This is a genomic window from Pseudomonas sp. PL-6, assembly GCF_054110165.1.
The window spans coordinates 1,890,643-2,002,637 of record NZ_CM134189.1; the positions used below are offsets into that span (position 1 = coordinate 1,890,643).

At 66.3% G+C, this 111,995-nt stretch carries 109 protein-coding genes and 5 tRNA genes (2 of these 114 only partly in view); 98 read left to right on the forward strand and 16 right to left on the reverse strand.

What is annotated here, in order from left to right; genetic code table 11:
- On the reverse strand, positions 1-698 hold the 5' portion of the coding sequence (locus ACW9UL_RS08750) for an MFS transporter (RefSeq protein WP_457790181.1). Its footprint begins 511 nt before the window's first position; only the first 698 of its 1,209 coding nucleotides appear in the window; its start codon is at positions 696-698; the stop codon falls past the left edge of the window.
- A gap of 12 nt (positions 699-710) precedes the next feature.
- Positions 711-1,337: a cysteine hydrolase family protein gene (locus ACW9UL_RS08755; protein WP_457790183.1), complete on the reverse strand. Its 627-nt coding sequence runs from the start codon at positions 1,335-1,337 to the stop codon at positions 711-713.
- Positions 1,338-1,554: 217 nt separating this feature from the next.
- Between ACW9UL_RS08755 and ACW9UL_RS08760 the strand changes: the two genes are divergently transcribed.
- On the forward strand, positions 1,555-2,052 hold the full coding sequence (locus ACW9UL_RS08760) for a winged helix-turn-helix transcriptional regulator (protein ID WP_457790185.1): 498 nt from the start codon (positions 1,555-1,557) through the stop codon (positions 2,050-2,052).
- A gap of 63 nt (positions 2,053-2,115) precedes the next feature.
- Here ACW9UL_RS08760 and ACW9UL_RS08765 read toward each other — a convergent pair whose 3' ends face one another.
- The gene (locus tag ACW9UL_RS08765) at positions 2,116-2,523 is read right to left on the reverse strand and encodes a GFA family protein (protein ID WP_457790187.1); all 408 of its coding nucleotides are present in this window, start codon (positions 2,521-2,523) and stop codon (positions 2,116-2,118) included.
- A 318-nt stretch (positions 2,524-2,841) separates the two neighbouring features.
- On the opposite strand from ACW9UL_RS08765, the gene ACW9UL_RS08770 reads away from it, so the two are divergent.
- The gene (locus tag ACW9UL_RS08770) at positions 2,842-4,545 is read left to right on the forward strand and encodes an amidase (protein ID WP_457790189.1); all 1,704 of its coding nucleotides are present in this window, start codon (positions 2,842-2,844) and stop codon (positions 4,543-4,545) included.
- Positions 4,546-4,612: 67 nt separating this feature from the next.
- Here ACW9UL_RS08770 and gspD read toward each other — a convergent pair whose 3' ends face one another.
- Both gspD and ACW9UL_RS08780 read right to left on the reverse strand, forming a co-directional pair.
- Positions 4,613-6,559: a type II secretion system secretin GspD gene (gene gspD, locus ACW9UL_RS08775; RefSeq protein ID WP_457790191.1), complete on the reverse strand. Its 1,947-nt coding sequence runs from the start codon at positions 6,557-6,559 to the stop codon at positions 4,613-4,615.
- Between the two features lie 4 nt (positions 6,560-6,563).
- Positions 6,564-7,193, reverse strand: coding sequence for a type II secretion system protein N (locus tag ACW9UL_RS08780; RefSeq protein ID WP_457790193.1), 630 nt, complete (start codon positions 7,191-7,193; stop codon positions 6,564-6,566).
- A 230-nt stretch (positions 7,194-7,423) separates the two neighbouring features.
- Between ACW9UL_RS08780 and gspE the strand changes: the two genes are divergently transcribed.
- The 29 genes from gspE to ACW9UL_RS08925 all read left to right on the forward strand — a co-directional run bounded on the left by gspE (position 7,424) and on the right by ACW9UL_RS08925 (position 34,247).
- A complete protein-coding gene (gspE, locus tag ACW9UL_RS08785) occupies positions 7,424-8,911 on the forward strand; it encodes a type II secretion system ATPase GspE (protein WP_457790195.1) in 1,488 nt (495 codons plus the stop codon).
- Complete coding sequence (gene xcpS, locus ACW9UL_RS08790; RefSeq protein WP_457790197.1) at positions 8,912-10,126, forward strand: GspF family T2SS innner membrane protein variant XcpS; 1,215 nt, start codon at positions 8,912-8,914, stop codon at positions 10,124-10,126.
- 3 nt (positions 10,127-10,129) lie between these two features.
- A complete protein-coding gene (gene gspG, locus ACW9UL_RS08795; protein ID WP_457790199.1) occupies positions 10,130-10,555 on the forward strand; it encodes a type II secretion system major pseudopilin GspG in 426 nt (141 codons plus the stop codon).
- Positions 10,556-10,560: 5 nt separating this feature from the next.
- A complete protein-coding gene (gene gspH, locus ACW9UL_RS08800; RefSeq protein ID WP_122107202.1) occupies positions 10,561-11,106 on the forward strand; it encodes a type II secretion system minor pseudopilin GspH in 546 nt (181 codons plus the stop codon).
- A complete protein-coding gene (gspI, locus tag ACW9UL_RS08805; protein WP_122107201.1) occupies positions 11,103-11,486 on the forward strand; it encodes a type II secretion system minor pseudopilin GspI in 384 nt (127 codons plus the stop codon). The genes gspH and gspI overlap by 4 nt, the downstream gene beginning before the upstream one ends.
- Positions 11,487-11,530: 44 nt before the next feature.
- Complete coding sequence (gene gspJ, locus ACW9UL_RS08810; protein ID WP_457790929.1) at positions 11,531-12,247, forward strand: type II secretion system minor pseudopilin GspJ; 717 nt, start codon at positions 11,531-11,533, stop codon at positions 12,245-12,247.
- On the forward strand, positions 12,244-13,218 hold the full coding sequence (gene gspK, locus ACW9UL_RS08815; RefSeq protein ID WP_457790202.1) for a type II secretion system minor pseudopilin GspK: 975 nt from the start codon (positions 12,244-12,246) through the stop codon (positions 13,216-13,218). Before gspJ ends, gspK begins: the two co-directional genes overlap by 4 nt.
- Positions 13,215-14,357 carry a type II secretion system protein GspL gene (gene gspL, locus ACW9UL_RS08820; protein WP_457790204.1) on the forward strand — a complete coding sequence of 381 codons (1,143 nt, stop codon included), beginning with the start codon at positions 13,215-13,217 and terminating at the stop codon, positions 14,355-14,357. Before gspK ends, gspL begins: the two co-directional genes overlap by 4 nt.
- A 2-nt stretch (positions 14,358-14,359) precedes the next feature.
- Complete coding sequence (locus ACW9UL_RS08825) at positions 14,360-14,884, forward strand: type II secretion system protein M (RefSeq protein ID WP_457790206.1); 525 nt, start codon at positions 14,360-14,362, stop codon at positions 14,882-14,884.
- Between the two features lie 453 nt (positions 14,885-15,337).
- Positions 15,338-16,117 (forward strand): L-arginine-binding protein AotJ, encoded by a 780-nt coding sequence (aotJ, locus tag ACW9UL_RS08830; RefSeq protein ID WP_397497434.1) that lies wholly within the window; start codon positions 15,338-15,340, stop codon positions 16,115-16,117.
- A gap of 165 nt (positions 16,118-16,282) precedes the next feature.
- The gene (locus ACW9UL_RS08835) at positions 16,283-16,972 is read left to right on the forward strand and encodes an ABC transporter permease (protein WP_457790209.1); all 690 of its coding nucleotides are present in this window, start codon (positions 16,283-16,285) and stop codon (positions 16,970-16,972) included.
- Between the two features lie 10 nt (positions 16,973-16,982).
- Complete coding sequence (locus ACW9UL_RS08840) at positions 16,983-17,681, forward strand: ABC transporter permease (RefSeq protein ID WP_021443532.1); 699 nt, start codon at positions 16,983-16,985, stop codon at positions 17,679-17,681.
- A 61-nt stretch (positions 17,682-17,742) separates the two neighbouring features.
- Entirely contained in the window at positions 17,743-18,507 is a 765-nt protein-coding gene (locus ACW9UL_RS08845) for an ABC transporter ATP-binding protein (protein WP_457790211.1), read from the forward strand.
- Between the two features lie 218 nt (positions 18,508-18,725).
- Positions 18,726-19,706 carry a transcriptional regulator ArgR gene (gene argR, locus ACW9UL_RS08850; RefSeq protein WP_021443534.1) on the forward strand — a complete coding sequence of 327 codons (981 nt, stop codon included), beginning with the start codon at positions 18,726-18,728 and terminating at the stop codon, positions 19,704-19,706.
- Between the two features lie 586 nt (positions 19,707-20,292).
- A complete protein-coding gene (locus ACW9UL_RS08855; RefSeq protein ID WP_021443536.1) occupies positions 20,293-21,513 on the forward strand; it encodes an aspartate aminotransferase family protein in 1,221 nt (406 codons plus the stop codon).
- A gap of 135 nt (positions 21,514-21,648) precedes the next feature.
- Positions 21,649-22,665 (forward strand): arginine/ornithine succinyltransferase subunit alpha, encoded by a 1,017-nt coding sequence (gene aruF / locus ACW9UL_RS08860; protein WP_021443537.1) that lies wholly within the window; start codon positions 21,649-21,651, stop codon positions 22,663-22,665.
- A 95-nt stretch (positions 22,666-22,760) separates the two neighbouring features.
- Positions 22,761-23,777, forward strand: coding sequence for an arginine N-succinyltransferase subunit beta (aruG, locus tag ACW9UL_RS08865; protein WP_021443538.1), 1,017 nt, complete (start codon positions 22,761-22,763; stop codon positions 23,775-23,777).
- A 61-nt stretch (positions 23,778-23,838) separates the two neighbouring features.
- The gene (gene astD / locus ACW9UL_RS08870; protein WP_457790214.1) at positions 23,839-25,302 is read left to right on the forward strand and encodes a succinylglutamate-semialdehyde dehydrogenase; all 1,464 of its coding nucleotides are present in this window, start codon (positions 23,839-23,841) and stop codon (positions 25,300-25,302) included.
- Positions 25,302-26,648, forward strand: coding sequence for an N-succinylarginine dihydrolase (gene astB / locus ACW9UL_RS08875; RefSeq protein WP_457790216.1), 1,347 nt, complete (start codon positions 25,302-25,304; stop codon positions 26,646-26,648). The genes astD and astB overlap by 1 nt, the downstream gene beginning before the upstream one ends.
- An 84-nt stretch (positions 26,649-26,732) precedes the next feature.
- A complete protein-coding gene (locus ACW9UL_RS08880; RefSeq protein ID WP_457790218.1) occupies positions 26,733-27,011 on the forward strand; it encodes a topoisomerase II in 279 nt (92 codons plus the stop codon).
- A gap of 10 nt (positions 27,012-27,021) precedes the next feature.
- Positions 27,022-28,026, forward strand: coding sequence for a succinylglutamate desuccinylase (gene astE / locus ACW9UL_RS08885; protein ID WP_457790220.1), 1,005 nt, complete (start codon positions 27,022-27,024; stop codon positions 28,024-28,026).
- A gap of 178 nt (positions 28,027-28,204) precedes the next feature.
- Positions 28,205-29,209 carry a low-specificity L-threonine aldolase gene (ltaE, locus tag ACW9UL_RS08890; protein ID WP_457790222.1) on the forward strand — a complete coding sequence of 335 codons (1,005 nt, stop codon included), beginning with the start codon at positions 28,205-28,207 and terminating at the stop codon, positions 29,207-29,209.
- 126 nt (positions 29,210-29,335) lie between these two features.
- Positions 29,336-31,960: an alanine--tRNA ligase gene (alaS, locus tag ACW9UL_RS08895; RefSeq protein WP_457790224.1), complete on the forward strand. Its 2,625-nt coding sequence runs from the start codon at positions 29,336-29,338 to the stop codon at positions 31,958-31,960.
- 102 nt (positions 31,961-32,062) lie between these two features.
- Positions 32,063-33,301 carry an aspartate kinase gene (locus ACW9UL_RS08900; protein ID WP_457790226.1) on the forward strand — a complete coding sequence of 413 codons (1,239 nt, stop codon included), beginning with the start codon at positions 32,063-32,065 and terminating at the stop codon, positions 33,299-33,301.
- A gap of 188 nt (positions 33,302-33,489) precedes the next feature.
- Positions 33,490-33,675: a carbon storage regulator CsrA gene (gene csrA / locus ACW9UL_RS08905; protein ID WP_003244478.1), complete on the forward strand. Its 186-nt coding sequence runs from the start codon at positions 33,490-33,492 to the stop codon at positions 33,673-33,675.
- A gap of 61 nt (positions 33,676-33,736) precedes the next feature.
- Positions 33,737-33,827, forward strand: a tRNA-Ser gene (locus tag ACW9UL_RS08910).
- 48 nt (positions 33,828-33,875) lie between these two features.
- A tRNA-Arg gene (locus tag ACW9UL_RS08915) sits at positions 33,876-33,952 on the forward strand.
- A gap of 71 nt (positions 33,953-34,023) precedes the next feature.
- A tRNA-Arg gene (locus tag ACW9UL_RS08920) sits at positions 34,024-34,100 on the forward strand.
- 70 nt (positions 34,101-34,170) lie between these two features.
- A tRNA-Arg gene (locus tag ACW9UL_RS08925) sits at positions 34,171-34,247 on the forward strand.
- Positions 34,248-34,281: 34 nt separating this feature from the next.
- Here ACW9UL_RS08925 and ACW9UL_RS08930 read toward each other — a convergent pair.
- Positions 34,282-34,764 carry a DUF4124 domain-containing protein gene (locus ACW9UL_RS08930; RefSeq protein ID WP_457790228.1) on the reverse strand — a complete coding sequence of 161 codons (483 nt, stop codon included), beginning with the start codon at positions 34,762-34,764 and terminating at the stop codon, positions 34,282-34,284.
- Between the two features lie 320 nt (positions 34,765-35,084).
- Between ACW9UL_RS08930 and mgtE the strand changes: the two genes are divergently transcribed.
- Positions 35,085-36,527 (forward strand): magnesium transporter, encoded by a 1,443-nt coding sequence (gene mgtE, locus ACW9UL_RS08935; RefSeq protein ID WP_021444690.1) that lies wholly within the window; start codon positions 35,085-35,087, stop codon positions 36,525-36,527.
- Here mgtE and ACW9UL_RS08940 read toward each other — a convergent pair.
- Positions 36,490-36,990 (reverse strand): nuclear transport factor 2 family protein, encoded by a 501-nt coding sequence (locus ACW9UL_RS08940; protein ID WP_457790230.1) that lies wholly within the window; start codon positions 36,988-36,990, stop codon positions 36,490-36,492. The two genes, mgtE and ACW9UL_RS08940, sit on opposite strands and share 38 nt — an antisense overlap.
- 198 nt (positions 36,991-37,188) lie before the next feature.
- On the opposite strand from ACW9UL_RS08940, the gene ACW9UL_RS08945 reads away from it, so the two are divergent.
- The 4 genes from ACW9UL_RS08945 (at position 37,189) to ACW9UL_RS08960 (ending at position 41,487) form a co-directional block, all read left to right on the forward strand.
- Positions 37,189-38,085 (forward strand): AraC family transcriptional regulator, encoded by an 897-nt coding sequence (locus tag ACW9UL_RS08945; protein ID WP_457790931.1) that lies wholly within the window; start codon positions 37,189-37,191, stop codon positions 38,083-38,085.
- A gap of 197 nt (positions 38,086-38,282) precedes the next feature.
- Complete coding sequence (locus ACW9UL_RS08950) at positions 38,283-38,540, forward strand: OadG family protein (protein WP_457790232.1); 258 nt, start codon at positions 38,283-38,285, stop codon at positions 38,538-38,540.
- Between the two features lie 24 nt (positions 38,541-38,564).
- Positions 38,565-40,340 carry a sodium-extruding oxaloacetate decarboxylase subunit alpha gene (oadA, locus tag ACW9UL_RS08955; protein WP_457790234.1) on the forward strand — a complete coding sequence of 592 codons (1,776 nt, stop codon included), beginning with the start codon at positions 38,565-38,567 and terminating at the stop codon, positions 40,338-40,340.
- Between the two features lie 10 nt (positions 40,341-40,350).
- Positions 40,351-41,487: a sodium ion-translocating decarboxylase subunit beta gene (locus ACW9UL_RS08960; protein WP_021444685.1), complete on the forward strand. Its 1,137-nt coding sequence runs from the start codon at positions 40,351-40,353 to the stop codon at positions 41,485-41,487.
- Between the two features lie 82 nt (positions 41,488-41,569).
- On the opposite strand, the gene ACW9UL_RS08965 is transcribed toward ACW9UL_RS08960, so the two are convergent.
- The gene (locus ACW9UL_RS08965; protein WP_031303295.1) at positions 41,570-41,896 is read right to left on the reverse strand and encodes an Arc family DNA-binding protein; all 327 of its coding nucleotides are present in this window, start codon (positions 41,894-41,896) and stop codon (positions 41,570-41,572) included.
- A 387-nt stretch (positions 41,897-42,283) separates the two neighbouring features.
- Between ACW9UL_RS08965 and phnC the strand changes: the two genes are divergently transcribed.
- The 14 genes from phnC (at position 42,284) to ACW9UL_RS09035 (ending at position 54,173) form a co-directional block, all read left to right on the forward strand.
- The gene (phnC, locus tag ACW9UL_RS08970) at positions 42,284-43,117 is read left to right on the forward strand and encodes a phosphonate ABC transporter ATP-binding protein (protein ID WP_457790236.1); all 834 of its coding nucleotides are present in this window, start codon (positions 42,284-42,286) and stop codon (positions 43,115-43,117) included.
- A 54-nt stretch (positions 43,118-43,171) separates the two neighbouring features.
- Positions 43,172-44,173: a phosphonate ABC transporter substrate-binding protein gene (gene phnD / locus ACW9UL_RS08975; RefSeq protein ID WP_457790238.1), complete on the forward strand. Its 1,002-nt coding sequence runs from the start codon at positions 43,172-43,174 to the stop codon at positions 44,171-44,173.
- 82 nt (positions 44,174-44,255) lie between these two features.
- The gene (gene phnE, locus ACW9UL_RS08980; RefSeq protein ID WP_457790240.1) at positions 44,256-45,047 is read left to right on the forward strand and encodes a phosphonate ABC transporter, permease protein PhnE; all 792 of its coding nucleotides are present in this window, start codon (positions 44,256-44,258) and stop codon (positions 45,045-45,047) included.
- Between the two features lie 20 nt (positions 45,048-45,067).
- Positions 45,068-45,790 (forward strand): phosphonate metabolism transcriptional regulator PhnF, encoded by a 723-nt coding sequence (gene phnF / locus ACW9UL_RS08985; RefSeq protein WP_021488644.1) that lies wholly within the window; start codon positions 45,068-45,070, stop codon positions 45,788-45,790.
- An 11-nt stretch (positions 45,791-45,801) separates the two neighbouring features.
- On the forward strand, positions 45,802-46,251 hold the full coding sequence (phnG, locus tag ACW9UL_RS08990; RefSeq protein ID WP_457790242.1) for a phosphonate C-P lyase system protein PhnG: 450 nt from the start codon (positions 45,802-45,804) through the stop codon (positions 46,249-46,251).
- On the forward strand, positions 46,251-46,862 hold the full coding sequence (gene phnH / locus ACW9UL_RS08995; protein WP_457790244.1) for a phosphonate C-P lyase system protein PhnH: 612 nt from the start codon (positions 46,251-46,253) through the stop codon (positions 46,860-46,862). Before phnG ends, phnH begins: the two co-directional genes overlap by 1 nt.
- Positions 46,862-47,938: a carbon-phosphorus lyase complex subunit gene (locus tag ACW9UL_RS09000; RefSeq protein WP_457790246.1), complete on the forward strand. Its 1,077-nt coding sequence runs from the start codon at positions 46,862-46,864 to the stop codon at positions 47,936-47,938. The genes phnH and ACW9UL_RS09000 overlap by 1 nt, the downstream gene beginning before the upstream one ends.
- A complete protein-coding gene (locus tag ACW9UL_RS09005) occupies positions 47,938-48,807 on the forward strand; it encodes an alpha-D-ribose 1-methylphosphonate 5-phosphate C-P-lyase PhnJ (protein ID WP_457790248.1) in 870 nt (289 codons plus the stop codon). The genes ACW9UL_RS09000 and ACW9UL_RS09005 overlap by 1 nt, the downstream gene beginning before the upstream one ends.
- Positions 48,804-49,613 (forward strand): phosphonate C-P lyase system protein PhnK, encoded by an 810-nt coding sequence (phnK, locus tag ACW9UL_RS09010; protein WP_457790250.1) that lies wholly within the window; start codon positions 48,804-48,806, stop codon positions 49,611-49,613. The genes ACW9UL_RS09005 and phnK overlap by 4 nt, the downstream gene beginning before the upstream one ends.
- 152 nt (positions 49,614-49,765) lie before the next feature.
- Entirely contained in the window at positions 49,766-50,482 is a 717-nt protein-coding gene (gene phnL / locus ACW9UL_RS09015; protein ID WP_457790252.1) for a phosphonate C-P lyase system protein PhnL, read from the forward strand.
- The gene (locus tag ACW9UL_RS09020; protein WP_457790254.1) at positions 50,472-51,617 is read left to right on the forward strand and encodes an alpha-D-ribose 1-methylphosphonate 5-triphosphate diphosphatase; all 1,146 of its coding nucleotides are present in this window, start codon (positions 50,472-50,474) and stop codon (positions 51,615-51,617) included. The genes phnL and ACW9UL_RS09020 overlap by 11 nt, the downstream gene beginning before the upstream one ends.
- Complete coding sequence (gene phnN, locus ACW9UL_RS09025) at positions 51,617-52,174, forward strand: phosphonate metabolism protein/1,5-bisphosphokinase (PRPP-forming) PhnN (RefSeq protein WP_457790256.1); 558 nt, start codon at positions 51,617-51,619, stop codon at positions 52,172-52,174. Before ACW9UL_RS09020 ends, phnN begins: the two co-directional genes overlap by 1 nt.
- Positions 52,165-52,929, forward strand: a complete 765-nt coding sequence (phnP, locus tag ACW9UL_RS09030; protein WP_457790258.1) for a phosphonate metabolism protein PhnP — start codon at positions 52,165-52,167, stop codon at positions 52,927-52,929. The genes phnN and phnP overlap by 10 nt, the downstream gene beginning before the upstream one ends.
- The gene (locus ACW9UL_RS09035; RefSeq protein WP_457790260.1) at positions 52,926-54,173 is read left to right on the forward strand and encodes an MFS transporter; all 1,248 of its coding nucleotides are present in this window, start codon (positions 52,926-52,928) and stop codon (positions 54,171-54,173) included. Before phnP ends, ACW9UL_RS09035 begins: the two co-directional genes overlap by 4 nt.
- 54 nt (positions 54,174-54,227) lie before the next feature.
- Here ACW9UL_RS09035 and ACW9UL_RS09040 read toward each other — a convergent pair whose 3' ends face one another.
- Positions 54,228-54,695 carry an Lrp/AsnC family transcriptional regulator gene (locus ACW9UL_RS09040; protein WP_003247035.1) on the reverse strand — a complete coding sequence of 156 codons (468 nt, stop codon included), beginning with the start codon at positions 54,693-54,695 and terminating at the stop codon, positions 54,228-54,230.
- 197 nt (positions 54,696-54,892) lie between these two features.
- Between ACW9UL_RS09040 and ACW9UL_RS09045 the strand changes: the two genes are divergently transcribed.
- From ACW9UL_RS09045 to ACW9UL_RS09055, 3 genes are all read left to right on the forward strand, one after another.
- Positions 54,893-58,360: an indolepyruvate ferredoxin oxidoreductase family protein gene (locus ACW9UL_RS09045; protein WP_457790262.1), complete on the forward strand. Its 3,468-nt coding sequence runs from the start codon at positions 54,893-54,895 to the stop codon at positions 58,358-58,360.
- 80 nt (positions 58,361-58,440) lie between these two features.
- The gene (locus tag ACW9UL_RS09050; RefSeq protein WP_457790264.1) at positions 58,441-59,499 is read left to right on the forward strand and encodes a Leu/Phe/Val dehydrogenase; all 1,059 of its coding nucleotides are present in this window, start codon (positions 58,441-58,443) and stop codon (positions 59,497-59,499) included.
- A gap of 76 nt (positions 59,500-59,575) precedes the next feature.
- The gene (locus tag ACW9UL_RS09055; RefSeq protein ID WP_457790266.1) at positions 59,576-60,970 is read left to right on the forward strand and encodes a sodium-dependent transporter; all 1,395 of its coding nucleotides are present in this window, start codon (positions 59,576-59,578) and stop codon (positions 60,968-60,970) included.
- Positions 60,971-61,051: 81 nt separating this feature from the next.
- Here the strand turns inward: ACW9UL_RS09055 and ACW9UL_RS09060 are convergent, their stop codons facing one another.
- On the reverse strand, positions 61,052-61,528 hold the full coding sequence (locus tag ACW9UL_RS09060) for a GNAT family N-acetyltransferase (RefSeq protein WP_457790268.1): 477 nt from the start codon (positions 61,526-61,528) through the stop codon (positions 61,052-61,054).
- Between the two features lie 122 nt (positions 61,529-61,650).
- Here ACW9UL_RS09060 and ACW9UL_RS09065 point away from each other — a divergent pair.
- The 7 genes from ACW9UL_RS09065 (at position 61,651) to ACW9UL_RS09095 (ending at position 68,943) form a co-directional block, all read left to right on the forward strand.
- A tRNA-Arg gene (locus tag ACW9UL_RS09065) sits at positions 61,651-61,725 on the forward strand.
- Positions 61,726-62,034: 309 nt separating this feature from the next.
- Complete coding sequence (locus tag ACW9UL_RS09070; protein WP_457790270.1) at positions 62,035-63,372, forward strand: lysine N(6)-hydroxylase/L-ornithine N(5)-oxygenase family protein; 1,338 nt, start codon at positions 62,035-62,037, stop codon at positions 63,370-63,372.
- The gene (locus tag ACW9UL_RS09075; protein WP_457790272.1) at positions 63,369-64,568 is read left to right on the forward strand and encodes an MFS transporter; all 1,200 of its coding nucleotides are present in this window, start codon (positions 63,369-63,371) and stop codon (positions 64,566-64,568) included. Before ACW9UL_RS09070 ends, ACW9UL_RS09075 begins: the two co-directional genes overlap by 4 nt.
- The gene (locus ACW9UL_RS09080; protein ID WP_457790273.1) at positions 64,558-65,142 is read left to right on the forward strand and encodes a GNAT family N-acetyltransferase; all 585 of its coding nucleotides are present in this window, start codon (positions 64,558-64,560) and stop codon (positions 65,140-65,142) included. The genes ACW9UL_RS09075 and ACW9UL_RS09080 overlap by 11 nt, the downstream gene beginning before the upstream one ends.
- The gene (locus ACW9UL_RS09085; RefSeq protein WP_457790275.1) at positions 65,139-67,001 is read left to right on the forward strand and encodes an IucA/IucC family protein; all 1,863 of its coding nucleotides are present in this window, start codon (positions 65,139-65,141) and stop codon (positions 66,999-67,001) included. Before ACW9UL_RS09080 ends, ACW9UL_RS09085 begins: the two co-directional genes overlap by 4 nt.
- Positions 67,002-67,169: 168 nt before the next feature.
- A complete protein-coding gene (put2H, locus tag ACW9UL_RS09090; protein WP_457790277.1) occupies positions 67,170-68,354 on the forward strand; it encodes a putrescine 2-hydroxylase Put2H in 1,185 nt (394 codons plus the stop codon).
- 181 nt (positions 68,355-68,535) lie between these two features.
- Positions 68,536-68,943, forward strand: a complete 408-nt coding sequence (locus ACW9UL_RS09095; protein ID WP_457790279.1) for a TonB-dependent receptor domain-containing protein — start codon at positions 68,536-68,538, stop codon at positions 68,941-68,943.
- Positions 68,944-68,985: 42 nt separating this feature from the next.
- On the opposite strand, the gene ACW9UL_RS09100 is transcribed toward ACW9UL_RS09095, so the two are convergent.
- A complete protein-coding gene (locus tag ACW9UL_RS09100) occupies positions 68,986-69,744 on the reverse strand; it encodes a siderophore ferric iron reductase (protein ID WP_457790281.1) in 759 nt (252 codons plus the stop codon).
- A gap of 157 nt (positions 69,745-69,901) precedes the next feature.
- Complete coding sequence (gene sstT, locus ACW9UL_RS09105) at positions 69,902-71,125, reverse strand: serine/threonine transporter SstT (RefSeq protein WP_457790283.1); 1,224 nt, start codon at positions 71,123-71,125, stop codon at positions 69,902-69,904.
- 380 nt (positions 71,126-71,505) lie between these two features.
- Between sstT and ACW9UL_RS09110 the strand changes: the two genes are divergently transcribed.
- The 4 genes from ACW9UL_RS09110 to ACW9UL_RS09125 all read left to right on the forward strand — a co-directional run bounded on the left by ACW9UL_RS09110 (position 71,506) and on the right by ACW9UL_RS09125 (position 75,440).
- Positions 71,506-72,747 (forward strand): glutamine synthetase family protein, encoded by a 1,242-nt coding sequence (locus ACW9UL_RS09110; RefSeq protein ID WP_457790933.1) that lies wholly within the window; start codon positions 71,506-71,508, stop codon positions 72,745-72,747.
- A gap of 79 nt (positions 72,748-72,826) precedes the next feature.
- Positions 72,827-74,134, forward strand: coding sequence for an MFS transporter (locus ACW9UL_RS09115; protein ID WP_122108437.1), 1,308 nt, complete (start codon positions 72,827-72,829; stop codon positions 74,132-74,134).
- Positions 74,131-74,820: a TIGR04283 family arsenosugar biosynthesis glycosyltransferase gene (locus tag ACW9UL_RS09120; protein ID WP_457790285.1), complete on the forward strand. Its 690-nt coding sequence runs from the start codon at positions 74,131-74,133 to the stop codon at positions 74,818-74,820. The genes ACW9UL_RS09115 and ACW9UL_RS09120 overlap by 4 nt, the downstream gene beginning before the upstream one ends.
- Positions 74,817-75,440: a TIGR04282 family arsenosugar biosynthesis glycosyltransferase gene (locus tag ACW9UL_RS09125; RefSeq protein ID WP_457790287.1), complete on the forward strand. Its 624-nt coding sequence runs from the start codon at positions 74,817-74,819 to the stop codon at positions 75,438-75,440. Before ACW9UL_RS09120 ends, ACW9UL_RS09125 begins: the two co-directional genes overlap by 4 nt.
- 2 nt (positions 75,441-75,442) lie before the next feature.
- Here the strand turns inward: ACW9UL_RS09125 and ACW9UL_RS09130 are convergent, their stop codons facing one another.
- The 4 genes from ACW9UL_RS09130 to flgA form a co-directional block, all read right to left on the reverse strand.
- On the reverse strand, positions 75,443-76,192 hold the full coding sequence (locus ACW9UL_RS09130) for a flagellar brake protein (protein ID WP_457790289.1): 750 nt from the start codon (positions 76,190-76,192) through the stop codon (positions 75,443-75,445).
- A gap of 88 nt (positions 76,193-76,280) precedes the next feature.
- Positions 76,281-76,748: a flagellar protein FlgN gene (locus ACW9UL_RS09135; protein ID WP_397497398.1), complete on the reverse strand. Its 468-nt coding sequence runs from the start codon at positions 76,746-76,748 to the stop codon at positions 76,281-76,283.
- 50 nt (positions 76,749-76,798) lie between these two features.
- Positions 76,799-77,134, reverse strand: a complete 336-nt coding sequence (gene flgM, locus ACW9UL_RS09140; RefSeq protein WP_021443983.1) for a flagellar biosynthesis anti-sigma factor FlgM — start codon at positions 77,132-77,134, stop codon at positions 76,799-76,801.
- Between the two features lie 134 nt (positions 77,135-77,268).
- Positions 77,269-78,027 carry a flagellar basal body P-ring formation chaperone FlgA gene (gene flgA / locus ACW9UL_RS09145; RefSeq protein ID WP_457790291.1) on the reverse strand — a complete coding sequence of 253 codons (759 nt, stop codon included), beginning with the start codon at positions 78,025-78,027 and terminating at the stop codon, positions 77,269-77,271.
- A gap of 77 nt (positions 78,028-78,104) precedes the next feature.
- Between flgA and ACW9UL_RS09150 the strand changes: the two genes are divergently transcribed.
- The 34 genes from ACW9UL_RS09150 to fliL form a co-directional block, all read left to right on the forward strand.
- A complete protein-coding gene (locus tag ACW9UL_RS09150) occupies positions 78,105-79,037 on the forward strand; it encodes a chemotaxis protein CheV (protein WP_122108431.1) in 933 nt (310 codons plus the stop codon).
- A gap of 43 nt (positions 79,038-79,080) precedes the next feature.
- Positions 79,081-79,908, forward strand: coding sequence for a protein-glutamate O-methyltransferase CheR (cheR, locus tag ACW9UL_RS09155; RefSeq protein ID WP_122108430.1), 828 nt, complete (start codon positions 79,081-79,083; stop codon positions 79,906-79,908).
- A 474-nt stretch (positions 79,909-80,382) separates the two neighbouring features.
- Positions 80,383-80,790 (forward strand): flagellar basal body rod protein FlgB, encoded by a 408-nt coding sequence (flgB, locus tag ACW9UL_RS09160; RefSeq protein ID WP_122108429.1) that lies wholly within the window; start codon positions 80,383-80,385, stop codon positions 80,788-80,790.
- 11 nt (positions 80,791-80,801) lie between these two features.
- Positions 80,802-81,245 carry a flagellar basal body rod protein FlgC gene (gene flgC / locus ACW9UL_RS09165; RefSeq protein ID WP_021443988.1) on the forward strand — a complete coding sequence of 148 codons (444 nt, stop codon included), beginning with the start codon at positions 80,802-80,804 and terminating at the stop codon, positions 81,243-81,245.
- A gap of 21 nt (positions 81,246-81,266) precedes the next feature.
- Positions 81,267-81,932, forward strand: coding sequence for a flagellar hook assembly protein FlgD (flgD, locus tag ACW9UL_RS09170; protein ID WP_021443989.1), 666 nt, complete (start codon positions 81,267-81,269; stop codon positions 81,930-81,932).
- Positions 81,933-81,968: 36 nt separating this feature from the next.
- Positions 81,969-83,285 (forward strand): flagellar hook protein FlgE, encoded by a 1,317-nt coding sequence (gene flgE, locus ACW9UL_RS09175; protein ID WP_457790294.1) that lies wholly within the window; start codon positions 81,969-81,971, stop codon positions 83,283-83,285.
- A gap of 211 nt (positions 83,286-83,496) precedes the next feature.
- Positions 83,497-84,237, forward strand: a complete 741-nt coding sequence (locus ACW9UL_RS09180) for a flagellar basal-body rod protein FlgF (RefSeq protein ID WP_021443991.1) — start codon at positions 83,497-83,499, stop codon at positions 84,235-84,237.
- A gap of 46 nt (positions 84,238-84,283) precedes the next feature.
- Positions 84,284-85,069, forward strand: a complete 786-nt coding sequence (gene flgG / locus ACW9UL_RS09185) for a flagellar basal-body rod protein FlgG (RefSeq protein ID WP_021443992.1) — start codon at positions 84,284-84,286, stop codon at positions 85,067-85,069.
- 41 nt (positions 85,070-85,110) lie between these two features.
- Positions 85,111-85,809: a flagellar basal body L-ring protein FlgH gene (gene flgH, locus ACW9UL_RS09190; RefSeq protein WP_021443993.1), complete on the forward strand. Its 699-nt coding sequence runs from the start codon at positions 85,111-85,113 to the stop codon at positions 85,807-85,809.
- Positions 85,810-86,033: 224 nt separating this feature from the next.
- A complete protein-coding gene (locus tag ACW9UL_RS09195; RefSeq protein WP_031303109.1) occupies positions 86,034-87,113 on the forward strand; it encodes a flagellar basal body P-ring protein FlgI in 1,080 nt (359 codons plus the stop codon).
- 10 nt (positions 87,114-87,123) lie between these two features.
- Complete coding sequence (gene flgJ, locus ACW9UL_RS09200) at positions 87,124-88,308, forward strand: flagellar assembly peptidoglycan hydrolase FlgJ (protein WP_457790297.1); 1,185 nt, start codon at positions 87,124-87,126, stop codon at positions 88,306-88,308.
- A gap of 9 nt (positions 88,309-88,317) precedes the next feature.
- Positions 88,318-90,330 carry a flagellar hook-associated protein FlgK gene (gene flgK, locus ACW9UL_RS09205; protein WP_457790299.1) on the forward strand — a complete coding sequence of 671 codons (2,013 nt, stop codon included), beginning with the start codon at positions 88,318-88,320 and terminating at the stop codon, positions 90,328-90,330.
- Positions 90,331-90,398: 68 nt separating this feature from the next.
- Entirely contained in the window at positions 90,399-91,658 is a 1,260-nt protein-coding gene (gene flgL, locus ACW9UL_RS09210; protein ID WP_457790301.1) for a flagellar hook-associated protein FlgL, read from the forward strand.
- 460 nt (positions 91,659-92,118) lie between these two features.
- On the forward strand, positions 92,119-93,603 hold the full coding sequence (locus tag ACW9UL_RS09215) for a flagellin (RefSeq protein ID WP_457790303.1): 1,485 nt from the start codon (positions 92,119-92,121) through the stop codon (positions 93,601-93,603).
- A 75-nt stretch (positions 93,604-93,678) separates the two neighbouring features.
- Positions 93,679-94,038: a flagellar protein FlaG gene (locus ACW9UL_RS09220; protein ID WP_457790305.1), complete on the forward strand. Its 360-nt coding sequence runs from the start codon at positions 93,679-93,681 to the stop codon at positions 94,036-94,038.
- A gap of 78 nt (positions 94,039-94,116) precedes the next feature.
- Positions 94,117-95,562, forward strand: coding sequence for a flagellar filament capping protein FliD (fliD, locus tag ACW9UL_RS09225; RefSeq protein WP_457790307.1), 1,446 nt, complete (start codon positions 94,117-94,119; stop codon positions 95,560-95,562).
- Between the two features lie 3 nt (positions 95,563-95,565).
- The gene (gene fliS, locus ACW9UL_RS09230) at positions 95,566-95,955 is read left to right on the forward strand and encodes a flagellar export chaperone FliS (RefSeq protein WP_021444001.1); all 390 of its coding nucleotides are present in this window, start codon (positions 95,566-95,568) and stop codon (positions 95,953-95,955) included.
- A gap of 70 nt (positions 95,956-96,025) precedes the next feature.
- On the forward strand, positions 96,026-96,406 hold the full coding sequence (gene fliS / locus ACW9UL_RS09235; RefSeq protein ID WP_457790309.1) for a flagellar export chaperone FliS: 381 nt from the start codon (positions 96,026-96,028) through the stop codon (positions 96,404-96,406).
- A 25-nt stretch (positions 96,407-96,431) separates the two neighbouring features.
- Positions 96,432-96,725 (forward strand): flagellar protein FliT, encoded by a 294-nt coding sequence (gene fliT, locus ACW9UL_RS09240; RefSeq protein ID WP_457790311.1) that lies wholly within the window; start codon positions 96,432-96,434, stop codon positions 96,723-96,725.
- 260 nt (positions 96,726-96,985) lie between these two features.
- The gene (locus tag ACW9UL_RS09245) at positions 96,986-98,461 is read left to right on the forward strand and encodes a sigma-54 dependent transcriptional regulator (protein ID WP_457790313.1); all 1,476 of its coding nucleotides are present in this window, start codon (positions 96,986-96,988) and stop codon (positions 98,459-98,461) included.
- Positions 98,462-98,639: 178 nt separating this feature from the next.
- Complete coding sequence (locus ACW9UL_RS09250) at positions 98,640-99,854, forward strand: sensor histidine kinase (protein WP_457790315.1); 1,215 nt, start codon at positions 98,640-98,642, stop codon at positions 99,852-99,854.
- A 5-nt stretch (positions 99,855-99,859) separates the two neighbouring features.
- On the forward strand, positions 99,860-101,275 hold the full coding sequence (gene fleR, locus ACW9UL_RS09255) for a sigma-54-dependent response regulator transcription factor FleR (RefSeq protein ID WP_457790317.1): 1,416 nt from the start codon (positions 99,860-99,862) through the stop codon (positions 101,273-101,275).
- Between the two features lie 204 nt (positions 101,276-101,479).
- A complete protein-coding gene (locus tag ACW9UL_RS09260) occupies positions 101,480-101,809 on the forward strand; it encodes a GIY-YIG nuclease family protein (RefSeq protein WP_457790318.1) in 330 nt (109 codons plus the stop codon).
- 139 nt (positions 101,810-101,948) lie between these two features.
- The gene (gene fliE, locus ACW9UL_RS09265; protein ID WP_021445177.1) at positions 101,949-102,278 is read left to right on the forward strand and encodes a flagellar hook-basal body complex protein FliE; all 330 of its coding nucleotides are present in this window, start codon (positions 101,949-101,951) and stop codon (positions 102,276-102,278) included.
- 10 nt (positions 102,279-102,288) lie between these two features.
- A complete protein-coding gene (gene fliF / locus ACW9UL_RS09270; protein ID WP_457790321.1) occupies positions 102,289-104,070 on the forward strand; it encodes a flagellar basal-body MS-ring/collar protein FliF in 1,782 nt (593 codons plus the stop codon).
- Positions 104,063-105,079 (forward strand): flagellar motor switch protein FliG, encoded by a 1,017-nt coding sequence (fliG, locus tag ACW9UL_RS09275; RefSeq protein ID WP_457790322.1) that lies wholly within the window; start codon positions 104,063-104,065, stop codon positions 105,077-105,079. Before fliF ends, fliG begins: the two co-directional genes overlap by 8 nt.
- Positions 105,080-105,082: 3 nt before the next feature.
- Complete coding sequence (fliH, locus tag ACW9UL_RS09280; RefSeq protein WP_457790324.1) at positions 105,083-105,886, forward strand: flagellar assembly protein FliH; 804 nt, start codon at positions 105,083-105,085, stop codon at positions 105,884-105,886.
- On the forward strand, positions 105,876-107,237 hold the full coding sequence (fliI, locus tag ACW9UL_RS09285; RefSeq protein WP_457790326.1) for a flagellar protein export ATPase FliI: 1,362 nt from the start codon (positions 105,876-105,878) through the stop codon (positions 107,235-107,237). Before fliH ends, fliI begins: the two co-directional genes overlap by 11 nt.
- Before the next feature lie 3 nt (positions 107,238-107,240).
- Positions 107,241-107,690: a flagellar export protein FliJ gene (fliJ, locus tag ACW9UL_RS09290; RefSeq protein WP_457790328.1), complete on the forward strand. Its 450-nt coding sequence runs from the start codon at positions 107,241-107,243 to the stop codon at positions 107,688-107,690.
- An 86-nt stretch (positions 107,691-107,776) separates the two neighbouring features.
- Positions 107,777-108,082 carry an STAS domain-containing protein gene (locus ACW9UL_RS09295; protein WP_457790330.1) on the forward strand — a complete coding sequence of 102 codons (306 nt, stop codon included), beginning with the start codon at positions 107,777-107,779 and terminating at the stop codon, positions 108,080-108,082.
- A gap of 2 nt (positions 108,083-108,084) precedes the next feature.
- Complete coding sequence (locus ACW9UL_RS09300) at positions 108,085-109,773, forward strand: SpoIIE family protein phosphatase (RefSeq protein WP_457790332.1); 1,689 nt, start codon at positions 108,085-108,087, stop codon at positions 109,771-109,773.
- Positions 109,774-109,803: 30 nt separating this feature from the next.
- Complete coding sequence (locus ACW9UL_RS09305) at positions 109,804-110,157, forward strand: Hpt domain-containing protein (RefSeq protein ID WP_457790334.1); 354 nt, start codon at positions 109,804-109,806, stop codon at positions 110,155-110,157.
- A 94-nt stretch (positions 110,158-110,251) separates the two neighbouring features.
- Positions 110,252-111,478: a flagellar hook-length control protein FliK gene (locus ACW9UL_RS09310; protein ID WP_457790335.1), complete on the forward strand. Its 1,227-nt coding sequence runs from the start codon at positions 110,252-110,254 to the stop codon at positions 111,476-111,478.
- A 207-nt stretch (positions 111,479-111,685) separates the two neighbouring features.
- Positions 111,686-111,995: the 5' portion of a flagellar basal body-associated protein FliL gene (gene fliL, locus ACW9UL_RS09315; RefSeq protein WP_457790337.1), read on the forward strand. Its footprint extends 209 nt past the window's final position; only the first 310 of its 519 coding nucleotides appear in the window; the start codon lies at positions 111,686-111,688; the stop codon falls past the right edge of the window.

The window sequence follows — 111,995 nt, forward strand, 5'->3', positions numbered from 1 at the left end:
AGCGCACTGAACGCAGCGAACATCAGCAGGCCGCTCGCCGCACAGTAACGCAGCACGCCTTCCTCCCGGACCAGGCTGCCCAGCGAACGCAGGAGCCGGTCATAGCTGATGGTCGTCAGGCTCGTGGTGACCGGCAGGCTCTTGGCGACGATGACCAGCAGCAAGAGATCGCCGAGCGAGGCCAGTATGAAGACGGCTCGCCACCCCGCGTGCGTACCGGCGAACCCCCCGACCATTCGCGCCAGCAAGAGGCCTGCCGAGAGGCCGCTGAGCAGGCTGCCGACGATGCGACCGCGCTCAGCCGGAGTGGCCAGCCCCGACAGGGCGGGGATGATGATCTGCGCAGTGATCGCCGTCACGCCGACCAGGAGGCTGCTCACGCACAGCACTGCGAAGTTCGGCGCCGCGGCGCAGAGGATCAAGGCGACGGCATTGGCCGCGATGGCCAGCAGCGCGAGCTGGCGTGGCTGTCGGCAATCGGCGAGCGGCACGATGAACAGCAGGCCTGCCGCATAGCCAAGCTGCGTCAATGTGGCGACCAGGCCGGCCTGCGTCGGCGCCAGGCCAAACGAGGCGGCCATCTGTGGCAAAAGCGGCTGGTGGTAGTAGATGGTCGATACGGCCAGTGCGCAGCACAGGGCCATGAGGGTGACGAGGCGATTGGAAACGTCCATCGGCGCTGCGGGAGAGGCAGACATGGCGCCGCCCCGTCACTGTTGCTGCAGGGCCTGCACGAGCCCGCGGGTGTCGAGGATGCTGTGCGCAAACGTCGGCCCGTTCAGTTCGTGCGCCGCGTGCATCATTTCCTTGCTGAAGGCGGCTGTCGCATCGCGTACCAGCGTGACGTGATAACCAAGTTCCATGGCGAAGCGTGCGGTCGATTCGATACAGGTGTTCGCCAGCAGGCCAACGACGATCACATGGGTGATGCCTCGCTGCTTGAGCTGGAAGTCGAGGTCGGTATTGGCGAAGCCGCTTTGCCCCCAGTGTTCCTGGATGATGATGTCGCCCTCCTGTGGCACGAAGTCGGGATGCCATTCGCCGCCCCAGGCGCCCTTGGCAAAGGTGTGGCGCTGTTGGATCAGGCGTTGCGTCGGGTTGGGGTGGTCCCAGTGGTCGTAGTCGCCGGGCTGCCAGCGACGATGCGGTACGTAGTACACCTGGATGGCCTGCGCTCGCGCGGCAGCAACGGTCGTGCGCAGGTTGTCGAGCAGACGAACCTCGTCGGCGACGTTTCTGAGCATGGGAAACAGCTTGCCGCCATCGGACAGGAAGTCGTTGTAGGGGTCGACCAGCAGCAGGCCGGTCCGCTCCGGGGAATACACAGGATGGGTCATGACGGTGCTCCAGTTGCAAGAGAGGGATTCCGGGGCTTCTGCTGCACGGGTATCTGCTTCGATTGCCCATGCGATGGCGCTAGGCCTCGGTAAATCTCATAGTAACTATGATAATCATAGTGTCAATGGGCGCGGGGCCTCGAGAGGGACGCGTCGGGGCATGGCCACCCGGTCGTGTTACTATGAAAACAATAGTTTCAGCGGAGCAGACAGCGTGATGCCAATGCAGGACGAGACAAGCGATACGGTGTGCCCGGTGGCGCGCTCGGTGGACTTGGTGGGCGACAAGTGGACCATCCTGGTTCTGCGTGAGCTGTACATGGGCGCGACACGCTTTGAGGAAATGCAGATCCAGACCGGAGCTACGCCTCAGATGCTGACCTCGCGTCTGAAAGCGCTGGAGGCCAACGGCCTGGTCGAACGCCGGCCCTACAGCGCAAAGCCGCTGCGCTACGAATACCACCTGACCGACAAGGGATGGGACTTCTATCCCGTGGTCTACGCCCTGCGCGCCTGGGGCGAGAGGTGGTGCAAGAACCCGGATGAGGGCTTGGCCGTGCATTTCGTGCATCGCGCATGCGGCCATGATGTTGGCGTGGCCAGCGTTTGTCCTCACTGCGGCACCCCTGTGGAACGCAAGGACCTGGAAGCGACGATCAGCAAACGTTTCCTCGGCGAACGCGAGTCGCGCCAGGAGGCCTTCAAGCGGAAGTAGCTGACTCGAACAGGCAGCTCTTGGCCGGTTGTTGCCCGTCACAACCGGCAGCTTCGGCCGATTTCATCCACTTGACTCTTCCCCCTCGAACCGCCCCTCGTTCTCCCGATCCCGCTCGTAGCGCCTGTCGAGCGGAAATGCCGGCAGCCAGGCCTCGCGCCTGATGGTCCAGAGTTCGTAGGTGGGCGTCAGCTGGTTGGGGGCGTCCAGCGAGCCGAGGTTCACTTCGATTTCATCGGCCGTGCGCGAGAACACCGGCGAGCCGCAGCGCGGGCAGAAGTGGCGGCCGGCGTAGTGGGCGGTTTCGCCCTCTATCTGCACCGCGTGCTCGGGGAAGATCGCCGAGGTGTGAAAGAGGGCGCCGTGGTGTTTGCGGCAGTCCAGGCAGTGGCACACGCCAACTCGGTAGGGCCGGCCCGTGGCGACGATGCGCAGGTTGCCGCACAGGCAACCGCCGGTGAATCGCTCCATTTCGGGTTCCTCTGGTTGCAGCAGGCGGTGCCCAAGACCATAGCAGGCGAGTGGCGCCGTTGGGGTTCGTCGTGGACGGCTCGCGCTATTGCCTGCTGGCGCCCTAGCCGGCGGAGCCGGGCAGCCTGCAGGCCGAACTGCTGCAGTGGTTGCGAGCGGCAGGCGGCCTCCTGTGGGCGCTCGGCGGCATGTATCATTCAGGCAGATGTTCGTGGCCGAAGCCGCTCCCACCGGGGCGTTGCGGCCGCTGGACCAGGGCTTTCCGTATCCGGGGCTGGCCGCAGCCGGCCGGCCCCGCCACCAGTGAGTGACGACACCATGATCGAGGTAACCGAAGTTTCCATTGCCGAGCTGCGCGCCGCGCTGGAGTCCGGCCGCACCACGGCGGTCGAGCTGGTCCAGGCCTACCTGGCGCGGATCGAGGCCTACGACGGCCCGAACACGCCGACCAAGCTCAACGCAGTGGTGGTGCGCAACCCCGATGCCTTGAAGGAAGCCGAGGCCTCCGATGCGCGCCGCGCCCGTGGCGAGAGCCTCGGGCCGCTGGACGGCATTCCCTACACCGCCAAGGACAGCTACCTGGTCAAGGGCCTGACCGCCGCCTCCGGCAGCCCGGCGTTCAAGGACCTGGTGGCCCAGCGCGACGCCTTCACCATCGAGCGCCTGCGCGCCGCCGGCGCCATCTGCCTGGGCAAGACCAACATGCCGCCGATGGCCAACGGCGGCATGCAGCGCGGCGTCTACGGCCGCGCCGAGAGCCCGTACAACGCCGCCTACCTCACCGCGCCGTTCGCCTCGGGCTCGTCCAACGGCGCCGGCACCGCCACCGCCGCCAGCTTCGCCGCCTTCGGCCTGGCCGAGGAAACCTGGTCGAGCGGGCGCGGCCCGGCGTCGAACAACGGCCTGTGCGCCTACACGCCGTCGCGCGGGGTGATCTCGGTGCGCGGCAACTGGCCGCTGACCCCGACCATGGACGTGGTGGTGCCCTATGCGCGGACCATGGCCGACCTGCTTGAGGTGCTCGACGTGGTGGTGGCCGACGATCCGGACACCCGCGGTGACCTCTGGCGCCTGCAGCCCTGGGTGCCGATTCCCAAGCCCTCCGAGGTACGCCCGGCGTCCTACCTGGCGCTCGCCGCCCAGCCCGGAGCGCTCAAGGGCAAGCGCCTGGGCGTGCCGCGCATGTTTATCAATAAGGACGAGGAAGCCGGCACCAGCGACAACCCCGGCATCGGCGGGCCGACCGGCCAGCGCATCCATACCCGGCCCTCGGTAATCGCCCTTTGGCAGGCGGCGCGCCAGGCGCTGGAGGCGGCCGGCGCCGAGGTGGTGGAAGTGGACTTCCCGCTGGTCTCCAACTGCGAAGGCGACCGCCCCGGTGCACCGACCGTATTCAATCGCGGCATCGTCACCCCGGAATTCCTCCACGACGAGCTGTGGGAGCTGTCGGGTTGGGCCTTCGACGATTTCCTGCACGCCAACGGCGACCCCAAGCTCAACCGCCTGGCGGACGTCGACGGCCCGCAGATCTTCCCGCACGACCCGGGCACGCTGCCCAACCGCGAGGGCGACTTGGCCGCCGGCATGGGCGAGTACGTCAATATGGCCAAGCGCGGCATCCGCTCCTGGGACCAGATTCCCACCGTGCCGGATGGCCTGCGCGGCCTGGAGCAGACTCGCAAGCTGGATCTGGAGGACTGGATGGACGGCCTAAAGCTTGACGCGGTGCTGTTCCCCACCGTGGCCGACGTCGGCCCGGCCGATGCCGATGTGAATCCCGTCTCCGCCGATATCGCCTGGAGCAATGGCGTGTGGGTGGCCAACGGCAATCTCGCCATCCGCCACCTGGGCGTGCCGACGGTCACCGTGCCGATGGGGGTGATGGCCGATATCGGCATGCCGGTGGGGCTGACCTTCGCCGGCCGCGCCTACGACGACTCGGAGTTGCTGCGCCTGGCCGCGGCCTATGAGACCACCGGCAGCAAACGCCTGATCCCGCCGCGCACGCCGCCGCTGGGGTGAGTGGGGGGGGGCTGGGAGGGCTTTGCCGTAAAGCGCCTCCCAGGGTTTTATCCCGCAACCAACTCGCTTACTGGCGCAGATCCACCGCCGGCGCGCCCTGGCCGTCGAACAGCTGCGCCGGGTTGCGCGGCAGAATGCTCGGGCGGCCTTCGTCGGCGCTGCCGAGGATGCGGATGTCGCTGTATTTCTTGCCCGACAGCGCGGCCAGGCCGGCGCCGTCGCGCACCACGGTGGGCCGCAGAAAGACCATCAGGTTGCGTTTGATGTGGGATTCGCGGGTGGAGCGGAACAGCCCGCCGAGCAGGGGGATGTCGCCGAGCAGGGGCACCTTGGACACCGATTCGGTGACGTCGTCCTGGATCAGCCCGCCGAGCACTATGACCTGGCCGTCGTCGGCGAGGATGGTGCTCTTGATCGAGCGCTTGTTGGTCACCAGGTCCACGGCCTGGGCGTTGAGCCCGGTGCTGGGGGCGATGGAGGAGATTTCCTGCTCGATCTCCAGGCGCAGGGTGGCGCCTTCGTTGATGTGCGGGGTGACCTTGAGGGTGACGCCGATGTCCTTGCGCTCGATGGTGGTGAAGGGGTTGTTGGCCCCGGCCGCATCGGTGGTGTAGGAGCCGGTCTGGAACGGCACGTTCTGCCCGACCAGGATTTCCGCCTTCTGGTTGTCCAGGGTCAGCAGGCTGGGGGTGGACAGCAGGTTGCTCTTGCTGTTGGCCGACAGCGCGGTGACCAGCGCGCCGAAGTTGTCGCTGCCAATGCCGATGATGGCGCCGTCGGGCAGGGTGGTGTTTTCCGGCACCTCGCCGCTCTGCAGGATCTGCAGCACGGTGCCCACCGACAGCCCGGTGCCGGAGAAGTTGACCCCGCCCAGGCCGCCGGTGCCGCCGCTGCCACTGCGCGCATCCACCGCCCACTGCACGCCGAGGGCGTCGGTGATGTCGCCGGAGACTTCGACGATGGCCGCCTCGACCATCACCTGGGCGCGCGGGACGTCGAGCTGGCGCACGATGTCTTCGAGGGTGGCGACCAGATCGGGCTCGGCCAGCAGCACCAGGGCATTGAGGCTCTCGTCGGCGCGGATGAGGATGTTCGACGGCTTGCCGGCGGTCTCGCCATCCTGCTGGTTCTTCAGCCCTTCGGAGATTTCCCCGAGGGTCTCGGCCAGTGATTTGGCGTCGTTGTGGCGCAGGCGGATCACCCGGGTGTTGGCCGAGCGGCTGGTGGGGGTGTCCAGTGACTGGGCCAGGTTGGCCAGCTTGGCGCGGGCGTCCGGCGGGCCGAGCAGGATCAGGCGGTTGGTGCGCGCGTCGGCCACCACCTGGGTGGCGCTGGCGCCCTTGGCCTGGCCGCGGGCGATGGCGGTATTGAGCACTTCGGCGGCGTCCATCACCCAGGCGTGCTGCAGGTTGATCACGCTGTAGTCGCGGGCTCCGGTCTGGTCGAGCTGGCGCATCAGATCCTGGATGCGCGCGATGTTGGCGCTGCGGTCGCTGATGATCAGCGCATTGGAGGAGGTGACGGCAGCCAGGTGGCCGTACTGCGGCACCAGCGGGCGGATCAGTGGGATCAGCTCGGCCACCGGCGCGTGCTGCACCTGGATCAGGCGGGTTTCCAGGCGATCGGGTGCCGGGCGGCCTTCGCCGGCTTCGGCCTTGGCCTCGGCGTTGGGCACGATGCGCGCCTGGTCACCCTGGGTCAGCACGCTGAAGCCGTGGGTGGCCATCACCGAGAGGAACAGCTGGTAGACCTCGGTCAGATTGAGCGGGGTGTTGGACACCACGTTGACCTGACCCTTGACCCGTGGGTCGACGACGAAGGTCTGCCCGGTGATGGCGGCGACCTGATCGATGAATTCGCGGATATCGGCGCCCTTGAGGTTGATGGTCCAGCTTTCGTCCTGCTGGTTGGCGCTGGCCGGCACCTGTTCGATCTGCGCCAGCAGGGGCAGGGGGGCGGCGGCCAGGCCAGCGGCGAGTAGGGCGAGGGTCAGTCGGCTGCGGATGGCATGCATCGGTTCATTCGCTTTCCATGGGCTGATCGGAGGGCATTTCTTCGGGCAGGGTACCGGCGGCTTCCATCTGCTCGCGCAGCGCCTGCATGCGCTGGCGCAGTTGTTCGAGGTTGTCCTGCTCCAGCTGGTCGAGTTGATCGAGGGCGGCGTCGGCCGTTTCGGCCGGCGGCGTGTAGACATACTGGCCGCTCTGCTGGCGGGGGAAGGCGAGGCTCTCGCGGCGGCCGTTGCGCAGCAGTTCGACGCGGTCGGCGTAGACCGCATCCAGGCGCACGCCGTTGTCCACCTCCATGCCCACGGCGTAGCGCTGGGCGCTCTGGCCCTGGCGCTGGATCAGCGCGCTGGAGCGTTGCGGGTCGCTGTGGACGAAGCTGCCGAGCAGGGTCAGTTGCAGGTTGGTGGCCGGCGGCGGGCCACTGTCGGCCTGTTTGGCGCTGCCGAACAGCTGGGCGAGGGGCGCCTGGCTGGGTTGTTCCAGGGGGCTGGCGGCCTGGCTCGGCGGCTGCAGCGCGGGGCCGCGCACCAGGCGCAGCAGCTCGGCGCTTTGCCAGGCCAGGCTGACGCTGAGGGCGATCAGCACGAGCATGCCGAGCACGCTCGGGGCGTTGTCCTTGAGGCGCAGGGGGAGGGCCAAATGCATTACTCCGGAAACGACGTTCTAGTTCTTTTTATGTGCTATGCGTCGCGGGCCGATCATAACAGCCTGCGCGGCGTTGACATCCCCTATATGGGGTGGGTGTGCTGTATTGGGCGATGTGTTAAAGATAGCCCAATAACCATTACAAAAAAGACCGCCGTAGAGGGGCAAACAGTCAGATTGGGCTGTAATACTCAAGGTAAGGTTCTGTTTTTAAGGTTCATCGCATGAACGCTTCGCTGCTCGAGACTCCCCTGCGCCGTCTGCCCTTCAGTTTCGCCAAACGTCACGGCGTGGTGTTCGTGCTGCACGAGGGACGCGCCTGCCTGGCCTATCGGGCCGACTGCGAGCCGGTGGCGCTGGCCGAGGCGCAGCGTTTCGCCGGACGCAGCTTGCCGCTGCGCCTGCTCGCCGCCGGCGAGTTCGCCCTGGCCCTGGGCGCCGCCTACCAGCACGACTCGGCGTCCATGCAGCTGGCCGAGGACATCGGCGGCAGTCTCGACCTGGTTTCGCTGGCCGAGCAGGTGCCGGAGACCGAAGACCTGCTGGAGCAGGAAGACGACGCGCCGATCATCCGCCTGATCAACGCCATCCTCGGCGAGGCGATCAAGGAAAGCGCCTCCGACATCCACCTGGAAACCTTCGAGAAGCGCCTGGTGGTGCGCTTTCGCGTCGACGGCATCCTGCGCGAAGTGCTCGAACCCAAGCGCGAGCTGGCGGCGCTGCTGGTGTCGCGGGTCAAGGTCATGGCACGCCTGGACATCGCCGAGAAGCGCGTGCCGCAGGACGGGCGCATCTCGCTTAAGGTCGGCGGGCGCGAGGTGGACATCCGCGTTTCCACGCTGCCCTCGGCCAACGGCGAGCGGGTGGTGCTGCGTCTGCTCGACAAGCAGGCCGGGCGTCTGTCGCTGCAGCACCTGGGCATGCGCGCCGAGGATCGCGCGCTGATGGAGGAGACGGTGCGCAAGCCGCACGGCATCCTGCTGGTCACCGGCCCCACCGGCTCGGGCAAGACCACCACGCTGTACGCCAGCCTGGTCAGCCTCAACGACCACACGCGCAACATCCTCACCGTCGAGGATCCCATCGAATACCACCTCGAAGGCATCGGCCAGACCCAGGTCAACACCAAGGTGGACATGACCTTCGCCCGCGGCCTGCGCGCCATCCTGCGCCAGGACCCGGACGTGGTGATGGTCGGCGAGATCCGCGACAAGGAAACCGCCGAGATCGCCGTGCAGGCCTCGCTGACCGGCCACCTGGTGCTTTCCACCCTGCACACCAACAGCGCCATCGGCGCCATCACCCGCCTGGTGGACATGGGCGTGGAGCCCTTTCTGCTGTCGTCCTCCTTGCTCGGCGTGCTGGCCCAGCGCCTGGTGCGGGTGCTGTGCCCGGCGTGCAAGGAACCTTATGCCGCCGATGCGGCCGAATGCGCGCTGCTCGGCGTGCCGGCCGCATCGGCACCGACCCTGTACCACGCGCGCGGCTGCGCCGAGTGCCACCAGCAGGGCTACCGCGGGCGTACCGGCATCTACGAGCTGGTGGTGTTCGACGAAACCATGCGCACGCTGATCCACAGCCGCGCCTCCGAGCAGGACATGACCCGCCACGCCCGCCGCCTGGGCCCGAGCATCCGCGACGACGGGCGGCGCAAGGTGCTGGAAGGGGTGACCACGGTCGAGGAAGTGCTGCGCGTGACCCGGGAGGAGTAAGTGGCCGCCTTCGAATATATCGCCCTGGACGGGCGTGGCCGCCAGCAGAAAGGCGTGCTGGAGGCCGACAGCGCGCGCCAGGTGCGCCAGCTGTTGCGCGAACGCCAGCTGGCACCGCTGGAGGTCAAGGCCACGCGCAACCGCGAGCAGGCCGGCGGCGCGCGCCTGGGCTTCGCCCGCGGCCTGTCGGCGCGCGACCTGGCGCTGGTCACCCGGCAGCTGGCGACCCTGGTGCAGGCGGCGCTGCCGATCGAGGAGGCGCTGCGTGCGGCCGCCGCGCAAGCCACCAGCGCACGCATCCAGGCCATGCTGCTGGCGGTGCGCGCGCGGGTGCTGGAAGGCCACAGCCTGGCCGCCAGCCTGAAGGAATTTCCCGCCGCCTTTCCCGAGCTGTACCGCGCCACCGTGGCCGCCGGCGAGCACGCCGGGCACCTCGGCCCGGTGCTGGAACAGCTGGCCGACTACACCGAGCAGCGCCAGCAGTCGCGGCAGAAGATTCAGCTGGCGCTGCTCTACCCGCTGATCCTGATGTGTGCGTCCTTGCTCATCGTCGGTTTCCTGCTCGGCTACGTGGTGCCGGACGTGGTCAAGGTCTTCGTCGATTCCGGGCAGACCCTGCCGGCGCTGACCCGCGGGCTGATCGCCCTGAGCGACTGGGTCAAGGCCTGGGGCGCGGCGACGCTGGTGCTGCTGGCGCTGGCGATCGTCGCCCTGCGTTGGGCGCTGCGCGACGAGGCGTTCAAGCTGCGCTGGCACGCGTTTCTGCTGCGCGTGCCGCTGCTGGGCCGGCTGGGACGCGCCACCGACTGCGCGCGTTTCGCCTCCACCCTGGCGATTCTCACCCAGAGTGGCGTGCCGCTGGTGGAGGCGCTGGCGATTGCCGGCGAGGTGATCGGCAACCGGGTGATCCGTGGCGAGGTGCTGGTGGCGGCGCAGAAGGTGCGCGAGGGCGGCAGCCTGACCCGTTCGCTGGAGGCCACCGGGCAGTTTCCGCCGATGATGCTGCACATGATCGCCAGCGGCGAACGCTCCGGCGAGCTGGATCAGATGCTGGCGCGCACGGCAAAGAATCAGGAGAACGACCTCGGCGCGCAGATCGCCCTGCTGGTGGGCTTGTTCGAGCCGTTCATGCTGGTATTCATGGGGGCGGTGGTGCTGGTCATAGTCCTGGCCATCCTGCTGCCGATTCTTTCGTTGAACCAAATGGTGGGTTAGCAGGTGAGTAGAAAACAGGCGGGTTTCACCCTCATCGAGATCATGGTGGTGGTGGTCATTCTCGGCATCCTCGCGGCGCTGGTGGTGCCGCAGGTGATGAGCAGGCCCGATCAGGCCAAGGTCACCGCGGCGCAGAACGACATCCGCGCCATCGGCGCGGCGCTGGACATGTACAAGCTGGACAACCACAACTACCCCAGCACCCAGCAGGGCATCGAGGCGCTGGTGAGCAAGCCCGGCGGCAACCCGCCGGCGAAGAACTGGAACAAGGAGGGCTACCTCAAGCGCCTGCCGGTCGACCCCTGGGGCAATCCCTACCAGTACCTGGCGCCGGGCACCAAGGGCGCCTTCGACCTCTATTCGTTCGGCGCCGACGGCAAGCAGGGCGGCAGCGACCTGGACGCGGACATCGGCAACTGGGATCTCTGATCGCCATGCAGCGCGTACCGGCGGGCTCGGCCAGGCGGGCGAGGGGCTTCACCCTGATCGAGCTGCTGGTGGTGCTGGTCATCCTCGGCAGCCTGATTGGCCTGGCGGTGCTCGGCACCGGGCTGGCCGGGCCGAGTCGCGAGCTGCGCGGCGAGGCCGAGCGCCTGGCCGGCCTGATCGGCGTGCTGGCCGACGAGGCGGTGCTGGATAACCGCGAGTACGGCCTGAGTTTTACCCGCGAGGGCTACCGGGTGCTGCGCTACGATTCGCGGCGCGGCGAGTGGCAGGCGCTGGATCGCCAGGCGCATCGCCTGCCGGACTGGGCCGAGCTGACTCTTGAGGTGGAGGGCGAGGGGGAGGGCGAGGCCTTGCGCCTGCCCGGCGCGGCCAGCGCCCTGGCGCCGCAACTACTGATTCTCTCCAGCGGCGAGCTCACACCGTTTCGCCTGCGCCTGGCCGAGCGCCGCCGCGACGGCCTGCAGCTGCAGCTGTCCAGCGACGGTTTCGGCCTGCCGCGTATCGAGGAGCTGGCGGCAGGGCGCGCCGGATGAAGCGCGCGCGCGGTTTCACCCTGCTCGAGGTGCTGGTGGCGTTGGCCATCTTCGCCCTGGTCGCCGCCAGCGTGCTGACTGCCAGCGCGCGCAGCGTGCGCACCGCCGCGCAGCTGGAGGCCAAGACCCTGGCCATGTGGGTGGCCGACAACCGCCTTACCGAGCTACAGCTGGCCGAGGCGCCGCCGGCCGACGGCCGCGACCAGGGCCAGGTGGAGTTCGCCGGGCGCCGCTGGCTGTGGCAGAGCGAGATCCAGGCCACCAGCGAGCCGAGCATGCGCCGGGTGACCCTGTGGGTCGCCGCCGAGCAGCGCGGCGCCGCGGGCGATCTGCGCGAGCGCGCACTGGTCAGCCTCAGCGGCTTTCTGGGGGCGCCGTGATGAAGCGCATGCCCCGTAGGAGCGAGCTCTGCTCGCGAATCCAGATTGAGGCCGTTTCGCGAGCAGAGCTCGCTCCTACAGCCCGACCGCAGCGCGGCTTTACCCTGCTCGAATTGCTGATCGCCATCGCCATCTTCGCCATTCTCGGGTTGGCCACCTACCGCATGCTCGACAGCGTGCTCAGCGCCGACGCCGCCACCCGCAACCACGAGCAGCAGCTGCGCGAGCTGGTGCGGGCGATGGCCGCCTTCGAGCGCGACGTGCTGCAGGTGGCGGTGCGGCCGATCCGCGATGGCTTCGGCGACCCGCAGCCGGCGCTGCGCAGCGAGCCGAGCGATGCCTCTGCGCTGGAGTTGACCCGCGCCGGCTGGCGCAATCCGCTCGGTCAGCCGCGCGCCGAGCTGCAGCGGGTGCGCTGGCAGCTCAGCGGCGAACAGTGGCAGCGCCGTTACTGGCGCGTGCTGGACCAGGCCCAGGACAGCCAGCCGCAGGTGCAGCAGGCGCTCGACGGGGTGCAGGCGCTGAGCCTGCGCTACCTCGACGACGAGGGCCAGTGGCACGCCGACTGGCCGCCGCCCAATGCCGCCGGCGACAGCCTGCTCACCGGCCTGCCGCGCGCCCTCGAACTGCGCCTGGAGCATCGTCGCCATGGCGAGCTGCGCCGCCTGCTGCGCCTGCCGGACGCGCCGCCGCAGAGCGCCGTGCCCGTCCCCGGCGAGGGGGACGGCGACCCCGCTGAGCCCGAGGAGCCGCAGCCATGAAACCTCAACGCGGCGTGGCGCTGATCACCGTGCTGCTGGTGGTGGCGCTGGTCACCGTGGTCTGCGCTGGGCTGATCGCCCGCCAGCAGCTGTCGATCCGCAGCAGCGCCAACCAGTTGCACGTGCGCCAGGCCTGGCACTATGCCCTGGGCGGCGAGACGCTGGCCAAGGCCATCCTCCAGCGCGACATGCGCCAGGGCGATCCGCGCCAGCCGGTCGATCACCTGGGCGAACCCTGGGCGCAGCCGCTGACACCCTTCGCGCTGGACGAGGGCGGCGAGCTGCGCGTGCGCATCGTCGATCCCAGCGGCCGCTTCAACCTCAACAGCCTGGTGCGCCAGGGCCAGCCCGACGAGCTGGCGCTGCTGCGCCTGCGCCGCCTGCTGCTGCGCCTGGAGATCGCCAAACCCTACGCCGAACGCCTGCTCGACTGGCTCGACGGCGACGGCGAACCCAGCGGCGCTCAGGGCGCGGAGGACGGCCAGTACCTGCTGGCCACGCCGCCTTATCGCGCGGCCAACCGCCAGCTCGCCGACGTCTCCGAGCTGCGCCTGCTGCTGGAGATGGACGAGGCCGACTACCGCCGCCTGCTGCCCTTCGTCAGCGCCCTGCCGGGCGAGGCGCTGCTCAACGTCAACAGCGCCAGCGCCGTGGTGCTGTCCAGCCTGGCCGACGGCCTCAGCCCGGATGCCGCGCTGGCGCTGGTGGCGGCGCGCGGCCGTGAAGCTTTTGCCAGCCCGGCGGCCTTCGCCGCCCAGCCGGCCCTGGCCGGCCTCGGCGAGCAGGCGCTGCAGGGCCTGGCGGTGGGCAGCCAGTTCTTCGAGGTGTTCAGCGAGGTGAGCCTCGGCGAGCGCCGCGTGGTGTTGCGCAGCCTGTTGCAGCGCGGCAATGATGGCCAGGTCAGTGTCCTGGCGCGTGATCTGGGGCAGGGCGGTACGCCGCCGTTGCCCGTCGAGGAAGCACAACGATGAATCAGCTATGGATCTTCCTGCCGCCGGAGGCCTGTCAGGGCCTGTCGGCGGAGCTGCCGGTGCAGTGGGTGACCTTCACCGAATGTCGCACGCTGAGCCTGGGCGAGGCGCTGCGCGAGCTGCCGACGGCCTGGGAACTGGTGCTGCCGGTGGAGGCGGTGACCGCCTGCGCCGTGCAGTTGCCGACGCAGAAGGCGCGCTGGCTGCGCCAGGCGCTGCCGTTCGCGGTGGAGGAACTGCTTGCCGAGGATGTCGAGCAGATGCACCTGGCCCTGGGCGAGCAGCTGGCCGACGGTCGCTACCGGGTCTATGCGCTGCGCGCCGACTGGCTGCGCCAGTGCCTGGCGCTGTGCGCGGCGCAGCCGCCGCAGGCGATCCGCGTCGATGCCGACCTGCTGCCGCGCCAGGGCAGTCAGCTGCTCTGGCTGGAGTCGCGCTGGCTGCTCGGCGGCGAAGCGCCGCTGCGTCTGGCGCTGCAGGCCGAGAGCTGGCCTGCGCTGGCGCCGCGTTGCCCGGCGCCGCATATCGCCAGCGCGCCGGCCGAGCAGGCGCTGCCCGAGCCGGTCGACGAGGTGCACCTGCTGCAGCAGCCGCAACAGTGGCTGGTGCGCCAGGGCGCGGGCGCCGACCTGGCCCAGGGCGAGTTCGCCTTGCACCAGGCGGGCGACGGCTGGCGGCGCTGGCGCCCGCTGGCCGGGGTGCTGGCGCTCTGCCTGCTGCTGCAGTGGGGCTTCAACCTGGTCCAGGGCTGGTACCTGCAGCGCCAGGCCGACCAGTACGCGCTGGCCAGCGAGGCGCTGTACCGCGAGCTGTTTCCCGAGGATCGCAAGCTGGTCAACCTGCGCGCGCAGCTGGATCAGCACCTGGCCGATGCCGCCGGTAGCGGCGACAGCCCGCTGCTCGGCCTGCTCGGCGAGGTGGCGCGAGCACTGCCGGCAGGCGGCGCGGCGCGGGTACAGGTCAATCAGCTTGATTACAGCGCCAGTCGCGCCGATCTCGCCCTGCAGCTGCAGGCGCCGGATTTCGCCGAGCTGGAAAGCCTGCGCGAACGCCTGGAACAGGCCGGACTCGAGGTGCAGATGGGCTCGGCCAGCCGCGAGGCGGACGGCGTCAGCGCGCGCCTGGTGATAGGAGGATGAGCATGGCCAGTTGGCGTCAGTTCAATCAGGGGCTGCAGCTGCAGTGGCAGCGTTCCAGTCTGGCGCAGCGCTGGCAGGCGCTGGGGCCGCGCGACCGTCTGGCGTTGCTGGCGCTGGGCGCCTTCCTGGCGCTGGTGCTGGGCTACCTGCTGCTGTGGCAGCCGGTGGCGCGCGACGCCCAGGCGGCGCGCAGCGCCTTCGAGGAGCAGCGCAGCCTGCATGCTTATCTGCAGAGCCGCGCGCCGGAGCTGCGCGGACGCCAGCTGCAGCCGCGCACCAGCCTCGACCCGGCGCGTCTGCAGGGGCTGGTCACCGCCTCGGCGGCGGAGCAGGGGCTGGCCATCGAGCGCCTGGATGCCGAGGGCCAGGGCGCGGTGCAGGTCAGCCTGCAGCCGGCGCCGTTCGAGCAGTTGTTGCGCTGGCTGCAGGCGCTGGAAGGGCAGGGTGTGCGCATCGAGGAGGCCGGCATGGAGCGTCGCGACGAGGGACGGGTGGCGGCGCGGTTGGGTTTGCGGGTTGGCCCCTGAGGGGGCGCCAGGTGGGTGGTGCGTATGGCGCACCCTACGCGTTGCGGTAACAGGGTGCGTCGGGATGGGGCGTTAGGGAACGTTCGGGCCCCGTTGCGGTGCCGCACGGGCCGCCGCTGCGCCATTGCCTGGGCGCTGCAGGCCTGGTGAATCGGGGGTTTCATGGAATTGGGCGCGATTATTGCTTAAGTATTTGGTTTGCGATTATTTTCGTGATGCACGTTTGGGTGCACCTGTCAATACGCCTGCCCGGCGCCTCCAGGGCTTCTGTAATTAGTTGTCGCATTGAGGAAATATCGCCTCAGCCCCTGTCGCTAGAATGCCGCTCACCCAGCCAAGGCCCTTTGCCCGCTCGCTTGCGCGGCAAAGACCAGCAGTCTTTCTACAATTCATTCAAAGGCCAGGGCCAACCCCACTGCCATCGATGCCATTCCCATTCGAAGGAGCAAAAAAATGAAGAAGATCGCACTTCTCGGCGCGCTGGCGCTGTCCCTGTTGTCGCCGCTGGCCATGGCCGATGATGCCAAACCGCTGCGCATCGGCATCGAGGCGGCGTACCCGCCCTTCGCCTTCAAGACCCCGGACGGCCAGATCGCAGGCTTCGACTACGACATCGGTCAGGCCCTGTGCGAAGAGATGCAGGTCAAGTGCCAGTGGATCGAGCAGGAGTTCGACGGCCTGATCCCGGCGCTCAAGGTGCGCAAGTTCGACGCCGTGCTGTCGTCCATGTCGATCACCGAAGACCGCAAGAAATCCGTCGACTTCACCGGCAAGTACTACGCCACCCCGGCCAAGCTGGCGATGAAGGCCGGCACCGAGCTGAAGGACCCGCTGGTCGACCTCAAGGGCAAGAAGGTCGGCGTGCAGCGTTCCTCGGTCTACGACCGCTACGCCACCGACGTCTTCGCCCCGGCCGGCGTCGAGGTGGTGCGCTACAGCTCGCAGAACGAGATTTTCCTGGATATGCAGTCCGGCCGCCTGGACGCCACCCTGGCCGACTCGGTGAACATCGACGACGGCTTCCTCAAGACCGATGCCGGCAAGGGCTTCGCCTTCGTCGGCCCGGATTTCACCGACGTCAAGTACTTCGGCGAAGGCCAGGGCATTGCCGTGCGCAAGGGCGACAAGGCCCTGGCCGACAAGATCAGCGCTGCCATCCTGGCCATCCGCGCCAACGGCAAGTACAAGGAAGTGCAGGACAAGTACTTCGCCTTCGACGTCTACGGCGAGTAAGCGCAACGCACTGCAAGTGGCACAGGCTTCACTCGCGGTTTGTGCCGCTTCTTTCTGGCCGCCGGCCCTGGTGGCCGCCCTCTGGGCCGTCGCGGAGCCTGGCTCCCGGCAGTTTCTGTTGTGCTACCTGGCGCCGTTCGCGGCGCCCGCATGAGGTACTAGCGCATGCTTCAAGGCTACGGCTCGACCATTCTCGACGGTGCCTGGCTCACCCTGCTTCTGGCCCTGACATCCATGGCGGTGGCGATTTTCCTCGGCCTGCTCGGTGCGGCCTTTCGCCTCTCGCCGATTCGCTGGCTGGCCATGCTCGGCGAGGCCTACGCCACGGTGATTCGCGGCATTCCCGACCTGGTGCTGATCCTGCTGATCTTCTACGGCGGCCAGGATCTGGTGAACCGCGTCGCGCCACTGCTCGGCTACGACGACTACATTGACATCAATCCCTTCGTCGCCGGCGTGTTCACCATGGGCTTCATCTTCGGTGCCTACCTGTCGGAGACCTTCCGCGGCGCCTTTATGGCCATCCCCAAGGGTCAGGCCGAGGCCGGCGCGGCCTACGGCATGAGCGGGGTGCAGGTGTTTTTCCGCATCCTGGTGCCGCAGATGATCCGCTTCGCCATTCCCGGCTTCACCAACAACTGGCTGGTGCTGACCAAGGCCACCGCACTGATCTCGGTGGTCGGCCTGCAGGACATGATGTTCAAGGCCAAGAGCGCCGCCGACGCGACCCGCGAGCCGTTCACCTTCTACCTGGCGGTGGCGGCGCTGTACCTGGTGCTGACCAGTGTTTCCCTGCTGGCCCTGCGTTTCCTCGAGAAACGCTATTCGGTCGGCACCAAGGCCGCCGAGCTGTAGGAGCCGTGCCATGATCTTCGACTACAACATGATCTGGGAGAACCTGCCGCTGTACTTCAGCGGCGTGCTGGTGACCCTGAAAATCCTCCTCATCTCCCTGGCCCTGGGCCTCAGCCTGGCGCTGCCGCTGGCGCTGATGCGGGTGTCCAAGTCGCCGCTGGTGAATTTTCCGGCCTGGCTCTACACCTACGTGATCCGCGGCACGCCGATGCTGGTGCAGCTGTTTCTGATCTACTACGGTCTGGCCCAGTTCGAGTTCATCCGTGACAGCTTCATGTGGCCGTATTTCTCCAGTGCCACCTTCTGCGCCTGCCTGGCCTTCGCCATCAACACCAGCGCCTACACCGCGGAAATCCTCGCCGGCAGCCTCAAGGCCACGCCGCATGGCGAGATCGAGGCGGCCAAGGCCATGGGCATGTCGCGCGCCAAGCTGTACCGGCGCATCCTGCTGCCCTCGGCCCTGCGCCGCGCGCTGCCGCAATACAGCAACGAAGTGATCATGATGCTGCACACCACCTCGCTGGCGTCCATCGTCACCCTGATCGACATCACCGGCGCGGCGCGCACGGTCAGCTCGCAGTACTACATGCCGTTCGAGGCGTTCATCACTGCCGGCCTGTTCTACCTGGTGCTGACCTTTATCCTGGTGCGCCTGTTCAAGCGCGCCGAGTTGCGCTGGCTGGCCTACCTGGCGCCGCGCAAGGCCTGAACGGCGGTCGTCAATTTCCCTGGGTCGCCGGTTCGGCGGCTGATTCAAGAGAGTGGAAACCATGTACAAACTCGAAGTTCAGGACCTGCACAAGCGCTACGGCAGCCATGAGGTGCTCAAGGGCGTCTCCCTGGCGGCCAAGGCTGGCGACGTGATCAGCATCATCGGCTCGAGCGGCTCGGGCAAGAGTACCTTCCTGCGCTGCATCAACCTGCTGGAGCAGCCGCACGGCGGCAAGATCCTGCACAACGGCGAGGAACTCAAGCTGGTGCCGAACAAGGAGGGTGCGCTCAAGGCCGCCGACGCCAAGCAGCTGCAGCGCATGCGCTCGCGCCTGTCGATGGTGTTCCAGCACTTCAATCTGTGGTCGCACATGAGCGCCCTGGACAACGTCATGGAGGCGCCGGTGCACGTGCTCGGCGTGGACAAGGCCGAGGCCCGCGACAAGGCCGAACACTACCTGGCCAAGGTCGGCGTGGCCCATCGCAAGGACGCCTATCCCGCGCACATGAGCGGCGGCGAGCAGCAGCGCGTGGCCATCGCCCGCGCCCTGGCCATGGAGCCGGAGGTGATGCTGTTCGACGAGCCGACCTCGGCGCTCGACCCGGAGCTGGTCGGCGAGGTGCTCAAGGTGATGCAGGACCTGGCTCAGGAGGGGCGCACCATGGTGGTGGTGACCCACGAGATGGGCTTCGCCCGCGAGGTGTCCAACCAGCTGGTGTTCCTGCACAAGGGCGTGGTCGAGGAGCGTGGCAACCCGCGCGAAGTGCTGGTCAATCCGCAGTCCGAGCGGCTGCAGCAGTTCCTTTCCGGCAGCCTCAAGTAAGAACCCACCTACGATCTGCTGCGCGTCGGCTAAACGGCGTTGAAAACAACCTCGGAATGCTCATTTACACTTGTAAACTCCGCTTCCTCGGCCGTTTTCGCCGCCGTTTATCTCTAGCTCGCTAGATCGTAAACGGGTTCTAAGAAGCGGCTAAACTTCGCCCAGGGCCTGCTCTCACCGCAGCAGGCCGACGCGCAGCAGACTTTGAACAGGCTCTCATGACCCCCCATCGAATCGGCTTCCTCTACTGGCCCGGCACCAAGGCCCTGACCCTGTCGCTGGCCGAGGAGGCGTTGCGCGTGGCGCAGCGTGTGCATCCGGAAGTGGTGTACGAGTTGGTGTTCCTCCAGGCCGAGCCGCTGGCCGCCGGTGACTGGCGCCTGCCCGGCGAGCCCTGGGCCGGTCATCTGGACGGTTGCGACAAGCTATTCCTGCTCGCCGACGTGCCGCCGGCGACGGTTTCCGCCGGCCTGGCTGCCGCGCTCAAGCAGCAGGTGCGCAGCGGTTGCGTGATCGGCGGGCTGTCCGCCGGGGTCTATCCGCTGGCCCAGCTCGGCCTGCTCGACGGCTACCGCGCGGCGGTGCACTGGCGCTGGCAGGACGATTTCGCCGAGCGTTTCCCCAAGGTCATCGCCACCAGTCACCTGTTCGACTGGGACCGCGACCGCCTCAGCGCCTGCGGCGGTTTGGCGGTGCTCGATCTGCTGCTGGCGGTGCTGGCGCGCGACCATGGCGCCGAGCTGGCCGGTGCGGTCAGCGAGGAACTGGTGGTCGAGCGCATTCGCGAGGGCGGCGAGCGCCAGCGCATCCCGCTGCAGAACCGCCTCGGCTCCAGCCACCCCAAGCTGACCCAGGCGGTGCTGCTGATGGAGGCCAATATCGAGGAGCCGCTGACCACCGACGAGATCGCCCAGCACGTGTGCGTCTCGCGGCGCCAGCTGGAGCGGATCTTCAAGCAGTACCTCAATCGCGTGCCCAGCCAGTACTACCTGGAGCTGCGCCTGAACAAGGCGCGCCAGCTACTGATGCAGACCAGCAAGTCGATCATCCAGATCGGTCTGTCCTGTGGCTTCTCCTCCGGGCCGCATTTCTCCAGCGCCTACCGCAACTTCTTCGGCGCCACCCCGCGCGACGACCGCAACCAGCGGCGCAGCAACAGCCCCTTCGAACTCACCTCCACTCCGGTCGAGCGCGGCTGACGTCCTCCCGCGGCTTATAGCTGCCGCTGCCTAGGGTGGATGACGCTTGTTTCATCCGCCGCAGCCGACCGCCAGGGTGGATCGGTAAAGCCTGATCCCCCTACGCTCTGCACCACTGACTCATTCGAGCCCGGCAGTTCGGCGCGCAGCCCGGATGCAATCCGGGGCGATTCTGCGCCAGGCGCCATTGTCCCGGTTGGTCATCCCTGCCCGTTTACGGAAGAGGGGGCGGGGGAGGGAAGCGTCGGCTCATGGGGGGTATTGGCGCCGGTTTCCCGGGGCGCATCCGGACGATGCAGCCTGTTCGCCCTGTGCAACTGGCTCGGTCGATACCGACCGGTCAGCCTGCGGAGATTTTTTCCGCCGCCGTGCGCCCTGGCGGCGAACTGCGTTTAAACTGCGCCTTTCCGACGCTTTCTGTCGCTTTGACGAAAGCCCCCGGAAAACCTGGGTTGGCGCTATAAGAAGTTGTCGCATGGCGGCAATGCCGGCCCCGAATCAGTCCCTACAATCCTTGCATTCCCCGCCGCAATGGGCCGCCCGCGTGGCTTGCTGCAGGCCGGTTTTCCTTATCAGGAGAGTTTCGATGTCCGTTCAGCACGATGCGGTGCAGCGCACCGATTTCGACCAGTTCATGGTTCCCAACTATGCTCCCGCAGCCTTCGTACCTGTGCGCGGCCAGGGCTCGCGAGTCTGGGATCAGAGCGGTCGAGAGCTGATCGACTTCGCCGGCGGCATCGCCGTCAACGTGCTCGGCCACTGCCACCCGGCCCTGGTCGGCGCGCTGACCGAGCAGGCCAACACCCTCTGGCACGTGTCCAACGTGTTCACCAACGAGCCGGCGCTGCGTCTGGCCAAGAAGCTGGTCGAGGCCACCTTCGCCGAGCGCGTGTTCTTCTGCAACTCCGGCGCCGAGGCCAACGAGGCCGCGTTCAAGCTGGCCCGGCGCGTGGCCCACGACCGTTTCGGCGCGGACAAGCACGAGATCATCGCCGCCACCAACAGCTTCCACGGCCGTACCCTGTTCACCGTCAGCGTCGGCGGCCAGCCCAAGTACTCCGACGGCTTCGGGCCGAAGATCCAGGGCATCACCCATGTCCCGTACAACGATCTGGAGGCGCTGAAGGCGGCCATTTCCGACAAGACCTGCGCGGTGGTGCTGGAGCCGATTCAGGGCGAGGGCGGCGTGCTGCCGGCCGACCAGGCCTACCTGGAGGGCGCCCGCGCCCTGTGCGACGCGCACAACGCGCTGCTGGTGTTCGACGAAGTGCAGAGCGGCATGGGCCGCAGCGGCGAGCTGTTCGCCTACATGCACTACGGCGTCACCCCGGACATCCTCTCCAGCGCCAAGAGCCTGGGCGGCGGCTTCCCCATCGGCGCCATGCTCACCACCAGCGAGCTGGCCAAGCACCTGACGGTCGGCACCCACGGCACCACCTACGGCGGCAACCCGCTGGCCTGTGCGGTGGCCGAGGCGGTGGTCGACGTGATCAATACCCCCGAGGTGCTGGCTGGGGTCAAGGCCAAGCACCAGCGTTTCGCTGCCAAGCTGAGCGAGCTCGGCGAGCGCTTCGGCATGTTCACCCAGGTGCGTGGCCTGGGCCTGCTGCTCGGCTGCGTGCTCAGCGACGCCTGGAAGGGCAAGGCCAAGACTATTCTCGATGCCGCCGCCGGCGAAGGTTTGATGGTGCTGCAGGCAGGCCCCGACGTGGTGCGCTTCGCCCCCAGCCTGGTGGTGGAAGACGCCGACATCGACGAGGGCCTGGCCCGCTTCGAGCGCGCCCTGAACAAGCTGGCCAACGCCTGAGCGAGTGCCCGGCGCAGGTAGGCGCCGGGTTTCCCTCACGGATGACGATCCTGTGTGTGCCGGGGTTGATGACCCTGGCGTTCTCCGGCTGCCCGTGCGTGGCATCCGGGGCTTTTCTTGAAAAGGAGTGACCCCATGCTGGTAATGCGCCCTGCGCAAATGGCGGACCTGGCGGATGTGCAGCGGCTCGCCGCGGATAGCCCGGTGGGTGTCACTTCGCTGCCGGACGATGCCGAGCGGCTGCGCGACAAGATCGCCGCCTCGGAGGCGTCGTTCGCCGCCGAAGTCAGCTTCAACGGCGAGGAAAGCTACTTCTTCGTCCTCGAGGACAGCGCCAGCGGACGCCTGGTCGGCTGCTCGGCGATCGTCGCCTCGGCCGGCTACTCCGAACCCTTCTACAGCTTCCGCAACGAGACCTTCGTGCACAACTCGCGCGAGCTGAAGATCCACAACAAGATTCACGTGCTGTCGCTGTGTCACGACCTGACCGGCAACAGCCTGCTCACCAGCTTCTACGTCGAGCGGCCGCTGGTCAGCAGCGTGTTCGCCGAGCTCAACTCGCGCGGCCGCCTGCTGTTCATGGCCGGCCACCCCGAGCGCTTCGCCGATGCGGTGGTGGTGGAGATCGTCGGCCACAGCGACGAGCACGGCGACTCGCCGTTCTGGGACGCGGTGGGGCGCAACTTCTTCGACATGAACTACACCGAGGCCGAGCGCCTGTGCGGGCTGAAGAGCCGCACCTTCCTCGCCGAGCTGATGCCGCATTACCCCATCTACGTGCCGCTGCTGCCGGACGAGGCGCAGGAGGCCATGGGCCAGGTGCACCCGCGGGCGCAGATCACCTTCGACATCCTGATGCGCGAAGGCTTCGAGACCGACCACTACATCGACATCTTCGACGGCGGGCCGACCCTGCATGCGCGCACCTCGGGCATCCGCAGCATCGCCCAGAGCCGCCTGGTGCCGGTGAAGCTCGGCGAGGCCGAGAAGGGCGGGCGCCAGTACCTGGTGAGCAACGGCCAGTTGCAGGATTTCCGCGCCATAGTCGCCGACCTCGACTGGGTGCCGGGCAAGCCCGTATGCCTCAGCCTGGAGGCCGCCGAGGCCCTGGGCGTCGGCGAAGGCGCCAGCGTCCGGCTGGTGGCGGTTTAAACCGAAGCGGCAAGCTGCAAGCCACGAGCGGCAAGCCAGCCTGTCTTCTAACTTGTAGCTTGCCGCTTGAAGCTCTTAGCTGATCCGGAGGATCCATGATCGTTCGTCCCGTGCGCAGCGCCGATTTGCCGGCGCTGATCGACCTGGCACGCAGTACCGGCGCCGGCCTGACCACCCTGCCGGCCAACGAGGAGCGCCTGGCGCACCGGGTCGGCTGGGCCGAGAAGACCTTCCGCGGCCAGGCCGAGCGCGCCGACGCCGACTACCTGTTCGTGCTCGAGGACGACGCAGGTCGCGTCGTCGGCATCTCCGCCGTGGCCGGTGCCGTCGGCCTGCGCGAGCCCTGGTACAACTACCGGGTCGGCCTGACCGTCAGCGCCTCGCAGGAGCTGCACATCCACCGTCAGGTACCGACGCTGTTCCTGGCCAACGACCTGACTGGCAACTCCGAGCTGTGCTCGCTGTTCCTGCATGCCGAGCACCGCACCGGCCTCAACGGCCGCCTGCTGTCGAAGGCGCGCTTCTTGTTCATCGCCGAGTTCCGCGAACTGTTCGGCGACAAGGTGATCGCCGAGATGCGCGGCATGTCCGACGCCGAGGGTCGTTCGCCGTTCTGGGAGAGCCTGGGGCGGCACTTCTTCAAGATGGAGTTCAGCCAGGCGGACTACCTCACCGGGGTTGGCAACAAGGCCTTCATCGCCGAGCTGATGCCCAAGTTCCCGCTCTATACCTGCTTCCTCTCCGAGGATGCGCGCGCGGTGATCGGGCGTGTCCACCCCGACACCGAGCCGGCGCTGGCCATGCTCAAGGCTGAGGGGTTCAGCTACCAGGGCTACGTCGACATCTTCGACGCCGGCCCGGCCATCGAGGCGGAAACCGCGAAGATCCGCGCCGTGCGTGACAGCCAGAACCTGGTGCTGGCGATCGGCACCCCAGGCGACGACGCCGCGCCGTTTTTGATGCACAACCGCAAGCGCGAGGACTGCCGCATCACCGCCGCCCCGGCGCGACTGGCCGCCGGCACCCTGGTGGTCGACCCGCAGACCGCCAAGCGCCTGCAACTGTCGGCGGGCGACCAGGTGCGCGCGGTGCCGCTGTCGGCGCGCGGCTGAGACGATTTCTTTTTGCGCAGGCCCCGCGCCTGCCGATGAACGCTGGGAGTGATAGAACAAAATGAGCACTCATTACATCGCAGGCCACTGGTACGCGGGCGAGGGCGAGCCGCTGCAGTCGCTCGACCCGGTCAGCCAGGCGGTGATCTGGCAGGGCCGCGGCGCCAGCGCGGCGCAGGTCGACCAGGCCGTGCAGGCTGCGCGCGCTGCCTTCTCGCTGTGGGCCGCGCATTCGCTGGATGGCCGTATCGCCGTGCTGGAGCGCTTCGCCGCTTGCCTGAAGACCCATGCCGACGAGCTGGCGCGCGCCATCGGCGAGGAAACCGGCAAGCCGCTGTGGGAGGCGGCCACCGAGGTGACCAGCATGGTCAACAAGGTCGCCATCTCCATTCAGAGCTACCGTGAGCGCACCGGCGAGAAGAGCGGGCCACTGGCCGACGCCACCGCCGTGCTGCGGCACAAGCCGCATGGCGTGGTGGCGGTGTTCGGCCCCTACAACTTCCCCGGCCACCTGCCCAACGGCCATATAGTCCCGGCGTTGCTGGCGGGCAACTGCGTGCTGTTCAAACCCAGCGAGCTGACCCCCAAGGTCGCCGAGCTGACCGTCAAGTGCTGGGCCGAAGCCGGCCTGCCGGCCGGCGTGCTCAACCTGCTGCAGGGTGGGCGCGAGACCGGTGTGGCGCTGGCCGGCCATCCCGGCATCGACGGCCTGTTCTTCACCGGCTCCAGCCGCACCGGCAACCTGCTGCACGCCCAGTTCGCCGGCCGCCCGGACAAGATCCTGGCGCTAGAGATGGGCGGCAACAACCCGCTGATCGTCGACCAGGTGGCCGATATCGATGCGGCGGTCTACACCATCGTCCAGTCGGCCTTTATCAGCGCCGGGCAGCGCTGCACCTGCGCGCGCCGCCTGCTGGTGCCGCAAGGGCAGTGGGGCGATGCGTTGCTGGCGCGCCTGGTGCAGGTCGCAGCTGGGCTCAAGGTCGGTCGTTTCGACGCACAGCCGGCGCCCTTCATGGGCTCGGTGATCTCCCTGCAGGCCGCTGCGCAGTTGCTGCAGGCTCAGGCCGATCTGCTGGCCAAGGGCGCCACCGCGCTGCTGGCCATGACCCAGCCGCAGGCCGGCGCCGCACTGCTGACCCCGGGCATCCTCGACGTCACCGCGGTGACCGAGCGCCCGGACGAGGAGTTCTTCGGCCCGCTGCTGCAGGTGATTCGTTACGCCGACTTCGACGCCGCCATCGCCGAGGCCAATGCCACCGCCTACGGCCTGGCCGCCGGCTTGCTGTCGGACTCCAAGGCGCGCTACGAGCAGTTCTGGCTGCACAGCCGTGCCGGTATCGTCAACTGGAACAAGCAACTGACCGGCGCCGCCAGCACTGCGCCCTTCGGCGGCGTCGGCGCCTCCGGCAACCACCGCGCCAGCGCCTACTACGCCGCGGACTACTGCGCCTACCCGGTGGCCTCGCTGGAAAGCGACACCCTGGTCCTGCCCACCACCCTGACTCCGGGAGTGACTCTGTAATGACTGCCTATGAGATGAACTTCGATGGCCTGGTGGGGCCGACCCATAACTACGGCGGGCTGTCCTACGGCAACGTCGCGTCGCAGAACAACAGCCAGGCGGTCTCCAGCCCGAAGGACGCCGCCAAGCAGGGCCTGGCGAAGATGAAGGCGCTGATGGAGATGGGCTTCAAGCAGGGCGTGCTGGCCCCGCAGGAGCGTCCGGACGTCGCCGTGCTGCGCAGCCTGGGCTTTACCGGCAGCGATGCGCAGGTGATCGCCAAGGCCGCCAAGGGCGCCATGCCGCTGCTGGTTGCAAGCTGCTCGGCCTCCAGCATGTGGACGGCCAACGCCTGCACCGTCAGCCCTAGCGCCGACACGGCCGACGGTCGCGTGCACTTCACCGCCGCCAACCTCAACTGCAAGTTTCACCGCTCGATCGAGCACCCGACCACCAGCCGTGTGCTGCAGGCGATGTTCGCCAGCGACAAGCACTTCGCCCATCACCCGGCGTTGCCGGCGGTCAGCCAGTTCGGCGACGAGGGCGCGGCCAACCACACGCGTTTCTGCAAGGGCTACGGCGAGCCGGGCGTGGAGTTCTTCGTCTACGGCCGCAGCGCCTTCGATAGCCGTTACCCGGCCCCGCAGCGCTACCCGGCGCGGCAGACGCTGGAAGCCTCGCAGGCGGTGGCGCGCCTGCATGGCCTGGCCAAGGCCGGGGTGGTGTTCGCTCAACAGAATCCGGAGGTGATCGACCAGGGCGTGTTCCACAACGACGTGATCGCGGTGGGCAACGGCGAGGTGCTGTTCTATCACCAGCATGCCTTCCTCGACACCGACAAGGTACTCGCCGTGCTGGGCGACAAGCTGGCCCGTCGCGGCGGCAATTTCCAGGCGGTGTGCGTACCGGCCGGCACCGTGAGCGTGGAGGATGCGGTCAAGTCCTACCTGTTCAACAGCCAGTTGCTGACCCGTGAAGACGGCTCCATGCTGCTGGTGGTGCCGGAGGAATGCCGCAACAACGCCAGCGTCTGGCGTTACCTGGAGCAGCTCACCGCCAGCAACGGGCCGATCCGCGAGGTCAAGGTGTTCGACCTCAAGCAGAGTATGCAGAACGGCGGCGGCCCGGCCTGCCTGCGCCTGCGCGTGGCGCTCAAGGAGCAGGAACTGGCCGCGGTCAATCCGGGCGTGGTGATGAGTCCCGAACTGCACGACATCCTGGTGGCCTGGGTCGACAAGCACTACCGCGACCGCCTGAGCGAAGCCGATCTGGCCGACCCGCAATTGCTGATCGAATGCCGTACGGCATTGGATGAACTGACGCAGATCCTTAAACTGGGCTCGGTCTATCCTTTCCAACTGAACTGAGCAGTAGGGCGGATCGCGCTTCATCGATCCGCCGGTGGATGTAGAAAACCATATCCACCCCACCCAACCCCCCCCGGAGATTTTATGAGCGACGCCCTGCAACTGATTCTCGAAGATACCGACGGCACCCAGCTGGAAACCTCCTGCAGCCGCTTTGCCGTGGTTTGGCAGGGCAAGGAACTGTGGGTGCAGGCCGTCGGTGACCAGTTGCTGATCGGCGTCGACGTCGCCGAGGGCGACAGCGAGTACGCCAACCTGCTGTTGCGTCCGCAGGCGACCAACCTGGTTAGCCTGCAGCTGGAAATGGAGCCGGCCGAGCTGGACGAGGACGATCACGTCCACGGCCCCGACTGCAACCACTGAGGAGTGTCCGATGCTTGCCCTCGGCAAACTGCTTGAACTGACCCTGGCTGGCCATGAGCCGGCAGCGAAGATCCAGTTGACCCCCGAGGGCACGCGTTTGCGCTGGCTGGCCGAAGGCGCGCTGGAGGTGACCCCGCCGGCGGCGCGCGACAGCGGCCTGGACCTGCTGCTGTCGGCCGGCATCCACGGCAACGAAACCGCCCCGATCGAGCTGCTCGACCGCCTGCTGCGCGGCATCGCGCGCAACGAGCTGCACCCGGCGGCGCGCATGCTCTTCCTGTTTGGCAACCCCGAGGCCATGCGCCGTGGCGAGCGTTACGTGGAGCAGGACATCAATCGCCTGTTCAACGGGCGCCATGAGCAGTCCAGCGGTTTCGAGGCGATCCGCGCCTGCGACCTGGAACACCTGGCGGCGACCTTCTTCAGCAAGGACGGCCGCACCCGTCTGCACTACGACCTGCATACCGCCATTCGCGGCTCGAAGATCGAGCAGTTCGCCCTCTACCCCTGGCACCAGGGGCGCGCGCACTCACGTCGCGAGCTCGAGCGCCTGCGCGCCGCCGGCATCGAGGCGGTGTTGCTGCAGAACAAGGGCTCGATCACCTTCAGTTCCTACACCTACGCCCAGCTCGGTGCCGAGGCCTTCACCCTGGAACTGGGCAAGGCGCGCGCCTTTGGCCAGAACCAGCTGGTCAACCTCGACCTGCTGGAAAACGCCCTCGTCGCACTGATCGAAGGGCGCGAGCCGGCGTCCCAGGGCCTGGACGGCCTGCAACTGTTCGCCGTGGCGCGCGAGATCATCAAGCACAGCGACAGCTTCCAGCTGCACCTGCCGGCCGATATCGAGAACTTCAGCGAGCTCGAGCCCGGCTACCTGCTCGCCGAGGACATCGCCGACACCCGCTGGGTGGTGGAAGAGCAGGGCGCGCGCATCATCTTCCCCAATCCCAGGGTGAAGAACGGCCTGCGCGCCGGCATCCTGATCGTGCCGGACGACGGTTCCAACCTGGCGTAGCCTGCGTGACACCTGTGGGAGCGGCTTCAGCCGCGAACCCTGGCTGATCGCTTCGCGGCTGAAGCCGCTCCCGCATGGAGGGGGGCTTTCCGGCCACTTTCGCGCCCAACTGTATCTTGTGACGACGCGAGGCGGCCTCGTAGCATGGCCCTTTCCATGCCACTCAAGGATGTCCGCCATGCCCCTGATCGACCTGCGCAGCGATACCGTCACCCAGCCCACCGCCGGCATGCGCGCGGCAATGCTCGCCGCCGAGCTGGGCGACGATGTCTACGGCGAGGATCCCACCGTCAATCGCCTGGAGGCCTGGCTGGCTGCGGAGCTGGGCTTCGCGGCGGCGCTGTTCGTGCCCACCGGCACCATGAGCAACCTGCTCGGCCTGATGGCCCATTGCGAGCGTGGCGACGAGTACATAGTCGGCCAGCAGGCGCACACCTACAAATACGAGGGCGGCGGCGCCGCGGTGCTCGGCTCGATCCAGCCGCAACCGCTCGACGGCGAGGCCGACGGTTCGCTGAACCTGGCCAAGGTCGAGGCGGCGATCAAGCAGGACGACTTCCACTTCGCCCGCACCCGCCTGCTGGCCCTGGAAAACACCATGCAGGGCAAGGTGCTGCCGCTTGACTATCTGGCCGCCGCCCGCGAGCTGACCCGTCGCCGCGGCCTGGCCCTGCACCTGGACGGTGCGCGGCTGTACAACGCCGCGGTCAAGCTGGGCGTGCCGGCGCGGGAGATCACCCGGCACTTCGATTCGGTCTCGGTGTGCCTGTCCAAGGGCCTCGGCGCGCCGGTCGGTTCGGTACTGTGCGGTAGCGAGGCGCTGATCGGTAAGGCGCGGCGCCTGCGCAAGATGGTCGGCGGTGGCATGCGCCAGGCCGGCGTGCTGGCCGCGGCGGGACTCTATGCCCTGCAGCATCAGGTCGAGCGTCTGGCCGACGACCACGCCAATGCCGCGCGCCTGGGTGAAGGTCTGGTCGAACTGGGCTACGCGGTCGAGCCGGTGCAGAGCAATATGGTCTATGTGCAGCTCGGCGAGCGGGCCGAGCGGATCAAGGCCTTTATGGCCGAACGCGGCATCGCCGTCAGCGCGGCGCCACGCCTGCGTCTGGTCACTCATCTGGATGTCAGCGCGGAGCAAATCGAGCAGGTGATCGAGGCCTTTGCCGTTTTTCGCTCGCTTTGAGTCGTAACCGCAGCATCCGATAGGCGCCTGCTATCAACAAAGGCACTAGCCGCGCGCGGTGGGCCCGATATAATGCGGCCCTTTGCCGGCTTTTGCCGTGGCCGCCTGATTCCGTGGAAGATCCCTATGAAAAGCGCAGAAATCCGTGAAGCCTTCCTGAGCTTCTTCGAAGAAAAAGGGCACACCCGTGTCGCTTCCAGCTCGCTGATCCCGGCGAACGACCCGACCCTGCTGTTCACCAACGCGGGGATGAACCAGTTCAAGGACTGCTTCCTCGGCCTGGAAAAGCGCGCCTACACCCGCGCCACCACCAGCCAGAAGTGCGTACGCGCCGGCGGCAAGCACAACGATCTGGAAAACGTCGGCTACACCGCGCGCCACCACACCTTCTTCGAAATGCTAGGCAATTTCAGCTTCGGCGACTACTTCAAGCGCGATGCCATTCACTACGCCTGGGAATTCCTCACCTCTGACAAGTGGCTGAAACTGCCCAAGGAAAAGCTCTGGGTCACCGTCTACGCCACCGACGACGAGGCCTACGACATCTGGACCCAGGAAGTCGGCATCCCCGCCGAGCGGATGATCCGCATCGGCGACAACAAGGGCGCGCCGTACGCCTCCGATAACTTCTGGGCGATGGGCGATACCGGCCCGTGCGGCCCTTGCACCGAGATATTCTTTGATCACGGCGAGCACATCTGGGGCGGCCCGCCCGGCAGCCCGGAAGAGGACGGCGACCGCTACATCGAGATCTGGAACAACGTGTTCATGCAGTTCAACCGTACTGCCGACGGCGTGCTGCACCCGCTGCCGGCGCCGAGCGTGGACACCGGCATGGGCCTGGAGCGCATCAGCGCCGTGCTGCAGCACGTCAACTCCAACTACGAGATTGACCTGTTCCAGAACCTGCTCAATGCTGCGGCCAAGGCCATCGGTTGCAGCAACGACGGCCAGGCTTCGCTGAAGGTGGTGGCCGACCATATCCGCTCCTGCGGTTTCCTCATCGCCGACGGCGTCACCCCGTCCAACGAAGGCCGTGGCTACGTGCTGCGCCGCATCATTCGCCGCGCCTGTCGCCATGGCAACAAGCTCGGCGCCAAGGGCAGCTTCTTCTACCAGATCGTCGCCGCCCTGGTGGCCGAGATGGGCACGGCCTTCCCCGAGCTCAAGCAGCAGCAGGCGCATATCGAGCGCGTGCTGAAAACCGAGGAAGAGCAGTTCGCCAAGACCCTGGAGCAGGGCCTGAAGATCCTCGAGCAGGACCTGGTCGGCCTCAAGGGCAAGGTCATCCCCGGCGAGACCGTGTTCAAGCTGTACGACACCTACGGCTTCCCCTACGACCTGACCGGCGACATCGCCCGTGAGCGCGGCCTGAGCCTCGACGAGAGCGGTTTCGAGCGTGAGATGGCCGCCCAGCGCGAGCGCGCCCGTTCCGCCAGCGCCTTCGGCATGGACTACAACGCCCTGGTCAAGGTCGACGCCGACACCCGTTTCCTCGGCTACGAAGGCACCCGCGGCAGCGGCACCATCGTCGCCCTGTTCGCCGACGGTCAGGCCGTCGACAGTCTGGCCGAAGGCGAGGAGGGCGTGGTGGTGCTGGATCAGACCCCGTTCTACGCCGAATCCGGCGGCCAGGTCGGCGACTGCGGCTACCTGGAGAGTGCCGGCGTCAGCTTCGAGGTACGCGACACCACCAAGGCCGGCGGCGCCTTCCTGCACCATGGCGTGGTCGCCAAGGGCAGCCTCAGCGTCGGCGCCTCGCTCAAGGCCGAGGTCGACGCCAGCGTGCGTCAGGCCACCGCGCTGAACCACTCGGCCACCCACCTGCTGCACGCCGCGTTGCGCCAGGTGCTCGGCGAGCACGTGCAGCAGAAGGGCTCGTTGGTCGATAGCCAGCGTCTGCGCTTCGACTTCAGCCACTTCGAGGCGATCAAGCCCGAGCAGCTCAAGGCGCTGGAAGACATCGTCAACACCGAAATCCGCAAGAACTCCGCGGTGGAAACCGAGGAAACCGATATCGACACCGCCAAGGCCAAGGGTGCCACGGCGCTGTTCGGCGAGAAGTACGGCGACCAGGTGCGCGTGCTGAGCATGGGCGGCGACTTCTCCGTCGAGCTGTGCGGCGGCACCCACGTCTCGCGTACCGGCGATATCGGCCTGTTCAAGATCGTCAGCGAAGGCGGCGTGGCCGCCGGCGTGCGCCGTATCGAGGCGGTCACCGGCGCCGCGGCGCTGGGGTACCTGAACGCGGCCGAGGAGCAGCTCAAGGAAGCTGCGGTGCTGGTCAAGGGCAGCCGCGACAACCTGCTGGACAAGCTGGCCGGCGTGCTCGAGCGCAACCGCCAGCTGGAGAAGGAGCTGGAGCAGCTCAAGGCCAAGGCCGCCAGCGCGGCCGGCAACGACCTGGCCGGCGCGGCCGTCGAGGTCAAGGGCGCCAAGGTCCTGGCCGCGCGGCTCGACGGCCTGGACGGCAAGGCGCTGCTGGCGCTGGTCGACCAGCTGAAGAACAAGCTCGGCAGCGGCGTGATCCTGCTCGGCGGCGTGCAGGACGACAAGGTCGTGCTGGTCGCCGGCGTCACCCAGGACCTGACCGCCAAGCTCAAGGCCGGCGACCTGATGCGTCAGGCCGCGGCAGCGGTGGGCGGCAAGGGCGGCGGTCGTCCGGACATGGCTCAGGGCGGCGGCGTCGATGCCGGCAAGCTGGACGAGGCCCTGGCCCTGGCGCAGGGTTTTGCCGAGCAAGGCTTGTAACGAGCGTGAAAGCGGGGCCCGCAGTGCGTCCGGCGGGCCTTGGCAGTGTGACCCGATGCGGGTTTAATGGGCGCCCTTCGAGGAATCAGGCGGCTTTTTGAAATGGCTTTGATCGTACAGAAGTTTGGAGGCACCTCAGTCGGCACCGTCGAGCGTATCCAGCAGGTGGCCGAGAAGGTGAAGAAGTTCCGCGAGAAGGGCGACGACATCGTCGTCGTGGTCTCCGCCATGAGCGGCGAGACCAACCGCCTGATCGACCTGGCCAAGCAGGTCAGCGACGGCGAGCCGGTACCGCGCGAACTGGACGTGATGGTGTCCACCGGCGAGCAGGTGACCATCGCCCTGCTGGCCATGGCACTGATCAAGCGCGGCGTGCCGGCGGTGTCCTACACCGGCAACCAGGTGCGCATCCTCACCGACAGCGCGCACAACAAGGCGCGCATTCTGCAGATCGACGACCACAAGATTCGTGCCGACCTCAAGGCCGGCCGCGTCGTCGTCGTCGCCGGTTTCCAGGGCGTCGACGAGCACGGCAGCATCACTACCCTCGGCCGCGGTGGCTCCGATACCACTGGTGTGGCCCTGGCCGCGGCGCTGAAAGCCGACGAATGCCAGATCTACACCGACGTCGATGGCGTCTACACCACCGACCCACGCGTGGTGCCGCAGGCCCAGCGCCTGGAGAAGATCACCTTCGAAGAAATGCTGGAAATGGCCAGCCTCGGTTCCAAGGTGCTGCAGATCCGTTCGGTGGAGTTCGCCGGCAAGTACAACGTCCCGCTGCGCGTCCTGCACAGCTTTCAGGAGGGCCCGGGCACCCTCATTACCCTTGATGAAGAGGAATCCATGGAACAGCCGATCATTTCCGGCATCGCCTTCAACCGCGACGAAGCCAAGCTGACCATCCGTGGGGTGCCGGATATCCCCGGCATCGCCTTCAAGATTCTCGGCCCGGTCAGCGCCGCCAATATCGAAGTGGACATGATCGTGCAGAACGTCTCGCACGATAACACCACCGATTTCACCTTCACCGTGCACCGCAACGACTACAACAACGCCCTGGCTGTGCTGCAGAAGACCGCAGACGAGTTGGGCGCCCGCGAAGTGGTCGGCGACACCAATATCGCCAAGGTCTCCATCGTCGGCGTCGGCATGCGCTCCCACGCCGGCGTCGCCAGCCGCATGTTCGAAGCGCTGGCCAAGGAAAGCATCAATATCCAGATGATCTCCACCTCGGAAATCAAGGTCTCCGTGGTGATCGAGGAGAAATACCTGGAACTGGCCGTGCGTGCACTGCACACTGCCTTCGAGCTCGACGCCCCGGCACGACAGGGCGAGTAACGCATGATCCGAAAGGCGCGGCTGGTTCCGCGCCTTTCGTCTTTTTGACTGATGCGTCGGAACTTTCTTTCTGCGCGCTCTGGTCAATACTTGGGTGAAGGTTCCCGGGCTTGAGTTCGTTGGGGGCTGCCACCATTTTCTTTTTTGCAGACTGTTGTCCTGAAAATGAAATCCGTGAGGAGAAAGGAATGCTGATTCTGACTCGCCGGGTCGGAGAGACCCTGATGGTCGGTGACGATGTGACTGTCACCGTGTTGGGTGTGAAAGGTAATCAGGTGCGCATTGGCGTCAACGCGCCCAAAGAGGTTGCCGTGCACCGTGAAGAAATCTACCAGCGCATCCAGAAAGAGAAGGGTGACGAACCAAGCCACTAATTTTTCTACAAATTTTTGTTTGCAAACGGGGAAAACATGTTTATCATGCGCCCCGTGTTGCGGAGAGGTGGCCGAGTGGCCGAAGGCGCTCCCCTGCTAAGGGAGTACACCTCAAAAGGGTGTCGGGGGTTCGAATCCCCCCTTCTCCGCCATATTTAGTCAATCAGGCAGGCAGCACGCCTGGTCGGCAACAGCGACACGGACTCATAGCTCAGCTGGATAGAGTACTCGGCTACGAACCGAGCGGTCGGAGGTTCGAATCCTCCTGAGTCCGCCATCTTGGATGGCTTGCAGCAGTGCAAGCCATTTTGCTTCAACCAGCAGCGATCTGGTCTAAAAGCGCTAAACGGACTCATAGCTCAGCTGGATAGAGTACTCGGCTACGAACCGAGCGGTCGGAGGTTCGAATCCTCCTGAGTCCGCCATATCGAATGGCGCTGCAGCAATGCACCAGCCTGTTTCAACCAGCGGTGATCTGGTCTAAAAGCGCCAAACGGACTCATAGCTCAGCTGGATAGAGTACTCGGCTACGAACCGAGCGGTCGGAGGTTCGAATCCTCCTGAGTCCGCCATACCCGAAGGGCCTGCAGCGATGCAGGCCCTTTTTTATTTCCCCTTCACGCAGCCCGCTTCGTCGAAGCTCACCTGGCGTGTGTTGCCGCTGTTGTCGCGGTAGTGGTAGCGCTGCAGGCCGTTCTGCCGGCTGATCTTGTGTGGCTTGCCCAGGCTGCTTTCCACGTCGCTGCGAGTCATGCCGCTGCGAATCTCCTGCTTGACGATCGCGGCCCGCCGCGCGCTGCCGGTAATCCGGTTACCGCAGCCGTCGTCCTGTTGACCGACCACCACCAGTTCACTGGCCCCCTTTGTTCGCGTGCTGCGTTCGGGTTTGGCCAGTGGTACGGCCTTGCCGCTGCTCGGCGTCTGGTTGCGGGCGTTCTGGGTTCGCTGCTGCTGCTCTGTCGGGCAGCCGTGGCGGGTGAAGGTGATATGGCCGTTGGCGTCTTCACAGCGAAACACGGTGGCGGCCAGGCTGGCCTGGATGGGGTAGAGCAGGGCGGCGCAGAATGCGGCGCGCAGCAGTCCTTGCATGGGGCGTCCTCCTTGACGGGTGCCTGGGTCAGCTTAGCCCGTTGTTCCGAGCGTGCCAGGGTGTCCTGCCGAACGTCGCCGGCGTCGCAGCAACAGGATTTCAGCGCGGATTGAAGTTTGTGATGCAAGCAATTGTTCTTGCCTGGCTTTTCTCGCGTGCAAAGCCGTATTGCGGTGTTATCATTTGCCGCGTCAGCCCCGCCGGGGCTTGTGGAATACCACCATGGACTTACCCAGTAGTTACCAGACCCGATTTGACGATCGCGTAAAACCTGATTGATCCCCTTTGGCGTGCCCGCCAACTGGGGGTGGAGCGCGCTATGACTGAAGTAGAAGCCAAGAAGCCGCAAGAGAGCCTGCAGGATCGCCTGGCCCAGGTGGTCGAACTGCTGCATCGGCACAAGCTGGTGGAAGACCTGACCCATCGTCAGGAAGGCCAGCATCACGACCTGGTCGAGAACCTGGTGCACCGGCAGAACCTCGCCGAGCTGCAGCGCAAGCTCGACGACCTGCACCCCGCGGATATCGCCCACATCCTCGAAGCCCTGCCGCTCGACGACCGTCTGACCGTCTGGCAACTGGTCAAGGCCGAGCGCGACGGCGACATCCTGCTTGAGGTGTCCGACGCGGTGCGTGAGACCCTGATCGCCGACATGGACGATCACGAGATCCTCGCCGCGGCCAAGGACATGGACGCCGACGAACTGGCCGACCTGGCGCCGGAGTTGCCGCGCGACGTGGTCCACGAACTGATGGAGTCGCTCGATGCGCAGCAGCGCGAGCGCGTGCGTTCGGCACTGTCCTACGAGGAGGACCAGGTCGGCGCGCTGATGGACTTCGAGATGGTCACCATCCGCGAAGACGTCAGCCTGGAGGTGGTGCTGCGTTATCTGCGTCGTCTCAAGGAGCTGCCGGGCCACACCGACAAGCTGTTCGTGGTCGATTACGACGGCGTGCTCAAGGGTGTGCTGCCGATCAAGCGCCTGCTGGTCAACGACCCGGACAAGCAGGTCGGCGAGGTGATGGCCGACGACCCGGTGACTTTCCACCCGGACGAGGACGCCTACGACGCCGCCCAGGCCTTCGAGCGCTACGACCTGATTTCCGCCCCGGTGGTGGACAAGAACGGCAAGCTGATCGGTCGTCTGACCATCGACGAGATGGTCGACCTGATCCGTGAGGAGAGCGAAAGCGAAGTCCTCAACATGGCCGGTCTGCGCGAGGAGGAGGACATCTTCGCCTCGGTGTGGAAGTCGGTGCGCAACCGCTGGGCCTGGCTGGCGATCAACCTGGTCACCGCCTTTCTCGCCTCGCGGGTGATCGGCCTGTTCGAGGGCTCGATCGAGAAGCTGGTGGCCCTGGCGGCGCTGATGCCCATAGTCGCTGGCATCGGTGGCAACTCCGGCAACCAGACCATCACCATGATCGTCCGCGCCATGGCGCTGGACCAGGTCGGCACCGGCAATACCTCGCGCCTGCTGCGCAAGGAGCTGGGCGTTTCCCTGATCAACGGCCTGCTCTGGGGCGGGGTGATCGGCGTGGTGGCCTATCTGCTCTACGACAGCTGGTCGCTGGGCGTGGTGATGACCGCGGCGATGACCCTCAACCTGCTGCTGGCGGCGCTGATGGGCGTGCTGATTCCCATGACCCTGGCACGCCTGGGGCGCGACCCGGCCATGGGTGCCAGCGTGATGATCACGGCGATGACCGACAGCGGCGGGTTCTTCATTTTCCTGGGGCTGGCGTCGATCTTCCTTCTGTAGGCCGCTCCATCAGCTGCACCAGCCGCCAGGTATCGAGGAAGGCCGTGACGTGCGTGATGCGGCCGTCCTCGAGCTGCATATGCCAGGCGTAGCTGTTCTCATAGCGGCTGCCATCATGGGCGGTCGCCTGGCCATCCCAGATCGCGACCACATAGGGCCCCTGCGCTACCAGCTGGCGAACCGTGGGGGTAATCGGCGTCGCCAGTTTGGCGGTGATGGGTTTGACCGCCTCTTCGAGAAACGCCTGACGTGTGGGGTAGGTACCTGATACCGGGCTGTTTCCGGCGACTATCCACACGGCGTCTTCGGCGAGCAGGTCGAAGACGCTGCCCTGGCCGTTGCGCCAGTCGTCGAAGGCCTGCTGGATCAGGGCGCGATTGTCCTGCGTGGCGCCGGCGGCCCAGCTCGGCAGGCTCAGCAGTGCGCCGAGCAGCAGGGCGCCGAGGTGTCCTAACGGGTTCATGGATCGATTCTCCTATTGGCGGCTAGCGCCTGCGGCGTGCAGGGCGCAGGCCTCATGCTAGGCGGGGCGAGGCGGGCTGCTAAGTCCGGTTACTCTTTCGATCTTGCCTGTTTCTATTGCAAGGGCCATAGAATGTCGGCCCGCGGAAACTGCCGAGTCTCCAGAGCCATGATCGCGATATCCGACAGGCGCCAACGCATGGTGGAACTGATGCTGCGCCTGGCCCCGGAAGAGGGCTACACCGAGTCGTTACTCGACGGCGTGACCTTCATGCGCGCCAATCGCCCGCTGCCCAGCACGCCGGCGCTGTACGAACCGAGCATCGTCATCGTCATCCAGGGGCGCAAGCGCGGGCTGCACGACGGCAGGTTGTATGTCTACGACGCCCAGCACTACCTGGTGCTGGCGCTGCCTCTGCCGTTTTCCATCGAGACCGAGGCCAGCGCGGCCGAGCCGTTGCTGGGGCTGGCGCTGCGCATCGACCCGTTACTGGTCGCGGAGCTGGCCATCGGCCTGGACGGGGCGTCGCCTCCGGCGCCCGCCACCCTCTGTTCGAGCCCGCTGGATGCCAGGTTGAGCGAGGCGACGTTGCGCCTGCTGGAGGCGTTGGCCGAGCCGGACGAGGCGCGTTTGCTGGGGCCGTCGATTCTGCGCGAGATCGTCTTCCGCGTGTTGCAGGGCGAGCAGGGCGGCGGCCTGCGCGCGACCCTGGCGCAGGGCAGCCATTTCGGCCGTATCGCCAGGGTGCTGCGGCGCATCCACAGCGATTATCCCCAGGCGCTCGACGTCGCGACCCTGGCCGCGATGGCCAATATGAGCGTGCCGGCCTTCCATGTGCACTTCAAGGCCGTGACCAGTCGCTCGCCGTTGCAGTATCTCAAGGCCATCCGCCTGCACCAGGCGCGCCTGCTGATGATTCGCAGCGGCATGAGCGCGGCCGACGCGGCGCAGCGGGTCGGTTACGAAAGTCCTTCGCAGTTCAGTCGCGAGTTCAAGCGCCTGTTCGGGCGTACCCCGGGCGCTGAATGCCGCCATTTCAAGGCGCTGCTGGCGCTGGCGCCCGCCGTCGTCTCCCGGTCGGGCGTGGCTTCCTAGCGGGCCTCGCGCGAGCGCCCTCGTCTTTGGTAGTGGCAGTGCGTTGCCTACTACATAAAATGCCCGCCTGGTCCGTTTGAGGTTTGCTTGAAACGCTTGTTTCAGGCTAAGGTTCGCCAGCTTTGCCCGGGGCCGATCCCGGGCGCTCCTAATCAATAATGAATGCAGCCCGCGAGCTGCTGGCAAAAGGAGCCAAGATGACCCCCAGTGAACTCCTGCTCGAGGGTGTCGAGCTCATGCTGTTCGGCATGGGTTTCGTGTTTGTCTTTCTGGTGCTGCTGGTGCTGGCGATCCGCGTGATGTCGCGTCTGATCGAAGTCTTCGCCCCGCACACACCTGCCCCCGTCGCCTCTTCCGCAGTACCCAACGGCAAACCGGCCAGCCAGGAGCCGGATGCCGAATTGCTGGCCGCCATTCAATCCGCCATTCATCAGCACCGCGCCCGCCGCGGTTGATCAGGTTCTAGAGGGAGCACCTGTATGACTGCCGTTAAACAAGCACTCGGGATCACCGATGTGGTGCTGCGCGACGCCCACCAATCCATCCTGGCCACCCGCGTGCGCCTTGAGGACATGCTGCCGATCGCGCCCAAGCTCGATCAGGTGGGCTTCTGGTCGGTGGAGTCCTGGGGCGGTGCGACCTTCGATGCCTGCATCCGCTACCTGGGCGAAGACCCCTGGGAGCGCATCCGCGCGCTGAAGCAGGCGATGCCCAATACCCGCCAGCAGATGCTCCTGCGCGGCCAGAACCTGCTGGGCTACCGCCACTACGCCGACGACGTGGTGGAAAAATTCGTCGAACGCGCCGCCGTCAACGGCGTCGACGTGTTTCGCGTGTTCGACGCGATGAACGATCCGCGCAACCTGCAGACCGCCCTGCAGGCGGTCAAGCGCCAGGGCAAGCATGCCCAGGGCACCATCTCCTACACCACCAGTCCGGTGCACACCCTGCAGATGTGGGTCGATCTGGCCAAGCAGATCGAGGACATGGGCGCCGACTCCATCACCATCAAGGACATGGCTGGCATCCTCACGCCCTACACCGCCTTCGAGCTGGTGTCGCGACTCAAAGCCAGCCTGGCCATCCCGATCCATATGCAGTGCCACGCCACCGCGGGGCTGTCTTCGGTGGCCATCCTCAAGGCGGTGGAGGCCGGTATCGATAACGTCGACACCGCGATTTCCTCGCTGTCGATGACCTACGGCCATTCGCCGACCGAATCGGTGGTGGCCATGTTCCAGGGCACTGAGCGCGACACCGGACTGAATCTGGAGCTGCTGGAGGAAATCGCTGCGTACTTCCGCGAAGTACGCAAGAAGTACGCGAAGTTCGAGGGCAACCTCAAGGGCGTCGACTCGCGCATCCTGGTCGCCCAGGTGCCGGGCGGCATGCTCACCAACATGGAAAGCCAGCTCAAGGAGCAGGGCGCCCAGGACAAGTTCGACCAGGTGCTGGCCGAGATCCCCCGCGTGCGCGAAGACCTCGGTTTCATCCCACTGGTGACCCCGACCTCGCAGATCGTCGGCACCCAGGCGGTGATCAACGTGCTCACCGGCGAGCGCTACAAGTCCATCACCAAGGAAACCGCCGGCGTGCTCAAGGGCGAGTACGGCGCCGCGCCCGCGCCGTTCAACGCCGAGCTGCAGGCGCGCGTGCTCGATGGCGCCGAGGCGATCACCTGCCGTCCGGCCGACCTGCTGGACGCCGAAATGGACAAGCTGACCGCCGAACTCAAGGGCATCGCCCAGGAGAAGGGCATCAGGCTGGCCGCCGACGAGATCGACGACGTGCTGACCTACGCGCTGTTCCCGCAGATCGGCCTGAAGTTCCTGGAGAACCGCGGCAACCCGGCGGCCTTCGAGCCGGCGCCGACCGGCAAGGAAACCCCTGCCCGCGAGGCCGGCAAGCCCGAGGTCTACACCGTCGAAGTCAATGGCAAGTCGTTCGTCGTGCAGGTGGGCGAGGGCGGCGATATCGAGGGCATCAAGCCGCTCGCTGGCAGTGCCTCGGCTGCACCTGCCGCGCCCGTTGCCGTGGGGGGTGGCGAGCCGCAGGCGGCACCGCTGGCCGGCAATATCTTCAAGGTGCTGGTGCAACCCGGTCAGACCGTGGAGGAGGGCCAGTTGGTGATCATCCTCGAGGCGATGAAGATGGAAACCGAGATTCGCGCCTTCAAGGCCGGCAGCATCGGAGCGGTCAACGTCAAGGTCGGCGATGCGGTGGCGGTGGGCGACAGCCTGCTGACCATCGGCTGAGGGGCGCACCATGGAAAAGCTGCTCAAGCTCTGGCAGAGCACCGGCCTGTACCACTTGGAGCCCGGTCAGGCGTTCATGATCGCGGTGTGCATGCTGCTGATCTACCTGGCGATCAAGAAGGGCTTCGAGCCCCTATTGCTGGTGCCAATCGGTTTCGGCGGCCTGCTGTCGAACATCCCGGTGGCCAATATGGCCGAGGGCGCCGGTTTCCTCCACCTGATTTATGAGGTGGGTCTGCCCACCAGCATCTTCCCGCTGCTGATCTTCCTCGGCGTCGGCGCCATGACCGACTTCGGACCGATGCTGGCCAACCCCAAGACCCTGCTGCTCGGCGCCGCCGCGCAGTTCGGCATCTTCGGCACCCTGCTCGGCGCCCTGGCGATCACCGCCATCGGCATTCCGGGGATGGAGTTCAGCCTCAAGGAGGCGGCATCCATCGCCATCATCGGCGGGGCGGACGGGCCGACCTCGATCTTCGTCACCTCCAAGCTGGCGCCGCACTTGCTCGGCCCCATCGCCGTGGCGGCCTATGCCTATATGGCCCTGGTGCCGCTGCTGCAGCCGCCGATCATGCGCGCGCTGACCACCAAGGAGGAGCGCGCCATCGTCATGCAGCAGCTGCGTCCGGTGGGGCAGACCGAGAAGATCATCTTCCCCATCGTGCTGTGCCTGCTGATCGGCATGCTGCTGCCGGACGCCGCGCCGCTGATCGGCATGTTCGCCCTCGGCAACCTGCTGCGCGAATGTGGCGTGGTCGAGCGCCTGGCCGATACCTCGCGCAACGCGCTGATCAACATCGTCACCATCTTCCTCGGTCTGACCGTGGGTTCCAAGCTGTCGGCCGAGGCCTTCCTGCAACTGAAGACCCTGGGCATCCTGCTGCTGGGCATGGTCGCCTTCTGCGCCGGCACCGCCGCCGGCGTGCTGATGGCCAAGCTGATGAATGTGTTCAGCACCCACAAGGTCAACCCGCTGATCGGCTCGGCCGGCGTCTCGGCGGTGCCTATGGCCGCCAGGGTGTCGAACAAGGTGGGGCTGGAAGCCAATCCGCAGAACTTCCTGCTGATGCACGCCATGGGGCCGAACGTGGCCGGGGTGATCGGCTCGGCAGTGGCGGCGGGGGTGCTGCTCAGCTTCGTCGGCTGAAGAAGGCGCGGAGTTCGCTCCGCGCCTTTAATACCCCCACAAAAAAACCGGCTCAAGGCCGGTTTTTTTGTGGGGGCTCGCCTCAGGCTTCTTCGGCGGCCATTTCCACGTCGTGGGCGATCAGGGCGACCAGGGCGTTCTGCTGGCGGCGCGACAGCTGACGGAAACGCTGCAGCAGTTCGCGCTCGTGCAGGCTCAGCTCGGGGCTGTCGAGACGCAGGTTGAGCTCGTCGCCCAGGGCGCCTTCCTGCAGCATGCTCTGCTCCAGGCGGGCGATGATTTCCGAGTTCATGCTGCGGTGATGGTTGCGTGCTACGTCAGCGATACGCTCACGCATGCCATCGGGCAAGCGAACGACGAATTTGTCAGCCGTGCGGCTGGAATAGGTAGCCTGTTTCATAGGGCGCATACATTAAACCGGTTAGTTCAGGAGAGCGAGACTGGTAGTCAGTTTCAAGATTGTCACCGGTTTGACCATCTTTAGCACTAGCCGTTCAACCAGTATCGCGTTATGCGTCGTTATGACCTAAGGGTCATCTGAACAGTTCCTTGACGCCAATTACGTGTCGAATTCTGGGCCAGGTAAAGGCGATATGCCAGCACCGACTGTCAGAAATGCGCAGTATTCGGCAGAAGTCGTGCTCGGGCTGTGCTCGGGCATAAAAAATTCAAGCCCTGGTCACTCAATCGTCATCCCCGGTTCACGGCTCTGACACAGCTTGCGCCTACCTTGGTCTACACCAGATGGCGGCCAGGCGCTGCCTTCTTATCGTCAATGATAGTAGAGGGCCAGCCCATGAGCGCAGTGATTCGAGTCGATAGCCTGAACAAGACCTTCGGTCAGAAACAGGCGTTGTTCGACCTGGCGCTGTCGGTGCAGCCGGGCGAGATGGTGGCGCTGATCGGCGCCTCCGGCTCGGGCAAGTCGACGTTGCTGCGGCATCTGGCCGGCCTGGCCTGCTGCGACCGCAGCGGCGGTGGCAGCATCGAGGTGCTTGGCCGTCAGGTGCAGGCCGCAGGCCGTCTGAACGGCGAGGTGCGCCGCCTGCGCGCCGATATCGGTTACATCTTCCAGCAGTTCAACCTGGTCGGTCGCCTCAGCGTGTTGCAGAACGTGCTGCTCGGCGGCCTGGGGCGCATGCCGCGCTGGCGCGGCAGCCTCAGTCTGTTCAGCGCCGAGGAGAAGCAGCGCGCCATGGACGCCCTTGAGCGCGTCGGGCTGGCCGATCTTGCCGTGCAGCGCGCCTCCACGCTATCAGGCGGCCAGCAGCAGCGCGTGGCCATCGCCCGTGCCCTGTGCCAGCAGGCCGAGGTGATCCTGGCCGACGAGCCGATCGCCTCGCTCGACCCCGAGTCGGCACGCAAGGTGATGGAGATTCTCGCCGACATCAACCGCTGCGACGGCAAGACGGTGGTGGTGACCCTGCATCAGGTCGACTACGCGGTGCGCTATTGCCAGCGCGCCGTGGCGCTCAAGGGCGGGCGCATTCATTTCGACGGACCCACCGAAAGCTTCAACCCCGATTTCCTCAATGACCTCTACGGCGGCGATCTCGATATCAGCCTGCTGCTGCCGCAAGGGCAGCGCCCACGGGCTGTAGAGCGTCCGCTGGCGCTGGCCAAGGCCTGACGTCGCCTCCCTCATTCGAAACAACAACGCCAACCCGCAACAGGAGTGTGCTCCATGTTCAAACGCATCGGCCAGGTGCTGGCTGCCTCTGCGCTCGTCACCGGTTCCCTGCTGGGCTCGGTCCAGGCCGCCGAGGAACTCAACTTCGGCATCATCTCCACCGAGTCCTCGCAGAACCTCAAGGCCATGTGGGATCCCTTCCTGGCCGACATGAGCAAGCAGACCGGGGTAAAGATCAACGCCTTCTTCGCGCCTGATTACGCCGGGATCATCCAGGGCATGCGCTTCGACAAGGTCGATGTGGCCTGGTATGGCAACAAGTCGGCGATGGAGGCGGTTGATCGCGCCGGTGGTGAGATCTTCGCCCAGACCGTGGCGGCCAACGGCGCACAGGGTTACTACAGCCTGCTGGTGGCGCACAAGGACAGCTCGATCAACTCGGTCGAGGACATGCTCAAGAACGCCAAGTCGCTGACCTTCGCCAACGGCGACCCCAACTCCACCTCCGGCTACCTGGTACCGGGCTATTACGTGTTCGCCCAGAACAACGCCGACGCCGGCAAGGTCTTCAAGCGCTCGCTCAATGGCAGCCATGAGGTCAACGCGCTGTCGGTGGCCAACAAGCAGGTCGATGTCGGCACCTTCAACAGCGAAGGCATGGAGCGCCTGGAAGTGACCGCGCCGGACAAGGCCGCGCAGCTCAAGGTGATCTGGACCTCGCCGCTGATCCCCTCCGACCCCATCGTCTGGCGCAAGAACCTGCCGCAGGAAACCCGCGACAAGCTGCGCAACTTCTTCATGACCTACGGCATCAAGCCGGAGGAGAAGAAGGTGCTCGAGGGCCTGCAGTGGGGCCAGTTCAAGGCTTCCGACAACGATCAGCTGCTGCCGATTCGCCAGCTCGAGCTGTTCAAGAAACGCACCGAAGTGGCTAACAACGCCACGCTCAAGGACGCCGACAAGCAGGCTCAGCTCAAGGAACTGGACGCCGAGCTGGCCAAGCTGGAGCAGCGTATGGCCGAGCGTGAGAAGCAAGGCGGCGCCAGCGCCGGCTGACCCCGAGAGCCGCCCTGCGAGAGTGGGGCGGTTCTCGCAAAGCTCGCCGCTGAAGCGCCTCCCACAGGATCGAGAATTACCCATGACCACACTGACCACCGCCACCCCGGCCACCGAAGCCAAGCGCAGCTGGCTGCAACTGATCGGCTGGGGCCTGTTCTTCGCCGTACTTGCCTGGTCCTGGCAGGGCGCGGAAATGAACCCGATGGCGCTGGTGCGCGATGCCGGCAACATGGCCACCTTCGCCGCCGACTTCTTTCCGCCGGATTTCAGCAACTGGCAGCACTACCTCAAGGAGATGGTGGTTACCGTGCAGATCGCCCTCTGGGGCACGGTGCTGGCCATCGTCTGCGCCATTCCACTGGGCATTCTCTGCTCCGAGAACATCGTGCCCTGGTGGATCTATCAGCCGGTACGCCGGGTGATGGATGCCTGCCGTTCGATCAACGAAATGGTCTTCGCCATGCTCTTCGTCGTCGCGGTCGGCCTCGGCCCCTTCGCTGGCGTGCTGGCGCTGTTCATCAGCACCACCGGGGTGCTGGCCAAGCTGTTCGCCGAGGCGGTCGAGGCCATCGACCCAGGCCCGGTCGAAGGCGTGCGCGCCACCGGTGCCAGTGCCCTGCAGGAAGTGATCTTCGGCGTGATCCCGCAGGTGCTGCCGCTGTGGATTTCCTACTCGCTGTACCGCTTCGAGTCCAACGTGCGCTCGGCCACCGTGGTCGGCATGGTCGGCGCTGGCGGTATCGGGGTGATCCTCTGGGAGGCCATACGCGGCTTCCAGTTCGCCCAGACCTGCGCGCTGCTGATCGTGATCATCCTGGTGGTGAGCGCCATCGACATCCTGTCCCAGCGCCTGCGCAAGCTCTTTATCTGAAGGAGGAGGAGGGCGCCTGCGTGCGCCCTTTTCAAACGATGAACTTGTCTAGACAAAGCGAACCGCTGTACCGCGAGCTGGCCGCCGTGTTGCGCGAAGACCTGCAACGCATGAGCCCGGGCGACTACCTGCCGGGCGAGATGCAACTGGCCGCACGTTTTTCCGTCAACCGCCACACCCTGCGCCGCGCGGTGGACGAGCTGGTGCTCGAAGGCCGACTGCTGCGCCGCCAGGGCAAGGGCACCCAGGTGCTGGCCAAGCCGCTGGTGTATCCGGTGGAGGCGGGCAGTGCCTTCAGCCAGTCGCTGTCGGCGCTCGGCCACCGGGTTGAAGCGAAATTGATCGAGCGCCTGCGCCGTGGCGGCAGCAGCGAGGAGTGCCGCCACCTGCAATTGCCCGATGGTAGCGAGCTGATCGAACTGGCCACCCTGCGCCTGCTCGACGGCCAGCCGCTGAGCCTGATCCGTCACCGTTTCTGCGCCAGCCTGGCGCCACTGTTGGCCGACTACCAGGGCGGTTCGCTGCGCCAGTACCTGGCCGAGCGCGACCTGCCGCTGGCGCGCACTTTCAGCCTGATTGGTGCGCGTCTGCCCAGCCGCGAAGAAGCCGCGCACCTGCTGATGCCGCGCCATGCGCCGCTGCTCAGCGTACTCACCCTGTCCCGCGATCCCGCTGGCCGGGCGGTGGAGCTGGCGCAGTCCAGCAGCCGCGCCGACCGCTTCCAGTACCAGGTAGCGACCTGATGGAGACCCGCATGAACGACCTTGATCCGAACATCGCCGCGCGCCAGCGCTGGATGGGTGTGCTGGCTCGCGCCGGCGACGCTCTCGATGCCCATGAAGCGGCGCTGAAAGACAGCGCCTACCAGCTGATCCGCGCCCCCGAGGTGGGCATGACTCTGGTGCGCGGGCGCATGGGCGGCACCGGCAGCGCCTTCAACCTCGGCGATATGACCGTGACCCGCTGCGTGGTGCGCCTGGCCGACGGCCGTACCGGCTACAGCTACCAGGCTGGTCGCGACAAGCGCCGCGCTGAACTGGCCGCCCTGGCCGACGCCCACCTGCAGGGCAGTGACCAGGCGCGCTGGCTCAGTGACCTGATCGAACCCCTGGCCCGCCAGCAGCGCGAACAGCGACTGGCCCGGGCCGCACAGACTGCCACCACCCAGGTGGAGTTCTTCACCCTGGTCAGAGGAGAGGATTGATGACTACGCCGCACAGCTCGCACTGGCTGCAACCGGCTTTCGACGACCCGGTGCTGGACGCCCAGCTCAGCTTCCGCGCCGCCCTCGGCGCCCTGGCCGAACCGGGTCTGCCGCGCGCCATGGATCGCGCCCACGCCCTGGGTGACCTGGCCCCGGCCACCTATGGCTTGTGTCTGGCCTTTCTCGACAGCGACACGCCGCTGTGGCTGGCGCCGCGCTTCGATACGCCGCTGATCCGCGCCAACCTGGCCTTCCATTGCGGCTGCCCGATCATCGCCGAGCGCGAGATCGCCCTGTTCGCCCTGCTCGATGAGAGCGAGTTGAGCGATCTGTCGGACTTCGACAATGGCAGCGAACGCTACCCGGATCAGTCCTGCACGCTGCTGATTCAACTCGACGATCTGCACGCTAGCCCAGCCCTGCGCTGGCGCGGCCCGGGCATCAAGGACGTGCGCAGCGTCAGCCTGCCGTTGCCGGCCTCGTTCTGGCAGCAGCGCCAGGCGCGCAACGCTTTTCCCCGTGGCCTGGACTGCTTCTTCGCCGCTGACGGCGAAGTCATCGGCCTGCCACGCAGCACCCACGTGCTGATCGAAACCGAGGAGGCTGCCTGATGTATGTCGCCGTCAAGGGTGGCGAACGCGCCATCGACAACGCTCATCAACTGCTGGCCAATCGTCGCCGCGGTGATACCGCCGTCGCCGAACTGGGCGTGCAGCAGGTGCGTCAGCAACTGCCGCTGGCCGTGGCCCGCGTCATGAGCGAGGGCTCGCTGTACGATGAGGAACTGGCTGCGCTGGCCATCAAGCAGGCCGCGGGCGATCTGATGGAAGCCATCTTCCTCTTGCGCGCCTACCGCACCACGCTGCCGCGCTTCGGCGCCAGCGAGCCGCTGGATACCACGACGATGCAACTGGAACGGCGCATCTCCGCCACCTTCAAGGATTTGCCTGGCGGTCAACTGCTCGGCCCGACCTTCGACTACACCCACCGTCTGCTGGATTTCACCTTGCTGGCTGAGGGCGACTATCCGGCGCCGGAAGCAGCCGTTACCGCTGAGCCCAAGCCCTGTCCGCGGGTGCTGGATTTTCTCGCAGGCGAAGGGCTGATGGCCCGCGAGCAGGACGACGGCACGCCGGTACCCGACATCACCCGCGAGCCGCTGGCCTTTCCCGCCAGCCGCGCCGAGCGCCTGCAGGCGCTGGCCCGTGGCGACGAGGGCTTCCTCCTGGCGCTGGGTTATTCCACACAGCGTGGTTACGGACGCAACCACCCCTTCGCCGGGGAGATCCGCATCGGTGATGTCGAGGTGTGGATGACGCCCGCCGAACTGGGTTTCGCCGTGCCACTGGGCGACATCGAAATCACCGAGTGCGAGATGGTCAACCAGTTCGTCGGTGACAGCGCTGAGCAGGCGCAGTTCACCCGCGGCTACGGCCTGGCCTTCGGTTACGCCGAGCGCAAGGCCATGGGCATGGCCCTGGTCGATCGTGCCCTGCGTGCCGGCGAGTACGGCGAGGAAGTGCAGGGCCCGGCGCAGGAGGAGGAGTTCGTGCTGATGCACTGCGACAACGTCGAGGCCGCCGGCTTCGTCTCGCACCTGAAGTTGCCGCACTACGTCGACTTCCAGGCCGAACTGGAACTGATCCGCAAGCTGCGCCGACAGGCGTCGGCAGAGGAGAACCACTGATGAACCTTTCCACTGCAAGCGGCGTCCGCGAGGCGTCGGCCTACAACTTCGCCTACCTCGACGAACAGACCAAACGCATGATCCGTCGTGGCCTGCTCAAGGCCGTGGCGATCCCCGGCTACCAGGTGCCTTTCGGCGGCCGCGAGATGCCGCTGCCCTACGGCTGGGGCACCGGCGGCATGCAGCTGACCGCCGCCATCCTCGGCCGTGATGACGTGCTCAAGGTGATCGACCAGGGCGCCGACGACACCACCAACGCGGTGTCGATCCGCCGCTTCTTCGCCCGCACCGCCGGCGTCGCCACCACCGAGCGCACGGTGGAGGCCAGCGTGATCCAGACCCGCCACCGCATCCCGGAAACCCCGCTGTCGGCCGGGCAGATCATGGTCTACCAGGTGCCCATCCCCGAGCCGCTGCGCTTTATCGAGCCGAGCGAGCAGGAAACGCGGACCATGCACGCGCTGGAAGACTACGGCGTGATGCACGTGAAGCTATACGAGGACATCGCCACCTTCGGCCATATCGCCACCGCCTACGCCTACCCGGTGACGGTGGACGAGCGCTACGTGATGGACCCCTCGCCGATCCCCAAATTCGACAACCCCAAGCTGGACATGAGCCCGGCGCTGATGCTGTTCGGCGCCGGTCGCGAGAAGCGCCTGTACGCGGTGCCGCCCTTTACCCGCGTGGTCAGTCTGGACTTCGAGGATTACCCCTTCGCCGTGCAGCGCTGGGACCAGTGCTGCGCCTTCTGTGGCAGCAGCGAGTCCTTCCTCGACGAGCTGATCGTCGACGACGCCGGCAGCAAGCGCTACGTCTGCTCCGACACCGACTACTGCCGCCAGCGCACCGAGGAGAACCTGCAATGAGCGCCGCCGAACCTCTGCAACCTGCCGTGGCAGCGGCCGAGCCGCTGTTCTCGGCGCGCAACCTGACCCGCCTGTACGGCCCGGACAAGGGCTGCCAGGGCGTGAGCTTCGACCTCTATCCCGGCGAGGTGCTGGGTATCGTCGGCGAGTCCGGCTCGGGCAAGTCCACCTTGCTCAGCCTGCTCTCCGGGCGCTGCCCGCCGGATCGCGGCGCGGTCAGTTATCGCGGCCGCGATGGCCAGTGGCTCGATCTGTACAGCGCCAGCGAGGCGCAGCGGCGCACGCTGTTGCGCACCGAGTGGGGCTTCGTCGAGCAGAACCCGCGTGACGGCCTGCGCATGGCGGTATCGGCCGGCGCCAACATCGGCGAGCGGCTGATGGCCCAGGGCGTGCGCCACTACGGCGAGCTGCGCGCCGCCGGGCTCGACTGGCTGAGCCAGGTGGAGATCGACCCGGCGCGTATCGACGACCTGCCGCGCACCTTCTCCGGCGGCATGCAGCAGCGCCTGCAGATCGCCCGCAACCTGGTCTCCGCGCCGCGCCTGGTGTTTATGGACGAACCCACTGGCGGGTTGGACGTATCGGTGCAGGCGCGCCTGCTCGACCTGTTGCGCGGCCTGGTGCGTGAGCTGGACCTGGCGGTGGTGATCGTCACCCACGACCTGGCGGTGGCAAGGCTGCTGGCCGACCGCCTGATGGTGATGCGCCGCTCGCGCGTGGTGGAGGCGGGGCTGACCGACCAGATTCTCGACGACCCGCAGCATCCCTATTCGCAGCTCTTGGTGTCGTCGGTGTTGCAGCCATAAGCGTATCGCGAGCTGGCGCTGCGTAGGGTGGATGACGCTTTTCTCATCCACCAGCGAGTCGTCATCGGTGGATGGATAAAGCGCCATCCACCCTACAACCGACCACTCGTAGCCCCGAGGAAACCGGGGCTACGACGGTAATAGAGGTAGGTATGAACAACCTGATCGAGGTCAGCGGCCTCAGCAAGACCTTCACCCTGCACCAGCAGAACGGCGTCGTTTTGCAGGTGCTGCGTGACCTGAATTTCGCCGTGCGCGGCGGTGAGTGCCTGGTACTGCACGGCCAGTCCGGCGCCGGCAAGTCGACCCTGCTGCGCACCCTGTACGGCAACTACCTGGCGGCCGGCGGCAGCATCCGCATCCGTCACCAGGGCGCGCCGGTGGAGCTGGTCGGCGCCGAGCCGCGCCAGGTGCTGGCGGTGCGTCGGCAGAGCCTGGGTTACGTCAGCCAGTTCCTGCGGGTCATCCCGCGCGTCTCCACCCTGGACGTGGTGATGGAGCCGGCGCTGGCCCGCGGCTGGACGCGCAGCGACGCCGAGGCGCGGGCCAAGGCCCTGCTGGCCCGCCTCAACATTCCCGAGGCGCTGTGGCAACTGGCGCCGGGCACCTTCTCCGGCGGCGAGCAGCAGCGCGTCAACATCGCCCGCGGCTTCATGGTCGAGTGGCCGGTGCTTCTGCTCGACGAGCCCACCGCCTCACTGGACGAGGCCAACCGCCAGGTGGTGCTGGAGCTGATTCTCGAGGCCAAGGCGGTCGGCAGTGCGCTGATCGTCATCTTCCACGACCGCATCGCCCGCGAGGCGGTGGCCGACCGTTACCTCGACATGAGCGTCGCCGCGGCGCAACCGGAGTACGTCTATGTCGTCTGAACAGATTCTCAGCAACGCCCGTATCGTCACTGCCGAGCGCGAGTTCCATGGCACCCTGCTGCTGCGCGACGGGCTGATCGCCTCGGTGGACGAGGGCGCCAGTCGCCTGCCGCAGGCCCAGGACCTGGGCGGCGATTACCTGCTGCCGGGGCTGGTGGAGCTGCACACCGACAACCTGGAAAAACATATGAGCCCCAGGCCGGGTGTCGATTGGCCGTCGGCTTCGGCGGTGCTGACCCACGATGCGCAGATCGTCGCCGCCGGCATCACCACGGTGTTCGATGCGCTGTCCATCGGCGACATCAACCCACGTGGCCGGCGCATGCAGCAACTGCCGGCGATGATCGAGGCCATTGCCGCCAGCGAGGCGGCAGGGCAGACCCGCGCCGAGCACCGCCTGCACCTGCGCTGCGAGCTGTGCCACCCCGATGCCCTGACCATCTACCGCGATCTGGTGGAGCACCCGTTGGTGGCGCTGGTGTCGGTGATGGACCACTCACCCGGCCAGCGCCAGTTCGCCAAGGTGGAGAAGTACCGCGAGTACTACATGGGCAAGTACCACCTGAGCCCGGCGGAGATGGAGGAGTTTCTCCAGGAACAGATCGCCAACTCGCGCCAGTACAGCGACCGCCAGCGCCGCGCCATAGTCGAAGACTGCCACGCCCGCGGCATCTCGGTGGCCAGCCATGACGACGCGACCCTGGCCCACGTGCAGGAGTCGGCCGGTTTCGGCATGGCCATCGCCGAGTTTCCCACCACCCTGGAAGCGGCCCGGGCCAGCCACGAGCTGGGGCTGAAGGTGCTGATGGGCGCGCCGAACCTGGTGCGCGGTGGCTCGCACTCCGGCAATATCGCCGCCGCGGAGCTGGCGCGCCACGGCGTGCTGGATATCCTCTCCAGCGACTACTACCCGGCCAGCCTGCTGCACGCGGCCTGGCTGCTCGCCGGGCAGGACAACGACTATGATTTGCCGGCGGCCATCGCCACCGTGAGCCGCGCGCCGGCCAGGGCGGCCGGGCTGGATGATCGCGGCGAGATCCGCGTCGGCCTGCGCGCCGACCTGGTGCAGGCCAGGGCGCATGGCGAGCAACCGGTGATCCAGCAGGTGTGGCGCCAAGCACGAAGGGTGTTCTGATGCAGGGCAGGTTGATCTATCTGATGGGGCCTTCGGGCTCGGGCAAGGACAGCCTGTTGCAAGCCGCACGTGCGCCGCTGGAGGCACACGGCTGCCGTTTCGCCCGGCGGGTGATCACCCGCAGCGCCGAATCCGTCGGCGAAGATGCGCTGGGCGTGAGCCCGGCAGAGTTCGAGCGCCTGGAAGGCGAGGGCGCCTTCGCCCTGAGCTGGCGCGCCAACGGCTTGGCCTACGGCATTCCGCGCGAGATCGATGATTGGCTGAGCGCCGGCCAGGATGTGCTGATCAACGGTTCGCGCGGTCATCTCGCTGCCGCCCGCCAGCGCTATCCGCAGCTGCTGGCGATTGTTCTGCAGGTCGACGAGGCGGTGCTGCGCCAGCGCCTGCTGGATCGCGGCCGGGAAACGCCGGAGCAGATCGAACAGCGCCTGGCGCGCAGTCGCCAGTTGCAGCAGGAGGAGAGGGCAGGCACCGTCATCCTCGACAACTCCGGCCCCCTGCCGCACACCGTCAGCCGTCTGCTGCACCTGCTCGACGAGGCTCGCCGATGCGCCTGACCCTGCTCGGCACGGGAGACGCCCGTCAGGTGCCGGTGTACAACTGCAGCTGCCCGGCCTGCGACGCCGCCCGCGTCTATCCGGCGCGCCGCCGTGGCCCCTGCTGCGCGCTGATCGAATGCGGCACGCAGCGCTGGCTGATCGACAGCGGCCTGACCGATCTCGCCGAGCGCTTCGCGCCGCACAGCCTCAGCGGCATCCTGCAGACCCATTACCACGCCGACCACGCCCAGGGCCTGTTGCACCTGCGCTGGGGCCAGGGGCTGATCATCCCGGTGCACGGGCCTGACGACCCCGAGGGCCTGGCCGACCTGTACAAGCACCCCGGCATTCTCGACTTCAGCCAGCCGTTCGCCGCCTTCGAGCGCCGCGCATTGGGTGAGTTACGGGTCACCGCCTTGCCGCTGACGCATTCCAAGCCGACCTTCGGTTACTTGTTCGAAGGGCAAGGGGTCGAAGGGCAGGGCCGGCGCATCGCCTACCTCACCGATACCCTCGGCGTGCCCGAGGTCAGCTGCGCCGAGCTGGATCGCGCGCCGCTGGATCTCTTGGTGCTCGATTGCTCCACCGCGCCGCAGCCGCTGGCGCCGCGCAACCACAACGACCTGACCCGTGCCCTGCAAGTGGTCGAGCGGCTGCGCCCGCAGGAGACCGTGCTGACCCATATCGGCCATAGCTTCGACGCCTGGTTGCTGGATCATCCCGACGCGCTGCCGCCCGGGGTGACGCTGGCCAGCGACGGGCGCGTGCTGTGAACAACGCCCGTCGCCTGACGTTGCTGCTGTGCACGGCCGAGACCCTGGGCATGGCCGGCTTCGCCCTGTTCGCCGCGCTGCTGCCGGAGTTCCAGCAGCTGTGGGGGCTCTCCAACACCGAGGCGGGCTGGATCGGCGGCGGCTTCTTTCTCGGCTACATGCTCGCCGTGCCGGTTCTCACCGGCCTGACTGACCGTCACGACGCGCGACTGATCTACCTGGCGGCCATGCTGCTGACGGCGCTGGCCAGTGCCGGTTTCGTCTTCGCCGAAGGCTTCTGGTCGGCCCTGGCCTGGCGGGTGCTGGCCGGTATCGGCCTGGCCGGCACCTATATGCCGGGACTCAAGGCGCTCTCCGAGCGTATCGACGGCGCCGCGCAGTCGCGCGCCATCGCCTTCTACACCGCCAGCTTCGGCCTGGGCACGGCGCTGTCCTTCATTCTCGCCGGCGAGCTGGCCAAACTCGGCGGCTGGCAGTTGCCGGCGCTGCTCAGCGGCGCCTGCGCCTTGCTGGCCTGGGCCATGGTGCAGTGGGGGCTGGCGCCCAAACCGGTGGTGGCCCATGAGCCACGCCGGCTGCTGGACCTGGCGCCGCTGAAAAGCCGCGCGGTGCTGGCCTACTGTCTGGCCTATGCGGTGCATAACCTGGAGCTGTTCGCCCTGCGTGCCTGGCTGGTGGCCTTCGTGGTGTTCGCCGGGCACTTGCAGGGCGTCGAGCCCTGGCTGTCCGCCACCTGGGTGGCGATGCTGGCGACCCTGATCGGCATGCCGGCGAGCATCCTCGGCAACGAGCTGGCGCTGCGGGTCGGCCGTGAGCGCTGGCTGATCGCGGTGATGCTGATGTCGGCGCTGCTGGCCGGGCTGATCGGCCTGGGCGCGGCGCTGCCGTTCTGGGCGTTGCTGCTGTTGATCCTGCTCTACGCGGTGACCGTCACCGCCGACTCCGCCTCGCTCACTGCCGGGCTGATCGGCGCCGCGCCGGCCAGCCACCGCGGCGCGGCCATGGCGCTGTATTCCTGCACCGGCTTTACCGGCGCCTTCCTCGGCCCGCTGCTGTTCGGCATGTGCCTCGACGCTCTGGGCGACGACCGGTTGCTCGGCTGGTGGGCGGCCTTCGCCCTGATGGGGCTGCTGCTGTTGCTCGGGCCGCTGGCCTTGCGCTGGGCGGGGGCGGCCCCTGGGGATTCCGGGGAAGAGGCGACCTTGGTGCGCGCGGCGCAGCCTGGGGGCCAACGGCTGCCTTAGGCCTCGGCTTGCGCTCGCCGGACTGATACAGGGTGCGCACGGCCGGCGGCGGCCCTAATCCAGCGGCAGCTCGGTGGTGCGTTTGACCTCGCTCATGGCGATATGCGAGTGCGCCTCCTGCACGTGCGGGCGTTGCAGCAGGTGGTCGCGCAGAAAGCGTTCGTAGTCGGCGATGTCGCGGGCCACCACCTTGAGCAGGTAGTCCGAGCCGCCGGCCATGGTGTAGCACTCCAGTACCTGCGGGTAGCCCACCACCGCCTGCTCGAACTCCTCCAGATTGCCGCGGCCGTGGGCCGACAGCTTGATGTCGACGAACACCGTCATGCCCAGGCCCAGCTGCTTGGGGTTGAGCAGGGCGACCTTGCGTTCGATCAGGCCTTCCTCCTGCATGCGGTGAATCCGTCGCCAGCAGGGCGATTGCGACAACTCGACCTTCTCCGCCACCTCGGCGGCGGACAGGTCGGCGTCGTGCTGCAGCAGGCGGAGAATCTTGCGGTCGATGGGGCTCAGCTTGTCCTGCATGACTGTTTCCAATTTCTTGTGATTGTTGGAAGGATCATGCGCAGTATCGGCAATTCGGCCCGCAAATAGAAAGAAAAAAGCGGAACTCCTCGGTCATGATCTTTGCCAGTCGTCCCGTACAGCGATCCTGGCGGGGCAGAACAGGGTGGCACCCACCGTTGCCATCCAAGGTCGCCATAAAAATAAAAGGAGCGCCCATGTCACTGGCCGAGATCCGCCTGGATGACAAGTACCGTCTCGCCACCGGTCACCTCTACCTGACCGGCACCCAGGCGCTGACCCGCCTGCCCATGCTGCAGAAGCAGCGTGACGCCGCCCATGGTCTGAACACTGCCTGCTTCATTTCCGGTTACCGCGGCTCGCCCCTGGGCAACCTGGACAAGAGCCTGTGGGACGCCAAGCAGTACCTCAAGGACAACCACATCCACTTCCAGCCCGGGGTCAACGAAGAGTTGGCCGCTACCGCCTGCTGGGGCAGCCAGCAGACCAGCCTGTTCCCCGGCGCGCGCTACGACGGGGTGTTCGCCATGTGGTACGGCAAGGGCCCGGGCGTCGACCGCTGCGGCGACGTGTTCAAGCACGGCAACTCGGCCGGCGTATCGCCCCATGGCGGCGTGCTGCTGCTGGCCGGCGACGACCATGGCTGCAAGTCCTCAAGCATCGCCCACCAGAGCGAGCACGCCTTTATCGCCGCTTCGATTCCGGTGCTGAATCCGGCCAACGTCCAGGAAATCCTCGACTACGGCATCATCGGCTGGGAGCTGTCGCGCTACAGCGGCTGCTGGGTGGCGCTGAAAACCATCGCCGAGAACGTCGATTCCTCGGCCGTGGTGGAAGTCGATCCGCTGCGGGTCGAGGTGAAGACTCCCACCGACTTCAAGCTGCCGGAAGACGGTGTGCATATCCGCTGGCCGGACCCGCCCCTGGTCCAGGAAAAGCGCCTCAACACCTACAAGATCTACGCCGCGCGTGCCTTCGCCCTGGCCAACAACCTCAATCAGATCAAGCTGGATTCGCCCAACCCGCGCCTGGGTATCATCACCACCGGCAAGTCCTACCTGGATGTACGTCAGGCGCTCAACGACCTCGGTCTGGACGAGCAGCTCTGCGCCCAGGTCGGCTTGCGCGTGCTCAAGGTCGGCATGAGCTGGCCGCTGGAGCCGGTGTCGGTGCACGAGTTCGCCGAGGGCCTGGACGAGATCCTGGTGGTGGAGGAAAAGCGCAGCATCATCGAGGACCAGCTGACCGGCCAGCTCTACAACTGGCCGGTGGGCAAGCGCCCGCGGGTGGTCGGCGAGTTCGACGAGGACGGCAATTCGCTGCTGCCGAACCTCTCCGAGCTGACCCCGGCGATGATCGCCCGGGTGATCGCCAAGCGCCTGGCGCCGATCTATTCCAGCCCGGTGATCGAGGAGCGTCTGGCCTTCCTCGCCGCCAAGGAGGCGGCGCTGGCCGCGCCCAAGCACAACACCGCGCGCACCCCGCACTTCTGCTCCGGCTGCCCGCACAACAGCTCGACCAAGCTGCCGGAGGGCAGCCGCGCCCTGGGCGGCATCGGCTGCCACTACATGACCCAGTGGATGGACCGCAACACCGACACCTTCACCCAGATGGGCGGCGAGGGCGCTACCTGGATCGGCCAGGCGCCGTTCACCGACACCCCGCACGTGTTCCAGAACCTCGGCGATGGCACCTACTTCCATTCCGGCCAGCTGGCGCTGCGCGCTTCGGTCGCCGCCGGGGTCAATATCACCTACAAGATTCTCTACAACGATGCGGTGGCCATGACCGGCGGCCAGCCCATCGACGGCGAGCTGCGTATCGACCAGCTCAGCCAGCAGGTCTATGCCGAGGGGGTCAAGCGCATCGCCCTGGTCAGCGACGAGCCGGACAAGTACCCGACCCGCGCTACCTTCGCGCCCATCGTCACCTTCCACCATCGCCGCGAGCTGGACGCCGTGCAGCGCGAACTGCGCGAGTTCAAGGGCGTGTCGGTGATCCTCTATGACCAGACCTGCGCCACCGAGAAGCGCCGCCGGCGCAAGCGCGGCAAGCTGGTCGACCCGGCCAAGCGCGCCTTTATCAACCCGGCGGTGTGCGAGGGCTGCGGCGACTGCAGCGTCAAGTCCAACTGCCTGTCGGTGCTGCCGCTGGAGACCGAACTGGGGCGCAAGCGCGAGATCGACCAGAACGCCTGCAACAAGGACTTCAGCTGCCTGGAAGGCTTCTGCCCGAGCTTCGTCACCGTGCATGGTGGCAGCCTGCGCAAGCCCGAGGCCGTCGGCCTGGGCGCGCTCTTCATCGCCCTGCCGGAGCCGCGCCAGCCTGCGCTGGAGCGGCCATGGAACATCCTCCTGCCCGGCGTCGGCGGCAGCGGCGTGACCACGGTCGGTGCGCTGCTGGGCATGGCCGCGCATCTCGAAGGCAAGGGCTGCACGGTGCTGGATCAGGCCGGCCTGGCGCAGAAGTTCGGCCCGGTGGTCACCCATATCCGCATCGCCGCCAAGCAGGACGATATCTACGCGGTGCGCATCGCCGCCGGCGAGACCGACCTGCTGCTCGGTTGCGACCTGGTGGTGGCCGCCAGCGAAGAGGCCCTGGCGAAGCTCAACGACAAGATCGCCCATGCGCTGGTCAACAGCCATGAGGCGGCCACCGCCGAGTTCACCCGCAACCCCGATGCCCAGGTGCCCGGCGCCGCCATGCGCGAGGCCATCGTCGAGGCCGTGGGCGCGGCCAAGACCCAGTTCGTCGATGCCACCCGCCTGGCTACCCGCCTGCTTGGCGACAGCATCGCCACCAACCTGTTTATGCTCGGTTTCGCTTATCAGAAGGGTTTGGTTCCCGTCTCCGCCGAGGCCATCAACAAGGCCATCGAACTCAATGGCGTGGCCGTGCAGCTCAATCAGCAGGCGTTCCTCTGGGGCCGGCGCGCCGCCCATGACCTGGCCGCGGTGGAGAAGCTGGCCGCGCCCAAGGTGGTCGAGGCGCCGCGTTGCCAGAGTCTGGAGGAGATCGTCGAGGATCGTGCGCAGCGTCTGAGCGCCTACCAGAACGTCGCCTACGCCGCACGCTACCGCGAGCTGGTCGAGCGCGTGCGCCAGGTCGACACTGACGCCGAACAGCGCCTGAGCAAGGCGGTGGCGCGCTACTACTTCAAGCTCCTGGCCTACAAGGACGAGTACGAGGTGGCGCGCCTGTACAGCGACGCCGCCTTCCGCAAGCAGCTCGAGGCCCAGTTCGAGGGCGACTACCAGCTGCAGTTCCACCTGGCGCCGAGCTGGCTGAGCAAGCCCGATCCGGTCACCGGTCAGCCGCGTAAGCGCGCCTTCGGCCCCTGGATGCTCAAGGCCTTCGCCGTGCTGGCGCGCTTCAAGTTCCTCCGCGGCACGCTGCTCGATCCGTTTGGCCACAGTGCCGAGCGCAAACTCGAACGCGAGCTGATCGCGGACTACGAGGCGACCGTCGCCCACCTGCTCGCCGAGCTCAATGCCGGCAACTACCGCACCGCCCTGGCGCTGGCCGAGCTGCCGGAGCAGATACGCGGCTACGGCCATGTCAAGGAGGCGGCGCTGGCCAAGGTGCGCGAGCAGGCCGCGCAGCTCAAGGCACGCATGGCCGTCAGCGAAATCGCCGCGGTGCAGCTGTTCGAGCCGGCCGCCTGATATTCCCCAGTCACCCCTTGCCACCCCCTCCCGCCTGGGAGCGGGGCGGCCTTTTACAATCCGATACCCGAGGTAACCCGATGTCCGTCTTCACCCACGTCGACTTCGATCAGCACGAACAGGTGGTCTACGGCCACGACAAGGCCAGCGGCCTGAAAGCCATCATCGCCATCCACGACAGTACCCTCGGCCCGGCCCTGGGCGGCTGCCGCATGTGGAACTACGCCTCGGACGAGGAGGCGCTGCGCGATGTGCTGCGCCTGTCGCGCGGCATGACCTACAAGTCGGCCCTGGCGCGCCTGCCGCTGGGCGGCGGCAAGGCAGTGATCATCGGCGACCCGCACACCGGCAAGAGCGAGGCGCTGTTCCAGGCCATGGGCGATTTCGTCGACAGCCTCGGCGGGCGCTATATCACCGCGGCGGATTCCGGCACCGGCGTGGCCGAGATGCAGATCATGGCTGAGCGCACCCGCCATGTGGCCGGCGCCGGCCAGCGCGAGGCCTTCGGTGGCGGCAGCCGCGATGGCGATCCGTCGCCGTCCACCGCCTATGGCGTGTTCATCGGTATCCAGGCGGCGGTGGCCCATCGCCTCGGCCGTCAGGACCTGTCCGGCATCCGCGTGGCCATCCAGGGCGTCGGCCAGGTCGGCTTCGGCCTGGCCAAGCTGCTCAAGGACGCCGGCGCCCAGCTGTGGGTGACCGATATCCAGGCCGCCAACGTGCAGCGCGCGGTCGACCAGCTCGGTGCCACCGCGGTCGGCCAGCACGATATCTACGGCCTCGACGTCGACGTCTTCGCCCCCTGCGCCCTGGGCGCCATCGTCAACCCGCAGACCCTGGAGGCGCTGCGCGCGCCGATTATCGCCGGCGCCGCCAACAACCAGCTGGCCGACGCCAGCCTGGCCGAGACCCTGCGTCGCCGCGAATGCCTGTACGCGCCGGATTACGCGATCAACGCCGGCGGCATCATCGACGTCTGCTACGAGCGCACCGGCGGCAGCGCGGCCCAGCTCAGGGCGCATATCGAAGGCATCGGCCCGACCCTGACGGAGATCTTCCAGCGCGCCGAGCGCGAGGGCGCGACCACCACCGCGATCGCCGACCGCATGGCCCGCGAGCGCCTGCAGGGCGGCCTCTGAGCCGCGCGCACCGAACCCGGGGTGGCTCGACCACCCCAGCCTCCTGACTTTCACAACAACAAGAGGGCAAGTCCCAATGAGTCAAGACAGCATCGCCGCCGGCACCTTCGCCGGTGCCTCCAGCAGCGCCGGCCGAGGCCTGTGGTCGTCGCGCTGGGTGTTCTTCCTCGCCGCCACCGGCTCGGCCGTGGGCCTGGGCAATATCTGGAAGTTCCCCTATATCACCGGGCAGAACGGCGGCGGTGCCTTCGTCCTGGTCTACCTGGCGTGCATCCTGGCCATCGGCATCCCGCTGCTGATGGCCGAGGTGATGATCGGCCGGCGCGGCCGCGCCAACCCCGAGGGCGCCTTCGCCGCCCTGGCCAAGGAGGCGCGGGCCAGCCGGCACTGGCGCTGGCTGGGTACGCTGGCGGTGTTGACCGGTTTTCTCATCTTGAGCTTCTACACGGTGATCGCCGGCTGGGCGGTGGCCTACACCCCGGCGGCCGCCAGTGGCGGCTTCGCCGGGCTGAACGGGGAGAGCAGCGGCGCGCTGTTCGGCGCCATGCTGGCCGACCCCTGGCAGCTGGCCGGCTACGGCACCCTGGTGCTGGCGCTGACCCTCGGCATCGTCGCCTTCGGCGTGCGCGGCGGCCTGGAGCGCTCGCTGCGTTTCCTCATGCCGGGGCTGTTCATCCTGCTGCTGGTGCTGGTGGGCTATGCCGCCACCACCGGGCATTTCATGCAGGCGGTGCATTTTCTCTTCGACGCCGACTTCAGCAAGCTCAGCGCCCAGGGCGTGCTGGTGGCGCTGGGGCATGCCTTCTTCACCCTCAGCCTGGCCAGCGGCGCGATGATGGCCTACGGCTCCTACCTGCCGGCCGGCACCTCGATCGCCAAGACCGCGCTGATGGTGGCCCTGGCCGATACCGGGGTGGCGCTGCTGGCCGGCCTGGCGATCTTCCCGCTGGTGTTCGCCAACGGCCTGGAGCCGGGCGCGGGGCCGGGGCTGATCTTCGTCACCCTGCCGATCGCCTTCGGCCAGATGCCCCTGGGCCAGCTGGTCGGCGGGCTGTTCTTCATCATGCTGGCGATCGCCGCGCTGACCTCGGCGATCTCCCTCAGCGAGCCGACCATCGCCTGGCTCACCGAGAAGTTCGGCATCAGCCGTTTCAAGGCAGTAGCGCTCAGCGGTATCGCCCTGTGGCTGCTGAGCCTGGGCACGGTGCTGTCGTTCAACGCCTGGAGCGAGGTGACCCTGCTGGGCAAGACCTTCTTCGACAGCCTGGATTACCTGACCACCAACCTGCTGATGCCGCTGGGCGGCCTGGCCACCGTGCTGTTCGCCGGCTGGGCGCTGAGCCGCAAGACCGTGCAGGAGGCCATCGGCATCGAGCAGCCCGGGCTGTTCGCGCTGTGGTGGCAGGTGCTGCGGGTGGTCACCCCACTGGGCATCCTGGTGGTGTTCCTGCATAGCCTCGGGTTGTTCTGACAACCGCTGGATGGCGGATGGAAGGCGTCATCCACCCTAGGTCGGGTAGGTGGATAACGCGCAGCCTATCCACCAAAGGCCTCAATCCAGCGCCAATGCCAAGCTGACGCCATGGGGCCGGAAGCCCAAGCCCTCGTAGAAACGGTGCGCCGCCTCGCGGCTCTGGCTGCTCGACAGCGCCAGCTTGTAGCAGCCCCAGGCGCGGGCGTGCTCCGCTGCGCGCTGCATCAGCGCCTGGCCGATACCCAGGCCGCGCGCCTCGCCGTCGACCACCACGTCCTCGAGGATCGCCGAGCGGGCGAAGTTGTGCGCCAGGTGTTCGATCAGGATCAGGGTGCAGGTGCCGAGCAGTTTGCCGTCGCGTTCGGCCACCAGCACCAGGCGATCCTTCGCCGGCTCGGCGAGGCGCAGGGCGAGCAGGGCGGCGTCGGGCGGCGGTTCGTCTGCGCCCAGTTGCTGCAGCAGGGCGGCCAGCGGCTTGGCGTCGGCGCTGCAGGCGGCGCGGATGACGTAAGCGGCGAAGGGCGAGTCGGGCAGGGTATCGGTGAGGCTCGGCATGGCGTGGCTCCCGGGCGGTGGATCGAAGGAGTATGGCGCGCTGTGCGTGGCGGTGGCATGACAAATCCGTGCGACGCCGCTAAGATGCCGCCCGGCCTTCGCGATCCCTTGCGCACGGCCTTGTCCCCTTAGTTCAACGGATAGAATAAGCCCCTCCTAAGGGCTAGATGCTGGTTCGATTCCAGCAGGGGACGCCACCTTCATCCTCTCCGATCCGCCGCGGTTCTCCGCACTTTCCTCTGATTCAGAACGACCGGCCTCCGCTATCGGACGCGTTTCAGGTGCCTGACATGGCGCTTGTGAATGCCTCGCTTGACCTCCTTTGAAAGCCCGCGGGACCTCTAAACCGCGGCTTCTGTTCCCCTGGTCTCCGTCCCGACTCGCCTTTGAAAGGCCGTGCTAAGACGTACGTCTCTATATCAGCATTTATTCTTATACGCTGTTGCAAATCATTATCATCAAGGTCTAGTATCCGCCCACTTTCATCCGGACTGATGAGGCGCGACATGACCACGGAATTGCCCTACGACTTCATTGCCATAGGCCTGGGGCCTTTCAATCTCGGGCTGGCATGCCTGGCGGAGCCTTTGGGGACCCGCAGCCTGTTTCTCGACCGAAAGGCCGAATTCAGCTGGCACCCCGGCATGCTGCTGGACGGCACCACGCTACAGAATCCCTTCCTTGCCGATCTGGTCTCGATGGCCGATCCCACCAGCCGTTTCAGCTACCTCAACTACTGCAAGCAGCAGGGCCGCTTGTACAACTACTACATCCGTGAAAACTGGTACCTGTCGCGCCAGGAGTTCGACCGCTATTGCAAGTGGGCGGCGGCGCAGCTGGACAACCTGCGTTACCAGCATGAGGTGCAGGAGATCTGGTACGACGCCGCGCTGCCCGGTTATGTCCTGGCAGGGGTGCGTGGCGATACCGGCGAAGGCTTTCAGTACAGCTGCCGCAAGCTGGTGATCGGCATCGGCGGCGTGCCGCACGTTCCCGCCTGCTGCAGCCCAGGCGACGTCCGCCAGGCGCTGCATACCTCGGCTTACCTGGGGAGCAGGCAGGCGCTGCAGCGTTGCCGCAGCATCACCGTGATCGGCAGCGGGCAGAGTGGCGCCGAGGTCTTTCAGGACCTGCTGGAGCAGGCGCCGCAGCATGGCTACCAGCTGAACTGGGTGACCCGTGCGCCGCGCTTCTTCCAGATGGAGAACGCCAAGCTCACCCTCGAGTTGATCACGCCGGACTACGGTCGCTACTTCTACGGCCTTGGCGACGGGGTCAAGCAGCAGATCCTCGATGACCAGCGCAGTATCTACAACGGCATCAATCAATCGCTGATCGAGCGCATCTACCAGACCTTGGACGAGCGGCAGCAGCAGGGCCTTGCCGGTGTCCGGCTGCTGCCCAACCTGGCGCTGCAGCAGTGTCGGCGAGACGCTACCAGCGGGCAGTGGCAACTGGAGTTTCAGCACGCTCAGACGGGCGCGCGTTATGGCCATGCGACCGATGGGCTGGTGTTCGCCACCGGCTATCGCTACCAGCTGCCGAGCTTCATCGAAGGCATTCGCGAGCGGATTCGCTGGGATGCCCAGGGGCGTTACGCCCCCTCGCCGAACTGGGCGGTGGATCATCGGGACCGCGAGATCTTCGTGCAGAACGTCGGCTTGCACAGCCATGGCCTGACCAACCCCGATCTCGGCCTGGCCTGCTGGCGCAACGGGCGCCTGCTCAATGAGCTGACCGGGCGCGATGCCTACCCTTGCGAGGCGCGCACCGCCTACCAGGACTTCCAGCCGCCGGCTGACAGCGGCTTCGTCGCGCTCGGGCAGGGGGGCGTTTCTGCATGAACCTGCGCACCACCATTCTGATCATGTCGGGCTTCGGCGTGATCAGCGATTCGATTCTGATCGCCTTCTACCCGCAGTTCTTCGAAACCCGTTACGGCGTGACCAGCCCGGTGCACGTGGGGGCCTATATCGCCGCCATCTCGATTGCGGTGATGTGCATGCTGCCGGTCTGGGCACGGGTCGCCAGGCGCATCGAGACCATGCACCTGCTGCTCTACACCCAGGGGGCGGCAGCGCTGTTCTGCCTGGCCTCGATCTGGGCGCCGAGCGTCGAGAGCTACTGGGTGCTGAGCCTGATGATGTTCATGACCAAGGCCAGCTACCTGCTGATGTTCCCCTACCTGATGCGTCTGGAGGAGCCGCAGAACCACAGCCTGGTGATCGGCCTGCTGTCGGTGGTCATCCATATCGGCGCGATCTTCGGGGCCGCCGTCGGTGGCATGGCGCTGGAGCATCACGGGCCGAGCTTCTGCATTGCCCTGATGGCGGCCGGGGACCTGGCGCAGATGGCGCTGTGTCTCTATCTGATCCGCACGGGAAGGGTAGTCAAGGTGCTCAGCCGCGAGGAGAAGAGCGGCCAGGCACCGGTGCCGCGGCGCAGCCCGCAGGCGCTGTCGGCATTGCTCAAGCTGTGCCTGCTGATGTTTCTCTTCGACTTCAGCGCCTACCTGGTGCGGCCGTTCTTCACCCTGTACTGGGAGGCGCGCACGGGGCTGCACGAGCCGCTGCTGACCGGCCTGGTGTTCGCCATCCCCGGCATCGTCGCCCTGCTCGCACTGCTGTTCAAGCACCTGGTCGCGCAGCCGCCGCGCTGGGCCGATCACACCCTGTTCAACCTGTTGCTCGGTGCGCTGGGGCTGGCGCTGCAGGCCAGCGACTCGCTGGAGCTGATCATCGTCGGCCGCTGCCTGTATGGCTGGGCGCTGTATCAGGTGATCGTCAAGCTCGAGGTCACCCTGTTCAAGGTCAGCACGCCGGATGCCTATGCCCGCGACTTCGGCGTGACCAACTTCTTCCAGAATCTCGGCGTGCTGCTGTCTTCGTTCGGCGCCGGGTTCCTGGTCAACCTGGTCGGTATTCCGCTGACCTTCGTCATCGCTGCGGCAGGCCTGCTGCTGACGGCGATCATCGACCGCGGCTGGTTCGGCGTCGACCGCCGGCATGCCGCTCCGGGAGAACTCTGCCATGCCAACTGAAGCCATTGCGCTGAGCCGTCCGCGGGCGTTGCTCGATCCGCATTTCACCTTGCGGCCGCTGCGCCTCGACGAGGATGTCGCGGTGATCCACCCCTGGTACCAGATGGATTACGCCCACTACTGGAACATGCAAGACATGACCCTGGAGGCGACCCGCGACTTCTACGCCGACGCCATGGGCAGCGGTCACATGCGTGCCTTCATGGGTTTCTACCGTGGCGCGCCGGCCTTCGTCATGGAGTGCTACGACCCCCGGCACGACCCGCTGGGCAAGCTCTATGCGGTGCAGCCCGGCGATCTCGGTATGCACTTTTTCGTCGGCCCGAGCACCCAGCCGATTCGCCACTTCACCCGTGATGTGCTGCGCGCGGTGATGGCCTTTCTCTTCGACGAACTCGGTGCCCGCCGGGTGGTGGTGGAGCCGGACATTCGCAATCACAAGGTACACCGCCTCAACCGCCTGGTCGGTTTCGTCGAGCAAGGGCCCGTCGAGCTGCCTGCCAAGACCGCACTGCTGGCGTTCTGCACGCCCGCCGATTTCTTCCAATCACTTGAAGGATCAAGCCCGCTATGACTTCTCCTCGTCTGAATCACCCTGCCGACGCCGTCGCCCACCTCTCCCCGGAGCTGTGGCGCAAGGTCAATCGCCTGTTGGTGCGCAAGGCCCTCGCCGAGTACGCCCATGAGCAACTGTTCAACCCGAAGTTGTTGGGTGCGTCCGAACGCGCAGGCTGGCAGCGCTACGAACTGGCGGCCGACACCGAGGGCTGCGTGTATCGCTTCGAAGCGCGCAGCATGGCCTTGCGTCATTGGCATATCGAGCCGGCCAGCATCGAACGCCTGCTCAATGGCCAGCCGCAGGCGCTCGATGCGCTGACCTTCGTCATCGACTTCAAGCGTACGCTGGGCATTGCGGCGGACAAGCTGCCGGTGTACCTGGATGAAATCAGCAGCACGCTCTACGGCGCCGCCTTCAAGCACGGCGAGCGCGCGCTGAGCAGCGCCGAGCTGGCCGATGCCGACTACCAGACCATCGAGGCGGCGATGATCGAGGGCCACCCAGGCTTCGTCGCCAACAACGGCCGCCTGGGCTTCAACGCTTTCGACTACCACGCCTACGCACCAGAAACCGGCTCGCGCTTCGCTATCATTTGGCTTGCTGTGCACCGCGACAACGCGCACTTCGCCGCCGTACCTGGGCTGGACCACGAGCAACTGCTGCGTGAGGAACTGGGCGAGGCGCAGCTGCAGGCCTACCGCCAGCAATTGCAGGAGCAGGGGCTCGATGCCGATGACTACCTGCTGATGCCGACCCATCCCTGGCAGTGGTTCAGCAAGCTGAGCCTGATGTTCGCCGCCGACATCGCCCAGCGCAAAATCGTGCCGTTGGGGCGCAGCAGCGACGAGTACGTCGCCCAGCAGTCGCTGCGTACCTACTACAACCTGTCGCAGCCGCAACGCTGCTATGTGAAGACCTCGCTGTCGATCCTCAACATGGGCTTCATGCGCGGCCTGTCGCCGTACTACATGGCCGGTACGCCGGCGATCAACGCCTACCTCGACCAGTTGATCAGCAGCGACCCGGTGCTGCGTGAATACGGTTTCAGCATCCTGCGCGAAGTTGCCTCGGTGGGCTATCGCAACCGCTACTACGAGGCGGCCCTGGAGACCGACAGCCCGTACAAGAAGATGCTCTCGGCGCTGTGGCGGGAAAGCCCCGGCAGCCGCCTGAACCGCGGTGAGCGGCTGATGACCATGGCCGCGCTGTTGCACGTCGACCCACAGGGCCAGGCCCTGCTGCCCGAGCTGATCCGCCGCTCCGGGCTGACCCCGCAGGCCTGGATGCGTCGTTACATGGACGCCTTCCTGCGACCGCTGATGCATTGCTTCTATGCGCACCATCTGGTGTTCATGCCACATGGCGAGAACCTGATTCTGGTGCTCGACGGCCATGTACCGGTGCGCGCGATCATGAAGGACATCGCCGAGGAGTCGGCGATTCTCGACAAGGACGCGCAGATGCCGCCGGGGCTGGAGCGGTTGGCCGTGGACGTGCCGGAGGACTACAAGATTCTCGGCATCTTCATCGACGTGTTCGACGGCGTGTTCCGCCATATGAGCCAGATCCTCGAAGAGAACCAGTGCATGAGCGAGGCCGAGTTCTGGCGTGGTGTCGCCGAGTCGGTGATCGACTATCAGCGCGCGCACCCGGAGCTGGCCGAGCGCTTCGCGCGCTACGACTTCTTCGCGCCGAGCTTCCTGCATTCGTGCCTGAACCGCCTGCAGCTGAAGAACAACCTGCAGATGGTCGACCTGGCCAACCCGGCGGGCAGCCTGATCATGGCCGAGCCGCTGGCCAACCCGGTCGCCCCGTTCGCGCCGCGCAGCGAGCGCCAACCGGTGCCACGGCGTAGCGCCGAGCTGCAGCGCTAGCTGCCCGCCCCGTCAGGCGGCGCCTGGCGGGGCATCGACTTCCATGGCCCGGATTGGGTCATAGCCCAGAGCCTGAGGCGTTACTGCGCCGACGCGGGCGGGATCGGTGCAGGCCGATTTCCGCTTGCCGGTGCCCGTCCGCCTCGCACTCGCTGCAAGGAGCCAAGCATGTACAACCCCAGTCGCACCGCTCAGTTTGCCGCCACGCCCTACGATTTTCGCCCCACCGAGCCGCAGTTGCCGATTCGCAGTTACTGCGACCCGGCGATCTACGAATGCGAGCAGGACCTGATCTTCCGCCACTGCGCCAACTACATCGGCCACGAGAAGATGGTGCCCGAGCTGGGCGACTGGTACGCGCTGCCGCACGAGGAGCACAGCCGCATCCTGGTGCGCAACGAGCATGGCGTGGAGCTGCTGTCCAACGTGTGTCGTCACCGTCAGGCGCTGATGCTCGGCGACTTCAGCCCGGGCAGCGATGCCAGTGCGGTGCGCCGCGGCAATCTGCGCGCCACCGGCAACCGCATCCTGTGCCCGCTGCACGCCTGGACCTACGACAGCAGCGGGCTGATCGTCGGTGCGCCGAAGTTTGCGCAGAAGCCCTGCCGCAACCTGCCGCGTTACCCCCTGCACAACGTCGCCGGCTTTCTCTTCGAGGGACCGCGCGATCCAGTCGCCGACATCGGCGCGTTGTTCCGCCGCCCGGACATGGATTTCTCCGACTACCAGCTCGACCACGTCGAGATGCACCCGTGCAAGTGCAACTGGAAAACCTTCATCGAGATCTACAACGACGACTACCACATCGCCTCCTTCCATCCCGGTCTGCGCCGCTACGTGCGCAGCGAGGGGCTGCAGTGGGACTACGGCGACTGGTACAGCCTGCAGCGCATCAACGTGAACCCCAACCTGGCGCGTGCCGGCACCGATACCTACCGCGCCTGGCATGAAGGCCTGATGGCCGTGCATGGCGATGCTGCGCCGGACTTCGGCGCCATCTGGGCCAGCTACTACCCGACCCACATGATCGAGGTGTTCCCCCACGCCCTGGTGCTTTCCACCGTATATCCCAAGGGCGTGCACGAGTGCCTCAACGTCGTCGAGTTCTACTACCCGCAGGCGCTGTGCGAGGGCAACCGCGAGTTGGTCGAGGCGCACCGCGCCGCCTACATGGAAACCGCCATCGAGGACGACGAGATCGCCGAGCGAACCGATGCCGGCCGGCGTGCGCTGTACCAGCGCGGCATCGATGACAGCGGCCCGTACCAGATACCGCTGGAGGAGGGCATGCAGCATTTCCACGGCTGGTATCGCCAGGTGATGGGCCAGGCCCTGGCAGCCGAGCGCCGCTGAGGCGCGCGTATCGGCCCGACATGGAGGTTGCCGCGATGAACTGAGGTCCCCTTGCGCTGCGCCAACGCCTTATCCCACTCAACCAAGAAAAAGTGTCTGCCCCCATAAACGCGATGTATCACTCACGGCACCCGGCGCACCTGCGCGCCAGCTGCAGCCCCCGCATACTGGCCATGGCCCTGTGTCTGGCGCCACAGGCCTGGCCAGTGGTGGCCTGACTCGTCTGTTCTCGAGTCGCGATGGTGATGGCAGCCGCACGCGCACCTTCATTCCGCAGAACAGCCTGTATCTCGCCACCACCTATCGGGTGCCGCAGATGCAGGGCCTGAAGCTGGGCGGCAGCGTCAACTGGCAGGGCGAGATCGTCCGCGAGCAGGGCACGTCGACCAGCGGCGCGACCATCATCAGCCGTCAGGGCTCCTACGCCGTGGTCAATGCGCTGGCCAGCTACGACCTCGACCCGCACTTCAACGTCTCGCTCAACGTCAACAACCTGTTCGACCGCAAGTACCTGACCAGCCTGTACTGGGCGCAGTCCTACTATGCGCCGTCGCGCAATGCGACCCTGAGTCTGAGCTGGACGTACTGAGCAGGGCTGTGCAGCGCCGCTGGCGCCTGGCCGGCGGCTGCTTCAGTCCACCTTTGCCAGTTCCTCGCGCAGACGGCGCTGGCGTTCCGCCGGCTTGAGCTTCGGACAGGTGCTGCAGAATTCGCCGTCCTCGCGGCGAAAATGCTGGCAGCAGGCGTTGCGGCCCAGCGCCAGGCACTCGCGGCCGTCGTCCAGGCGAACCTCGAGCAGTGCGCTGCTGCGCGGCATGGCTAGCGCTCGCAGCCAGCAGGCCTCCAGTTCGCGCAACGCCGAGTTGGGCAGGCCCAGCCGGCGCTGCACCAGTAGCAGCGCGGCTCGCGTGCAATCGACGGCGAACAGCCTGGCGAGCTTGGGATGGATGCTGGCGACGCGGTCGAACTCGTCCAGTTGCCGTTCGACGAAATCGCCAATCTGCCCGGCGGCGAGGGCGATCAACTCTTGCTGCTCGCCGCGCTGCGGGCTATGCGACGGCAGGCTGAAGCCACCGACGAAGCCGTCGCAGACCGATTGCCCCAATTGTCCCAGGCAGGGTGCGCGGTGCTGCAGGTGCACGGCCAGCAGGCTGAGGTAGATCGGTTGCCAGATCAGCAGGGTCCAACTGCGGGTGGTCCAGTAGTGGCGGCCGGCGCCGGGGTGGGCGCGTTGCCAGTGCGCGTGCAACGCGGCGATTCGTTGCGGGTTGCCTGGGCTGGCGCACTGCAGCTGATCGGGGCTTGGCGTGCCGATACGGCCGTGCAGGGCAGGGACAGTGGCGCGCAGGGTGGCAAGCAGCGCGGCGAGGTCGCCGGAGGCATCGGACATGAAGGTGAAACCCTGCAGCTTCGCGAATGGTTCGGGGCGGTGGCAGGGAATCTAGCAGGACATTGCTAATGATACAAATTAGCAATTAGGAATATGTTTCATTGGTAAGCAAGAGGCCCACGCTGGGTGGGCCTCTTGCCGTGATACGCGTCGGCGATCAGCCCTCGCTGCGCTCCTGCGCCATGCACGCGGCGGCGGTGAACAGCACGTCGGTGGAGGAGTTCAGCGCGGTTTCCGCCGAGTCCTGGACGATGCCGATGATGAAGCCGATGGCCACCACCTGCATCGCCACCTCGTTGGGGATGCCGAACAGGCTGCAGGCCAGCGGGATCAGCAGCAGCGAGCCGCCGGCCACGCCCGACGCGCCGCAGGCGCTGATCGAGGCCAGCACGCTGAGCAGCAGGGCGGTCGGCAGATCGACGGCGATGCCCAGGGTATGCACCGCGGCCATGGTCAGGATGGTGATGGTAATCGCCGCGCCGGCCATGTTGATGGTGGCGCCCAGCGGGATCGACACCGAGTAGGTTTCCTCGTGCAGGCCCAGGCGCTGGCTCAGCTGCAGGTTGACCGGGATGTTGGCCGCCGAGCTGCGGGTGAAGAAGGCGGTCAGGCCGCTCTCGCGCAGGCAGGTGAACACCAGCGGGTAGGGGTTGCGGCGGATCTTCCAGTACACCAGCGCCGGGTTGACCAGCAGCGCCACCAGCAGCATGCAGCCGACCAGTACCACCAGCAGGTGCAGGTAGCCGAGCAGGGCATCGAAGCCGGATTCGGCCAGGGTCGCGGCGACCAGGCCGAAGATGCCCAGCGGCGCCAGGCGGATCACCAGCTTGACGATGGCGGTGACACCATCGGACAGATCACCCAGCAGCTGCTTGCTGCCGGCGCTGGCATGGCGGAAGGCGAAGCCGAGACCGATGGCCCAGGCCAGGATGCCGATGAAGTTGCCTTTGAGCACCGCATTCACCGGATTGTCGACGATATTCAGCAGCAGGGTCTTGAGCACCTCGCCGATGCCGCCGGGGGGCGTCAGTTCGGCGGCCTGGCTGCTCAGCACCAGCGCCGAGGGGAAGGCGAAGCTGGCCACCACCGCCACCAGCGCGGCGCTGAAGGTGCCGATCAGGTACATCAGCAGGATCGGGCGGATATGGGTCTGCTGGCCGTGCTGGTGGTTGGCGATGGACGACATCACCAGAATGAACACCAGTACCGGCGCCACCGCTTTCAGCGCCGAGACGAATACGTTGCCGACGAAGCCGACGGACAGCGCCGCCTGCGGGGCGATCAGGGCGAGGACGATACCGGCCAGCAGGCCGATGAAAATCTGCATCACCAGGCTGGTGCGGTTGAGCAGCTGCAGGGCAGGGTGAATGGCTTCGGACATCGCGGGAGTCTCTGGTTGCTGGGCCGCGCCACAAGTGGCGCTGGGCCCCGGGCGACAGGGCTTCCGGCCGGGCGCGAGAGGCTCGGCGGAAAAAATAGCGCGCGACTCTAGCACAGTCGCAGCGGGCGTCGACCGCGCCGGGGCGATCAGGGCGACAGGGTGCAAGCCGGTGTCGCATCTCGGCAAGCGGCGAGTGCTTGAAATATCGAACATCCGCTGCGTATTTTGTCCATCTCGCCGTCGGCCGACGGTATTCGAGCACACAAGGACAACCACAGATGAGCACTGCCAGCCGCCCTGCACTGGAAACCCTCCTGCGCGGCATCGACGAAATCGAGTGCGTGACCCCGGACCTCAACGGCGTGCCGCGTGGCAAGGTGATGACCGCCGCCGGCTTTCTCGAAGGGCGGCGGCTGCAACTGGCCCGCGGCGTGCTGCTGCAGTGCATCATGGGCGGCTACCCGCCGGCGCGTTTCTACGGCGGCGACGACGGCGACCTGGCGCTCAACGCCGTGCCGACGCAGATCCACCGCCTGCCCTGGAGCGAGCCGCCGCGCGCGCTGGCCATCTGCGACGCCGACGAGCTGGACGGACGCAGCAGTGGCCTGTCCACCCGCGGCCTGCTCAAGCGCGTGCTGGCGCGCTACGCCGAGCATGGCTGGCAGCCGGTGGTGGCCACCGAGCTGGAGTTCTTCGTGTTCGCGGCGAATGCCGATCCGCTGCAGCCGTTCCAGCCGCCGGTCGGTCTGGACGGTCGCCGCGAGGATGGTGGTGCGGCGTTCAGCGTCAGCTCCGGCAACGGCCTGCGCCCCTTCTTCGCCGAGGTCTACCGCTGCATGGCGGCGCTCGGCCTGCCGCGCGACACCTTCATGCACGAGATGGGCGTCAGCCAGTTCGAGATCAACCTGCTGCACGGCGATGCGTTGCAACTGGCCGACCAGACTCTGCTGTTCAAGCACCTGCTCAAGGAGGTCGGGCTCAAGCACGGTCTCAGCGTGGTGTGCATGGCCAAGCCGCTGGCGCATACCCCGGGCAGTTCCATGCATATCCACCAGAGCGTGGTGGAGCGGGGCAGCGGGCGCAATATCTTCAGCGCCGACGACGGCGAGGCGACGGCGGCCTTTTATCACTTCATCGGCGGTCAGCAGGCGGCGCTGGCCGATTTCACCCTGCTGTTCGCCCCCCATGTGAATTCCTACCAGCGCCTGTGCCATCCCTATGCCTCGCCGAACAATGCCTGCTGGTCGGCGGACAACCGCGCCGCCGGCCTGCGCATCCCGGCCAGTGCGCCGGTGGCGCGGCGGGTGGAGAACCGCCTGCCGGGCGCCGACGCCAACCCCTATCTGGCCCTGGCCGCCAGCCTGGCCGCCGGGTTGCATGGTCTGGAATGCGAGCTACAGCCGAGTGCGCCGATCCAGGGCGAGTTCGAGGTGCCCGACGAATTGGCGCTACCCTGTACCATGCATGCCGCCATCGAGCGTCTGAAACGCAGCGAGTTGGCGGTCGAACTGTTCGGTGCGGAATTCATCGAAGGTTACATCGCCAGCAAGACCCTGGAGCTGACCAGCTTCTACGATGAAATCACCCCCTGGGAGCGACGCGTGCTGGCCGCGCAGGCCTGACCGGCCGCCGCTCCCTATGTATTCGCGCCGTACCGCGCGCCCTGCCGGGCGCGCCCCGCACAAGGAGCCGTAGCCGTTCATGCGCCCGATCTGGAAGTCCTTCCGTTCGCTGTACTTCGCCACCTTGCTGATGCTGCTCGGCTCCGGCCTGCTCAGCACCTACCTGGCCCTGCGCCTGGCCGACACGGTGGACGGCCTGTGGGTCGGCGCGCTGATGGCGGCCAACTATTTCGGCCTGGTGCTCGGCGGCAAGCAGGGCCATCGGCTGATCGCCCGGGTCGGGCATATCCGCGCCTACGTCGCCTGCGCCGGGGTGGTCACCGCCGCGGTGCTCGGCCATGGCCTGGTGGAGTGGCTGCCGTTCTGGCTGCTGCTGCGCATGCTGGTGGGCCTGGGCATGATGTGCCAGTACATGGTGATCGAAAGCTGGCTCAACGAGCAGGCCGAGGCCAGCCAGCGCGGCCTGGTGTTCAGCGGCTATATGGCGGCCTGCTATCTGGGGCTGATCCTCGGCCAGCTGGTGCTGGTGGTGCACCCGACCTTGGGCCCGGAACTGCTGATGCTGGTGGCCCTGTGCTTCGCCCTGTGCCTGGTGCCGGTGGCGCTGACCCGGCGCCTGCACCCGGCACCGCTGCACCCGGCGCCGCTGGAGCTGCGCTTCTTCCTCAGCCGGGTGCCGCTGTCGCTGACCACCGTGGCCGTGGCCGGGCTGCTGATCGGGGCCTTCTATGGCCTGGCGCCGCTCTATGCCACGCGCATGGGCCTGAGCACCGAGCAGGTCGGCCTGTTCATGGGCAGCTGCATCCTCGCTGGCCTGCTGGTGCAGTGGCCGCTGGGCTGGCTGTCGGACCGACGCGACCGGGTACGGCTGATCCGCGGTTGCGCCGCACTGCTGCTGCTCGCCGCGTTGCCGCTGGCGCTGCTGCAGCAGGTGACGCTGCTGCCGCTGATCGGTATCGGCTTCGTGGTCAGCCTGATGCTGTTCAGTCTTTACCCGCTGGGGGTGGCGCTGGCCAACGACCACGTCGAGCCGGAGCGGCGGGTGTCGCTGACCGCCATGCTGCTGGTGACCTTCGGTGTCGGCGCCTGTATCGGCCCGCTGTTGGCGGGGGTGCTGATGCGCCTCTATGGCGCCCACATGCTCTACGTGTTCGTCTGCTGCTGCACGCTGATCCTGGTCTGGCGCATCCGTCCCGAGGTGGTCACTCACCTGCATCAGGTCGAGGACGCGCCGCTGCATCACCTGGGCAGCCCGGCCAATGTGGCCGGCTCGCCACTGATGGCAGCGCTCGATCCGCGGGTCGACGAGCAGACCGTGCAGGAGCAGATGCAGGACCCCGTCGCGGCGCCAGAGGAGCCGGCGGAGGCGCCACGGGCGACGCCATGAGCCGCCTCAGCGTCGTCATCCCGGCGCTGGACGAGGCCGCGGCGCTGCCGGCGTTGCTCGAAGATCTGCGCACGCTGCGCAGTGCCGGCGCCGAATTGATCCTGGTCGACGGCGGCAGCCGCGACGGCACGCCGCAATTGGCGGCCGCGCGGGTCGACCGCTTGCTGTACAGCCCGCCTGGTCGGGCGCGGCAGATGAACGCCGGCGCGGCGCAGGCCGGCGGCGACTACCTGTGGTTCCTGCATGCCGACACCCGGCTGAGCCCGGCTTGCCTGGCCGCGTTGCAGCAGGCGCTGGTCGATGAGCCGGGCTGGGGGCGTTTCGATCTACGCCTGTCGGGCGCTGGCCCATCGCTATGGTTGATCGGCCAGATGATCAACCTGCGTTCGCGGCTGACCGGCATCGCCAGCGGCGATCAGGGCATCTTCGTGCGCCGCGAGCTGTTCGAGTCGCTCGGCGGCTATGCCGACATCCCGCTGATGGAAGACCTCGAGCTGTGCCGGCGGCTCAGGCGCGTGGCCCGGCCGCGTTGTCTGCGCCCGCCGCTCTCGACGTCGAGCCGGCGTTGGGAGCAACATGGAACCTGGCGCACGGTCTGGTTGATGTGGCGTCTGCGCCTGGCCTACTACCGCGGGGTCAGCCCGGAGCTGCTGGCTGGCCGTTACCGAGGAGGAGCACGACGATGACCACGCTGTCACTCCACCTGCTGGCGCGCGCACCCGTCCCCGGACGGGTGAAGACGCGCCTGATTCCGACATTGGGCGAGGAGGGCGCCAGCCGCCTGCAGCGGGCGCTGCTGGAACAGACCCTGGCCCTGCCGCCGCTGGCCTTCGAGCAGCGTTTCCTGTGGCTGGACGGCGATGCCGACCGCCCCTTGCAGCAGTTGGCCGAGCGCCAGGACTGGGTGCTGGTGGAGCAGCCGGCCGGCGACCTCGGCGAGCGCATGCGGCGTATCGCGGCGCTCGGTCTGGCCGAGCACGACGGCGTGGTGCTGATCGGCAACGATTGCCCGGCGCTCGACGGCACCTACCTGCAGCAGGCCTGTGCGGCATTGGACGAGCACCGTGCGGTGCTCGGCCCGGCGGAGGACGGCGGCTACGTGCTGCTGGGCCTGCGCAGCCTCGATCACAGCCTGTTCGAGAACATGCCCTGGGGCGGCGATCAGGTGCTGGCGCGCACCCGCGAGTGCCTGCAGCGCCTGGCCTGGCCGCATCTGTTGTTGCCGACGCTATGGGACGTGGACCGGCCGCAGGATCTGGCGCGCCTGGCGGAGCTGGATCAGCGCTGGCGCAACCTGGTGCACTGACCTTAGAACAGGCCGTCGCTCTCGCTGCGCCGCGCTTCGCGCTGCAGCTGGTAGACGAAGCGCTCGACCTGGCGCTGCTCCAGACCGCTCATGCGGTAGAAGCGGGTGCCGACGAAGGTCATGTCGACCTTCTCCTCGTACTGCACGTGGCGCAGCTCCACCGCACAGGTCATGGCGCCGAACGGCAGCTGGGCGGTGAGGCGCTCGTGCACCTGGCCGTTGTGCAATTGCTGGCTGAGGTCGCCGGCAAAGCGCAGCTTGCAGCCGGTGGCGGAGATGTCCAGCAGCTGGCCGGGGAGCGGTTCGCGCAGCTTGTCGCCGGCCAGCACCACCTTGATCAGGTCGCTCTGCTTGAGCGGCGCGCGGTAGGCGCTGCGGCGCTGGTGATAGATCACCTCCTGCGGCAGCGGCGCCCAGTAGCAGGGCGCCCCCTCGAACTCGCCCAGCTGCACCTCGTGCTCGCAGCTCCAGGCCACGCGCACGCCCTCACGGTAGGCCTCGACGCTGAAGGCTTCGCCCTGCTTGAGGAAGCGCTCGCCATCGTTGGGAATGATTTCGTCCAGCGCCACGCGGTTGCGCTCGCGGTCGATTTCCACCAGGTAGCTCTGGAATCGCTGGCTGCGATCCTTGAACTGGATCACCAGCGGGTCGTGGTTCTGTTGCAGTTGGCGCAGGGTGGCAATGATTTCCACGGGTGCCTTGAGCACCTTGGGCGGCTGAGGACCATTTTCCTCGTTGAACGCGCTGGACACAGTTCGGAACTCTCCGAGTCATCGACTACAACGGCACTAGAATACTGGCAGAGTGCCTGCGTGTCCCTGTGCTTTTTCTTGTGGTGGCTCAGGCCTGGCTGAGTGGCCTTTGCTGGGCGATTCTAGCCGCACTGCCACGGCTGTCATAGAGCCCCGGCGTCTCGCCGCCGCGGAGGATGCCGAGGATGCTGCCGACCGAGGCCTGGTTGGCGCGGATCAGTCGGCCGTTGCGCAGGTTGGCCTCCTGGCAGCGCTGCAGCAGGGCGGACAGCGCCTCGCTGCGTGCCAGCAACTGTTCGCCCAGCGCGGAGCCTGCCGCCAGTGCGCCGAGGCCGTCGCGGTCGGCGCTCAGGCCGGCGGCCAGGAGCAGGCGACTGCGCTCGCCGCCGTGCTGCTGGAGCAGGGCGAGCAGGGGTTGTTTGTCGCTGAGCAGGCTGTCCAGGCGCGGCAGGTCGCGCTCGGTCAGGGCCTGGAATTCGGCATCGATCAGCTCAAGCAGTTGCTCGGCGGTGCCGATATCGGTGGTGAACAGGTCAAGCAGGGCAGTGTCGTGCATGGCGGGCTCTTGGGGGTCGGGCGTCCAACACCCCCAGCGCAGCCCTGGGACTAGCGCTGGGATTCGAAGTTGAGCAGTTTTTCGGCGACGCGCTGACTGTCGACCTGGTAGCTGCCGTCGGCAATCGCCTGTTTCAGCTGGGCCACGCGCTCCTTGTTGACGATCGGCTGGTCGCGCAGCTTCTCGCCGATCTTCTGCAGCTGCTGCGCCTCGCGGCTCAGCTGTACCGGCTCGCCGGTCTTTGCGGTGTTCTGCTCATCGCCGCCGGCGACCGGCGCCTGAGTCGGCGTTGCCGGCTCGTTGCGATTGCCAGCCTGAGTCGCGCCGGTACGCCCCGCGTTGGCGGGCGTATTGGCATTGTTCAGCCGGTTGAAGTCGATGACCATGATGCAGAACCTCGGACGATATGGTGGACGCTTGCCAAGCTTTCGGCCGCTGCCGGTAAAACTTTAGGGCTATTTTCGCTGCGTCGTTAAACAGTGTAGGAAATCGCCTGGCTGTTGCGCTACAAGAAACATGCCTACATGGCCACTTGCACTTGTCCGGGCCCGATCACGCGGGCGCGCACCACCCGTTGCGAACGCAGGTTGCGCACGTTGATCTGCTGGCCGGGAGCGCCGTCGCTGAGCGCTTCGCCGGGCATGCGTACGTTGATCGTGCCGCTGCTGGCGCTGATCACCACCTGGTCGCCGCGACGGATCGCCTCGGCCACCTGCAGATGGTTCGGCGCCAGAACCTGGTTGCTGCCCAGCTGGCGCGTCAATTTCTTGCCGATCGCCTGGGCCGGATCGGTCAGGTAGCCCTGACGGAGCTTGCCGACGTCGTGCTCGACCAGGCTCAGGTCGGCGGCGCCGACCACGCTCATGCGTTCGAGCGGGCGGGTCAGCACCGCCACCTGGCGAAACAGACGCACCTCGGCCGGCACGAACACGGTCCAGGGCGCGCTGCCTTCGCAGCGTACCCGCGTGGTGACGCGCCCAATGGGTTGTGCCGGGCTTTCGAGCTGCGTAGTCAAAGGCTGGTCGCACAGAGGCAGGCGCAGCCGCGGGTCGAGTCGACTGACCTGGATCTCATGGCGGCCCTGGATTTCGCTACGCTGTAAATGGTCGACCACGGCCTGCTCAAGAAAGGCCTCGGTGGCGCCGATAAGCTGGTCGGTACTGGTGAAGGCCGCCGCAGCGCTGCCGCTGTAGCCGATCACTGGCAAAGCGAGTAAAACGGGCAGGGCGTCCAGGCACTTTGCCAGCAGCTGACGGAATGATGACGTTCTTGGCTTCATGACCAATGCAAAGCAAGCCCCGTGCCGCCTGCTAGGCTGCAAGGGGTTGGCGTTACTAGACGAGAAGGAGTCCGGGCATGGCCGGGTTGATGGATTCGGTTAACCAGCGCACCCAACTGGTAGGGCAGAACCGCTTGGAGTTGCTGCTGTTCCGCCTGGAAGGCCCGCAGCTGTATGGCATCAACGTGTTCAAGGTGAAGGAGGTGCTGCAATGCCCCAACCTCACCATCATGCCCAAGTCCAGCCCGGTGGTGCGCGGGGTGGCCAATATCCGCGGCGGCACCATCCCGATTCTCGACCTGTCCATCGCCACCGGGCGGGCGGCTCTGGAAGACCTCAAGACCAGCTTCGTGATCATCACCGAGTACAACACCAAGGTGCAGGGCTTCCTGGTGCGCTCGGTGGAACGCATCGTCAACATGAACTGGGAGGAGATCCATCCGCCACCCAAGGGCGCCGGGCGCGACCACTACCTGACCGCGGTGACCCGCCTCGACCAGCAGCTGGTGGAGATCATCGACGTGGAGAAGATTCTCGCCGAGGTGGCGCCCACCTCCGAGGTGATCTCCGCCGGGGTGATCGACGAGCAGGTGCAGAGCAGTGCGGTAACCAAGCACGTGCTGATCGTCGACGACTCCTCGGTGGCGCGCAAACAGGTGTCGCGCTGCCTGCAGACCGTGGGCGTGGAGGTCACCGCGCTGAACGACGGCCGCGAGGCGCTCAATTACCTCAAGCAGATGGCTGACGAGGGCCAGCGCCCCGACGAGGAGTTGCTGATGCTGATTTCCGACATCGAGATGCCGGAGATGGACGGCTATACCCTGACCACCGAGATTCGCAGCGATCCGCGCATGCAGAAGCTGCATATCCTCCTGCATACTTCGCTGTCCGGGGTATTCAACCAGGCGATGGTGAAGAAGGTCGGCGCGGACGATTTCCTCGCCAAGTTCAAGCCGGACGACCTGGCCTCTAGGGTGGTCGAGCGGATTCGCGTGGCGGATGGGGGCTGAGGGGTGACCTTCGGCGAATGTTATGGTCGGTGAGGCGGCACTAGTGTCTTCAGGTAATTTGGATTTCGAGCAGTTCCGGACTTTCCTGGAAAAGGCCTGCGGTATTCTGCTGGGCAGCAACAAGCAGTACCTGGTCTCCAGCCGTCTGAACAAGCTGATGGAACAGAACGGCATCAAGACCCTGGGCGAGCTGGTGCAGCGCATGCAGAACCAGCCGCGCAGCGGCCTGCGCGAGCAGGTGGTCGATGCCATGACCACCAACGAAACCCTGTGGTTTCGCGACACCTACCCCTTCGAGGTACTGAAGAACCGGGTGCTGCCGGAGTTGATCAAGGCCTATCCGGCGCAGCGCCTGCGCATCTGGTCGGCGGCCTGTTCGTCCGGGCAGGAGCCCTATTCGCTGTCGATGTCGATCGACGAGTTCGAGCGGACCAATATCGGCCAGCTCAAGGGCGGGGTGCAGATCGTCGCCACTGACCTGTCGCCGTCGATGCTGGCCAACTGCAAGTCCGGCGAGTACGACAGCCTGGCCATGGGCCGCGGCCTGGCCCAGGAGCGCCTGCAGCGTTATTTCGACCCCAAGGGGCCGGGCCGCTGGCAGGTCAAGGCGCCGATCAAGAACCGCGTCGAGTTTCGCCCGCTCAACCTGCTGGACAGCTACGCGGCGCTGGGCAAGTTCGACATCGTGTTCTGCCGCAACGTGCTGATCTACTTCTCCGCGGAGGTGAAGAAGGACATCCTCACGCGCATCCATGCCACCCTCAAGCCGGGTGGCTACCTGTTCCTCGGTGCGTCTGAGGCGCTCAACGGCCTGCCCGAGAAGTACCAGATGGTGCAGTGCAGTCCGGGCATCATCTATAAGGCCAAGTAGTGGCGCGATCACCATCGGTGGAGCAGAGCGGGAGGCCTAGGCCTCCCGTTTGCGTTTCCTGGCCTGGGGATCTCGCCTGCCCGCTGTCCGGACCCCGTTGCGCCGAGGCGGCACCCCGTGGGAGGCGCGTCAGCGGCGACTTCCACTCTCCCGAACCTTCCGTGGCCCCAAGGCAACCCGGTGGGGCTTCCCTGGCCGGCAATCGCATCCGGGCTACTCGGTTTTCGCGGGCGCCATTCGATCTGTCCATTGGTGATCGAGGCCGCTCCCCGGCATCACCGCCGGGCGGCAAACAGTCGAACGGCCTTTGCCGCTCGCTTGCCTACGGGCGGTAAGGGCTTGCCGCTTTGCCGCTTGCGTCGTCTCGTTATTTGTTTAACTAACTGATTTATAAGTGATTTATTAGTTGGCACAAGCTTTGCTGAATGTCTGGCAGGAAAGACCAGACTGCCCCAGCGGCAAAGGTTGCAGAGCATGAGCATCAATTTCGGCAAGGCCCTCGGTATCCACGAACAGGCACTCGGCTTCCGCGCCCAGCGTGCCGAGGTGTTGGCCAACAACATCGCCAACGCCGATACCCCCAACTACAAGGCGCGCGACCTCGACTTCGCCAGCGTGCTGGCCGCGCAGAGCGCCAAGCAGCAGCGCGGCAACGTTGCCCTGGCGCGCACCGACGGCCGCCATATCGGCGCCGAGGGCATCGCCACCGGCCAGGCCGAGCTGGCCTATCGCACGCCGCTGCATGCCTCGCTGGACCAGAACACCGTCGACCTGCAGATGGAGCAGTCGAACTACGCCGAGAACTCGGTGCATTTTCAGGCCAGCTTCACCTTCCTCAACAGCAAGTTCAAAGGGCTGACCAGCGCCCTGCGCGGCGAATAAGGAGCGCGACCATGTCCCTTGCCAGTGTCTTCAATATCGCCGGAACCGGCATGAGCGCGCAGAGCACGCGCCTCAATACCATCTCCAGCAACATCGCCAACGCCGAAACGGTGTCCTCAAGCATCGACCAGACCTACCGCGCCCGCCATCCGGTGTTCGCCACCGTGTTCCAGCAGGCGCAGGGCGGCGACCGGGGTTCGCTGTTCGCCGAGCAGGACGAGGCCGGCCGTGGCGTGCAGGTGCTCGGCGTGGTCGAGGACCAGAGCAGCCTGATGCCACGCTACGAGCCGGATCATCCGGCGGCGGACGCCGGCGGCTACGTGTACTACCCCAACGTCAACGTGGTCGAGGAGATGGCCGACATGATTTCCGCCAGTCGCGCCTTCCAGACCAACGTGGAAATGATGAATACCGCCAAACAGATGCTGCAGCGCGTGCTGACCCTGGGTCAGTAAGTCAGCGAAAGGGAGTCAGGCATGAGCACAGTCAGCGGCACCAGTTCGGTACTGGATCAGTACCAGATCAAGCAGGACACCACGCAGAACAAGGAACTCGGCAAGAACGAGTTCCTCAACCTGCTGGTGGCCCAGTTGAACAACCAGAATCCGCTGGAGCCGCAAGGCAACGGCGAGTTCATCGCCCAGCTGGCGCAGTTCAGCCAGGTCGAGGGCATCGAGAAGCTCAATACCAGCATGGAGTCGCTGCTCTCCGGCTATCAATCGTCGCAGGCGCTGCAGGCCTCGTCGCTGGTCGGGCGCAAGGTCATAGTGCCGAGCGAGAAGGCGGTGGTCGATACCAGCGAGAGCTTCAAGGCCAGCACGGTGCTGCCGGTCAGCAGCAGCAACGTCTACGTCAACGTCTACGACAGCGCCGGCTCGGTGGTCACGCGCATCAACCTGGGCGAGCAGGCTGCCGGCAACGTCAGCTTCATCTGGGACGGCAAGGATTCCAGCGGCAAGCTGATGCCGCCCGGCACCTACAAGTTCGAGGCGCAGGCCACCTACGGCGACGAGACCAAGGGCCTGTACACCCTGCTGCCGGCCAACGTCGACAGCGTCACCCTGGGCGGCAGCGAGCTGATGCTCAACCTCGCCGGCCTCGGCAGCGTTCCGATTTCCCAAGTGCAAGTCATCGGCCAATAACTATTGCCGCCGGCAGTTCCGGCAAAGGAGTCCTCCATGTCGTTCAATATTGGTCTCAGCGGCCTGCGCGCCGCGACCAAGGATCTCAACGTCACCGGCAATAACATCGCCAACGCCGGCACCGCCGGCTTCAAGCAGTCGCGCGCCGAATTCGCCGATGTCTATGCCGCCTCGGTGCTGGGGTCCGGCTCCAACCCGCAGGGCAGCGGGGTGCTGCTCGGCGACATCTCGCAGCAGTTCAACCAGGGCAATATCAACTACACGCAGAACGCCCTGGATCTGGCGATCAACGGCAACGGCTTCTTCGTCACCAGCAACAACGGCGAGATCAGCTACACCCGCGCCGGTTACTTCGGCACCGACCGCGACGGTTTCATGGTGAACAACTTCGGCTATCGCCTGCAGGGCTACTCGGTCGATGCCAACGGCAACCTGCAAAACGGCATCGTCAACGATATCCAGATCCAGACCGCCAACCAGGAGCCGCGCGCCACCGCCAACCTGGATCAGACCTTCAACCTCAACTCGAACAACACCGTGCCGAGCACCGTGCCGTTCGACCCGACCGACCCGACCAGCTACAACTCGTCCACCTCGACCAACATCTACGACACCCAGGGCAACTCCCACGTCTTCACCCAATACTTCGTCAAGACCGGGGCCAACAGCTGGACCATGAACGTGCTGATCGACGGGCGCAACCCGGACGATCCGACCCTGACCACGCCGTCCAGCGTCGACCTGCAGTTCACCACCGCCGGCCAGCTCGATGTGGCCGCGCTGATCGCCTCGACGCCGACCGGCTTCACCGTGGCCGCCGACGGCACCATCGACCTGACCAGCTGGGTGCCGGCCGCGCCGGACAACTCGGTGCCGCCGGTGTGGGGGCCGAACGGGGCGACGGCCAACGCGACGGGGGTCAATATCGATCTGCGCCAGGCGACCCAGTTCGCCAGTTCCTTCGCGGTCAACAGCGTCAGCCAGGACGGCTACACCACCGGCCAGCTGGCCGGCCTGGAAATCGACGACACCGGGGTGATCTTCGCCCGTTACACCAATGGCCAGTCCAAGGTGCAGGGGCAGGTGGTGCTGGCCAACTTCGCCAACGTGCAGGGCCTGACGCCGGTGGGCAAGACCGCCTGGGTGCAGTCCTTCGAGTCCGGCGAGCCGGTGGTCGGCACGCCGCGTGCCGGCACCCTGGGCGCGCTGCAGTCCGGCGCCCTGGAGGACTCCAACGTCGAGCTGTCCGATCAGCTGGTCAACCTGATCGTCGCCCAGCGCAACTACCAGGCCAACGCCAAGACCATCGAGACCGAAAGCGCCATCACCCAGACCATCATCAACCTGCGTTGATGAAACCCGCTCCGGCAAAGCGGCAAGCCTGGCTTGCCGCTTTGCCGTTCCGGCGCCGGCAAACTCTCGCCGCCGGCGTTCTCCGGATTGCCGTTCTGTTTTGATAAAGCCTTTTAAATCAGCTGCTTGAGTGATTTTTTCGAATCTGGCACGGCGCTTGCTGAATAGCTTGCAAAGAGCCACGGGCAACAGGCCCTCTCGGAGAATCACCATGGACAAGCTGCTGTACGTCTCCATGACCGGCGCGCACAACAACACCCTGGCGCAGCGCGCGCACGCCAACAACCTGGCCAACGTCTCCACTTCGGGTTTCCGTCGCGACTTCGAGCAGGCGCGTTCCATGCCGCTGTTCGGCGACAGCTACCCGGCGCGCGTCTACGCCATGAGCGAGCGCCCGGCCACCGACTTTCGTCCCGGCTCGCTGCAGGAAACCGGCCGCGATCTGGACGTGGCGGTCGGTGGCAAGGGCTGGATCGCCGTGCAGGCGCCCGACGGCAGCGAGGCCTACGTGCGCACCGCCAGCCTGAACATCGACGCCCTCGGCATGCTGCGCACCGGCAACGGTTTGCCGGTGATCGGCAATGCCGGGCCGATTGCCGTGCCGCCGGAGCAGAAGGTGGAGATCGGCCAGGACGGCACCATCAGCATTCGCGCCCTCGGCGAGGACCCCAATGTGCTGGCCGAGGTCGACCGCATCAAGCTGGTCAACCCCGATCCCAAGTCGCTGGAGAAGGGCAGCGACGGCCTGATCCGGGTCAAGGGCCAGGCCGCGGCGCCGGCCGATGCCCTGGTGCAGGTGACCTCCGGCTTTCTCGAGTCGAGCAACGTCAACGCCGTCGAGGAGATGACCGCGATCCTCTCGCTGTCACGCCAGTTCGAGCTGCAAGTGAAGATGATGCGCACCGCCGAGGACAACGCCTCGTCCATGGCGCGGGTTTTGCAAATTAGCTAATTATCAGCACGCGGCGCCATGAATCTGGCGTCCGAGGAGAGTCGATATGCTTCCGGCACTGTGGGTCAGCAAGACCGGTTTGTCCGCCCAGGACATGAACCTGACCACCATTTCCAACAACCTGGCCAACGTCTCCACCACCGGCTTCAAGCGCGATCGCGCCGAGTTCGAGGACTTGCTGTACCAGATCCGTCGCCAGCCGGGCGGCCAGTCCAGCCAGGACAGCGAACTGCCCTCCGGCCTGCAGCTGGGCACCGGGGTGCGCGTGGTCGGCACGCAGAAGATCTTCACCGCCGGCAGCCTGCAGACCACCGAGCAGCCGCTGGACCTGGCGATCAACGGCCGCGGCTTCTTCCAGGTCCTGCAGCCCGACGGCACCGTCTCCTACACCCGCGACGGCAGCTTCCACCTCGATTCCGACGGCCAGATCGTCACCTCCAGCGGCTTCGCCCTGGAGCCGGCCATCGTCCTGCCGGGCGAGGTGCGCACCTTCACCGTCGGCGAGGACGGCACCGTGTCGGTGACCACCGCCGGCAACGCCCAGCCGCAGATCATCGGCAACATCCAGCTGGCCGACTTCGTCAACCCGGCCGGCCTCGAAGCCATTGGCAACAACCTGTTCCTGGAGACCGGCTCCAGCGGCGCGCCGCAGGTCGGCAACCCGGGCCTCAACGGCCTCGGCACCACCCTGCAGAACACCCTGGAGAACTCCAACGTCAGCGTGGTGGAGGAGCTGGTGAACATGATCACCACCCAGCGCGCCTACGAAATGAACTCCAAGGTGATTTCCACCGCCGATCAGATGCTGTCCTTCGTGACGCAGAACCTCTGATCCTTTCTTGATTTAGTTGTGAACGCCGCGAGGTAGTGGTCATGAACCGGCAAATACTCTGTTTCCCCCTGTTGGCTGGCCTGCTGCTCGGCAGCGGCTGCGTGGCGCCGACAGCCAAGCCGGACGATCCCTATTACGCCCCGGTGTTGCCGCGCACGCCGCTGCCGGCGGCGCAGAACAACGGTTCGATCTACCAGGCCGGCTTCGAGAACGGCCTGTACGACGACCGCAAGGCGTTCCGCGTTGGCGACATCATCACCATCACCCTCAACGAGCGTACCCAGGCCAGCAAGAACGCCAACAGCGACATAGAGAAGGACAGCAGCGCCAACATGAGCATGGGCGCCCTGTTCGGCGGTGGCGTGTCGGCGACCAACCCGCTCACCGGTGGCCGCATGACCCTGGACACCGAGTTCTCCGGTTCGCGTGACGCCAGTGGGGCCAGTCAGGCGGGGCAGAGCAATAGCCTGTCCGGCTCGATCACCGTCACCGTCGCCGAGGTACTGCCCAATGGCATCCTCGCCGTGCGTGGCGAGAAGTGGATGACCCTCAATACCGGCGACGAGCTGGTGCGCATCTCCGGGCTGGTCCGCGCCGACGACATCGCCACCGACAACACCGTGGCTTCGACCCGGGTGGCCGATGCGCGTATCACCTATTCCGGCACCGGCGCCTTCGCCGACGCCAGCCAGCCGGGCTGGTTGAGCCGCTTCTTCCTCAGCCCGATGTGGCCGTTCTGAGCGAGGCTGTATCCATGAAATCCTGGCTGAACCCCCTAGCCGCGAGCTCCGCTCGTCAGGCGTTCAACGTCGCTCCGGCGCGCGAGTCGAGCTCGCCGCTGCGCGCTCTGCTTCCCGCGACCCAGGCGCGGCCGCTGCAGGCAAGCTCCTGCCGCCGGCAATTCGCCGCCGCCCATCGCGGCTATCGCCGCCGTGGCGCCAACGACTGGCTGCTGCTGGCGACCATGCTGGCGTGCCTGCTGCTGAGCCTGCCGACCCAGGCCGAACGGCTCAAGGACCTGGCCTCGATCCAGGGCGTGCGCAGCAACCAGCTGATCGGCTACGGCCTGGTGGTGGGCCTCAACGGCAGCGGCGACCAGACCACCCAGACCCCCTTCACCGTGCAGACCTTCAACAACATGCTGGCGCAGTTCGGCATCAAGGTGCCGCCGGGCGGCAACGTGCAGCTGAAGAACGTCGCCGCGGTGTCGGTGCATGCCGATTTGCCGGCGTTCGCCAAGCCGGGGCAGACCATCGACATCACCATTTCCTCCATCGGCAACGCCAAGAGCCTGCGCGGCGGCAGCCTGCTGATGACCCCGCTCAAGGGCATCGACGGCAACGTCTACGCCATCGCCCAGGGCAACCTGGTGGTCGGCGGCTTCGACGCCGAGGGCGGCGACGGCTCGCGCATCACCGTCAACGTGCCTTCGGCCGGACGCATTCCCGGCGGCGCCACGGTGGAGCGGCCGGTGCCCAGCGGTTTCGATCAGGGCAACAGCCTGACCCTGAATCTCAACCGCCCGGACTTCACCACGGCGAAGAACATCGTCGACCAGATCAACGACCTGCTCGGCCCGGGCGTGGCCCAGGCCATCGACGGCGGCTCGATCCGCGTCAGCGCGCCGCTCGACCCCAACCAGCGCGTCGACTACCTGTCGATCCTGGAGAACCTCGAAGTGCAGGCCGGCCAGGCGGTGGCCAAGGTCATCATCAACTCGCGCACCGGCACCATCGTCATCGGCCAGAACGTGCGCGTGCAGCCGGCGGCGGTGACCCACGGCAGCCTGACCGTGACCATCACCGAGGATCCCATCGTCAGCCAGCCCGAGGCCTTCTCCGGCGGCCAGACCGCCGTGGTGCCGCGTTCGCGGGTGGATGCCGAGCAGGAGGCCAAGCCGATGTTCAAGTTCGGCCCCGGCACCAGCCTCGACGAGATCGTGCGTGCGGTGAACCAGGTGGGCGCGGCGCCCTCCGACCTGATGGCCATCCTCGAGGCGCTCAAGCAAGCCGGCGCTCTCCAGGCCGACCTGATCGTGATCTGAGGACAGCGCCATGGATTCCCGACTTTCTGCAGGCCTGCTCGGCAACGGCAAGAGCCCCATCGACAGCGGCGCCTTCACCGACCTGAACCGCCTCAACCAGTTCAAGGTGGGCGGCGACAGCGAACAGAACATCCGCAAGGTCGCCGAGGAATTCGAGTCGCTGTTCATGAACGAGATGCTCAAGGCCATGCGTTCGGCCGGCGAGGCGTTCGGCGAGGGCAATTTCCTCAACAGCAACGAGAGCAAGACCTACCAGGACATGCACGACCAGCAGCTGTCGGTGACCCTGGCCAAGGAAGGGCGCGGCATCGGCCTGGCCGATGTGCTGGTGCGGCAGATGTCCAAGCTCAAGCAGCCCTCCAGCCGGCCCAATCCCTTCGCCCAGATCGAGCAACCGCTGAGCAAGGCGAGCGCAGCCGAGAGCGATAAAGTGGCCAGCAGCGAAGGCTTCCGCGACGAGGTGGCACTGCTCAACCGCCGCCGTCTGGCGGTGCCGGGCAAACTGGCCGACCGCCTGCTGGCCGGTATCGTGCCGTCTGCCGGGGAAGGCGAGGGCAAGGCCCTGGCCGGCGGCGACTGGATTCCCGCACAAAGCTTCGCCGCGCCCAAGGCCGATGGCCTGAGCCTGAACAACAGCGATGCCATCAGCGGCCGGCGTATCGCCCAGCCGCCGCTGGCGCCGGGCAAGGCCGCGTTCGCCTCGCCGCAGGAGTTCGTCGCCACCATGCTGCCGATGGCCGAGGCGGCGGCCGAGAAGATCGGCGTCGACCCGCGCTACCTGGTGGCCCAGGCCGCGCTGGAGACCGGCTGGGGCAAGTCGATCATCCGCACCCGCGACGGCGAGAGCAGCCACAACCTGTTCGGCATCAAGAGCCACAACAGCTGGGACGGCGAGTCGGCGCGGGTGCTGACCACCGAGTACAAGGGCGGCAAGGCGGTCAGGGAAGCGGCCAGCTTCCGCGCCTACGACTCCTACGCGCAGAGCTTCGACGACTACGTCAGCTTCCTGCAGAGCAACGGGCGCTACGAAAAAGCGCTGAACGCCACCGAGAATCCGGAGCGTTTCGTCAAGGAACTGCAGCAGGCCGGCTACGCCACCGACCCCAACTATGCGCGCAAGATCGCCCAGATCGCCCGCAAGATGCAGACCTACCAGGCCGTGGCGGCTGCCGATAGCGCCACCACAAGGACTTGAGGCTGAACCATGGCTGACCTACTCAGTATTGGCCTGTCCGGGCTTGCCGCCAGCAAGACCCAGCTCAGCGTCACCGGTCATAACATCACCAATATCAATACACCGGGCTATACCCGCCAGGATGCGGTGCAGGCCACGCGCATTCCGCAGTTCAGCGGCGCCGGCTATATCGGCTCGGGTACCAGCCTGGTGGACATCCGCCGCAGCTACAGCGAGTTTCTTACCAGCCAGTTGCGCTCCAGCACGGCGCTGGCCAGCGACGTGGCGGCCTACAAGAGCCAGATCGATCAGCTCGACTCCTTGCTGGCCGGCTCCACCACCGGCATCACCCCCTCGCTGCAATCCTTCTTCGCCGCGTTGCAGACCGCGGCGGAAGATCCGGCCAATATCCCGGCGCGGCAACTGGTGCTGTCCGAGGCCGAGGGCCTCTCGCGGCGCTTCAATACCGTTTACGAACGGCTCAATGAGCAGAACAACTTTCTCAACAAGCAGATGGTGGCGGTCAGCGACCAGGTCAACCGCCTGGCCACCAGCGTCGCCAGCCTGAACAACGCCATCGCCGTCGCGGCGGCCAACGGCCAGCAGCCCAACGACCTGCTCGATGCCCGCGACGAGGCGGTGCGCCAGCTGTCCACCTACGTCGGCGTCACCGTGGTGCCGCAGGACGACAGCAGCTACAACCTGTTTATCGGCAGTGGCCAGCCGCTGGTGGTGGGCGCCACCGCCAGCCGCCTGGAGGTCGGGCCGGGGAAGGGCGATCCCACGCGCTTCGAGGTTCAGTTCGTCAGCGGCAACTCGCGCCAGACCATTACCACCCAGCTCAGCGGCGGCGAGCTGGGCGGCTTGATCCGCTATCGCCAGGAGGTACTGGACTCCACCTTCAACAGTCTCGGCCGTCTGGCCCTGGCCGTCAGCGATCAGGTCAACAGTCAGCTGGGCCAGGGCCTCGACCTCAAGGGGCAGGTGGGGAGCGCGCTGTTCGGCGACTTCAACGATCCGGCGTTAGCAGCACTGCGCGTACGCGTTTTCAGTAGCAACAGCAGCAATGCCCAGCCCTTGCTCAACATAGGCGACACCAGCCTGCTGACCGCCAGCGACTACCGCCTGGAGTTCGACGGCACCAACTACACGGCGCGCCGCCTTAGCGATAACGCGATGATGAGCGTGACCGAGAATCCGCCCGGCACGCTCAGTTTCAGCGACAGCAATGGTCGCGACCAGGGCTTCACCATCGACGTCGGCACGCCAGCGCCGGCGGCAGGTGACATCTTCCTGCTGCAGCCGACCCGTCGTGGCGCCGGCGACATTGCTGTCGTGCTCGATCAGCCCGACCAGTTGGCCTTTGCCGCGCCGGTGCGGGCCGAGTCCAACCTGCAAAACCGCGGCACTGGCGCCATTAGCCAGCCCGACCTGCAGTCCGTGCTGAATCTGGGCAGCCTGACCGGCGCTCTGCCGGTAACCCTGACCTACGACGAGGCCGCCGGTGATTTTACCGTGCCGGCTGGCGCCACCCTGACCCGTATCAACGCCGATGGTACGCCGGCCGCACCGGCCACCTTTCAGCCCGGGCAGACCAATAGCTACGAACTGCAGCTGGCCGATGGCAGCACCCTGCGCCTGACCCTCAGCGGCCGGCCGCAGGAGGGCGACACCTTCGCCGTTGCCTTCAATGCGAATGGCGTATCCGACAACCGCAACGCGCTGAAACTGGCCGACCTGCAATCGAAGGCGGCCATCGGCGTCGATCCCGCCGCGCCAGGAAGTACCGGTGTGAGTTTCTCCGATGGCTACGGCGATCTGGTCGAACGGGTTGGCACCCTGACCGCTCAGGCGCGGCTGGATGGCGAGGCGACCACGGCGATTCTCAAGCAGGCCACCGACAACCGCGATTCGCTGTCGGGGGTCAACCTGGACGAAGAAGCGGCCAACCTGATCAAGTTCGAGCAGTACTACAACGCCTCGGCGCAAATCATTCAAGTTGCCCGCTCTTTGTTCGATACCCTGATCAGTTCATTTAGATAATCCGTAGGTGCGCAAGGCGCACCCTACGAATCCGTCAATGCTCGACGGTCGCATCAAGAGGCTCAAGCATGCGCATCTCTACCATCCAGGCATTCAACAACGGGGTTTCCGGCCTGCAGCGCAACTACGCCAATGCCATCCGTACCCAGGAGCAGATCAGCACCGGCAACCGCATTCTCACCCCGGCGGACGACCCGGTGGCTTCGGTGCGCCTGCTGCAGCTGGAGCAGCAGCAGTCGGTGCTGAGCCAATACCAGTCCAACCTGACGGCGGCGAAGAACAGCCTGACTCAGGAGGAGGTTACTCTCAATTCGGTCAATACCGTGCTGCAGCGTGTGCGCGAGCTGACCGTGCAGGCGGGCAATGGTGGGCTCGATCAGGCCGGGCGACAGGCCATCGCCGCTGAACTGGGCCAGCGCGAAGACGAACTGCTGGCGCTGATGAACACCCGCAATGCCCGTGGCGAATACCTGTTCGCCGGCTTCCAGGGCAAGACCCAGCCCTATCTGCGCACGGCCGATGGTAGCTATCTGTACCAGGGCGACGATGGCCAGCGCAAACTGCAGATCGCAAGCTCGCTGGAGCTGCCGATCAGCGACAGCGGTCGGGCGATCTTCGACAGTGGTCGCAATGCCGCGCGCCTGAGTATCGGCGGCAATCCGGCGGCGCCTGCCGCGCCAATCGTCAGCGGTGCGCTGGTGGACGACGAAGTGGCGTTTGCCAGCTTTCCCGCCGGCGGCATTCGCCTGGACTTCAACGATCCCGCCGATCCGCTGGCCTATACCCTGACCCCGGTGGACGAGAACGGCGTGGATGGCACGCCGGTCAGCCGACGCTTGGTGGAGGGGCAGGACAGCCTGGTGCAGTACGGTGGTGCGGCCTTCTACGTCAACGGCGTACCGCCTGCCGGATCGAGCTTCATGATCGCGCCGCCGGATACTGACCCGGCCACCGCGCCTGCCAACAGGGTGGGCATCCTCAATGCGATTGCTACTCTGCGTCAGTCTCTGGAAGACGCGCCCACTACCCCTGAGGGCAATCGCGAGGTGCGCGATGCCGTGGCGCTGGGCCTCACCAATCTGGACAACAATATGGTGGCCCTGGACCAGGTACGCGGGCAGATCGGTGCGCGCCTCAACGTGGTGGAAAGCTCGCTGACCGACAACGAGGACGTCACTTTGGTCAACAAGGCGGTGCAGGCCGAGCTGCGCGAACTGGACTACGCCGAGGCCCTGTCGCGCCTGGCCTTCCAGTCGGTGATCCTCGAAGCGGCGCAGCAGAGCTACGTGAAGATCGCCGGGCTCAACCTGTTCAACCAGCTGCGCTGATGGGGTTCTGTGCTGGGCGTAGGAGCGGCTTAAGCCGCAAAGCTTTCCCGGGCTAAGGAAAAGCCATTTGCCGTCACTCCCGCGAAGGCGGGAGCCCAGGAGCTACGCCGGCTCTGGATTATTTCCCTTCGGGCCAGCGCAAGCGCCGTTCAGCGATAGAGCTGCTGTCCTGCCTGCGCCCGACTGTTTCAGGGTTTTCCCGGGCCGCTAAAGCCGCCAAATCGCCATCCAATCCGACAGCCCTTTGGCGAACCCTCTACATCGATCCAGAAAATTTCATAACCAGCTGTTTTAAAACATAAAAAAAAACCACAAAAAAACGCGAAAAAAGCCTAAAGCCATCACCGATAACGCCGATACAAAAGACGAATGCGAAGTAACTGGGTGCCTGAGCAAGGCGACCGCCCAAGCGCTCGCAGCACCCGGCTCATCTGAGTACCAGCCCATTGGAGGCAACATCATGGCCCTTACCGTCAATACCAACATTGCGTCCCTGAACACTCAGCGCAACCTGAATTCCTCGTCCAAGTCGCTGGATACCTCGCTGCAGCGCCTCTCCACTGGTTCGCGCATCAACTCCGCAAAGGACGACGCCGCCGGTTTGCAGATATCCAACCGTTTGACCAGCCAGGTGAACGGCCTGGGTGTGGCTGTACGTAACGCCAACGACGGTATCTCCTTGGCGCAGACCGCCGAAGGCGCACTGCAGCAGTCAACCAATATCCTGCAGCGTATGCGTGACCTGTCTTTGCAGTCGGCTAACGGCTCCAACTCCTCCACGGAGCGCCGCGCTCTGCAGGATGAAGTCAGCCAGCTGCAGCAGGAGTTTAACCGCATCGCCGATACCACCAGCTTCGGTGGTCGCAAAATCCTCGACGGTACCTTCGGTACCCAGCAATTCCAGGTCGGTGCGAATGCCTTTGAAACCATTGATATGGCTTTGGGGAACTTCCGGGCAAGCAACGTGGGTAATAACACTCGCACCCTGGCGGGTACCGCAGCCAACGTCGGCCTCGGTCGAACCACTGCGGCTGCGGCAACGGCGGCGGCGAACAACGTTGCGGGTACCGTGACTATCGCGGGGTCGGCCGGTACCAGTACAGCAATCTCTGTCGCTGGCTTGAGCGCTAAGGGCGCCGCCGATGCGATTAATGCTCAGACCGGTACCACGAATGTCTCGGCCGATGCGCGTAACACCATTTCCATCGGTACGCTGTCTGCTAGCGGTCAGGTTACCTTCAACTTGACTGGTTCCAACTCCACGGCTGTAACCATTCGTGCCACCGTCACCACCAGTGACCTTAGCGCCCTGGCTACCGAAATCAATACTCAGAGCGGCCAAACCGGGATCAGTGCAGCGATTGAAGGTGGAGTCCTGAAGATGACCAGCGAGCGCGGTGACGACATCGTGATTGAGGGCTTCGCTCACTCTACTGCCAGTGCAACAGCTGTCGTCAGCACCTATGGCTACGACGGTACTGGCGCCGCTGTCGATACGACCACTCTGACCGATGGAACCACCGACTCGACTCGTGCGATCGGCACGGTCAAGCTGAACAGCAGCAAGTCCTTTACTTCGACTGCATCAAGCACCTCGGTGGATGCGGCCAACGCCCAAGTGAGTGCGTTGGATGCGGTGGATAAAATAAATATCACCACCGCCATTGGAGCGCAGAAGGCCCTGGACGTCATCGACTCGGCGCTGACATTTATCGATAGCTCGCGCGCTGAGCTCGGTGCTAAGCAGAACCGTTTCGAGAACACGATCTCCAACCTGCAGAATATTTCGGAGAACGCTTCTGCGGCCCGTGGTCGGATTCAGGACACCGACTTCGCCGCCGAAACTGCCAACCTGAGCAAGAATCAGGTGCTGCAGCAGGCCGGCACCGCGATCCTGGCCCAGGCCAACCAGCTGCCGCAGGCGGTACTCAGCCTGCTGCGTTAAGCTTGGGGCTGGTTGCTTTGAACCACGGGGGGTAGCGCTTGCGCTACTCCCCGCTTTGCCATCTGAGGTGAAGTTATGGAAATCAATTTGCTTGGCGGTATACCTGGTGCTGCAGCCGCCAGAACGGCGCGCAGCGACGCGGGCGCGCCGGCTTCGCTGAAAAAAGAGCCGGAGGATCGTCAGCCTGCATTGCCGCAAGCGCCGGAGCTCGGGCGTCAGCCGGTGGAGGAGGCGGTATCCAGTATCCGCGAATTCGCCCAGAGCATTCAGCGCAACCTGAATTTCAGTTTGGACGACTCGACCGGGCGGGTGGTGGTCAGGGTGACCGACGGCGTATCGGGCGAGGTGATTCGTCAGATTCCCTCTGAAGAGGCGCTGCGCCTAGCTGAAACCCTGGATGAGGTACGCAGTCTGCTGTTCAATGCCCAGGCTTGAATGCGTGACTGGTACGGTTATTGCTAATTTTGCGTGTTGGCGTGGTCTTCGCGTCAATCCATTGGCGAGGTGGAACTTATGGCTGGCATAACGGGAATCGGCTCAGGTGTCAACATTGATAGCATTGTTGGGGCCCTAGTCAATGCCGAGCGCGCACCCAAGGAGGCGCAGTTGGCGCGCCTGGAAAAGGCCTCCACCACCAAGTTCTCTGCACTGGGCCAGCTCAAGAGTGCCTTGAGCGAGATGCAGGTGGCGCTCAAGGAACTCAATAGTCCATCGCTGTTTGCAAAGCGTACGGTGACTTCGTCCAATACCGCTGCCTTGACGGCCAGTGCTGCCAGTGCTGCCTTGGCAGGTAATTACCAGGTCGAAGTCGAGCGTCTGGCGAGCGCTAGCAAGGTGGCGACCCAGGCTCTCGCCTCGAGCTTCAGTGCCGCGGGGGGCGGTACCCTAACGGTCAAGCTGGGCGCTGGCGACGATGCTGGCGTCGACGTGGCCATTGAGGCGGGCGACGACCTGGCCGCGATCCGCAACAAGCTTAACACGGCGCTGAAGGACAAGGGCGTCAGCGCCAATATCGTCAATGACCCGGCTGGCGGTACTTCGCGGCTGGTGCTCACCGCCAAGGAAACCGGTGCCGGTAAGGATATCTACATCGAGACGGCTGACGCCGCGCTCGGTGATCTGGCCATCGGCAGCATCGACTACAGCGATCTGGACAATCCCGTCGGTACGCTTGCCGCAGTCAGCGGCTCCGCCGCGGGCTACCTGGAACAGGCGTCGAACGCCGAGTTCAAGGTCGACGGTCTTAGTCTGAGCAGCGCCAGCAATACCATCGGCAACGCCATCCCTGACGTGACACTGAACCTGGTCGGCAAGACCGAAGCAGGCAAGCCTCTGACAGTGACTGTTGGTCAGGACAATGCCGGGGTCAAAAGCAGCATCAAGAAGTTCGTCGATACCTACAACAAGCTGATCTCCACCTCCAATCAGTTGACCAATGTCACCCAGGTTGGCGAGGGCAAGGCACCAGTCGTTGGCGGTCTGGTGGGCGATGCCACCGTGCGTACCCTGCTCGGCAGCGTGCGCAACGAGTTGGTCAACCCGGGCGGTGAGTCGGGGGATGCCGTGCGCATCCTGGCTGACCTTGGCATCACCACGCAGAAAGACGGCACCCTGAAGATCGACGACAGCAAGCTCGACAGCGCTTTAAAGGACAACTACGACGCGGTGGGCGCCTTTTTCACCGGTGACACCGGCTTGATGAAACGCCTCGAGCAGCGTACCGAGGGTTACACGCAATCCGGTGGCATTCTCGATGAGCGCATGAAGGGGCTGCAAACCACCATTAGCGGCATCGATAAGCAGAAAGAAACCCTCAATCGCCGTATCGAGCAGTTGCAGACCCGCCTACTGGCCCAGTTCAACGCCATGGATTCGCTGGTGGGGCAGTTGAACCAGACCAGTGATCGCCTGGCGCAGGCCCTGGGTAGTCTGCCCGGCGTGGTGAAGAAGGACAGTTGAGCCATGAGCAACCCAATCGACACCTACAAAACGGTCAACACTGCGCAGGACGTCAGCCCCTACCGTATCGTTCAGTTATTGCTACAGGGCGCCCTGGAGCGCCTGTCCCTGGCCCGCCATGCTCAGCTTGAGGGTAATCCGGAAGTTCGCGGCCTGGCCGTCGGCAGTACGCTGTCCATCATTGGTGCTTTGCAGGCCGGGCTGGACAAGGACCTGGGCGGCGAAATTGCCGAGAACCTGGACGCCTTGTACGACTATATGACCCGGCGCCTGGCCGGCGTGGCGTTGGACGATACGCCGCGCAGTCTGGACGAGGTGCAGGCCTTGTTGAGCCAGATCAAGGAGGCCTGGGACGCCATCGGCCCCGAGGTTGAGCCCGCATCGGCGAGTTAAATTCGCCTAAAGCTTTGCTGGCCAGAGCCGATACCCTAGGTATCAGCCAAACAGCAGAGCGAGAGCGACGATGAATGCAATGGCGGCCCTTCAGCAGTACCAGACCGTCAATACTCAAGCCCAGGCCTTCGAGGCCAGTCCCCATCGCCTGATTCAGATGTTGATGGAGGGGGGGCTGACCCGTATCGCCCAGGCGCGTGGCGCCATGGAGCGCGGGCAGACGGAGCTTAAGGGCGAGCTGATCAGCAAGAGTATCGCCATCGTCGGCGGCCTGCGCGAGGCGCTGGATCACCGCCAGGGTGGCGAGCTGGCAGCGAATCTGGATAGTCTTTACGAATACATGACGGGGCGACTGCTGCAGGCCAATCGCAACAACGAGCCGGCGTTGCTCGAAGAAGTGGCCGCGCTGCTGCGCGAGGTCAAATCCGCTTGGGATGCCATCGCCCAGTAAGGGCGTGGCATCGGAGGAGAAGGTTATGAATTCTACTGTCCAGCGTTTGCAGGCGACCGGCACGGCTCTGCGCGACGCCCTGGCCAAGCAGGACTGGGCGGCCATCGGCGAGCTGGACCTGCAATGCCGCATGGCGGTCGATGCGGCCATGGTCGAGAGTCGCGATGAAGAGCAGCTGCGCGGCAGCATGGAGAACCTGCTGGCGCTCTACCGTGAGCTGGTGACCGTTTGTCAGGCCGAGCAGCAGCGCTTGGCCGGCGAGTTGGTGCAGCTCAATCAGTCTCGCCAGGGCGCCAAGGTTTACCAGCTGTTCGGCTGATTTGGCCGCATTTTCCCGAGCTTAGCCGCCAGGTTTGGCTCGGTTTCCCTCTTTCAGTTTTCTCCTTTCTGCTTCTTTTTATCGGTTGCCACTACCCGACTGCGCGAACAGCTGCTTAGCTATGGTCATAGGCGAGCAAAAAAATTACGCCATAAAATTGACTGTATCCAAAATATTGACTTTACTAGTGGCCAATTGCCGGTGTGCGCCGAGGATCTGGCGCACAATTTCCTTCACTCCTCGAGTCAGATAAACACAAGATGTGGCGTGAAACCAAAATCCTGCTGATTGACGACAATGCCGCACGCCGCCACGAGCTGGCGATCATTCTGAATTTCCTCGGGGAAGAGCACCTCGCCTGTAGCAGTCAGAACTGGCAGGACGCGGTCACCGAGCTGAGTTCCAGTCGCGACGTGCTCAGCGTGTTGCTGGGCGAGGTCGAGTCCAAGGGCGGTGCGCTCGAGCTGACCAAGCAGATAGTCGGGTGGGACGAGTTCCTGCCGCTGCTGACGATCGGCGAGACCGCGGCTGGCGACTGGCCGGAGGACCTTCGTCGGCGCGTGCTGGCCAGCCTGGAAACCCCGCTGAGCTACAACAAGCTGCTCGATTCGCTGCACCGCGCCCAGGTCTATCGCGAGATGTACGACCAGGCCCGCGACCGCGGTCGGCAGCGCGAGCCCAACCTGTTCCGCAGCCTGGTCGGCACCAGTCGTGCGATCCAGCAGGTGCGGCAGATGATGCAACAGGTGGCCGACACCGAGGCCAGCGTGCTGATCCTCGGCGAGTCCGGCACCGGCAAGGAGGTGGTGGCGCGCAACCTGCACTATCACTCCAAGCGCCGCGAAGCGCCCTTCGTGCCGGTCAACTGCGGTGCGATTCCCGCCGAGTTGCTGGAGAGCGAGCTGTTCGGTCACGAGAAGGGCGCCTTCACCGGCGCCATCACCAGCCGGGCAGGGCGCTTCGAGCTGGCCAATGGCGGCACCCTGTTCCTCGACGAGATCGGTGACATGCCGCTGCCGATGCAGGTCAAGCTGCTGCGCGTACTGCAGGAACGCACCTTCGAGCGGGTCGGCAGCAACAAGACGCAGACCGCCGACGTGCGCATCATCGCCGCCACCCACAAGAACCTGGAGAAGATGATCGAGGACGGCAGCTTCCGCGAGGATCTGTACTACCGCCTCAACGTTTTCCCCATCGAGATGGCGCCGCTGCGCGAGCGTATCGAGGACATCCCGCTGTTGATGAACGAGCTGATCTCGCGCATGGAGCACGAGAAACGTGGCTCGATCCGTTTCAACTCGGCGGCCATCATGTCGCTGTGCCGCCACGACTGGGCGGGCAACGTACGCGAGCTGGCCAACCTGGTCGAGCGCATGGCGATAATGCATCCCTATGGGGTGATCGGCGTCGGCGAGCTGCCGAAGAAGTTCCGTCACGTCGACGACGAGGACGAGCAGCTGGCCGCCAGCCTGCGCGACGAGCTGGAAGAGCGTGCGGCGATCATGGCCGGTCTGCCGGGCCTGGACACCCCGGCCATGCTGCCGCCCGAGGGCCTGGATCTGAAGGACTACCTGGGCAATCTGGAGCAGGGCCTGATCCAGCAGGCGCTGGACGACGCCGGCGGCGTGGTGGCGCGTGCTGCCGAGCGTCTGCGTATCCGCCGCACCACCCTGGTGGAGAAGATGCGCAAGTACGGTATGAGCCGTCGTGAAGAGGAGGGTCAGGACGAGGATTGACTCGCCACTGATCCGTCCGCCGCTGGCGGATACTCGATCGATAAAGCCGGAGCTTTGACGCAGCCTCCGGCTTTATTTTTCAAGTGATTGAAAAATAAAGCTAAAAAACTAGGCACGGGGATTGCTAAGTCTCTCTCACCTGACCGTCTTCTGACGGTGCGTTGTGCGAGAGAAGAAGATGAAAGCAAGCGTTCGCCCCTCCGAGCCAGTCGAGTCGAGCCCTTCGGCGCCGCTCGAGCAAGCCAGTCGTGCCGGTCTGGAGCAGGCTTTCGCCCTGTTCAACCAGATGTCCAATCAGCTCAGCGAGTCCTACAGCCTGCTTGAGGCTCGCGTCAGTGAACTGAAGGGGCAGTTGGCGCTGGTCAGCGCCCAGCGCATGCAGGAGCTGGCGGAGAAGGAGCGTCTGGCCCATCGCCTGCAGAGCCTGCTGGACCTGCTGCCGGGCGGCGTCATAGTGATCGACGGCCAGGGTGTGGTGCGCGAGGCCAATCCGGTGGCGCGCGCGTTGCTTGGCCAGCCCCTGGTCGGCATGCTCTGGCGCCAGGTGATCGCGCGCAACTTCGCCCCGCGCGAGGACGACGGCCATGAGATCTCCATGAAGGACGGCCGTCGCCTGTCCATCGCCACCCGCTCGCTGCATGGCGAGCCGGGGCAGCTGGTGCTGCTTACCGACCTGACGGAAACCCGTCGCCTGCAGGATCAGCTGTCGCGCCACGAACGCCTCTCCGCCCTGGGGCGCATGGTCGCATCCCTGGCGCATCAGATTCGCACGCCGCTGTCCGCCGCCTTGCTCTACGCCAGCCACCTCAACGAGCAGGTGCTGCCGGCCGAGCAGCAGCAGCGCTTCGCCGGGCGTCTCAAGGAGCGCCTGCACGAGCTGGAGAACCAGGTGCGCGACATGCTGATCTTCGCCCGCGGCGAGCTGCCGTTGCCGGATCGCCTCGGCCCGCAGGCGCTGTTCGCCGCCCTGCGTGCCGCCGCCGAACCCCATGTGACCGGCATGACGGTGCGTTGGCAGTGCGACGTTCGCGCCGGCGAGCTGCTGTGCAACCGCGACACTCTGGTCGGCACCCTGCTCAACCTGATCGACAACGCCATCCAGGCGGGCGGGCGCGAGGCGCGACTGAAGGTCCACCTGTATCGCCGCGACAATCAGCTACGCCTGTGCATCAGCGACAACGGCCCGGGGATGGATGCTGCCACCCTGGCGCGCCTGGGCGAACCCTTCTTTACCACGAAGACCACCGGCACCGGCCTCGGCCTGGCGGTGGTCAATGCCGTGGCGCGCGCCCACCAGGGTCAGCTGCTGCTGCAATCGCGGGTCGCTCGCGGCACCTGCGCCATCCTTTCCCTGCCGCTGCTCGATGTGGCGCCCAGAATGAATCAGGAGTGATCCCCATGGCTGCCAAAGTTCTGTTGGTCGAAGACGACCGCGCCCTGCGCGAAGCCCTGGCCGATACCCTGTGTCTCGGGGGGCATGACTACCGTGCGGTGGATTGCGCCGAGGCGGCGCTGGTCGCCCTGAGCGAGGAGCCGTTCGGCCTGGTGGTCAGTGACGTCAATATGCCGGGCATGGACGGTCACCAGTTGCTGGCGCAGATCCGCGGCCGCTACCCGCAGTTGCCGGTGCTGCTGATGACCGCCTTCGGCGCGGTGGAGCGGGCGGTGGATGCGATCCGCCAGGGCGCCGCCGATTACCTGGTCAAGCCGTTCGAGCCGCGTACCCTGCTGGAGCTGGTGGCGCGACATGCCCTGGGCCGCTTGAGTGCGGGCGACCGCGACGGCCCGGTGGCGCTGGAGCCGGCCAGTCTGCAGCTGCTGGAGCTGGCTGCGCGGGTGGCGCAGAGCGATTCGACGGTGATGATCACCGGCGAGTCCGGCACCGGCAAGGAGGTGCTGGCGCGCTATATCCACCAGCAGTCGCCGCGTGCCGGTGGCCCGTTCATCGCCATCAACTGCGCGGCGATTCCCGACAACATGCTCGAGGCCACGCTCTTTGGTCACGAGAAGGGCGCCTTCACCGGCGCGGTGACGGCGCAGCCGGGCAAGTTCGAGCTGGCCGACGGCGGCACCATCCTGCTCGACGAGATTTCCGAGATGCCCCTGGGCCTGCAGGCCAAGCTGCTGCGCGTGTTGCAGGAACGTGAAGTGGAGCGGGTCGGCGCGCGTAAACCGATCAGCCTGGATATTCGCGTGCTGGCCACCAGCAACCGCGACCTGGCCGGCGAGGTCGCGGCCGGGCGCTTCCGCGAGGACCTCTACTATCGCCTGTCGGTATTCCCCCTGGCCTGGCGACCGCTGCGCGAGCGGCCCGCCGATATCCTGCCGTTGGCCGAGCGATTGCTGGCCAAGCACGTCAAAAAAATGAATCAGTCCCCCGTACGCCTGTCCGAGGCCGCCGCGCAGAGCCTGCTGCATCACCAGTGGCCGGGCAACGTGCGCGAGCTGGACAACGCCATCCAGCGCGCCTTGATCCTCCAGCAGGGCGGCGTGATCCAGCCGCAGGACCTGTGCCTGCATGCGCCCATCGGCCAGGCGGTGCAGGCCCCGGCGCCGCGTCTGGCGGTGGTGCCCAGTGCGCCGGCGGCCTCGCCGCAGGCGGTCGAGGCGCCGGGTGCGGTGGATGCCGGCGCGTTGGGCGAGGACCTGCGCCGCCGCGAGTTCCAGGTGATCATCGATACCCTGCGTGCCGAGCGCGGCCGCCGCAAGGAGGCCGCCGAACGCCTGGGCATCAGCCCGCGCACCCTGCGTTACAAGCTGGCGCAGATGCGCGATGCCGGTATGGACGTCGAGGCTTATCTCTACGCCAGCTAGTTTTGCTGGGCTGAGCAGGGGGGGGCTGATAGGGTGGCCTGGGTCCCCGCGAAGGCGGGGATCCAGCAGCAGCGTTCAAGTTGTCGAGACTTTTGTGGACGACTATTTTTAACGCCCGTGACTGTTGAAACATGAATTCAAAACAGGCCTCTGAGAAGCCCTTTATCCATTCAGGCATTTTCACAATCTGCAAAGGACTGCAGCATGAAACAGCCAGCCGTTTACATCATGGCCAGCCAGCGTAATGGCACGCTCTATACCGGCGTCACCGCCAATCTGCTTCAGCGAGTCTGGCAGCATCGAGAAGACGTTGTCGAAGGTTTTACCCGCCGCTACGGCGTGAAGATGCTGGTGTGGTGCGAGCAGCATGAGAGTATGAGTAGTGCGATAGCCAGGGAGAAGGCGATCAAGAAATGGAATCGAGCCTGGAAGCTGCGTCTAATCGAAGAGCGAAACCCGCAGTGGCGGGATCTTTGGTCGGAGATTGTTGGTGACTTCTCCATTGCCGCTGGATCCCCGTCTTCGCGGGGATGACGGGTCTGCTTCTTTCGTCTACCCCCTCGTTTCGTTGCTGCCCGAGCCTCTGAGGCTGTAGCAGCCTTTTCTGGCACCCTTGTTGCAAATACCCCTGCAACGCACCGCAAGTGTCAAAAAGCGGGCAGTGGAGGAAGTCATGAGCCAGGGTGTTGAATTCAATCGCTTGATGCTGGAAATGCGCGCCATGCAGTCCGAGGCGATGGCGCGGCAGAAGCCGGCCGTCAGCGAGCCGGTGCAGGGCGCGCCGAGTTTCTCGGAGATGCTCGGCCAGGCGGTGACCAAGGTCAACGAGACCCAGCAGGCCTCCAACAAGCTGGCTACCGCCTTCGAGATGGGGCAGAGCGGGGTGGACCTCACCGACGTGATGATCGCCTCACAGAAGGCCAGCGTGTCCTTCCAGGCCATGACCCAGGTGCGCAACAAGCTGGTCCAGGCTTATCAAGACATCATGCAGATGCCGGTTTGAGGGTTGATTGATGGCTGAAGCAGCAGTAGCAAACGTACCGGCCAAGGCGGACGCGGCGCAGGCCAAGGGCCCGTTGCTGGGTCTGAGCTTCCTGGAAAGCCTCGCGGACATGTCGGTGCTGCGCCAGCTCGGCCTGCTGGTCGGCCTGGCTGCCAGCGTGGCCATCGGCTTCGCCGTGGTGCTCTGGTCGCAGCAGCCGGATTACCGTCCGCTCTACGGCAGCCTCAACGGCATGGACGCGACCCAGGTGGTGGAAACCCTCGGCGCCTCGGGCATCGATTACACCGTGGAGCCCACCTCCGGCGCGCTGCTGGTCAAGGCCGACGACCTGGCACGGGCGCGCATGCGCCTGGCCGCCGCCGGCGTGGCACCGACCGACAACAGCGTCGGCTTCGAGATTCTCGACCGCGAGCAGGGCCTGGGCACCAGCCAGTTCATGGAAGCCACCCGCTACCGCCGCGGCCTGGAAGGCGAGCTGGCGCGCACGGTCTCCAGCCTCAACAACGTCAAGGCAGCGCGCGTGCACCTGGCCATGCCCAAGGCCTCGGTGTTCGTCCGCGACGAGCGCAAGCCGTCGGCCTCGGTGCTGGTGGAACTGTATCCGGGCCGCGCCCTGGAGCCGAGCCAGGTGATGGCCATCGTCAACCTGGTCGCCACCAGCGTGCCGGAACTGGACAAGGGCCAGGTCACCGTCGTCGACCAGAAGGGCAACCTGCTCTCCGATCAGCAGGAGCTGTCCGAGCTGAGCATGGCCGGCAAGCAGTTCGACTACAGCCGGCGCATGGAAAGCCTGCTGACCCAGCGCGTGCACAACATCCTGCAGCCGGTGCTGGGCACCGGCCGCTACAAGGCCGAGGTGGCCGCCGACGTCGATTTCAGCGCGGTGGAGTCCACCTCCGAGATGTTCAACCCGGACCAGCCGGCGCTGCGCAGCGAGCAGCAGGTCAACGAACAGCGCCACAGCAGCCTGCCGCCGCAGGGCGTGCCCGGCGCGCTGTCCAATCAGCCGCCCGGCCCGGCCGCGGCTCCCGAGCAGGCGACCGCCGCCGCGACGCCCGCCGGTCCGGTGGCGGCCGGCCAGCCGCTGGTGGATGCCAACGGCCAGCAGATCATGGACCCGGCCACCGGTCAGCCGATGCTGGCGCCGTACCCGGCGGACAAGCGCGAGCAGTCCACCCGCAACTTCGAACTGGATCGCTCGATCAGCTACACCAAGCAGCAGCAGGGCCGCCTGCGCCGCCTGTCGGTGGCGGTGGTGGTGGACGATCAGGTGCGCGTCGACCCGGCCACCGGCGAAACCAGCCGGGTACCCTGGAGCGCCGACGATCTGGCGCGCTTCACCCGCCTGGTGCAGGACTCGGTGGGCTTCGACGCCAGCCGCGGCGACAGCGTCAGCGTGATCAACACCGCCTTCACCACCTCGCTGGGCGAGGAAATTCCGGACATTCCGTTCTACACCCAGCCCTGGTTCTGGGACATCGTCAAGCAGGTGCTCGGCGTGTTGTTCATCCTGCTGCTGGTGTTCGGGGTGCTGCGTCCGGTGCTCAACAACATCACCGGTGGCGGCAAGGGCAAGGCGCTGGCCGGCGGCGACGTCGAACTGGGCGAGATGGCCGGCCTCGATGGCGAGCTGGCAGATGATCGGGTCAGCCTCGGCGGGCCGCAGAGCATACTGCTGCCCAGTCCCAGCGAGGGGTATGATGCGCAACTGAACGCGATCAAGAGCCTGGTGGCGGAAGACCCTGGCCGCGTCGCCCAGGTCGTGAAAGAGTGGATCAACGCCGATGAGTGACAACCGTACCCCCGCCAAGTTGAACAAGGTCGACAAGGCCGCCATTCTCCTGTTGTCGCTCGGCGAGACCGACGCCGCCCAGGTGCTGCGTCACCTCGGGCCGAAGGAAGTGCAGCGGGTCGGCGTGGCCATGGCCGGTATGCGCAATATCCACCGCGAGCAGGTCGAGCAGGTGATGGGCGAGTTCGTCGAGATCGTCGGCGACCAGACCAGCCTCGGCGTCGGCGCCGACGGCTACATCCGCAAGATGCTCACCGCGGCCCTCGGCGAGGACAAGGCCGGCAACCTGATCGACCGCATCCTGCTCGGCGGCAGCACCAGCGGCCTGGACAGCCTGAAGTGGATGGAACCGCGCGCGGTGGCCGACGTGATCCGCTACGAACACCCGCAGATCCAGGCCATAGTCGTCGCCTACCTCGACCCGGATCAGGCCGGCGAGGTGCTCAGCCACTTCGACCACAAGGTGCGCCTGGACATCATCCTGCGCGTGTCCTCGCTCAATACCGTGCAGCCGTCGGCGCTCAAGGAGCTCAACCAGATCCTCGAGAAGCAGTTCTCCGGCAGCGCCAACACAAGCCGCGCCACCATGGGCGGGGTCAAGCGCGCGGCGGACATCATGAACTTCCTCGACAGCTCGGTCGAGGGTCAGCTGATGGACTCGATCCGCGAGGTGGACGAGGACCTGTCGACGCAGATCGAGGACCTGATGTTCGTCTTCGACAACCTCGCCGACGTCGACGATCGCGGCATCCAGGCGCTGCTGCGTGAGGTGTCCTCCGAGGTGCTGGTGCTGGCGCTCAAGGGTGCCGACGAGGCGGTCAAGGACAAGGTGTTCAAGAACATGTCCAAGCGCGCCGCCGAACTGCTGCGCGACGACCTGGAGGCCAAGGGCCCGGTACGCGTCAGCGACGTCGAAGCGGCGCAGAAGGAGATCCTCACCATCGCCCGGCGCATGGCCGAGGCCGGCGAGATCGTGCTCGGCGGCAAGGGCGGCGAGGAGATGGTCTAAACCATGGCGGCGGGCAAGGAGTCGGAAAGCGAGCTGATTCGCGCCAAGGACCTGGGCGCCTTCGACCGCTGGGCGCTGCCCAGCTTCGACGCGCCGGGCGAGGTGCCAGCCGAAGTCGAGCCGGCCCTTGACGCGCAAGCGGCAGCAGCGACCGAGGTCGAGGCGCAAGACGTCGGGCAGAGCGAGGAGGTGGCGATCGAAGACGTCAAGCCGCTGACCCTCGACGAACTCGAGGCCATCCGCCAGGACGCCTACAACGAAGGCTTCGCCACCGGCGAGAAGGACGGCTTTCACGCCGGCCAGCTCAGGGCCAAGCAGGAGGCCGAGGCCGCCCTGGCGCTCAAGCTGGGCAGCCTGGAACAGTTGATGGCGCAGTTGTTCGAACCCATCGCCGAGCAGGACCAGCAGCTGGAAGTGGCCCTGGTGCGCCTGGTCAGCCATATGGTGCGCGAGGTGGTCCAGCGCGAGCTGAGCACCGACTCCAGCCAGATCCGCCAGGTACTGCGCGAGGCGCTCAAGCTGCTGCCGATGGGCGCCGACAACGTGCGCATTCAGCTCAATCCGCAGGACTTCGAAATCGTCAAGGCGCTGCGCGAGCGTCACGAGGAAAGCTGGCGCATCCTCGAGGACGACAGCCTGCTGCCCGGCGGTTGCCGCATCGAATCGGAACACAGCCAGATCGACGCCAGCGTCGAGACCCGCCTGGCGCAGGCGCTCAAGCAGCTGTTCGAGCAACAGCGCGCGCAGATCACCCAGCCGCCGGAAGCGGATATCAGCCTGGACCTGGATGGCGGCGATGCGTCTTGACCGGGTGAGTTTCGCCAGGCGCCTGGGTGGTTACGCCGAGGCCATCCGCCTGCCCAGCCAGCCCATAGTCGAAGGCCGCCTGCTGCGCATGGTCGGCCTGACCCTGGAGGCCGAGGGCCTGCGCGCCGCCATCGGCAGCCGTTGCCTGGTGGTCAATGGTGACAGCTACCATCCGGTGCAGGTCGAGGCCGAGGTGATGGGCTTTTCCGGCAACAAGATCTACCTGATGCCGGTCGGCAGCCTGGCCGGTATCGCCCCTGGCGCGCGGGTGGTGCCACTGCCCGATACCGGTCGTCTGCCCATGGGCCGCTCCATGCTTGGCCGGGTACTCGACGGCGCCGGCCGTGCCCTGGACGGTAAGGGCGGGATGAAGGCCGAGGACTGGGTGCCGCTGGACGGCCCGACCATCAACCCGCTCAAGCGCCATCCGATCAGCGAGCCGCTGGACGTTGGCATCCGCTCGATCAACGGCCTGCTCACCGTCGGCCGCGGCCAGCGCCTGGGCCTGTTCGCCGGCACCGGGGTGGGCAAGTCGGTGCTGCTGGGCATGATGACCCGCTTCACCGAGGCAGAGATCATCGTGGTCGGGCTGATCGGCGAGCGCGGTCGCGAGGTCAAGGAGTTCATCGACGAGATCCTCGGCGAGGAGGGCCTCAAGCGCTCGGTGGTGGTCGCCTCGCCGGCCGACGACGCGCCGTTGATGCGCCTGCGCGCGGCCATGTACTGCACGCGCATCGCCGAGTACTTCCGCGACAAGGGCAAGAACGTGCTGCTGCTGATGGATTCGCTGACCCGCTTCGCCCAGGCCCAGCGCGAGATCGCCCTGGCCATCGGCGAGCCGCCGGCGACCAAGGGCTACCCGCCGTCGGTGTTCGCCAAGTTGCCCAAGCTGGTGGAGCGCGCCGGCAACGCCGAGGCCGGCGGCGGTTCGATCACCGCCTTCTACACCGTGCTCTCCGAGGGCGACGACCAGCAGGATCCGATCGCCGACGCCGCCCGCGGCGTGCTCGACGGCCACCTGGTGCTGTCGCGCCGGCTGGCCGAGGAGGGCCATTACCCGGCCATCGACATCGAAGCCTCGATCAGCCGGGTGATGCCGCAGGTGGTCTCGCCCGAGCATCTCAAGCAGGCGCAGCGCTTCAAGCAACTGTGGTCGCGCTACCAGCAGAGCCGCGACCTGATCAGCGTCGGCGCCTACGTGCCGGGCGGCGACGCCGACACCGACCTGGCCATCGCCCGCCAGCCGCAGATGGCCCAGTACCTGCGTCAGGGCCTGCACGACAGCGAGCCGCTGGAGGGCAGTAGCCGGCAGCTGGCGGCCATCTTCAACGCGGCGGCGAACAAGGCCTAAGCCATGGCGGCGAGTCGTGCGGCGCGCCTGGCGCCGGTGGTGAGCATGGCGGAGAAGGCCGAGCGCGAGGCGGCGCGCCAGCTCGGTCATTGCCAGGGTCTGGTGAGCCAGGCCGAGGTCAAGCTGGGCGAGCTGGAGCGCTTTCGCGGCGACTACCAGCAGCAGTGGATCAGCGAGGGCAGCAAGGGCGTCTCCGGGCAATGGCTGATGAACTACCAGCGCTTTCTCGCGCAACTGGAAACGGCCATCGGTCAGCAGCAGCAGAGCCTCGACTGGCACCGCGCCAACCTGGAGAAGGTGCGCGCCGTCTGGCAGCAGCGCTACGCGCGCCTGGAGGGGCTGCGCAAGCTGGTGCAGCGCTATGTCGACGAGGCGCGCCTGGCCGAGGACAAGCGCGAGCAGAAACTACTCGACGAGCTGGCGCAGCGCCTGATCGACCGCGGCGAGCCTTAACTCGAGGTTGTCGCGGGGCAGGGCAGGTGCTACACCTTGGGGGCGCACGCCGCCAATCAGGCAAGGTCTCGACAAAGGAGCAGGACATGGCCATCACCTCGCAGCCGTCGGCCGACGGGCAAGAGCTGACCATCGCGATTCGAGGACGCTTCGACTTCGCCTCCCACCAGGAATTTCGCGACGCCTACGAGCGCGTCAACATTACCCCCAGGCGCTACCTGGTCGACCTGCAGGGCACCAGCTACCTGGACAGCTCGGCGCTGGGCATGCTCCTGCTGCTGCGCGATCACGCCGGCGGCGACGCGGCGCAGATCCGCCTGCTCAACTGCAGCAGCGATGTGCGCAAGATCCTGGCGATCTCCAATTTCGAGCAGCTGTTCCAGATCAACTGACCATGGCCGAGCGCCTGTCGATCCTGATCGCCGAGGACAACGCGGCCGATCGCATGCTGCTGTCGACCATCGTCAGTCGCCAGGGCCACCGGGTGCTCACCGCCAGCAACGGCCTGGAGGCGGTCGCGCTGTTCGAGCAGGAGCGCCCGCAGCTGGTGCTGATGGATGCGCTGATGCCGGTGATGGACGGTTTCGAGGCGGCGCGGCGGATCAAGCAGCAGGCCGGCGAGGCGCTGGTGCCGATCATCTTCCTCACCTCGCTGACCGAAGGCGAAGCGCTGGTGCGCTGCCTGGAGGCCGGCGGCGACGACTTTCTCGCCAAGCCCTACAACCGGGTGATACTCGAGGCCAAGATCGGCGCCATGGATCGCCTGCGCCGCCTGCAGGACACCGTGCTGCAACAGCGCGACCTGATCGCCCGGCACAACGAGCACCTGCTGCGCGAGCAGCGGGTGGCCAAGGCGGTGTTCGACAAGGTGGCGCATTCCGGCTGCCTGGATGCGCCGAACATCCGCTACCTGCAGTCGCCCTACGCGCTGTTCAACGGCGACCTGCTGCTGGCGGCCTACAAGCCCTCCGGCGGCATGCACGTGATGCTCGGCGACTTCACCGGCCACGGCCTGCCGGCGGCCATCGGCGCCATGCCGCTGGCCGAGGTGTTCTACGGCATGACCGCCAAGGGGCACGCCCTGGCCGAGATCCTCCGCGAGATCAACGCCAAGCTCAAACGCATCCTGCCGGTGGGCGTGTTCTGCTGTGCCACCCTGCTCAACATCAGCAGCCAGCGCGGCCTGCTCGAGGTGTGGAACGGTGGCCTGCCGGACGGCCATCTGCTGCACGGCGATGGCCGCTCGCGCCAGCCCCTGGTATCGCGTCATCTGCCACTGGGCATTCTCGAGCCGGCGGCCTTCAGCGACCGCTGCGAGGTCTACCCGCTGGCCCCGGGCGACCGCATCTTCCTGCTTACCGACGGCGTGCTGGAGGCCTGCGACCAGCAGGGCCAGCTGTTCGGCGAGACGCGTCTGCTGGCGCTGCTCGATGCCAACCGCCAGCCGCAGGCACTGTTCGAGGAAATCCAGCAGGCGCTGCTGGAGTTTCGCGGCGAGCTGCAGGACGACGTCAGCATGCTTCAGGTCGGCCTCGCCGAGGACGCCCAACGCCCACGCCCGCTGGCCTTCGCCGACAGCGGGCAGAGCAGCCCGCTGGACTGGTCGGCCAGCTTCGAGTTTCGTGCGCAGAGTCTGCGTCACTTCAACCCCTTGCCCTTTCTGCTGCAGTTGCTGCTCGACGTGCAGGGGCTGCGGCCACGCGGCGGCGAGCTGTACACCGTGCTCGCCGAGCTCTATTCCAACGCCCTGGAGCACGGCGTGATGGGCCTGGACTCGGCGCTCAAGCAGGATGCCCGCGGCTTCGCCGAGTACTACCGGCAACGGCGCCTGCGCCTGGCGGCGCTGAGCGACGGCCATGTGCGCTTTCACCTGCAGTTGCTGCCGCGGGCCGGCGGCGGGCGGCTGATCGTGCGGGTCGAGGACAGCGGGCCGGGTTTCGATCCGGCCGCCGTGGCCGCGCTGCAGGACGAGGCCTTGTGCGGGCGCGGCCTGGCGCTGGTGCGCGAGTTGAGCGACGGCTTTGCCTGCAGCGCCGACGGCCAGGGCGTCAGCGTGGAGTTTTGCTGGTCCGCTGGGGCATAATCCGAGGCTCGATGTTCAGGGAGTGACCCGGTGTCCGATATCCACCTCGACGATGCCGTCCTGGCTGCCCTGCAGGACGTCATGGAAGACGAATACCCGATTCTGCTCGATACCTTTGTCGTCGACTCCGAGGAGCGCCTGCGCCTGTTGCGCCAGGCCGAGCGCGAGGCCGATGCCCAGGGGCTGCGCCTGGCCGCGCACAGCTTCAAGGGCAGCTGCAGCAATATGGGCGCGGTGCTGCTGGCCGGGTTGTGCAGGCAGTTAGAAGACGCTGGCCGGCGCGAGGCGCTGGAACTGGCGCCGGCGCTGATCGAGCAGATCGAGCGCGAATTCGCCATCGTGCGCATCCTGTTCAAGTCCGAGCGCCAGCGTTATCGCGTCTGAGTCGCGCGTGACTGCCCTGCATCTACAGACCTTCCCCCGACTTGGCCCAGCCTTTGCTCTGACACCGTCACGACCCATCAGACGGAGAGCGTCCATGTCCGCGATGCCCGATCTACGCCTGCAGGCCACGCCTGAGGTAAAGAGCAAAGCGAAGCCGCCGGCGAAAGCGCCGGAGCCCAGCAAGAACGAGGCCTCCAGCTTCGCCGAGGTGTACGCTAAGGAGCGCCAGGCCAAGCCCGGCGAGCGTGCCGGCGAGGCCGCCAAGCCTGACGAGGAGCGCCCGGCTGGCGCCGGCGGCGAGCCGGCGGCCAGCGCCGAGGCTGCCGCCGAGCAGCCGGCCGTTGCCGCGGACGGCAATTCCTTGCCGGCCGAGGGCGAGACGCCGGCGGAGCTCGACCCGCTGCTGGCCATGGCCCTGGGCGGCATCCAGGCGCCGGCCGCGCCGGCTGCGCCGACGGGCGAGGTCCTGCCGGCATCCGCCCTGGCGCTTGCCGGGGTGGCCGAGGCCGATGGCGAGGGTGGCGTGCCGGCGTTGGAGGAGGAGGCGCTCGATCCCCTGGCCCTGCTGCAGCAGGCGCCGGAGGAGGAGGGCCAGGTCGCGCTGGGTCAGGAGGCCGCGAGCAAGAGCACACGACTGGCCAGCAGCAGCGATTTCGCCGCGGCCATGGCGGCGATGGGCAAGGGCGAGGAGAAGGCCAGGGCAGGCGAGGAGGCGGGACTGGAGCTGCCGCTGGACGATCTCGCCAAGGATGCCCTGGACAGCCTCAAGGACAGCGTGCAGCCCAACCGCCCGGATCAGTTCGTCAGCAAGCTCAACGCCCTGACCCAGGCGCTCAACCAGCAGGCCGGGGTGGCGCCGCGTCTGCCGCTGGTGCCCGGGCAGCCGGTGGCGATGCAGCAGGGCGGCTGGAGCGAGGCGGTGGTGGACCGGGTCATGTGGCTGTCCAGCCAGAACCTCAAGTCGGCCGAGATCCAGCTCGATCCGGCCGAACTGGGCCGCCTGGAGGTGCGGGTGAACCTGTCCCAGGATCAGGCGCAGGTGACCTTCGCCAGCCCTAACGCCGGGGTGCGCGAGGCTCTGGAAGGACAGATGCAGCGTCTGCGCGAGCTGTTCGCCCAGCAGGGCATGAACCTGGCAGATGCCAACGTCTCCGATCAGTCGCTCAGCCGCGGCTGGCAGGGCCAGGGCGAAGGCGGGCGCGGCGGCGCCAGCGGCGGCGACGGTCGGCTGGCCTTGGACGAGGCGTTGCCGAGCGCTGCGCAGGAGCTGCGCAGCGAGCGTTCGAGCGCAGGCCTGGGCCTGGTGGATTACTACGCCTGAGCCCGGTCGTCAGGCCCGCTTCGCGAGACGTGCATTCGCCCGGGTGGCCTGGCCGGCCTCCCGGGCGAATGCGTTTTGGATGACAGCCGGCGCGCGCCGCTGTTAAATCCGCAGCCCAGAGTTAGACAAGCGAGCCGCTAGGCTGGCATAACACTTGCTCTCAACCCCCTGAAAGCGGAAAAACTCCGATAGTGACGGATTATTGGCATGGCTAAGAAAGACGCGGCGGCCGGCGACGGCCAGGGTGCCGGCAAGGGCAAGCTGAAGCTCATCCTATTGATAGTGCTGGCCCTGTTGCTGGCCGTTGGCCTGTCCATCGGTGGCACCTGGTTCGTCCTCAGCAAGGGCGACAAGGCCGAGGACGCCGAGCCCGCGACGGAGTCCGCCAGCGCGGCGTCGGTGCGCCAGGCGGCGCTGTACCAGGAGCTGATGCCGGCCTTCGTGGTCAATTTCAACCATCAGGGGCGTACCCGCTACCTGCAGGTCAGCATGGCCCTGATGAGCCGCGACACCGCCG

Coding starts and splice junctions, on each gene's coding strand:
- ACW9UL_RS08845 (WP_457790211.1), top strand. CDS start 17,743: ATGTACAAACTCGAAGTTCAGGACCTGCACAAGCGCTACGGCAGCCAT.
- ACW9UL_RS09060 (WP_457790268.1), bottom strand. CDS start 61,528: ATGCCGAGCCTCACCGATACCCTGCCCGACTCGCCCTTCGCCGCTTAC.
- ACW9UL_RS09180 (WP_021443991.1), top strand. CDS start 83,497: ATGGACAAGCTGCTGTACGTCTCCATGACCGGCGCGCACAACAACACC.
- ACW9UL_RS08940 (WP_457790230.1), bottom strand. CDS start 36,990: ATGAACCCGTTAGGACACCTCGGCGCCCTGCTGCTCGGCGCACTGCTG.
- aruG (WP_021443538.1), top strand. CDS start 22,761: ATGATCGTTCGTCCCGTGCGCAGCGCCGATTTGCCGGCGCTGATCGAC.
- ACW9UL_RS08840 (WP_021443532.1), top strand. CDS start 16,983: ATGATCTTCGACTACAACATGATCTGGGAGAACCTGCCGCTGTACTTC.
- ACW9UL_RS09120 (WP_457790285.1), top strand. CDS start 74,131: ATGAGCCGCCTCAGCGTCGTCATCCCGGCGCTGGACGAGGCCGCGGCG.
- put2H (WP_457790277.1), top strand. CDS start 67,170: ATGTACAACCCCAGTCGCACCGCTCAGTTTGCCGCCACGCCCTACGAT.
- ACW9UL_RS08950 (WP_457790232.1), top strand. CDS start 38,283: ATGACCCCCAGTGAACTCCTGCTCGAGGGTGTCGAGCTCATGCTGTTC.
- sstT (WP_457790283.1), bottom strand. CDS start 71,125: ATGTCCGAAGCCATTCACCCTGCCCTGCAGCTGCTCAACCGCACCAGC.
- flgK (WP_457790299.1), top strand. CDS start 88,318: ATGGCTGACCTACTCAGTATTGGCCTGTCCGGGCTTGCCGCCAGCAAG.
- phnL (WP_457790252.1), top strand. CDS start 49,766: ATGAACAACCTGATCGAGGTCAGCGGCCTCAGCAAGACCTTCACCCTG.
- astB (WP_457790216.1), top strand. CDS start 25,302: ATGACTGCCTATGAGATGAACTTCGATGGCCTGGTGGGGCCGACCCAT.
- fliD (WP_457790307.1), top strand. CDS start 94,117: ATGGCTGGCATAACGGGAATCGGCTCAGGTGTCAACATTGATAGCATT.
- flgM (WP_021443983.1), bottom strand. CDS start 77,134: ATGGTCATCGACTTCAACCGGCTGAACAATGCCAATACGCCCGCCAAC.
- aruF (WP_021443537.1), top strand. CDS start 21,649: ATGCTGGTAATGCGCCCTGCGCAAATGGCGGACCTGGCGGATGTGCAG.
- gspL (WP_457790204.1), top strand. CDS start 13,215: ATGAATCAGCTATGGATCTTCCTGCCGCCGGAGGCCTGTCAGGGCCTG.
- flgC (WP_021443988.1), top strand. CDS start 80,802: ATGTCCCTTGCCAGTGTCTTCAATATCGCCGGAACCGGCATGAGCGCG.
- fliH (WP_457790324.1), top strand. CDS start 105,083: ATGGCGGCGGGCAAGGAGTCGGAAAGCGAGCTGATTCGCGCCAAGGAC.
- fliT (WP_457790311.1), top strand. CDS start 96,432: ATGAATTCTACTGTCCAGCGTTTGCAGGCGACCGGCACGGCTCTGCGC.
- ACW9UL_RS09000 (WP_457790246.1), top strand. CDS start 46,862: ATGTATGTCGCCGTCAAGGGTGGCGAACGCGCCATCGACAACGCTCAT.
- ACW9UL_RS08835 (WP_457790209.1), top strand. CDS start 16,283: ATGCTTCAAGGCTACGGCTCGACCATTCTCGACGGTGCCTGGCTCACC.
- flgE (WP_457790294.1), top strand. CDS start 81,969: ATGTCGTTCAATATTGGTCTCAGCGGCCTGCGCGCCGCGACCAAGGAT.
- phnC (WP_457790236.1), top strand. CDS start 42,284: ATGAGCGCAGTGATTCGAGTCGATAGCCTGAACAAGACCTTCGGTCAG.
- ACW9UL_RS09245 (WP_457790313.1), top strand. CDS start 96,986: ATGTGGCGTGAAACCAAAATCCTGCTGATTGACGACAATGCCGCACGC.
- ACW9UL_RS08755 (WP_457790183.1), bottom strand. CDS start 1,337: ATGACCCATCCTGTGTATTCCCCGGAGCGGACCGGCCTGCTGCTGGTC.
- gspD (WP_457790191.1), bottom strand. CDS start 6,559: ATGCATGCCATCCGCAGCCGACTGACCCTCGCCCTACTCGCCGCTGGC.
- ACW9UL_RS09040 (WP_003247035.1), bottom strand. CDS start 54,695: ATGCAGGACAAGCTGAGCCCCATCGACCGCAAGATTCTCCGCCTGCTG.
- fliS (WP_457790309.1), top strand. CDS start 96,026: ATGAATGCAATGGCGGCCCTTCAGCAGTACCAGACCGTCAATACTCAA.
- argR (WP_021443534.1), top strand. CDS start 18,726: ATGACCCCCCATCGAATCGGCTTCCTCTACTGGCCCGGCACCAAGGCC.
- ACW9UL_RS09080 (WP_457790273.1), top strand. CDS start 64,558: ATGCCAACTGAAGCCATTGCGCTGAGCCGTCCGCGGGCGTTGCTCGAT.
- phnG (WP_457790242.1), top strand. CDS start 45,802: ATGAACGACCTTGATCCGAACATCGCCGCGCGCCAGCGCTGGATGGGT.
- phnH (WP_457790244.1), top strand. CDS start 46,251: ATGACTACGCCGCACAGCTCGCACTGGCTGCAACCGGCTTTCGACGAC.
- ACW9UL_RS09100 (WP_457790281.1), bottom strand. CDS start 69,744: ATGTCCGATGCCTCCGGCGACCTCGCCGCGCTGCTTGCCACCCTGCGC.
- gspI (WP_122107201.1), top strand. CDS start 11,103: ATGAAGCGCGCGCGCGGTTTCACCCTGCTCGAGGTGCTGGTGGCGTTG.
- fliJ (WP_457790328.1), top strand. CDS start 107,241: ATGGCGGCGAGTCGTGCGGCGCGCCTGGCGCCGGTGGTGAGCATGGCG.
- ltaE (WP_457790222.1), top strand. CDS start 28,205: ATGCCCCTGATCGACCTGCGCAGCGATACCGTCACCCAGCCCACCGCC.
- ACW9UL_RS09110 (WP_457790933.1), top strand. CDS start 71,506: ATGACCGCCGCCGGCTTTCTCGAAGGGCGGCGGCTGCAACTGGCCCGC.
- ACW9UL_RS08760 (WP_457790185.1), top strand. CDS start 1,555: ATGCCAATGCAGGACGAGACAAGCGATACGGTGTGCCCGGTGGCGCGC.
- ACW9UL_RS08765 (WP_457790187.1), bottom strand. CDS start 2,523: ATGGAGCGATTCACCGGCGGTTGCCTGTGCGGCAACCTGCGCATCGTC.
- ACW9UL_RS08880 (WP_457790218.1), top strand. CDS start 26,733: ATGAGCGACGCCCTGCAACTGATTCTCGAAGATACCGACGGCACCCAG.
- oadA (WP_457790234.1), top strand. CDS start 38,565: ATGACTGCCGTTAAACAAGCACTCGGGATCACCGATGTGGTGCTGCGC.
- flgA (WP_457790291.1), bottom strand. CDS start 78,027: ATGAAGCCAAGAACGTCATCATTCCGTCAGCTGCTGGCAAAGTGCCTG.
- ACW9UL_RS09055 (WP_457790266.1), top strand. CDS start 59,576: ATGAGTCAAGACAGCATCGCCGCCGGCACCTTCGCCGGTGCCTCCAGC.
- astE (WP_457790220.1), top strand. CDS start 27,022: ATGCTTGCCCTCGGCAAACTGCTTGAACTGACCCTGGCTGGCCATGAG.
- phnE (WP_457790240.1), top strand. CDS start 44,256: ATGACCACACTGACCACCGCCACCCCGGCCACCGAAGCCAAGCGCAGC.
- ACW9UL_RS08855 (WP_021443536.1), top strand. CDS start 20,293: ATGTCCGTTCAGCACGATGCGGTGCAGCGCACCGATTTCGACCAGTTC.
- ACW9UL_RS09085 (WP_457790275.1), top strand. CDS start 65,139: ATGACTTCTCCTCGTCTGAATCACCCTGCCGACGCCGTCGCCCACCTC.
- ACW9UL_RS09250 (WP_457790315.1), top strand. CDS start 98,640: ATGAAAGCAAGCGTTCGCCCCTCCGAGCCAGTCGAGTCGAGCCCTTCG.
- ACW9UL_RS09005 (WP_457790248.1), top strand. CDS start 47,938: ATGAACCTTTCCACTGCAAGCGGCGTCCGCGAGGCGTCGGCCTACAAC.
- phnP (WP_457790258.1), top strand. CDS start 52,165: ATGCGCCTGACCCTGCTCGGCACGGGAGACGCCCGTCAGGTGCCGGTG.
- flgG (WP_021443992.1), top strand. CDS start 84,284: ATGCTTCCGGCACTGTGGGTCAGCAAGACCGGTTTGTCCGCCCAGGAC.
- ACW9UL_RS09115 (WP_122108437.1), top strand. CDS start 72,827: ATGCGCCCGATCTGGAAGTCCTTCCGTTCGCTGTACTTCGCCACCTTG.
- fliG (WP_457790322.1), top strand. CDS start 104,063: ATGAGTGACAACCGTACCCCCGCCAAGTTGAACAAGGTCGACAAGGCC.
- fliF (WP_457790321.1), top strand. CDS start 102,289: ATGGCTGAAGCAGCAGTAGCAAACGTACCGGCCAAGGCGGACGCGGCG.
- gspH (WP_122107202.1), top strand. CDS start 10,561: ATGCAGCGCGTACCGGCGGGCTCGGCCAGGCGGGCGAGGGGCTTCACC.
- ACW9UL_RS09295 (WP_457790330.1), top strand. CDS start 107,777: ATGGCCATCACCTCGCAGCCGTCGGCCGACGGGCAAGAGCTGACCATC.
- ACW9UL_RS09215 (WP_457790303.1), top strand. CDS start 92,119: ATGGCCCTTACCGTCAATACCAACATTGCGTCCCTGAACACTCAGCGC.
- flgJ (WP_457790297.1), top strand. CDS start 87,124: ATGGATTCCCGACTTTCTGCAGGCCTGCTCGGCAACGGCAAGAGCCCC.
- fliE (WP_021445177.1), top strand. CDS start 101,949: ATGAGCCAGGGTGTTGAATTCAATCGCTTGATGCTGGAAATGCGCGCC.
- ACW9UL_RS09150 (WP_122108431.1), top strand. CDS start 78,105: ATGGCCGGGTTGATGGATTCGGTTAACCAGCGCACCCAACTGGTAGGG.
- ACW9UL_RS08825 (WP_457790206.1), top strand. CDS start 14,360: ATGGCCAGTTGGCGTCAGTTCAATCAGGGGCTGCAGCTGCAGTGGCAG.
- aotJ (WP_397497434.1), top strand. CDS start 15,338: ATGAAGAAGATCGCACTTCTCGGCGCGCTGGCGCTGTCCCTGTTGTCG.
- ACW9UL_RS09220 (WP_457790305.1), top strand. CDS start 93,679: ATGGAAATCAATTTGCTTGGCGGTATACCTGGTGCTGCAGCCGCCAGA.
- ACW9UL_RS08945 (WP_457790931.1), top strand. CDS start 37,189: ATGGTGGAACTGATGCTGCGCCTGGCCCCGGAAGAGGGCTACACCGAG.
- fleR (WP_457790317.1), top strand. CDS start 99,860: ATGGCTGCCAAAGTTCTGTTGGTCGAAGACGACCGCGCCCTGCGCGAA.
- gspK (WP_457790202.1), top strand. CDS start 12,244: ATGAAACCTCAACGCGGCGTGGCGCTGATCACCGTGCTGCTGGTGGTG.
- phnN (WP_457790256.1), top strand. CDS start 51,617: ATGCAGGGCAGGTTGATCTATCTGATGGGGCCTTCGGGCTCGGGCAAG.
- ACW9UL_RS08930 (WP_457790228.1), bottom strand. CDS start 34,764: ATGCAAGGACTGCTGCGCGCCGCATTCTGCGCCGCCCTGCTCTACCCC.
- csrA (WP_003244478.1), top strand. CDS start 33,490: ATGCTGATTCTGACTCGCCGGGTCGGAGAGACCCTGATGGTCGGTGAC.
- alaS (WP_457790224.1), top strand. CDS start 29,336: ATGAAAAGCGCAGAAATCCGTGAAGCCTTCCTGAGCTTCTTCGAAGAA.
- flgH (WP_021443993.1), top strand. CDS start 85,111: ATGAACCGGCAAATACTCTGTTTCCCCCTGTTGGCTGGCCTGCTGCTC.
- phnD (WP_457790238.1), top strand. CDS start 43,172: ATGTTCAAACGCATCGGCCAGGTGCTGGCTGCCTCTGCGCTCGTCACC.
- ACW9UL_RS09300 (WP_457790332.1), top strand. CDS start 108,085: ATGGCCGAGCGCCTGTCGATCCTGATCGCCGAGGACAACGCGGCCGAT.
- ACW9UL_RS09260 (WP_457790318.1), top strand. CDS start 101,480: ATGAAACAGCCAGCCGTTTACATCATGGCCAGCCAGCGTAATGGCACG.
- gspE (WP_457790195.1), top strand. CDS start 7,424: ATGAACGCTTCGCTGCTCGAGACTCCCCTGCGCCGTCTGCCCTTCAGT.
- ACW9UL_RS08770 (WP_457790189.1), top strand. CDS start 2,842: ATGATCGAGGTAACCGAAGTTTCCATTGCCGAGCTGCGCGCCGCGCTG.
- ACW9UL_RS09195 (WP_031303109.1), top strand. CDS start 86,034: ATGCTGGCGTGCCTGCTGCTGAGCCTGCCGACCCAGGCCGAACGGCTC.
- flgB (WP_122108429.1), top strand. CDS start 80,383: ATGAGCATCAATTTCGGCAAGGCCCTCGGTATCCACGAACAGGCACTC.
- ACW9UL_RS09050 (WP_457790264.1), top strand. CDS start 58,441: ATGTCCGTCTTCACCCACGTCGACTTCGATCAGCACGAACAGGTGGTC.
- flgL (WP_457790301.1), top strand. CDS start 90,399: ATGCGCATCTCTACCATCCAGGCATTCAACAACGGGGTTTCCGGCCTG.
- flgD (WP_021443989.1), top strand. CDS start 81,267: ATGAGCACAGTCAGCGGCACCAGTTCGGTACTGGATCAGTACCAGATC.
- ACW9UL_RS09075 (WP_457790272.1), top strand. CDS start 63,369: ATGAACCTGCGCACCACCATTCTGATCATGTCGGGCTTCGGCGTGATC.
- ACW9UL_RS09310 (WP_457790335.1), top strand. CDS start 110,252: ATGTCCGCGATGCCCGATCTACGCCTGCAGGCCACGCCTGAGGTAAAG.
- ACW9UL_RS08960 (WP_021444685.1), top strand. CDS start 40,351: ATGGAAAAGCTGCTCAAGCTCTGGCAGAGCACCGGCCTGTACCACTTG.
- ACW9UL_RS09135 (WP_397497398.1), bottom strand. CDS start 76,748: ATGCACGACACTGCCCTGCTTGACCTGTTCACCACCGATATCGGCACC.
- mgtE (WP_021444690.1), top strand. CDS start 35,085: ATGACTGAAGTAGAAGCCAAGAAGCCGCAAGAGAGCCTGCAGGATCGC.
- fliS (WP_021444001.1), top strand. CDS start 95,566: ATGAGCAACCCAATCGACACCTACAAAACGGTCAACACTGCGCAGGAC.
- phnK (WP_457790250.1), top strand. CDS start 48,804: ATGAGCGCCGCCGAACCTCTGCAACCTGCCGTGGCAGCGGCCGAGCCG.
- ACW9UL_RS08900 (WP_457790226.1), top strand. CDS start 32,063: ATGGCTTTGATCGTACAGAAGTTTGGAGGCACCTCAGTCGGCACCGTC.
- ACW9UL_RS09045 (WP_457790262.1), top strand. CDS start 54,893: ATGTCACTGGCCGAGATCCGCCTGGATGACAAGTACCGTCTCGCCACC.
- astD (WP_457790214.1), top strand. CDS start 23,839: ATGAGCACTCATTACATCGCAGGCCACTGGTACGCGGGCGAGGGCGAG.
- ACW9UL_RS09070 (WP_457790270.1), top strand. CDS start 62,035: ATGACCACGGAATTGCCCTACGACTTCATTGCCATAGGCCTGGGGCCT.
- ACW9UL_RS09125 (WP_457790287.1), top strand. CDS start 74,817: ATGACCACGCTGTCACTCCACCTGCTGGCGCGCGCACCCGTCCCCGGA.
- ACW9UL_RS09020 (WP_457790254.1), top strand. CDS start 50,472: ATGTCGTCTGAACAGATTCTCAGCAACGCCCGTATCGTCACTGCCGAG.
- ACW9UL_RS08965 (WP_031303295.1), bottom strand. CDS start 41,896: ATGCGCCCTATGAAACAGGCTACCTATTCCAGCCGCACGGCTGACAAA.
- fliI (WP_457790326.1), top strand. CDS start 105,876: ATGCGTCTTGACCGGGTGAGTTTCGCCAGGCGCCTGGGTGGTTACGCC.